Raw genomic sequence first — 115,343 nt, 5'->3', positions numbered from 1 at the left:
AAATCAGCGACGTCATTATCGCAGACGCGTACAGAAAGCTTGACGCACTGCCGCAGCAGCCAACAAACGCAACAGCCGAAAATGTCCCGGAAGCCGTCAGGGAAGCGGTCATCAGAAAAACAGAGCGCTATCAAACGTACTGGGCGGAACTGATAAATGACGGCCAAATTGCGGCAAACCTCCATTTTATCGAGGCCGGCTTAAAGGAAGAGCACAATGCTGAGTCTGAGCCGAAGAAATGGGAAGGCGCCACAACGGGACTCTACCAGGAATATCAGGGCGAGGGAGCCCATAAAGATATGTTTGAGCCCGAGTTTGCACACAAAAATGCCGAGGTCATACTGGACATCATCGCAAACAGCGGAAGACGCTTGGCGCGGAATCTGTAACATCCGGCAGAATGACTGAAGAAGACAAAGGGCAAGATAGGGGAATCACACTCAGTTTTTTTGGAGGCTTTGAGATGACGAACCTATCTTGGCTTACGTATGTAATGATTATTCTTGCCAGCTACCGGCTGACCCATTTGATCGTATTTGATAAGATTACGGAATTCATAAGAAAACCCTTTATAAAGCAAGAAAAAACCGTCGATCAAAACGGGCGCGCCATCCAAAAAAAAGTCCCTTCCTCCGCATTCGGTTATATGCTGCAATGTTATTGGTGTGCGGGCGTCTGGTGCGCCATATTGATCGGCATCTGCTATTTGGTCTGGCCCCGCTATGCACATCCGGTTATTTTCATTTTGTCCATTGCCGGAGCGCAGGCCATTCTTGAAACATGCGTCGGCGTCGGAACGAAGGTCATTGACGTGCTCGCCGCCATAAAACATAAAAAGTCCTGAAGCGTTTTGATTCGCTTTAGGACTTTTTTCTTTCCCTTTTAGGCTGAGAGGAGCAAAGCAGGCTTTCTGATTCACCGCCCGGAATGCTTCGGAATACCGTAAAGCAGAGAGGGGGAAAAACATGAAAAGCTGCCGTTTTAGCATGATATGGTTTTTGGCCGTTGTACTGACAGCCGGCATCTTTACGTTCTCAGCATCCGCACAAGCAAGCGGCACTCAGCCGGAGAGAGAAATGCGAGCCGTATGGATCGCGTCTGTCACCAATATCGACTGGCCCTCTAAAAAAGGGCTGTCACCGGAAGAGCAAAAAAGAGAATACAGCAAGCTGCTGGATGACGTTCAGAAGATGGGAATGAACGCCGTTATCGTCCAAATTAAGCCTGCGGCTGATGCTTTTTATCCATCAGATTACGGGCCTTGGTCAGAGTATCTGACAGGAACCCAAGGCAAAAATCCCGGCTACGATCCGCTTGCTTTTTTAGTTGAAGAGACACATAAACGGAATCTTGAATTTCACGCTTGGTTCAATCCTTACCGGATCACGATGAATCACACAAATTTGAATGCGCTTTCAGATGATCATCCCGCGCGTTCCCATCCGGACTGGGTCGCTGCATACGGAAAACAGCTGTATTATAATCCGGGCATTCCGGAAGTAAGACAATTTATAACGGATGGAATCAAAGAAGTGGTCAGCCGTTATGACATTGATGCGGTTCATATGGATGATTATTTTTATCCTTATAAAATTGCCGGACAGGAATTCCCCGATCAGGCGGAATACGAACGGTACGGAAAAGCTCACTTTGCATCAATTGATGACTGGCGCAGGGATAACGTCAACCGGCTTGTAAAAGAAATCAACGAAACCATCAAACGAGAAAAACCTTATGTCAAATTCGGAATCAGCCCGTTCGGCGTATGGAGAAATGCCGCAGATGATCCGACAGGCTCCGAAACGGCCGCCGGGGTGCGGAACTACGATGACTTATATGCTGATACAAGAGAATGGATCCAAAAAGGATACATTGATTACATCGCACCGCAAATTTACTGGAGTATCGGATTTAAAGCGGCGGCATATGACGTCTTAGCGGATTGGTGGGGAAAAGAAGTGAACAATCGGCCGGTGCATTTATATATCGGGCAGGCAGCTTATAAAATCAACAACAATACTGATCCGGCCTGGGCCGACCCGGGGGAATACGGAAGACAGATTACGCTAAACAGAGGATCAGCATGGATAAAAGGCAGCATGCATTTCAGTTTAAAGGATTTAAACCGTAATCCGCTCGATGTGAAAAACCGTTTGATCAATGACATGTACAGCCGGCCCGCATTAATTCCCGAGATGCCTTGGCTCGGACATTCCGCTTTAAAAAAACCGGCTGTCAAACGGGCGGAGAAGAATGCTTCAGGCAATACACTCTATATCGAAGATGCGAAATCCAACGGTAAAAAAACGGCTTATTACGCCATTTACCGCGCAGAAAAGGGAAAGCAGCCTTATTTAGTGGATACAGTCAGAAAAACATCGTCACGGACGCAGACATTTTCAGATACTGATATTCGGGCGGAAGAAGCATGCACCTATATCGTTACTTCTGTTGACAGGCTTCACCATGAGAGCCGTCCCTCCGCAAAACGGACGATTAAATAGCCATTATTAATAAAACTGACAGTTGCGGAGCTGTCAGTTTTTTTTGCGGCGGATGAGTCCGAATGTTCAGACTTTATTTGGATGGAATGAATAAAGACCCCCATTAATAAAATGTAGAAAGCAGCAGAAGGAGGAAGGTTAATGAATTTTCAACTGACAAAAGAACAGCAGATGGTGCGCGAAATGGTCAGAGATTTCGCCAAAAATGAAATTGCCCCGAAAGCCCATGAGGTTGATCAATCAGCCGTCTTCCCGATAGACACATTTAAAAAAATAGGCGAACTCGGGCTGCTCGGAATTCCGTTTCCGGAAGAATACGGCGGGGCGGGCGGTGACACCATTTCATATGCAGCAGCGGTTGAAGAAATCGGAAAAGCCTGCGGCAGCACGGGGCTGAGCTACGCGGCAGCCGTGTCACTCGGCGCAAGCCCATTATACTATTTCGGTACTGAACAGCAAAAGCAAGAACATCTTATTCCGCTTGCTTCGGGAAAAGCGCTCGGATCATTCGGGCTGACAGAGCCGAATGCCGGTTCAGATGCCGGCGGCACCCAGACAAAAGCCGAGAAAAAGGACGATGACTATGTGATAAACGGAGAAAAATGCTGGATCACAAACGCAAATTACGCCCGCACGGTCATTGTCACCGCCGTTACGGGAAAGAACTCCGCCGGAAAACCGATCATTTCAGCTCTCATCGTCCCGACAGACACACCGGGATTTACGATCACAAATCCGTACGACAAGATGGGTGTGAGAGGATCGGATACGGCCGAGCTTGTGCTGGAGGATGTCAGGGTGCCTGCCGATAACCTGCTCGGTGATCCTGAAAAAGGTTTTAAACAATTTTTATATACATTAGACGGCGGGCGGATCTCGATTGCGGCACTGGCTGTCGGTATCGCTCAAGGCGCACTGGAGGCGTCGCTGGCATATGCGAAGGAACGCAAGCAGTTCGGCAGTCCGATATCGTCATTTCAAGCCATTCAATTTAAGCTGGCCGATATGGCGATGGAAATTGACCTTGCCAGACAAATGGTGCTTAAAGCGGCATGGCTGAAGGATCAAAACCTGCCATTTACGAAAGAAGCGGCATTCGCCAAGCTTTATGCTTCAGAAATGGCCGTCAGAACCTGCCTTCAGGCCATCCAAATTCATGGCGGTTCCGGTTATATGAAGGAATGCGGTGTCGAACGTATGCTTCGTGACGCAAAGCTGATGGAGATTGGCGAAGGAACGTCAGAAATTCAAAGAATGGTCATCGCAAGACAGCTTTTGAAGTGAAATGAAAACGTTTACTAAGACAGGGATGGAAGGGGGCAGGTCATATGGCTGAACTTATCCATTTAACAGCCGGAAAGCTGCTTGAGCGGACCGCGGAGCTTTTTCCGGATCATGAAGCGGTTGTTTACCCTGAGCGCGGCCTTCGTTATACGTATGCCGAGTTTGACCGGTTATGCCGGCAAACCGCAAAAGGGCTGATGAAACTGGGAATTGAAAAAGGAGATCATGTGGCCATATGGGCATCCAACATACCGGAATGGCTCGCGGCGCAATTTGCAACGGCGAAAATCGGCGCTGTTCTGGTCACCATTAATACAAATTTTCAAATCGCAGAACTCGATTACCTGCTGGCGCATTCAGACGTCTCGGCCCTGATAATCATGGATTCCTACCGGCAGACATCTTATGTTGAGATGGTGAATAAGCTGATTCCGGAGCTGAAAACTTGTGAGCACGGCAGGCTGCGTTCGAAACGTTACCCCTTTTTACGGACGGTGTTATATATCGGTGATAAAAGTCCGCCCGGGATGCACCGCTGGGATTCTTTGCTGAAGGAAGGCGAAGCTGTAACGGATGCAGCGCTTGACGGAAGGATGGACAGCCTGAAAAAGGATGATTGCATTCATATGCAATATACATCAGGTACGACCGGATTTCCGAAAGGCGTCATGCTCTCACATTTTAATATCGTAAATAACGCGGCCAATATCGCAGAATGCATGAAGCTTACTTCAAGTGACCGTTTATGTATTCCCGTGCCGTTTTTCCACTGCTTCGGGTGTGTGCTCGGCGTGCTGGCGTGTGTTTCCGCGGGTGCGGCGATGATTCCGATCGAACAGTTTTCTCCGCCGGCCGTTCTGAAAACGGTGGAGCAAGAAGCCTGCACGGCTCTGCACGGTGTACCGACGATGTTTATCGCCCTCCTAAATGACAGCCGTTTTTCTGAATATGATCTTTCCCACGTCCGAACCGGGATTATGGCAGGCTCGCCATGCCCGGCGGAAGTCATGAGAGAAGTGATCGGCAAAATGGGGATGACCGGCATTACCATTGCCTACGGACAGACCGAAGCATCACCTGTCATTACGCAGACAAGAACGGATGATTCATTTGAAAGAAGAGTGGAAACAGCGGGGCGCGCGCTTCCCCATATCGAAGTCAGAATCGTTCGGCCCGGAACATCCCAAGAAGCCGACCGGGGCGAACAAGGAGAGCTCTGCACCCGCGGATATCATGTCATGAAAGGTTACTATAAAAATCAAGAAGCGACCGAAGAAGCGATAGACAAGGACGGCTGGCTGCATACCGGTGATTTGGCTGTCATGGACGAGGACGGGTACTGCAAAATCACGGGCCGTCTGAAAGACATGCTGATCAGGGGCGGCGAAAATATCTATCCGCGCGAGATTGAGGAAATGTTATATCGGCATCCCGCAGTGGCAGACGTTCAGGTCGTCGGCGTGCCTGATCCGAAATACGGAGAAGAGGCCGCGGCGTGGGTCAGGCTCAAAGAAGGACAAACCGCTTCCGCAGAAGACATCAGAACCTTTTGCAAAGAACATATCGCCCGCTATAAAGTCCCCAGGTATGTTTTGTTTACAGATGAATATCCAATGACAGCCTCAGGGAAAATTCAGAAATTCAAGCTGCGGGAAAAAACGATTGAAGAGCTCAAGTTAACTTAATGAAAAAGGAGTGCTTCACATTTGTTTAAAAAAGTCCTGATTGCCAACAGAGGAGAAATCGCCTTAAGAATTATCCGCACCTGCAAACGTCTCGGCATCCCCTCGGCAGCTGTGTATTCAGAAGCCGACAGGGACGCGCTGCATGTAAAAGCGGCTGATGAGGCCTATCCGATCGGTAAATCGAGAGTAAATGAAAGCTATTTACATATCGACAGAATCATAGAAGCCGCCAAATCCGCCGGAGCGGACGCCATTCATCCGGGCTACGGGTTGCTGTCAGAAAACAGCCTGTTCGCCGAACGCTGCCGGAAGGAACAAATCACATTTATCGGCCCGCCCGGTGATATCATCGCCAAGATGGGCAGCAAGATAGAAGCCCGAAAAACGATGCAAAAAGCAAAGGTCCCGATCGTTCCCGGTGTTTCAGAGCCATTGCCCGATGTCCACTCCGCCTTAGCCGAAGCCCGTGCCATCGGCTTTCCGGTCATGCTGAAAGCGTCTGCAGGGGGAGGCGGAATCGGCATGCAGATCGTACATTCAGAAGAAGAGCTGGCCAAAGCGTTCGAAGGCAATCAAAAGCGGGCCGCGTCCTTTTTTGGAGACGGCGCAATGTATATGGAAAAAGTCATTGAAAATGCCCGTCATATTGAAATTCAGATTCTCGCAGATTCTTTCGGCAACACCGTTCATCTGTTTGAACGTGACTGTTCAGTACAAAGGCGCCACCAAAAAGTGATAGAAGAAGCGCCGTCGCCGTTTGTTGACGCTGAATTAAGACAAAGACTCGGTGAAACCGCCGTTAAAGCCGCTAAATCGATCGGCTACCAAAATGCAGGCACAATAGAATTTCTCGTCGACCAAAAGAAACAAATCTATTTTTTAGAGATGAACACAAGACTGCAGGTGGAGCATCCGGTGACAGAAGAAATTACAGGACTGGATCTTGTGGAAGAACAGCTGAAAATCGCCGCCGGGCAGGCGCTGACTTTCTCGCAGAAAGATATCAACCACCGCGGTCATGCGATAGAAGTGCGGATCTATGCGGAAGATCCGGTCACCTTTTACCCGTCACCCGGTACCATCTCGTCTTTTTCCGTTTTAAGACACCCGTCAGTGCGACACGAATGCGCCGTCGAAAAGGGAAGCGTCATTTCTCCGTTTTACGATCCGATGATTGCCAAAATGATCGTCACGGCGAATACGAGAAAACAAGCCATTGAACAACTGAAAACCGCCCTTGGCGAATATCATGTAGAAGGGATTAAAACCAACATTCCGCTGCTTACAAAAATTGCACATTCAGAAGTGTTTGAAAAGGGTGAGGCAACAACCGGTTTTTTACAAACAATGAACGAGGGGGCGTCAAAATGAGCGTCATAAAAATTCAGATGGCGGGAAACCTGTGGAAAATTCATGTGAAGCTCGGTGATGTCATTGAAGAAGGACAGGAAGTGGCCATCTTGGAATCTATGAAAATGGAAATTCCGATTATCGCTGATGCAGCGGGTACGGTGAAAGAAGTGAAAAAATCAGAAGGTGATTTCACTGATGAAGGAGAGGTCCTGATTGAACTTCAATAAAACGGGAGGTGCAGCATGAACTGTCCGGAATATGTCCGCATCAATGAAGTAGGACCGCGTGACGGCTTGCAGAATGAATCGGCGTGGGTGGATACAGAAGATAAGATTGAGTGGATCAATATGCTGTCAAAAACAGGCCTTCCCTATATCGAAGTGACATCATTCGTGCATCCGAGATGGATTCCGGCTCTTCGTGACAGCCTGGACGTCGCAAAAGGCATTGCCAGGTCTGAACATACGGTCTACGCGGCGCTCGTTCCGAACCTCATCGGACTGGAGCATGCGGCAGAAGGCGGAATCGATCAGGCCTGTGTATTTTTATCTGCAAGCGAAACCCATAACCAAAAAAACGTAAACAAACCGATTGACCGGACCGTTCAAGAGCTCAGGCGGGTTATTACTGAAGCAAAAGCTGAAAAAATGGCGACGAGAGCTTATCTGTCCACTGTGTTCGGCTGTCCGTACGAACAGAACGTGCCGGTCGAACAAGTCATCCGCCTGTCAGACACCCTGCTCGAAATGGGTGTTGATGAAATATCGCTCGGCGACACGATCGGCGCGGCAAACCCCTTGCAGGTCATAGCCGTGCTTGAAGCCCTTTTGCCGAGAATTCCCGCCTCAAAAATCGCACTCCATTTCCATGATACAAGAGGAACGGCTCTAGCGAATATCATTCCCGCTCTTGATATGGGCATCACATCCTTCGATACTTCCTCAGGCGGGCTTGGCGGCTGTCCGTATGCTCCGGGATCAGCAGGCAACGCTGCCACAGAAGACGTCATTTATATGCTCGAACAAATGGGGATTGATACCGGGACGGACATGAATAAACTTCTTGATGCCGCCGGCTGGATCGCGGATAAAATAGGCAAAGATCTGCCAAGCAGAAATCTGCAGGCATTCAGAACGAAATGAGAAAGGAGAAGCCATGGGAGATTGCGTCTTGTATTCCGTCTGTCAAGAAACGATCGGTCTGGTCACGCTGAACCGCCCGCATGCGGCCAACTCGCTGTCTTCAGGAATGATTGATCATTTACAGCGTGTGATTGAAGACATCAAAAACTCGCCATCCATTCGCTGTGTCATTCTCACCGGCTCCGGAAACACATTTTGCGCCGGCGCTGATTTAAAAGAAAGAGCTGGGATGAATCATGAACAAGTTAAGCAAAGCGTCAGGCGTATCGGTGAAACGGCTGCATCCATTGAAGCTCTCCCGCAGCCGGTCATTGCAGCGCTGAACGGAACCGCTGTCGGAGGAGGCCTTGAACTCGCTCTCGCCTGCGATATCAGAACAGCCGTCAGCCGGGCGGGCCTCGGCCTTCCTGAAACAGGGCTTGCAATCATTCCCGGGGCGGGCGGAACGCAGAGACTGCCCCGGCTTATCGGCCCCGGCGCGGCAAAAGAATTGATCTATACCGGCCGAAGGCTTTCTGCCGAAGAGGGAAAAGACATGAAGCTGATCGAGCATGTTTGTGAAGCCGATGAACTTATGGAAAAAGCAAAAGCACTGGCCGGCCGCATCGCCGCTAATGGGCCGATCGCCGTCAGACAAGCAAAATCCGCGATAAACAAGGGTCTGGAGACAGATCTCAATACAGGGCTCGAAATCGAACGAAAAGCATATGAACAAGTCATCCCTACACTTGACAGAGAAGAGGGCCTGCGCGCTTTTAAAGAAAAAAGACCCCCTGAATACAAAGGAAAATAAAACATGGAGGGACTCGGATGGATTACGAAAAAGAACGGCAGACACGCAGCAAAACGATTAAAAAGGGAGGAGCCGCGAAATATCATGCAAGCAACGAAAAGAAGGGAAAACTTTTTGTAAGAGACAGGCTGAAGCTTTTATTCGATGACGGCATATCCGTTGAAGACGCTTTTTTCGCCGAGTGCATGTCAGACGGACTGCCGGCTGACGGGGTCGTTACCGGGATCGGAACCATCGGCGGCAGAACCGTTTGTGTGATGGCAAACGACTCAACCGTAAAGGCGGGCTCGTGGGGCGCGAAAACGGTGGAAAAAATCATCCGCATTCAGGAGACGGCGGAGAAGCTTCAGTGTCCGCTCTTGTACTTAGTCGATTCCGCAGGTGCGAGAATTACGGATCAGGTCGACATGTTCCCGGGCAGAAGGGGAGCCGGCCGCATCTTTTATAATCAAGTAAAGCTGTCGGGCCGCATTCCGCAAATCTGTTTATTGTTCGGTCCTTCCGCTGCGGGCGGCGCTTACATTCCGGCCTTTTGCGACATTGTCATTATGGTCGAAGGCAATGCATCCATGTACTTAGGTTCCCCGCGCATGGCAGAAATGGTAATCGGCGAGAAAGTATCGCTTGAAGAAATGGGCGGCGCCCGTATGCATTGTTCTGTATCAGGCTGCGGTGATCTCCTCGCCCCGACGGAACAGGAAGCAATCATGATGGCGCAGACATATCTCAGCTACTTTCCGGCAAATTATACTGAAAAAGCGCCCGTCAACAAATCTAAGAACCCGAAAGCTTTTGAAAAACCGCTCTCAGATGTCATCCCGGCACATCAAAACGCACCGTTCAACATGATGGATTTAATTGAACGTGTCATTGATGAAGACTCATTTTTTGAGATTAAACCGTTATTTGCGCAGGAATTAATAACGGGGCTTGCGAGAATTCACGGACAGCCGGTCGGCATTATCGCCAATCAGCCGCGTGTCAAAGGCGGAGTTTTATTTCTCGATTCGGCGGATAAAGCCGCAAAATTTATCGCTTTGTGCGACGCATTCCATATTCCGCTTCTGTTTTTAGCAGACATTCCCGGATTCATGATCGGAACGAAGGTGGAGCAGGCGGGCATCATCAGGCATGGCGCAAAAATGATCTCCGCAATGGCGGAAGCGACTGTTCCGAAGCTTTCCGTTATCGTCAGAAAAGCCTACGGTGCCGGATTATACGCGATGGCGGGGCCTGCTTTTGAACCGGACTGCTGTTTAGCGCTTCCGACTGCGCAAATTGCCGTAATGGGTCCTGAAGCAGCGGTGAATGCGGTCTACGCAAACAAAATCAGCGAGCTGGCCCCTGAAGAAAGGCCTGCTTTTATTCAAGAAAAGCGTGATGAATATAAGGAAGACATTAACCTTTACCGGCTTGCCTCTGAAATGGTGATTGACGGCATTGTTCCTGCTGATTCCTTGCGGGAAGAACTCAATAAACGCCTCACTGCTTACATGTCCAAACAACTGACATTCACACACCGGAAACACCCCGTATACCCGGTATAAATAAAAAAAGACTGCATAGATCCGGCTCGCAGCCGTTCTTATGCAGTCTTTTTTCACAGTCTTGATCTCATTTTCTTCACAACAAAATAAACAACAATAAATACGAGAGCCAATATAATGATCGGAGTTGTATACATTCCGGCATAGCTGTCTACGTCTTTCCACTGTCCCCCGAGCTGATACCCGAGATAAACGAAAATGACAGACCACGGAATAATGGCAAGCGTCGTCAATATGACAAACTTGGAAAGAGGCATTTTCGCAAGGCCGGCCGGGATGGAAATCGCATGTCTGACGACCGGGATAAACCGCGCCGAGAACACAACGCCGGCGCCGTAACGGCGAAACCAGTTTTCCGCAACATCAACATGATGCTTTTTCAGAAGTAAGTACTTGCCGTACTTGTCCAAAAACGGCCGTCCCCCATAACGGGCGATCCAGTATATAAAGCACTGCGCGATCGTTCCCCCGATCACACCGGCGACAATGGCGCCGATAAAGCTGATCGTGCCTTCTGACACCATATAGCCTCCGTAAGCCAGAACGATTTCACTCGGAATGATTTCGATCATTAATCCGAGCGCAATCCCTAAATAGCCCATACTTGTCAGCCAGGATAATATTTCACTAATAAAATTGCCCACACTGTTCACAACCTCTTTATCTTTTTACCCAATTATATGACTGATTGACAAGCAAAATGGTTACAAATTATTTTTTAACGCGCGATTTCTTCAGATTCTCTTTTTAACACCTCTTCTAAATAAGCTAAAAGTTTCGGTCTCATTTCTTCCCGCAGAAGCCCGATCTCCGTGCCGGCCTTAAAACAGCCGAACTTATCTCCTATATCAAACCGGCTTCCTTCAAGCTCCCGCGCGTAAATGCTTCGGGTGCGGCATACTTCGCGCAGCGCGTCTGTCAATTGGATTTCGCTGCCCGCGCCTCTTCCGATCGTCTTCAGCGCTTTAAAAATGGCAGGGGTTAATATGTAACGGCCCAACACGGCAATATGAGAGGGCGCCTTTTCAACGGCCGGTTTCTCAATCAGATCCTCAACCCGGTACACATGACCGCTCTGCCGCCCCGTCTGTATAATACCATATTTGCTGACATCAGCAGGATCGACGGGCTGTACGCCGATCGTTTCTGTGCCGTGTTGGTTATAGACGTCTATGAGCTGTGAAAGAGCGGGAGTGTCAGATACCATAATATCATCACCTAATAGAACGGCAAAAGGCTCATCTCCGATAAAATGCTCCGCACACAGCACCGCATGGCCTAGTCCGAGCGGTTCTTTCTGACGGATGTAATGAATATTGGCCAAATCGGCAATCCGCTGCATTTCCTTCAGCGTCTCTGACTTGCCTTTTTCCTTAAGATTGATTTCCAACTCCGCCGACCGGTCAAAATGATCTTCAATCGAGCGTTTGTTTCTCCCTGTAATAATCAGTATATCTTCAATTCCTGACTCTCTTGCTTCTTCGACAATGTACTGGATGGCCGGTTTGTCGACGATCGGCAGCATTTCTTTCGGCTGCGCCTTTGTCGCCGGCAGAAATCTCGTTCCTAAACCCGCTGCGGGGATGACCGCTTTTCTCACTTTTTTTCTCATTCATCTTCACTCCTGATCCTGTATGTTTTTCAGCGAATCTCCAAATACCCAGATTCGGTTTCCGATAAAATTCATCATCATTCCGCCGATAGTGGCGGCGAGCTTACTCACCAAAAGCGAACAGCCGCCTTTTTGAAACGCGTACAGCAGCAAAAAGGTGATTCCCGACGCTGCAAGATTAACGATGAGAAAGCGCACGATCTCTTTCCCGTCAGCCTTGTGTTTTACACGAAACGTCCACTTCCGGTTCCACACATAGCTGTTGATGATCCCTGCCGAATAGGAGCAGATCTGCGCCGGCAGATAGGGGACAAGGCAAGCGGTGAGAAGAAAGAAGACACCAAAATCGATCAGCGTATTGCCGGCGCCCACGGTGCAAAAACGGCCTGCTGTCTTTACTTTTTCTTTCAGCATAACGGCATCCGGTTTTGGCCTCCCTTCATAAGTAAGATGCGGATCGCTGTCCTGTTTGTTGATATGGATTACTTTAGCGGACAGTGTTGAATAAACAATTACTAAAATATGAACAAAACATGAAAACGTAATGAGGCTTTGTAAAACCCATTAAGTTAACAGTTTTATAGTTTAGGTTGACATATTACGTGCAAGACACTAATATTCTGTATTAGTGTTAACCTTTTATTATTTTGGTTAACATTAAATTTCGAAATAAAAGAAAGGAGGGAAATTTCATGCGGGAAGAGACCTATTACAGCGTCAGAATGAGAGCTTCCCGAAACGCCCCCCATGAGCAGGGCGGAAAACACATTTCCGGCGGAGAACGGCTCATCACTTACAGCGGTTTACAGGAAGCGGTAGATGGCTTATTACATAAAGGCTTCTCACACTCAAGAGGGATACCTGATTTTATGCAGATTCAGCTTGAAAGCGTTCATGAACCGATCGAAACGATCCGCCCTTTGCCGGTTGCCCTCCATCAAACAGACACCCCGGAAAAAGGACAAGCAATCGCCCGCAAGCTTCTGCAAAAGGCGGGGATTCCTCCGCACATGATCGAGAAAGCGTACGAAAACATTGCGGAATATGCAGAAGCAAGAGGAGCGGTCCTGTTTGATATCCGGGCAGGAAAACGCATTGACTGCAGAGGGAATAGAGGTGTGCGGGTATCCCGAGTGGATTGGCCGTCACCTGATTTTCAAAAATGGGCTTTTACTCACAACATGCCGGAAAATTCACGAATAAAGGAAGCACATGCCATCGCGGCAAAAGTTTGCGCACATCCGGGAATTATTGCCGAATTGTGCTGGTCAGATGACCCTGATTACATAACAGGCTACGTTGCCGCAAAGAAGCTGGGATATCAGCGGATTGCCAAGATGAAGAATGCCGGAGATGAAAGCGGATGCCGGGTTTTCTTTACTGATGGCTCCATAGATGCGGAGAGCTGTATCCATTTTTTAGAGAAGCAGCCTGTATTCATACAGCGGGAGGAGAACATATGAAACAATCAATGATTGAAAAAAGCAAACAGCATCTTTGGCTGCCTTTCACACAAATGAAAGATTACGATGAAGATCCGTTCATCATTGAAAGCGGAAACGGGATCATGCTGAAAGACATCAGCGGCAAAGAATATTATGACGGCTTTTCTTCAGTATGGCTCAATGTACACGGCCACCGCAAAAAAGAAATGGATGAAGCGATTCAAAAACAGCTTGAAAAAATCGCTCATTCGACTTTGCTGGGTATGACGAACGTTCCCGCAACAGAACTTGCCGAGATGCTGACGGGCATCACACCGGAAAAGCTGACGCGCGTTTTTTACTCCGACAGCGGAGCGGAAGCAATGGAAATCGCTCTGAAAATGGCCTTTCAATACTGGAAAAACGTAGGGAGACCTAAGAAGCAGACGTTTATTTCGATGCAGAACGGCTATCACGGCGATACAATCGGAGCCGTCAGCGTCGGCTCCATTGAACTCTTCCACCATGTGTACGGCCCGCTGATGTTTGAAAGCTACAAAGCCCCGATTCCATATGTATACAGATCTGAAAGCGGTGACCCCGTACAGTGCCGGGATGAATGCCTTCACGCGCTCGAACAGCTGCTTGCAAAGCACCACGAAGAGATTGCCGCACTTACGATTGAATCGATGGTGCAAGGCGCATCCGGGATGATCGTCATGCCTGAAGGCTTTCTGGCAGGCGTACGAAAGCTGTGTACGGCATATGATGTGTTAATGATCGTTGACGAAGTGGCGACGGGGTTCGGCCGCACCGGAAAAATGTTTGCCTGTGAGCATGAAAACGTCCAGCCGGACTTGATGGCGGCAGGGAAAGGCATTACGGGAGGCTATTTGCCGATCGCTGTGACGTTTGCCACAGAAGCCATTTATGAAGCCTTCTACGATGACTACGACAAAATGAAAACATTTTTCCACGGCCATTCCTATACAGGAAATCAGCTTGGCTGTGCCGCGGCAATTGAAAATCTGCGTTTATTCGAATCAGAGCGCATCGTTGAACGAGTCGCCGAAAAATCAAAAACGGCTGCGAAATTTCTTCATGATCTGAAGCTGCTTCCTCATGTCGGCGATGTCCGCCAGCTCGGTTTGATGTGCGGCATAGAGCTTGTGCAGGATAAGGGGACAAAACAGCCTTACCCGCCTGAAAAGCGGATGGGATACAAGGTGTCCTTGAAAATGAGAGAGCTGGGTATGCTGACACGGCCGCTCGGTGACGTCATCGCCTTTCTTCCGCCGCTCGCCAGCACAACCGACCAGTTACAAGCCATGATCTCCATTATGAAAGAAGCGATAGCCGAGGTGACCGGCCGTGGATTTTGACGGATGGCTCCTCGGAAGGCTCGATGCGGTGAAAAGAGACGGGCTGTATCGGACGCTGCGAACACAGGAAACCGCTCTTAAAACCAAGGGGCAAAAGCCGCAGACCTGGGCGTCCAATGACTATTTAGGCCTGTCAAAAGATGAACGGCTGATCACAGCCGCGCAAACAGCGCTGAGCCGGTTCGGAGCGGGAAGCGGCGGCTCACGGTTAACGACAGGAAATACTGTGTGGCACGAAAAACTTGAGCAAAAAATCGCGGACTTTAAACAGACGGAAGCGGCTTTATTATTTTCAAGCGGTTACTTGGCGAATATCGGCGTGCTTGCCTCACTGCCTCAAAAAGGCGATGTCATTTTAAGCGATCAACTGAACCATGCGAGCATTGTTGACGGCTGCCGTTTATCAAAAGCGGAAACCATCGTGTACCGCCATATTGATATGGCTGATCTTGAGAAAAAACTTGCCTCCGTCCAGACTCGGAACCGCCGCTTTATCGTCACAGACGGCGTTTTCAGCATGGACGGCACCATCGCGCCTCTTGACCGAATAATGGCGCTTGCAAAGCAGTACCAGGCATTTGTGATAGCAGATGACGCGCATGCAACCGGTGTACTCGGGGAAAACGGCGGAGGAACCAGTGACTATTTCGGTGTTTGTCCTGATGTTGTCATCGGCACATTAAGCAAAGCTGTAGGAACGGAAGGCGGTTTTGCCGCGGGATCCAACATTTTTATTGATTTTTTGCTGAATCAGGCGCGGACGTTTATTTTTCAGACGGCCCTCCCGCCGTCAATTTGTGCGGCTTCGCATACGGCATTTGACCTCATATCAGATATGCACGATACGCGCCGTGAGCTGCAGTCGTCTGTCAAAAAGATAAAAACGCGTCTGGCCGATATGGGCTTTACTGTAAGAGGCGGAGATACACCGATTATTCCCGTTATCATCGGTGATGCAAAAACAGCGGTTTCAGCCGCTGCGCTGCTTGAGAAAAAGGGAATCTGCGCCCCGGCCATCCGCCCGCCCGCCGTTCCGGAAGGCGAAAGCAGAATCAGGCTGACCGTTACGGCGGATCGCAGCTTACAGGACATAGACGAGCTGACAGAAGCATTTGATTCCATTAGAAAAGAGCTGAATATAAACAAATGAGAAGTTTTTTTGTCACAGGAACAGATACCGGCGTCGGAAAAACCATCGTTTCTTGCGGACTTGCCGCGGCATTCAGGCAGAAACAGGCGGATATCGGAGTGTTTAAGCCGTTTTTAAGCGGCGTGCCGCGGACTCATCCGGAAAGTGACACCTCGCTGTTGAAAAACATGTCACAAACCGCACTGTCTCATGAAGAAATCACGCCATTTGAATGGAAAGAGCCGCTTGCGCCGTACACGGCCGCCATGCTTGAGGGGAAATCCGTGAGCATGGATGAAGTCATGGCCCACTGGAGTAAGATCAAAAATCGTCATGAGTGTTTCATCGTCGAGGGGGCAGGCGGCATTTCCGTTCCGCTTGGTGAAAATTACTTAGTCAGTGATTTGATAAAAGCCTTGGAATTACCGGCAGTGATTGTCGCCAGGCCTGATCTCGGAACCATCAACCACACATATTTAACCGTTGAATATGCGAAAAACATGGGAATAGAGGTTCTCGGTATTATGATCAACGGCGTAAAGAGCCGGCCGGGGCTGGACGAGAAGACAAACCCGAGCATGATTGAAACATTATGCAAAGTTCCGATTTTGGGAATCACACCGAAGCTGGATCACGTTTCACCGGAAAACATTCAACACATGATTGAGAAACATATAGATGTTTCCTCTTTCATGAATCTGACACAAATGGGGAGATAAACATGAATCAATGGATGGATCTTGCAGAGAGAGTTCTGGACGGGGCGGAAGTAACGAATCAAGAAGCGCTGGCCATTTTAAATTGTCCTGATGAGGATCTTTTATTGCTGATGCATGCCGCTTTTCATATCAGAAAACGATTTTACGGAAAAAAAGTAAAGCTGAATATGATTATGAATGCAAAATCAGGCCTGTGTCCGGAAAATTGCGGGTACTGTTCACAATCTTCAATATCAAAAGCGCCGATCGAGTCTTATCGGATGGTGGATAAGCATATATTGCTTAAGGGGGCAAAACGCGCCCATGACTTGAATATAGGGACATACTGCATCGTCGCCAGCGGGCGGGGACCGTCAAACAGAGAAGTAGATCAAGTTGTTGATGCTGTCAAAGAAATTAAAGAAACGTACGGTTTAAAAATCTGCGCATGCCTCGGTCTGCTGAAGCCGGAACAGGCAGAGCGCCTGAAACAGGCAGGAGTAGACCGGTACAATCATAACATCAATACATCACAAAGGAATCACTCAAACATTACGACTTCCCACACGTATGACGACAGGGTCAATACGGTGGAAACGGCGAAACAATCGGGGATGTCGCCTTGTTCGGGTGTCATCGTCGGCATGAAAGAAACGAAACAGGACGTCATTGATATGGCGAACAGCTTAAAAGCGCTTGATGCCGACAGCATCCCGGTTAATTTTCTGCATGCGATTGACGGAACTCCGTTAGAAGGGGTAAGCGAATTACATCCGGTGTATTGCCTGAAAGTGCTCGCCTTGTTCCGTTTTATCAATCCGTCAAAAGAAATCCGTATCTCAGGAGGCCGGGAAGTCAACCTTCGTTCGCTGCAGCCGCTGGGACTTTACGCCGCAAATTCGATTTTCGTCGGAGATTACTTAACGACAGCAGGGCAGCATGAAACAGAGGATCATCAAATGCTCCATGATTTAGGGTTTGAAGTCGAATCCGTTGAAGAAATGAAAGCCGGCCTGCAATCCGCCTGCAATACGGAGGTATAAGATGACGGCGGGCCTATCGACTGCACATCCGTCCCTCCATGCGGATTCGGATTTTTGGAATGACCCTTACCCGTTTTATGAAAAACTGCGTGCCATTGATCCTGTTTATAAAGGAACCGTATTAAAACATCCGGGCTGGTATGTCACCGGGTATAAAGAAGCGGCAGCGATTTTGAAAGACACCCGGTTTAAAAACCGCGTCCCTTTTCCGGAAGCTTCAACGAAATATCAAAATCTATCTCATATCCAGCACGATATGCTGTTATTTAAAAATCAATCAGACCATAAGCGGATGCGGATGCTTATAGGTAAAGAATTTACCGCAAAGACGGCGGAATCACTTCGCCCCTGTATAAAAGAAACGGTTCATGACTTGTTGGATCAAATCCAAAACAAAAAAAACGCAGACCTTGTTTCAGAGTTTGCCTTTCCATTGGCAAGCCTCATCATTGCGGAGATACTCGGAGTGCCGAAAGAGGAGAGATATCAATTCAGACAATGGACGGCAGACGTCATTCAGGCCATTGATCTTACCCGGTCAAGAAAGATGTTAGTCAGAGCAAGCGACACCGCAGGCAGGCTGACTGCATATTTCAGAGATTTGATTCACGAGCGGAAAGCACATCCTCAGGAAGACTTAATCAGCAGGTTTATTATGGGGGAACAGCTTTCAAAAGACGAAGTGCTCGCGACATGTATCTTACTTGTCATAGCCGGACACGAGACGACGGTAAACCTCATGAGCAACGGTGTGTTTACTTTATTGAAACACCCTGAACAGCTTAGCGCACTGAGAGAAAACCCCTCGCTTATTGAAACTGCTGTCGAGGAATGTCTGCGCTACGACAGCCCCGCGCAGCTGACGGCACGCACCGCTTCAGAAGACTGTGAAATAAATGGGAAGACCATAAAAAAAGGAGAGCAGGTATATATCCTTTTAGGGGCAGCCAATCGCGATCCAAGCATATTCGATCAGCCTCATAAAATGGACATCCAAAGAAAACCGAATCCGCATCTTGCATTCGGAAAGAACGCCCATTTTTGCATAGGCTCCTCATTAGCGCGCATCGAAGCACAAATTGCAATTCTCACACTGTTTGAGCGGATGCCTAAGCTTCGGCTGGCCGCACACCGCCTTGAATACCGCAAGCTCATTGGTTTTAGGTCGCTCAAAGAGCTTCCGGTTGTCCTTGGCTGAATGACCATGCAGGAGGGCCGGATTTTATCGGTTCCTCTTGCAGGAAATAAATGAAAGAAAAAAGAATACATATTTATAAAGCAAAAATCCTCTCTGATCCATCTCACTATCCCTAAAAAAACTCGCTGCTCAGCCATTCAATATCATACAGCAAGAATCTCCTTTTCTTTCGCCAAAACGGAAAATTCACCATGATGCACATTTTTTCAGCCTCAGAAACGGTGCAAAATCGGCATGTTTTTTGCTTTATTTTCTTGATTTTTGTAAGCGCTTACTAATATTGAGCAGAAAAGAGGGGGATTTGTGGACATTGTTATTATTTTATTGGCATTAGGCATGCTGATGTTTGCGGCTTACCGGGGCTTTTCAGTCATTTTATTCGCCCCGATTTGTGCGCTGTTTGCCGTGCTCCTGACAGATCCAAGCTTCGTACTTCCTTTCTTCTCGAATATATTTATGGAGAAGATGGTAGGATTTATTAAGCTGTATTTTCCCGTATTTCTTTTAGGGGCCGTTTTTGGCAAGGTTGTTGAAATATCCGGGCTCGCCGAGTCGATTGCAAAAACAATCGTCAGGCTTGTGGGAGCAAAAAGAGCCATTCTCGCCATCGTCTTAATGGGTGCGATTTTAACGTACAGCGGCGTCAGTCTCTTCGTAGCGGTGTTTGCCATTTATCCGTTTGCTAAAAACCTATTTATTAAAGCTGATATTCCCAAGCGTCTGATACCCGGTACGATTGCATTGGGCGCGTTTACTTTTACAATGGATGCGCTTCCCGGCACACCGCAAATTCAAAATGTCATTCCGACAGCTTTTTTTAAAACAAACATTTATGCCGCTCCCTGGCTCGGACTGATTGGCGCAGCATTTGTGCTTACGGCCGGAATGATTTATTTAGAATCCCGGCGCAAAAAAGCGGCCAATGCCGGAGAAGGCTATGCTGGATTTCAATCTGAAGTTTCCGCTGCAGAGGATTCCTCAAGTCTGGCTAATGAAAAACATACGCCTGTTTTACCGCAGGAGGCAGAACCCAGCCCCGCGCGGCAAGTGCTCGCCTTTGTTCCGCTTATCCTTGTGGGGATCATGAACAAATGCTTCACGATGTGGCTCCCGCATTGGTACCCTGACGGATTTGATTTTGCGCAGCTCGGTTTAAAAGCGTTCGGGAAGATTGACCTTTCCTCCGTCACTGCGATCTGGTCAGTAGAACTCGCACTGCTCATCGGAATCATGACAACGATTTTGTTCGATTGGAAAAAAGTGCTCTTCAATTTGAAAGAAGGACTGAATGAGGGCATCGGGGGTGCCTTGCTGGCGTCGATGAATACAGGAGCCGAATACGGATTTGGCGGCATCATTGCGGCGCTTCCCGGCTTTAAAATGGTCAGCAGCGGCATATCGCAGACGTTTACTGATCCGCTCGTCAACGGAGCGGTGACGACCACTGCGCTTGCCGGGATTACAGGATCGGCATCAGGAGGAATGGGCATCGCTTTAAGCACGATGTCAGCAGCGTATACAGAAGCAATCAATACATTCCACATCCCGCCGGAGGTCATGCACCGGGTGATTTCGATGGCCTCCGGCGGGATGGACACTCTTCCGCATAATGGCGCCGTCATTACACTGCTCGCGGTCACCGGGTTGACCCACCGCCAATCCTACAAGGATATCTTTGCCATTACCGTCATTAAAACAGCCGCTGTGTTTGTCATTATCGCCATTTACAGTCTGACGGGCCTTGTGTAGCCAAAACAGAAAGGGGAAACGAATATGGGAAAAGGAAAAGTGATGGACTCTTATAAAGATGCTGCTGCACTGATCAAGGACGGAGACACCCTCATCGCAGGAGGCTTCGGCCTGTGCGGCATTCCGGAACAATTAATACTCGCGATCAGGGACAGCGGCGTGAAAAACTTGACCGTTGTCAGTAATAACTGCGGTGTTGATGATTGGGGGTTAGGCCTCTTGCTTGCAAACCGGCAGATCAAAAAAATGGTCGCATCCTATGTCGGAGAAAACAAAACCTTTGAACGGCAGTTTTTAAGCGGGGAGCTGGAAGTCGAATTGGTGCCCCAAGGAACGCTCGCAGAAAGAATTCGCGCGGGAGGGGCGGGCATTCCGGCGTTTTATACACCTGCGGGCGTCGGAACATCAGTAGCCGAGGGAAAAGAACATAAGACATTTGACGGGCGCACCTATCTTCTGGAGAAAGGGATTACAGGGAACGCCGCCATCGTAAAGGCCTGGAAAGCCGATCCTCTGGGCAACCTGATGTTCAGAAAGACGGCGAGAAATTTCAATCCGCTCGCTGCAATGGCAGGCAAAGTGACGATTGCAGAAGCTGAAGAAATCGTCGATGCCGGAGAGCTTGATCCCGATCAAATTCATACGCCGGGTATTTTTGTGCAGCACGTTCTGCTTGGCGGGATTCATGAAAAACGGATTGAACGCCGCACCGTCCGGCAAGCATGATAAAGGAGGCTGACAGAATGAGAGATAGCAGAAAACGAATGATCAAACGGGCTGTAAAGGAAATTAAGGACGGAATGAATGTGAACTTGGGGATAGGGATGCCGACGCTTGTAGCCAATGAGATACCGAATGATTATAACGTCCTGCTTCAGTCTGAAAACGGCTTGCTCGGAATCGGGCCTTATCCGGCGGAAGGAACGGAGGATCCCGATCTGATCAATGCGGGAAAAGAAACCATTACCGAGGTAAAGGGAGCCTCGTATTTTGACAGTGCCGAATCCTTCGCCATGATTCGCGGCGGCCACATTGATGTAGCGATCCTCGGCGGGATGGAAGTGTCCGAACGGGGAGATTTGGCGAACTGGATGATCCCCGGAAAAATGATCAAAGGAATGGGTGGCGCCATGGACCTGGTCCACGGAGCAAAACGGATTATTGTCATTATGGAGCATGTTAATAAATATGGGGAATCTAAAGTGAGAACGGAATGTACGCTGCCTTTAACCGGCAGGCAGGTGGTCGATCGGCTGATCACAGATTTGGCTGTATTCGATTTTCATGATGGCCGTATGACGCTCACCGAACTGCAGGAAGGTGTAACAATGGAGGAGGTCTTTGAGAAAACAGAAGGTCATTTTACTGTCAGCCAGTCGTTAAAAAACGGGGTCAGACCAAAATGAGGAGGTGCCGTCATGCATTCATTGCTTATTGAAAAAACAGCCGTTGTAACAGGAGCAGCCGGAGGAATCGGGCTTGAAATCGCAAGAGAATTCGCCCGTGAAGGAGCAGCCGTCATCATCTCTGATGTAAACGAACAAGCGGGGAAAGAAGCGGCGGCAAGACTGAAAGAAGAAGGCTGTGAAGCAGTCAGCATCACATGCGATGTAACAAATGAAAAGCAAGTGGCCGACATGCTGCAGACGGTCGAGAAACAATTCGGACGCCTCGATATCCTTGTGAATAATGCGGGCATTCAGCATGTCGCGCCCATCGAGGAATTTCCCACCGAACAGTTTGAACGGCTCATTCGTGTCATGCTGACTGCGCCATTTATCGCAATGAAGCATACATTCCCCATTATGAAAAAACAGCAATTCGGGCGAATCATTAATATGGCGTCTGTCAACGGGCTGATCGGTTTTCACGGGAAAGCGGCATATAACAGCGCCAAGCACGGCGTCATCGGTTTAACGAAAGTCGGCGCACTTGAAGGCGCGGCTGACGGCATTACCGTCAATGCGCTTTGTCCGGGATATGTGGACACTCAGCTTGTCCGCAATCAGTTAAAGGACATTTCCGCAACAAGGAATGTACCGTACGAGCGGGTGCTTGAGGACGTCATCTTTCCGCTCGTTCCCCAAAAACGGCTGCTGTCAGTGAAGGAAATCGCTGATTACGCTGTATTTTTGGCCAGCGACAAAGCAAAAGGGGTTACAGGTCAGGCCGTAGTCATGGATGGCGGGTATACCGCTCAATAGTTCTTATATTTTTTTAAAAACAGCCGCTCTGAACGGCTGTTTTTTTATGCCTGAAAAACTTGTTCACTCAATAGGCCGATTTACTGCCCAACCGGTATCCGGGCTGGGTCATTCACATGTTCTGCGGCGTATTTTGTCCTTGCAGATTTTTCTCATCCAGATCCATTTCTGCGCCGCATTTATAATCAAGCGCCATCAGTTTACAATCCTTCACAGATATACAAATGAATTTTTACAATAAACATAAAATATGTAATTTCTGACACAATAATGCCAATAGCCCTAAAACATATGAAACATGAAGAGCGCGACCTAAGTGATGAAGAGCCGGTAACAGGCTCCACTCCGGCTTTTCATCATCTCTCTTTAAGACTGATTTTCGGTGAAACCCCATGTTTTATTTTATGAATAAATATATCTAATTCGTTTGTAAAATCGAACAATAACTCCTCCGAAAGTATTCTATACACATTTGTTATAATCATGCTAGGATGTTAGATAAAGGGATAATTTGTAGGATATTGTATTTCTGTTCAATATGATCGGAGGAATCTCATGAACAATCTTGCCTTTTTATTTCCTGGACAAGGGTCTCAATTTGTAGGAATGGGCAAACAATTTTGGAATGATTTTGTGCTCGCAAAGAGATTGTTTGAAGAAGCGAGCGATGCGATCTCCTTGGATGTAAAAAAACTGTGTTTTAACGGAGATATGAATGAATTGACAAAGACAATGAACGCGCAGCCCGCTATTTTAACGGTCAGTGTTATTGCTTTTCAAGTGTATATGCAGGAAATAGGGGTGAAGCCCCGCCTCCTGGCAGGCCATAGCTTAGGCGAATATTCAGCGCTTGTCTGTGCCGGCGCCCTTTCTTTTCAGGATGCCGTTACACTTGTAAGGCAGCGGGGAATTCTTATGCAGAATGCGGATCCTCAGCAGCAGGGGACGATGGCCGCCGTGACTCACCTCTCTCTTCAAACGTTGCAGGAAATATGTTCGAAAGTGTCGACGGAAGACTTTCCGGCAGGAGTAGCCTGCATGAATTCAGAACAGCAGCATGTGATTTCCGGACACCGGCAAGCTGTGGAACGTGTCATCAAGATGGCGGAGGAAAAGGGAGCGGCATACACTTATTTGAATGTCAGTGCGCCTTTTCACAGTTCGCTGATACGATCAGCATCTGAACAATTCCAGACTGTATTACACCGGTATTCCTTCCGGGATGCCGCATGGCCGATCATTTCAAATGTCACCGCACGCCCTTACAGCAGCGGAAATTCAATCAGCGAACATCTCGAGCAGCACATGACGATGCCGGTAAGATGGACGGAATCGATGCATTACTTGCTTTTACACGGAGTCACAGAAGTCATCGAAATGGGTCCGAACAATGTCTTAGCCGGTCTGCTGAGAAAAACAACGAATCACATTGTACCTTATCCCTTAGGACAGACATCTGATGTTCACTTGCTTTCCAATTCAGCAGAAAGAAAGAAACATATTGTCCGTTTACGCAAAAAACAACTGAATAAATTGATGATTCAATCCGTCATTGCGCGAAATTACAACAAGGATTCAGCGGCTTATTCCAATATGACGACGGCATTATTTACGCAAATCCAAGAGCTGAAAGAGAGAATGGAAAGACATGAAAATGAGCTCTCAGAACAAGAGCTCGAACATTCGATCCATTTATGCAAATTAATTTGCGAGGCTAAACAGCTTCCGGATTGGGAAGAATTGCGGATTTTAAAATAAAGCGCCCAGGAGGGGACCTATGTATACCAGTCAATTCCAAACCTTAGTAGATGTCATTCGGGAAAGAAGCAATATCTCTGACCGCGGGATCCGTTTTATCGAATCCGATAAAAACGAGACGGTTGTCTCTTATCGCCAATTGTTTGAAGAGGCGCAAGGGTATCTTGGCTATTTACAGCATATCGGCATTCAGCCGAAGCAGGAAATTGTATTTCAAATCCAAGAAAACAAATCATTTGTCGTTGCTTTTTGGGCTTGTATATTAGGAGGAATGATCCCGGTGCCGGTCAGTATCGGAGAAGATGATGACCATAAGCTGAAGGTCTGGCGCATTTGGAATATATTAAATCACCCGTTTCTGATTGCCTCTGAAAAAGTATTGGACAAAATAAAGAAATACGCTGCAGAACACGATTTACAGGATTTCCATCATCAATTAAACGAAAAATCTGACATCATTCAAGATCAAACCTACGATTACCCCGCTTCGTTTTATGAACCTGATGCGGATGAACTCGCCTTTATCCAATTTTCTTCAGGATCGACAGGAGATCCAAAAGGAGTCATGTTAACGCATCACAACTTAATACATAACACGTGCGCCATTGGGAATGCCCTAGCCGTTCATTCGAAAGACTCTTTCTTATCATGGATGCCTTTAACGCATGATATGGGGCTCATCGCCTGCCACCTTGTTCCCTTCATAACCGGAATCAATCAAAATCTGATGCCTACAGAATTATTTATTCGCAGACCTATCCTTTGGATGAAAAAAGCTCATGAACATAAAGCCAGTATTCTATCCTCTCCTAATTTCGGATACAACTACTTCCTTAAATTTCTGAAAAACGAACCAGACTGGGATTTATCCCACATCAAGGTCATCGCAAACGGTGCAGAACCGATATTGCCGGAGCTATGTGACGAATTTTTGAAAAGATGCGCAGCATTCAATCTGAAAAGATCCGCCATTTTGAATGTTTACGGTTTAGCGGAAGCTTCGGTCGGCGCATCATTCTCTAAATTAGGTAAAGAATTCGTTCCCGTTTATTTGCATCGTGACTATTTAAATCTTGGTGAAAGAGCTGTAAACGTCAGCAAAGAGGATCAAAATTGCGCTTCATTCGTCGAAGTGGGACGACCTATTGACTATTGTCAGCTTCGGATCTCCGATGAAGCAAATGAAAGAGTAGAAGACGGAATCATCGGCCATATCCAGATCAAAGGAGACAATGTGACTCAAGGGTATTATAACAACCCCGAGAGTACGGAAAAAGCGCTGACTTCTGACGGCTGGGTAAAAACGGGAGACCTCGGATTCATTAGTGAAAGTGGTAACTTAGTCGTAACCGGAAGAGAAAAGGACATTATTTTCGTGAACGGAAAAAATATCTACCCGCACGATATTGAACGGGTAGCGATTGAAATGGAAGAGGTTGACTTAGGAAGGGTTGCCGCATGCGGTGTATATGATCAAAAGACACAAAGCGGAGAAATCGTGCTCTTTGTTGTTTACAAAAAATCACCTGAAAAATTCGCACCGCTTGTCAAAGATATAAAAAAGCATTTGCTCAAGCGGGGCGGCTGGAGCATAAAAGATGTCCTTCCGATCCGAAAACTCCCTAAAACAACCAGCGGAAAAGTTAAACGCTACGAACTTGCCAGACAGTATGAGGCAGGGAATTTTTCAACAGAGTCTGCCGCCATCAATGAATATTTGGAGAGCAGCCCGGAAACGTCCGGACAGACTCCCATTCATGAAATTGAAACGGAATTACTGTCTATCTTTTCCGATGTGCTCAATGGGAAAAAGGTTCACCTCGCTGACAGTTATTTTGATATGGGAGCAAATTCATTACAGTTATCGCAGATTGCCGAGCGCATAGAACAGAAATTCGGACGCGAGCTTGCCGTTTCAGATCTCTTTACGTATCCTTCTATCACTGATTTAGCGGCGTATCTGTCTGAAAGCCGGGCTGAAATCAAGCAGGACGTGGCAGCGAAACCAAGCCATGTGACACCGAAAGATATCGCCATTATCGGGATGTCGCTCAATGTCCCTGGAGCATCAACTAAAAATGATTTTTGGAATCTGCTTGAAAAAGGTGAGCACAGCATTCGAGAATACCCTGCATCCCGGCTGAAAGATGCGGCGGATTATTTAAAGTCCATCCAAAGCGAAATCAATGAGAATCAGTTTGTGAAGGGCGGCTATTTAGATGAAATCGACCGCTTTGATTACTCGTTCTTCGGTTTAGCTCCTAAAACGGCTCAGTTTATGGACCCTAACCAAAGACTGTTTTTGCAGTCTGCATGGCATGCGATTGAAGATGCGGGCTATGCCGGCGGCAGCATGAACGGGAGCCGTGTCGGGGTATATGCAGGGTACTCGAAGGTGGGCTACGATTATGAACGTCTCCTTTCTGCGAATTATCCGGAGGAGCTTCATCAATATATCGTGGGCAATCTCCCTTCCGTGTTAGCCAGCCGAATCGCTTATTTCTTAAATTTAAAAGGGCCGGCGGTCACAGTCGATACGGCGTGCTCCTCATCGCTTGCCGCCGTTCATATGGCATGTAAATCTTTAATATCCGGCGATTGTGAAATGGCTCTTGCCGGCGGTATCCGGACATCGCTCTTGCCGATCTGTATCGGACTTGATATGGAATCTTCGGACGGGTACACGAAAACGTTCAGCAAAGATTCAGACGGTACTGGCACAGGTGAAGGCGCGGCCGCAGTCCTGCTGAAACCTCTGCAGGATGCTGTTCGCAACGGAGACCATATTTACGGCGTAATCAAGGGAAGCGCGTTGAATCAAGACGGAACAACCGCCGGGATTACAGCACCGAATCCGGCAGCTCAGACTGAGGTCATTGAGACGGCCTGGAAAGACGCGGGCATTGCCCCTGAAACACTGTCTTTCATCGAAGCGCATGGCACCGGAACGAAGCTCGGCGATCCGGTTGAATTTAACGGGCTTTGTAAAGCGTTTGAAAAGTATACGGCAAAAAAACAATTTTGTGCGATTGGTTCTGTTAAATCGAACATCGGTCATTTGTTTGAAGCGGCAGGCATCGTCGGGCTGATCAAATCTGTCCTCATGCTGAATCACAAGAAAAATCCGCCGTTAGTGCACTTTAATGAACCTAATCCGCTCATTCATTTTCACTCTTCACCATTTTACGTAAACCAGGAAGCTGCAGCGTTCCCATCCGGTGATGAGCCGCTGCGAGGCGGAGTCAGCTCATTTGGCTTTAGCGGAACGAACGCTCATGTGGTATTGGAAGAATATATTTCTCAAAGTGAGTATGCGCCCGAGGATGAACATGGGCCGCACCTATTTGTTTTATCCGCTCATACTGAAAAATCACTCTATGAACTCGCACAGCAGTACCGGCAATATGTATCGGATGACAGCCAAGCTTCATTAAAGTCCATTTGCTATACAGCCAGTACGGGCAGGGCTCATTTGGATCATGGCATTGCCATGATTGTATCCGGTAAACAAGAACTATCGGATAAGCTGACCCGCCTGATTCAGGGAGACAGAAACCTTCCCGGTGTATACATCGGCTACAAGAATATGAAGGAAATGCTGCCCGCTCATAAAGAAGAGCTGAATAAACAAGCAGCCGCACTGATTAAGCAGCGTTTACGTACGCAAGATGAACGGATCACATGGCTGCATCGCGCCGCCGAATTATTTGTGCAAGGAGCCGTTATCGATTGGCGCGCGCTTTATTCAGGTGAAACTGTACAAAAGACGCCATTGCCCTTGTATCCGTTTGAACGGAGCCGATGCTGGGCTGAAGCTGACCAATTGCGCTTAAACGAGGACGAAAAGAGAGGAGAAGCGGCATTGAATATCAATCAATCGAAGTCGCATATTGAATCCTTCCTGAAAACTGTAATCAGCAATACTTCGGGGATCAGAGCGGAGGAACTCGATCTGAATGCTCATTTTATCGGACTCGGAATGGATTCTATCATGCTGTCACAGGTCAAAAAAGCCATCGCGGACGAATTTGGGGCAGACATCCCGATGGATCGTTTTTTTGATACGATGAACAACCTTCAAAGTGTCATAGATTACTTGGCTGAGACCGTTCCAACGTCCTTTGCATCCGCTCCGCCTCAAGAGAATGTTCCGGCGCAGGAAATGCAGGTCATTTCAGAAGCACAGTCTGAATCGGATCGCAGAGAAGGTCATCAAGAGCATATGCTCGAAAAAATAATCGCTTCTCAGAATCAATTAATTCAGGATACCTTGCAAGCTCAATTAAATAGCTTTAATTTGTTGAGAAACAGCGGACATCATTCCGATGAGAAAGAATACGCTAAAGCGCAAGAGAGATCAATTCCTTCTGTCCAGCAGGGGCCTCCGGCCGTCACTGCAGAAAAGAAAGCGGCTCAAGAAGCGAAACCCTATGTTCCTTTCCAGCCTCAGAACCTGCATGAACAGGGACACTATACCGCACGGCAAAAACAATACTTAGAAGATTTCATCAAGAAATACGCAGATAAAACGAAAGGTTCCAAACAATATACGGACAACACCCGATTTGCTCATGCAAACAACCGCAACTTGTCCAGCTTCCGTTCATATTGGAAGGAAATCGTATACCCGATTATCGCCGAACGTTCTGACGGTTCTAAAATGTGGGATATTGACGGAAATGAATATATCGATGTCACCATGGGATTCGGGGTTAACCTTTTCGGGCATCATCCTTCCTTTATTACACAGGTTATCGATGATTCAGCCCGTTCTTCATTGCCTCCGCTCGGACCGATGTCAGATGTCGCCGGTGAAGTTGCCGACCGGATCCGCACATGTACCGGGGTAGAAAGGGTCGCTTTCTATAATTCCGGAACAGAGGCCGTCATGGTTGCCCTGCGTTTGGCGCGGGCGGCAACAGGAAGAAAGAAAGTCGTGGCGTTCTCGGGGTCTTATCACGGCACGTTTGACGGCGTATTAGGGGTTGCCGGCACAAAAGGCGGAGCTGCGTCTGCGAACCCGCTGGCTCCGGGTATACCGCAGAGCTTTATGGATGATTTGATTATTTTACATTACAACAATCCCGATTCGCTGGACGTGATCCGCAGTCTTGGTGATGAATTGGCAGCCGTACTGGTGGAACCGGTACAAAGCCGCAGACCGGATTTGCAGCCGCGGGCATTTTTGAAAGAATTGCGGGCGATCACGCAGCAATCCGGAACAGCTCTGATTATGGATGAAATTATTACCGGATTTCGGATCGGTCTCGGCGGCGCACAGGAATGGTTCGGCATTCAGGCTGATTTAGTGACCTACGGAAAAATCATCGGCGGCGGACAGCCGTTAGGGGTAGTTGCCGGAAAAGCTGAGTTCATGAATGCGATCGACGGGGGCACCTGGCAGTATGGGGATGATTCCTACCCGCAAGACGAGGCGAAACGCACGTTTGTGGCCGGAACCTTCAATACTCATCCGCTTACCATGAGAATGTCATTAGCCGTGCTTCGTCATTTACAAACCGAGGGAGAACATCTGTATGAGCAGCTTAATCAAAAAACAGCCTACTTGGTGGATGAGCTGAATCGCTGCTTCGAACAAGCGCAAGTGCCTATCCGCATGGTTCGATTCGGTTCTTTATTCCGGTTTGTCTCATCGCTTGATAATGACTTGTTCTTTTACCATCTCAACTATAAAGGTGTCTATGTGTGGGAAGGACGCAACTGCTTCTTGTCTGCGGCGCATACCGCTGATGATATCGAAAAGATTATTCAAGCGGTGAAAGACACGGTGGAGGATCTTCGCCGAGGCGGATTTATTCCGGAAGGCCCGGACTCCCCTGATGGCGGAGGCCGTAAAAAGTCCGGGACGCGCGAGCTTTCACCTGAACAAAAGCAGTTGGTTATGGCATCCCATTACGGGAATGAAGCGTCCGCCGCTTTAAACCAGTCCATTATGCTGAAAGTGGAGGGCGAACTGCAGCATACACCATTAAAACAAGCCGTCCGGCATATCGTTGGCCGTCATGAAGCTTTACGTACGGTGATTCATCCCGATGACGAGGTACAGCAAGTGCAGAAACGGATGAATATAGAAATACCAGTCATTGATTTTACCGTTCACCCGCATGAACATCGGGAGTCGGAAATTCAAAAATGGCTGACAGAAGATGCCAAGCGGCCGTTCCATTTCCATGAACAAAAGCCTTTGTTTAGAATCCATGTGCTTACATCGGCTCACAATGAACATCTGATTGTGCTCACGTTCCATCATATCATTGCCGATGGATGGTCAATCGCCGTATTTGTTCAAGAACTGGAGAGCAACTACGCGGCAATTGTACAAGGAAAGCCGATTTCACCGAAAGAGGCAGATGTTTCGTTTCGCCAATACTTAGACTGGCAGCAGGCACAGATTGACAGCGGCCATTATGAAGAAGGGGTCCGTTATTGGCGGTGTCATTTCTCTGAACCGATACAGCAGCCAATTCTGCCGAGCACAGGTTCTGTCCGTTATCCGAACGGGTATGAGGGAGACCGGTGTACCGTCAGGCTTGGACGGCCATTGAGCGAGGCTTTAAGGTCATTAAGCATTCAGATGAAAAATAGCGTATTTGTGACAATGCTGGGTGCATTTCATCTTTTTCTGCACCGGCTTACCAAACAGTCAGGCCTTGTGATCGGGATCCCCGCAGCAGGTCAATCGCATATAAAACAGCATGATCTGATTGGAAATTGCGTCAATATGATTCCGGTGAAGAACACGTCTACTTCAGAAAGCACTTTAACCGGTTATCTTGGCAGTATGAAAGAAAGCGTGAATCTTGCAATGCGGCACCAAGCCGTCCCGATGACACTGGTGGCCAGAGAGCTTCCGCACGATCAAGTGCCGGATATGCGTATTATCTTTAATTTAGACAGGCCTTTTCGAAAGCTGCATTTCGGAAAGGCGGAAGCGGAGCCCGTTGCATACCCGGTAAAATGCACCCTGTACGATTTATTTCTTAACATAACAGACGCGCATCAAGAATATGTTCTTGATTTCGACTTTAATACGAACGTCATCAGTCCGGAAATCATGAAAAAGTGGGGAGCGGGTTTTACAAATTTGCTGCAAAAAATGGTTGAGGGGGATTCAATCCCTCTTGACGCCATGATGATGTTTTCCGATGAAGAACAGCACGATTTACAAAAACTGTATGCCGAACACCAGAAGCGGGTCTCTTCAATAGGAAGCAATACAGCAAATTTCACTGAAGCCTACGAGGCGCCGATAAATGAAACGGAACGGCAGCTGGCGCGGATTTGGGAGGAACTTTTCGGCCTTGAACGGGTCGGCAGATCAGATCGCTTTCTGGCTCTGGGAGGAAACTCGCTCCAGGCGACGCTTATGCTTTCCAAAATTCAGAAGACATTTCATCAAAAGGTTTCCATCGGACAATTTTTCAATCACCAGACTGTTAAGGAATTAGCACATTTCATTCAGAACGAAACAAAAGTCGTGCACCTCCCGATGAAGGCTGCCGAGAAAAAAGCGTATTACCCGACATCGCCGGCGCAGCAAAGAGTATATTTCCTGCACCAACTGGAACCGGATCAGCTGGCGCAAAATATGTTCGGCCAAATATCAATAACAGGGAAGTACGATGAGCAAGCCCTGATCTCGTCTCTTCAACAAGTGATGCAGCGGCACGAAGCGTTTCGCACGTATTTCGACATTATAGATGGCGATATCGTTCAGAAACTTGAAAACGAAGTTGATTTTAACGTTCATGTCCGGACAATGAGCCGGGACGAATTTGATGCCTATTCAGACCGGTTTGTAAAACCGTTCCGCCTGGACCAAGCTCCGTTAGTTCGTGCGGAGCTGATCAAGATTGAAAACGAGCAGGCCGAACTGCTCATCGATATGCATCATATCATTTCGGATGGTTATTCCGTCAACATCCTTACAAATGAATTGCTGGCTTTATATCATCAGAAACCATTACCGGACATTGAATTTGAATATAAAGATTTCGCAGAATGGCAAAACCAACGGCTGAATGAGGATGCCATGAAGCGGCAGGAGACATATTGGCTGGAACAATTTCAAGACGAAATTCCCATCCTTAACCTGCCGACAGACGGTTCAAAAGCGGCAGAACGGTCTTCTGAGGGACAGCGAGTAACATGCTCCTTACAGCCGGATGTCATCCGTTCGCTTCAAGATTTGGCGCAAAAGGCGGAAACCACTCTCTATACAGTGCTCCTGGCCGCCTATAATGTGCTGCTTCATAAATATACCGGACAAGAAGACATTGTCGTAGGCACGCCTGCTTCAGGAAGAAATCATCCGGATATCGAAAAAATCATCGGTATTTTCATACAAACCATCGGAATCCGGACGAAGCCGCACGCCAATAGAACGTTTACGGATTATCTGGAAGAAGTAAAGCGGCAGACGCTTGACGCTTTCGAAAACCAAGACTATCCATTCGACCGGCTTGTGGAGAAATTAAATGTGCAGCGGGAAACAACCGGACAGTCTCTGTTTAACACGATGTTTGTGTTTCAAAACATTGAATTTCATGAAATCCGGCACAATGAATGTACATTTAAAGTGAAAGAACGAAATCCAGGGGTCTCTTTGTATGATTTGATGCTCACGATCGAAGATGCCGGTCAACAGATAGAGATGCATTTTGATTATAAACCGGGACGATTCACAAAAGACACCATTGAACAGATCACCAGACACTATACCGGCATTTTAAACAGTCTTGTTGAGCAGCCGGAGATGACATTGTCTTCCGTTCCTATGCTGTCTGAAACCGAACGGCATCAACTGCTGACGGAGTGTAACGGCACAAAGACGCCGTATCCGCATAACGAAACAGTAACCCGATGGTTTGAAATGCAGGCGGAACAGAGTCCCGATCATGCAGCCGTTATTTTTGGCAATGAGCGGTATACGTACAGACAGCTCAATGAACGGGCGAACCGATTGGCGCGGATGTTACGGACAAAAGGCGTACAAGCGGATCAATTCGTTGCCATCATCTCTCCGCATCGCATCGAGTTGATTGTTGGTATTTTGGCTGTTCTGAAATCAGGCGGCGCATACGTGCCTATTGATCCTGAATATCCGGAAGATCGGATCCAATATATGCTGAGAGATTCAAGGGCGGAGGTTGTGTTGACACAGCGCAGCCTGCTGGATCAATTACCGTATGATGGTGACGTTGTGCTTTTGGATGAGGAAAACTCATACCATGAGGATCACTCGAATCTTGAATCGGACAGCGATGCGCATGATTTGGCCTACATGATCTATACGTCAGGTTCCACGGGAAATCCAAAAGGTGTCCTCATTGAGCATCAGGGACTGGCTGATTATATTTGGTGGGCGAAAGAGGTCTATGTAAGAGGTGAGAAAACCAACTTCCCATTATACTCTTCCATCTCTTTCGATCTGACTGTGACCTCGATATTTACGCCGCTGGTTACGGGAAATACCATCATTGTCTTTGACGGCGAAGACAAAAGCGCTGTGCTTTCTGAGATTATGCGGGACTCAAGAATAGACATGATCAAGTTGACCCCGGCACATCTGCACGTCATCAAGGAGATGAATATCGCTGGCGGCACCGCAATACGGAAAATGATTGTCGGCGGAGAAAATTTAAGCACCCGTCTGGCCAAAAGTGTCAGCGAGCAGTTTAAAGGCCGGCTGGACATTTTCAATGAATACGGACCGACGGAAGCTGTCGTCGGATGTATGATTTATCACTTCGACGCAGAACGGGACAAGCGGGAATTTGTACCGATCGGCACTCCGGCTGCCAACACGGATATTTATGTGGCCGATGCAAGCAGAAATCTGGTTCCGATCGGGGTAATCGGCGAAATATATATCAGCGGACCGGGTGTTGCCAGAGGGTATTGGAACCGTCCGGATTTAACGGCAGAGAAATTTGTTGAAAACCCGTATGTCCCGGGAGCGAAGATGTACAAATCAGGGGATTTGGCTAAGCGGTTGAAGGACGGAAATCTTGTATATATCGGGCGCATTGATGAACAAGTCAAAATCAGGGGACACCGAATCGAGCTTGGTGAAATTGAAGCAGCAATGCATAACGCGGAAGCGGTGCAAAAAGCCGCGGTTACAGTGAAAGAAGAAGAAGACGGCTTAAAACAATTATGCGCGTATTACGTAAGCGACAAGCCTATAGCGGCTGCGCAGCTTAGGAAACAATTGTCATCGGAGCTTCCGGACTACATGGTTCCGACCTATTTTGTCCATCTGGAGCATATGCCGTTAACGTCCAACGGGAAAATAAACCGTAAGGCACTGCCTGCACCAGAAGCGAGTCTGCAGCAGACAGCTGAATATGTTCCGCCGGGTAATGAGACGGAGTCCAAACTGACTGATTTATGGAAGGAAGTGCTCGGAATAAGCCATGCGGGGATCAAACATAATTTCTTTGATCTCGGAGGCAACTCCATCCGAGCGGCTGCCTTAGCCGCCAGAATTCACAAAGAGCTGGATGTGAATCTGTCTCTCAAAGACATATTCAAGTTTCCTACCATTGAACAATTGGCTGACAAGGCGTTACACATGGACAAAAACCGATATGTACCGATTCCGGCTGCAAAGGAAATGCCATATTATCCGGTTTCTTCAGCTCAGAGGCGTATGTATTTGTTAAGTCACACAGAAGGCGGCGAGCTGACTTACAATATGACGGGTGCCATGAATGTGGAAGGGACGATCGATCCCGAACGGTTAAACGCCGCTTTCCGAAAATTAATCGCGCGTCATGAAGCGTTGCGGACCAGCTTTGATTTATATGAAGGCGAGCCGGCACAGCGTATTCATCAGAACGTCGACTTTACGATAGAACGGATTCAAGCAAGCGAAGAAGAAGCGGAAGACCGTGTGCTTGATTTCATCAAAGCGTTTGACTTAGCCAAACCGCCGCTGATGCGGGCCGGACTGATTGAAATTGAACCTGCGCGGCACGTGCTTGTGGTTGATATGCATCATATCATTTCTGACGGCGTGTCCGTCAATATTCTGATGAAAGATTTAAGCCGAATCTACGAGGGGAACGAACCGGACCCGCTCTCTATTCAATATAAAGACTTTGCAGTTTGGCAGCAATCGGACATTCAGAAACGGAACATCAAGAGCCAGGAAGCGTATTGGCTGGATCAGTTTCACGGTGATATTCCTGTACTGGATATGCCTGCGGATTATGAGAGACCTGCCATACGCGATTACGAAGGCGAATCATTTGAATTTCTTATACCCGAACACTTGAAACAGTGTTTAAGCCAAATGGAAGAAGACACAGGAGCAACACTGTATATGATTTTATTGGCGGCCTATACGATTCTTTTATCCAAGTACAGCGGACAAGAAGATATTATCGTAGGAACGCCATCTGCCGGGCGGACTCATTTGGATGTAGAGCCGGTCGTGGGAATGTTCGTCAATACGTTAGTCATTCGCAATCACCCGGCGGGCCGTAAAACATTTGATGCCTACTTAAACGAAGTAAAAGAAAACATGCTGAACGCTTATAAAAATCAAGACTATCCGTTGGAAGAATTAATTCAGCATCTGCATCTTCCAAAAGATTCAAGCCGCAATCCTTTATTCGATACGATGTTTGTGCTGCAAAATCTCGATCATGCTGAATTGACTTTTGATTCTCTTCAACTCAAGCCGTATTCATTTCATCATCCGGTTGCCAAATTCGATTTGACCTTGTCGATTCAGGCGGACCAAGACAACTATCACGGACTGTTTGAATATTCGAAAAAACTGTTTAAGAAAAGCAGAATCGAGGTTTTATCAAACGACTACTTACACATTCTATCGGCGATTTTGGAACAGCCAAGCATTCTAATTGAACATATCGGATTGAGCGGCAGCAATGAGGAAGAAGAGAACGCGCTTGATTCTATTCAATTGAACTTTTAGGGAAAAGCATTATTTCTTTAAATTATATAAAATGAGGTGCTCCAATGTCGGTATTTAAAAACCAAGAAACGTACTGGGAAAACCTGTTTGATGAAGAAGACGGACTAAGCGCATTCCCTTACTTTAAAGCAGCGGATAAAGCGTCGTTGGCCCGTACCGGCTACCAGGAAAAATGCATCTGCCGTTCCTTATCTCCGGAAGTATCCCAAAGAATCATGACAATGGCGAATCATTCCGATATGGCGGCCTATCTGATTTTATTGGCGGGTATTGAATGCTTGTTATATAAATATACGGATCAAACGAGCCTGATTCTTGGCATTCCGACGGTATCGAAGCAAAAAGCCGGCCAGTCAGCCGTTAACAACATTGTCCTCTTAAAAAATACGCTTTCAAACGAGAGTACATTTAAAACCGTATTCGGGCAGCTGAAAGAAGCCGTTAATGATTCTCTGAAAAATCAAAACCTGCCGTTTAGAAAAATGGTTCAGCATCTGAGCGTGCAATACAATGACGAGCATCTGCCGTTGATTCATACCGTCGTTTCGCTTAACGAAATTCATTCCTTGCAATTTAAAGAAGATACTGCAGCCGATACGCTGTTTCACTTTGATTTGGAGAACAACGGGGTTCATTTGAAGCTTTTTTATAACGGCAATCTGTACGATGAGCGCTATATCAATCAAATTGTATCCCATTTGGATCAGCTGCTGTCTGTGATCCTGTTTCAGCCTCAAGCCGCGATCCATACGGCAGAGATTTTACCGGAAGCGGAAAAACAGAAGCTATTGTTTGATTTTAACGACACCGTCAGAGATTTCTCCGGGAGCAGAACAGTCTATCAATTATTTGAAGAGCAAGCAGAAAGAACGCCTGAGCATGCGGCCGTCAAGTTTAAAAACGACCATTTGACGTACAGGGAACTGAATGAGAAGGCGAACCGTTTGGCAAGAACATTGCGTAATTGCGGGGTTCAACCCGATACGTTAGTCGCCATTCTCGCTGATCGTTCATTAGAGATGATCGTATCCATTATAGCCGTTTGGAAGGCAGGGGGCGCTTATGTGCCCCTGGATCCTGAATATCCAAAAGAGCGGCTTCAATATTTGCTTCATGATGCGGATGCAGACGTTCTCCTTGTTCAGCGTCATTTAAAAAACAGTCTCACCTTTGACGGCCCGGTGATTGATTTGAATGATGAAACATCATACCATGCCGATAGCTCATTGTTATCACCAGCAGCGGGACACAGCCATTTAGCCTATGTCATTTATACGTCGGGTACAACAGGAAAGCCGAAAGGAGTCATGGTTGAACACGGCGGCATTGTGAATTCGCTCCAATGGAAGAAGGCGTTTTTTAAACATTCTCCGGCGGATCGCGTGCTTGTTTTGTACCCGTATGTTTTTGATGCGTTCATTTTAAATTTCTTCGGCCCGCTCATCTCGGGGGCAACTTTGCACCTATTGCCTAATGAAGAGAATAAAGAAACTTTCGCCATTCAAAATGCCATAAAACAAGAGAGAATTACTCATTTCTCAACCTCTCCCCGTCTTCTGAAAACGATGATCGAACAGATGAATGCAGAGGACTTCATCCATGTTCAGCATGTTGTTGTAGGTGGTGAGCAGCTGGAAACAGATACAGTTGAGAAGCTGCATTCTCTGCAGCCTCGCATTCGGATCAATAATGAATACGGACCGACAGAAAACAGCGTGGTATCTACATTTCACCCTGTTCAGTCCGCTGATGAACAGATCACAATCGGCAGCCCGGTGGCCAACCATCAAGCTTATATTTTAGGAGCGCACCATCAAATCCAGCCGATCGGCGTACCGGGAGAGCTGTATGTCGGAGGAGCGGGAGTGGCCCGCGGCTACCTCAATCGCCCTGAATTGACGGAGGAAAAATTTGTGGAGCATCTGCATGTCCCTGGTCAAAAGATGTATAAAACGGGGGATCTCGCCAGATGGCTGCCGGATGGAAGAATCGAATATTTAGGCCGGATTGATCATCAAGTAAAAATTCGCGGCTACCGGATTGAGATCGGCGAGGTAGAGGCAGCCATGTTCAATCTGGAAAACGTTCGTGAAGCCGCAGTCGTCGCGCGGGAAGACGCAGACGGGTCCAAACAATTGTATGCCTATTATGTCGGCGAGCCTTCTTTGACAGCAGCGCAGTTCAGAAAAGAATTATCCCGGGAACTGCCCAATTATATGATTCCCTCCCGCTTTATCCCATTGGAACGCATTCCGCTCACTTCCAATGGGAAGATTGATCTGAAAGCTTTGCCTGCTGCTGACGAAAATACGCGGGCGGAATACGAATACATAGCCCCGCGGAACACAATAGAAGAACTGCTGGCGTCCATCTGGCAAGAAGTATTAGGGGCAGAACGTATAGGAATTTTGGATAATTTCTTTGATTTTGGCGGAGATTCGATTAAATCAATTCAGGTATCATCCAGATTGTATCAAGCCGGATACAAGGTTGATATGAAGCATTTGTTTAAACACCCCTCGATTGCTGAACTTAGTCAGTTTGTAGCGCCGGTCAGCAGGGTGGCTGATCAAGGAGAAGTGAATGGCGGAACCAAGCTGACCCCGATACAGCATTGGTTTTTTGAACAAAACATGCCGCATGCACACCATTACAATCAGGCCGTCATGTTATATTCGGCGGAATGCTTTAAAGAGGCTCCGCTTCGCCGGACGATAGAACAGATCGCGTCGCATCACGATGCCTTGAGGATGATTTTTGAAAAAACGCCGGATGGATACGCTCCGCGAATTACAGGAACAGATGAAAGTGAACTATACCATCTGGAAGTGATGAATTATAAAGGGGAAACCGATCCGGCTCAAGCGATTGCCGATAAGGCGAATGAGATTCAAAGCAGCATGGTATTAGACAAAGGGCCATTGATGAAGCTCGGTTTGTTCCAATGTCCGGACGGAGATCATTTGCTGATTGCAATTCATCATTTGCTGATTGACGGAGTATCCTGGCGTATTTTGCTCGAGGATTTTGCAAGCGGTTATGAGCAGGCAGAACGCGGACAAACGATCCAGCTCCCGCAAAAAACAGATTCGTTTCCATTCTGGGCCGATCAATTGTCCAAGTATGCGGCGGAAACCGATATGGAAGAGGAGATTGCGTATTGGACTGAGCTTTCAAGCATAAAGCCTCAGCCATTGCCTAAAGACACTATCAGCGAAGGATCGTTATTAAGAGACAGCCAAGAAGTGACGATTCAATGGACAAAAGAGGAAACGGAGCAATTATTAAAACAAGCGAACCGCGCCTACAACACGGATATCAACGATCTGCTGCTGACTTCGTTAGGGCTGGCCGTTCACAAGTGGACAGGCACGGAAGACATTGTCGTGAATTTGGAAGGCCACGGGAGAGAACCGATTATTCCGGATGCTGACATTTCCCGCACGATAGGATGGTTCACAAGCCAGTACCCTGTCGTCCTGAGAATGGAAGCCGGAAAAAACCTGTCGCAGCGGATCAAGATTGTGAAAGAAGGGCTGCGCCGCATCCCTGATAAAGGAATGAATTACAGCATCATCAAATATATATCCGGGCATCCGGAAGCCGACAGCCTGCAGCTGAATCCGGAGATATCGTTTAACTATTTGGGACAATTTGACCAAAACCTGAAGCATCAGGCTTTGCACATATCGCCATATTCCACAGGGTTATCGATGAACGAAAACCAAGAGAGAACGGCCGTGCTTGATTTGAACGGCATGATTACCGAAGGGACATTATCACTGACACTGAGCTACAGCAGCAAACAATACGAAAGATCTACTATGGCGCAATTTGCCCAAGGGTTGAAAGAAAGTCTGCAAGAAGTCATTGCGCATTGCGTAAGCCGGCAGCAGACTTCTCTCACACCAAGTGACATCCTGTTAAAAGATATCTCAATCGACGAACTGGAACAGCTTGTGGAGCAGACGCGTGAATTAGGCGAAGCGGAAAATATTTATCCATTAACGCCGATGCAGAAGGGCATGCTGTTTCACAGCTTATTTGATCCGAATTCAGGTGCTTATTTTCAGCAAACGATGTTTGATCTGCATGGAGATCTGGAGATTGATTCATTTTCAAAAAGCTTGGACGGCTTATCGCAAAAATATGATATTTTCCGCACGAATTTTTACAGAGGCTGGAAGGATCAGCCGCTCCAAATCATATTCAAAACGAAAAAAATCGGTTTTCAATTCAATGACTTACGAGAGATGAAGGAATCACAAAAAGAAGCGATGATTCAGCAGTATGCCAGAGAAGATAAGATGCGGGGGTTCGACTTAGAAAAAGGTGCTTTAATGCGGCTATTCATCCTTCGTACGGATGAAAAGACATACCGTTTTATCTGGAGCTTCCACCATATTTTGATGGACGGCTGGTGCCTGCCGCTGATTACAAAAGAAATATTCGAGAATTACTTTGCCTTGCTTCAGCAAAAGCAGCCTGAACAATCATCAATTACTCCGTACAGTCAATATATTGAATGGCTCGGCCGGCAAGATGCGAAAGAGGCCACGGCTTATTGGGATCAGTACTTGGAGGGATATGAGGAGCAAACCGGCCTTCCTAAGGATCATCATGCAGCGGAAGACGGACGATACGTTCCTGAAAAAGTGACGTGTGACATAAGCTCCGATCTCACTTCGAAAATGAAGCGGACGGCAGGCGAGCATCATGTCACGCTGAATACGCTGCTGCAGACGGCATGGGCGGTTTTGCTGCAGAAATATAACCGCAGCCGGGACGTTGTGTTTGGAAGTGTTGTATCCGGAAGACCTGCTGGAATTCCAAACGTGGAAACCATGATCGGCTTATTCATTAACACCATTCCCGTCCGGTTCCGGTGCGAAGCCGGGACAACGTTTGCCGAGCTTATGAAAGAGGCGCAGGAAAGGGCTGTAGCGTCTCAACAATTTGAGACGCACCCGCTGTACGATATTCAAGCGCGTACAACGCAAAAACAAGATTTAATTACACATTTAATGATATTCGAAAATTATCCGGTTGATCAGTATATGGAAAGTATAGGCCGCCAGAACGGAACATCCATCACGATCTCCAACGTACAAATGGAAGAACAGACCAACTACGATTTTAATTTGACCGTTATACCGGGCGACGAGATGACCATCTCTTTTGAATACAATGCAAATGTGTATGATCGGGCAAGCATAGAGCGGGTTCGGGAACATTTCATGCAAATTCTGCAACAAGTCGTGACAAATGCGGATATCCGGGTGGATCAAGCGGAATTGTTAACGGAAGGCGAAAGAAGAACCCTTCTGCAGACGCTTAACGACACGGCCGCGCCGTTTCCGCAGACGCCGGTTCATCAATTATTTGAAGAGCAATCGCAGCGTACGCCCGATCAAGCAGCCATCATTGATAAGGACAGGCAGCTCACGTACGGAGAGCTCAATAAGCGGGCCAACCGACTCGCGCGAACGTTAAGAGCGAAAGGAGTCCAGACGGATCAGCCTGTAGCCATCATCACGAGAAACAGCATCGAATCGGTGGTCGGAATCCTTGCCGTTTTAAAATCAGGGGGAGCCTATGTCCCTATAGATCCGGAATATCCGCAAGACCGCATACGGTATATGCTGGATGACTCCCAAGCCGGAATCGTTTTAATACAGCGGGACGTCAGGAAACAGCTTGCCTATGAAGGCGTCACGGTTTTACTTGATGATGAAAGTTCTTATCACCAAGATGGCTCTGACCTTGCTCCGATAAATGATGTGAGCCATTTGGCATATGTCATTTATACGTCAGGTTCCACAGGCCGGCCGAAAGGCGTACTAATCGAGCACCAAGGCTTGACCAATTATATTTGGTGGGCGAAAGAGGTTTATGTAAAAGGCGAGAAAGCCAACTTCCCATTGTATTCGTCAATTTCTTTTGATCTGACGGTGACTTCTATTTTCACGCCGCTTGTCACAGGAAATGCAATCATCGTCTATGACGGAGAAGATAAAACAGCTCTGCTTGAATCGATTGTGCGGGACCCGAGGGTGGATATCATTAAATTGACTCCGGCCCATTTGCAGGTTTTGAAAGAAATGAACATTGCCGATCAAACGGCTGTCCGAAGAATGATTGTGGGCGGGGAAAACTTAAGCACCCGGTTAGCCCGCAGCATTCATGAACAGTTCGAAGGCCGGGTTGAAATATGCAATGAGTACGGACCGACGGAAACCGTTGTCGGCTGCATGATTTACCGTTATGATGCCGCAAAGGACAGACGGGAATCGGTACCGATCGGAACCGCTGCGGCAAACACGAGCATTTACGTTCTTGATGAGAATATGAAACCCGCGCCGATCGGAGTGCCGGGAGAAATCTATATCAGCGGCGCCGGTGTGGCAAGAGGATATTTGAACCGTCCTGAATTAACGGCAGAGAAATTTGTCGATGACCCGTTTGAACCCGGAGCGAAGATGTATAAGACCGGAGATTTGGCGAAGTGGCTGGCGGACGGAAACATTGAATATGCGGGCAGAATAGATGAACAAGTGAAAATCAGAGGCTATCGTATCGAATTAGGCGAGATCGAGGCGGCACTGCTTCAAGAAGAAGCGATCAAGGAAGCTGTCGTTACAGCCAGAGAGGATGTCCACGGGTTTAAACAATTGTGTGCATATTACGTAAGCGGCGGGCAAACAACGGCTGCCCGGCTCAGGAAACAATTGTCTCATACCCTTGCAAGTTATATGGTTCCGGCTTATTTTATCGAGCTTGATGAAATGCCTTTAACTTCTAACGGAAAAATAAACAAAAAAGGGCTGCCGGCTCCGGATTTCGAGCTGCAGGACAGAGCAGAGTATAAAGCTCCCCGAACAAAAGCGGAAGAAATATTAGTTTCTGCCTGGGAATCGGTATTAGGCGCTGAAAACGTCAGTATTCTTGATAATTTCTTTGACCTTGGCGGAGATTCCATTAAATCCATTCAAGTATCCTCCAGATTAAATCAGCAAGGATACAAAATGGAAATCAAAGACTTGTTTCAATATGCAACAATTGCAGAATTGAGTCCGCATATCAAGCAGAATCTGCGTATAGCCGATCAAGGTGAGGTCAAAGGAAAAGTCAGCCTGACTCCTATTCAGCATTGGTTTTTCGAACAAATAACGACAGATCAGCATTATTATAATCAAGCCGTCATGCTGTATGCGCCGGAAGGTTTTCAGGAAACGCAGCTTCGTCAAACCCTGCAAAAACTTGCTGAACATCACGATGCGCTCCGCATGACGTTCCGGACTACGGAAAATGGCTGCGAGGCACAGAATGAAGAAATCGCCCAAAGCGGACTGTACCGCTTAGAAGTCCTGAATCTGAAAGAAGATTCCGATCCGGGACGGACAATTGAAGCCAAAGCTGATGAGATACAAAGCAGTATGCGTTTAAGTGATGGGCCGTTAATGAAAGCCGGGTTGTTTCAATGCGCAAATGGAGATCATCTGCTCATCGCCATCCATCATTTGATTATAGACGGGATTTCATGGCGCATTTTACTGGAAGATATCGTTAGCGGCTACAAGCAAGCCGAGAATGGGCGAGTGATTCAACTGCCGCAAAAAACAGACTCTTTCCAATTATGGGCTAAGAGACTTTCAGAATATGCGAAAAGTGAAACCATAAAACAGGAACAGGAATATTGGACAAAGATCGAACAAACCGAAGTCAAACCGCTGCCTAAAGATTTTCATGAAACCCATACAACTGCAAAAGACAGTGAAACAGCAACTGTGGAATGGACGAAAGAGGAAACGGAGCTGCTATTAAAACAAGCGAATCGCGCTTATAACACGGAGATAAACGATTTGCTTTTAACTTCTCTCGGTCTTTCCATATCGCATTGGTCAGGACTGGAACAAATTCCGATTCATTTAGAGGGACACGGCCGAGAACAGATTATACAAGATATAGATATCTCCCGCACGGTCGGATGGTTTACAAGTCTGTATCCGGTTGTGCTGCACGCGCAGCCGGGCAAAGAGATCTCTGATTATATCAAGACGACCAAAGAAGGATTGCGCCAAATTCCGCATAAAGGGATCGGATATGGAATAGCAAGGTACTTAAGCGGCGGAATGCCATCGAAACTCAATCCTGAGATCAGCTTTAACTACCTGGGACAGTTTGACCAAGATTTACAGCAGCATGGGGTTCAATTATCTTCTTATTCTTGCGGTTCAGACTCTAGCGGAAATCAAGAAAGACCGTATGTATTGAATATAAACGGAATGATCACCAACGGCCGGCTGAAGCTTACGATCAGCTACAGCAGCAAACAGTACGCAAAAGAAACGATCATGCGGTTATCGGAAACGATTCAAAGCCGCCTGCGGACAATCATTACGCATTGCGTCCATAGAGAACAATCGGAACTGACGCCAAGCGATATTTTGTTAAAAGGCATGTCGATTGACGAATTGGATCAGCTCCTCATTCAACTGCCGCATGCAGGTGAGGTTGAAAACGTGTATCCGCTCACTCCGATGCAGAAAGGAATGCTCTTCCACAGCCTGCTGGACGAGGCCTCAAGTTCTTATTTTGAACAAGCATCGTTCGATTTGCAGGGAGAATTAAAGATTGATTGGTTTAAAGCAAGCCTTGAACGATTATTTGAAACATACGCCGTGCTCAGAACCCGTTTTTACAGCGGCTGGAACGATACTCCTTTACAAATTGTCTATAAAACGCAAACACCGCAAATTCATTTTGCAGATTTGCGTGATATAGAGGAGCACCTGAGAGAGGATGCAATCGCAGCCTATCAAAGAGAAGATAAGGCAAAAGGATTTGACTTGGCTCGGGATCCGCTGATGCGCATAGCGATTTTCCGTATGGAAGACCGCAAATATCATTTGATTTGGAGCTTCCATCATATTGTGATGGATGGCTGGTGCCTGTCTCTTATCACGAAGGAAGTGTTTGATCATTATCGCGCCTTACAAGAAGGCAGGGAACCAGAACCGTCATCGGCAGCTCCTTACAGCAACTATATCGAGTGGCTTGACCGCCAAGATCAGGGAGCGGCAAAGCGGTACTGGAGCGGGTATCTCGAAGGATATAAAGGTGAAACCACGCTTCTTCATAAAATAGAGCAGCATGAACAAAAAGAATACGCCTATGCCAATGTGACCTGCCGATTTGATCACGAACAGACAAAACAATTACAGCAGATCGCAAATCAGCATCAGGTTACATTAAATACGTTGATCCAAACGTTATGGGGAGTTTTATTACAGAAATACAGCGGGTCCGCAGACGTTGTCTTCGGCAGTGTCGTGTCGGGAAGACCGGCGGAAATTCCTGATGCAGAACAGATGATCGGCCTGTTCATCAATACCATTCCGGTTCGCATCCGCTGCGATGAGGACAGCACTTTTGCTGATACGGTGCAAATGGTTCAACAAAACGCTCTGGCTTCCCAATCATACGATACCTATCCTTTATACGAAATTCAGGCCCAAACGGAACAAAAGCAGAACCTGATTGACCATATCATGATTTTTGAAAACTATCCGATCGGTCAGCAGGTCGAAGAGACGGGACATCATAGTACGGAGCTGAACATTACGAATTTTCATATGCTGGAACACTCCCACTATGATTTGAATGTAGTTGTCATACCTGGCAAACAGCTGGCCGTTCATTTCGGTTTTAATGAAAACGAATATGAAAAATCAGAAGTGGAGCGGATCTGCGGACATTTTGAACAGCTCATGCAGCAAGTATTACAGCAGCCGTCTGTCAAAATAGAAGAATTGGAGCTTCTCTCTCGGCAAGAAAAAGAACATTTGCTCAGCCGCTTTCAGTCTAATGACATGCATTACCCGCTTGAACAAACGATACATGAGCTGTTTGAGGAACAGGCGCATCGTACTCCGGACAATACAGCGGTTGTATTCGAGGGTACACAACTCACCTACGGAGAACTGAACCGGCGTGCCAATCAGCTTGCGCGAACCTTGCAGGCAAAAGGTGTGCGGAACGATAAGCTTGTCGGTATTATGACTGAACGCTCGCTTGAGATGATTGTAGGCATCTTGGGAGTTTTAAAAGCGGGCGGCGCATATTTGCCGATAGATCCTGATTCTCCGTCTGAACGCATCAGTTATATTTTAAATGATTCAAGCATCAGCGTATTGCTTTACCGCGGGAAGCTGCAGGATGACATCGGCTTCTCAGGAACATGTATCGATCTCATGGAGGAACATTTCTATCACGAAAAAGACAGCAGTCTTGCACTCTCTTATCAGTCCAGTCAACTGGCCTATGCCATTTATACTTCCGGTACGACAGGCAAGCCTAAAGGCACGTTAATTGAACATCGCCAGGTCATTCACCTGATTGAAGGACTTCGACGCCAAATTTACTCTGCCTACGATGCGGAGCTGAATGTAGCCATGCTCGCTCCATATTATTTCGATGCTTCTGTTCAGCAAATGTATGCTTCCTTGCTGTCAGGACATACCTTGTTTATTGTTCCGAAAGAGATTGTGTCAGACGGTGCTGCCTTATGCCGTTATTATCGGCAGCATTCGATTGACATCACCGACGGAACACCTGCCCACTTAAAGCTTTTGATAGCTGCAGGTGATTTGCAGGGAGTTCCGCTTCAGCATCTTTTAATCGGAGGAGAGGCTCTTTCCAAAACGACGGTAAATAAGCTCATGCAATTATTCGGCGATCATGGCGCTTCACCTGGGATTACCAATGTATATGGGCCTACGGAGACTTGCGTAGACGCGTCTCTGTTCAACATTGAATGTTCTTCCAATGCGTGGGCACGCAGCCAAAACTATGTCCCTATAGGCAAGCCGTTAGGCAGAAACCGCATGTACATTCTTGATTCAAAAAAACGGCTGCAGCCGGCGGGCGTCCAAGGCGAGCTGTATATTGCAGGGGACGGCGTCGGGCGGGGTTACTTGAACCTGCCGGAACTGACGGACGAAAAATTTGTTGCCGATCCGTTTGTACCGGAGGACCGAATGTACAGAACCGGTGATCTGGCCCGCCTTCTGCCGGATGGAAATATTGAATATATCGGCCGGATTGATCATCAGGTGAAAATTCAAGGTTTTCGGATTGAACTCGGTGAAATCGAATCGGTGATGCTGAACGTTCCTGATATTCAAGAAGCCGCCGCAGCTGCCCTTAAAGATGCAGATGATGAATATTACTTGTGCGGATACTTTGCTGCGGATAAGACAATACAGATCAGTGAACTTCGCGAAAGAATGGCCCGGCATTTACCGGGATATATGATCCCGGCTCAATTTGTGCAGTTGGATAAGATGCCGCTGACGCCAAACGGGAAGTTGAATCGCCAGTTATTGCCGGCTCCGGTCAAAAAGCGTGACGGCGGCATAGAGTACGTCCCGCCGCAAACTTCGGCAGAAATCCAGCTGACAGCAATTTGGGAAGATGTCCTCGAATTAGAGCAGGTGGGGATCAGAGATCACTTTTTTGAGATCGGCGGACACTCCCTGCGGGCAACGGCGCTGATTGCAAAAATACAAAAGCAATTGCATGTCCAAATTCCTTTGCGGGACGTCTTCCGTCTCCCAACCATTGAACAGCTCGCACAGACGATCACGAAGACGGAGCTGACCGGATATGCTGCGATTCCTGCAATTGAAAAAAGACCTTATTATCCGGTATCCTCAGCACAAAAACGGTTGTACATCCTGAATCACTTGGAAGGCGGAGAACTCAGTTACAACATGCTGGGACTGATGGCTGTCGAAGGCAAGCTTGACCGTGACAAGCTGCAGCAAGCCTTCCGCACGCTGATTTTGCGCCATGAATCTTTGCGCACCGGTTTTAAAATGGCTGACGGAGAACCCGTTCAGTATGTCTTAGATCACGCAAAGTTCGAAGTAGAGTGGTATCAGGCAGAAGAAAATGATGCGGACCTTTATATCCGCAAATTTATTCGTCCATTTCATCTGGATGAGCCGCCGCTGCTTCGCGTGGGGCTGATTGAACTTCAACCTGACCGCGGAATTCTGATGTTTGATATGCACCATATTATTTCTGACGGAACATCCATGAGTGTATTGATTAAAGAATTTATCCGGATTTATGAAGGAGAAACATTACCGCCTTTGCGCATCCAGTACAAGGACTACGCAGTATGGCAGACCGGCGAAGCGCGGTTAAAACAGATCCAAAATCAAGAAGCCTATTGGTTAGAGCTGTACAGCGGCGACGTTCCTGTCCTTCATCTGCCGACCGATTATATCCGGCCGTCGGCACGGAATTTTGCGGGAGCCACAATGCAGTTTACGCTTGATAAGCAAAAAAGCGCCGGGTTAAAGCAGCTGGCATCCCAAACTGAATCGACTTTATATATGGTGCTCCTTGCGTCTTATACATTATTGCTTTCGAAATACAGCGGCCAGGAAGACATAATTGTCGGCAGTCCTATAGCGGGAAGACCGCACGCCGATTTGGAACCGATTATCGGAATGTTTGTGAATACATTGGCCATGAGAAATTACCCTGAAAAAGGGAAGACGTTCTCTCAGTATCTGTCCGAGGTGAAGGAGAATGCATTAAAAGCTTATGAGCATCAAGATTATCCGTTCGAAGCGCTGATCGATCAACTGAATATCGCAAGAGACTTGAGCCGTAATCCATTGTTTGACACCATGTTTGTGCTTCAAAACACGGGGCAGGAACAGTTAGAGATAAATGACGTCACTTTCAAACCATATCCAAGCGAACATACGATGGCTAAATTTGATTTAACCTTAACGGCTGTGGAAGAAGAGTCGGGTATTCAGTTCACAATGGAATACTTGACGGCTCTGTTTAAACCGGAAACGATCGAACGCATGATGGGGCATTTTGTGCAGCTGATTGATTCGATTATTAAACAGCCTGATGCCGAGCTGGCTCGTTTGAATATGATGACCAAGGAAGAGGAAGGAGACATTCAGCAACTCTTTAACGATACTGCAGTTGCGGAAAAACGAATTCCGACAACGATTCATCAGCTTTTTGAGCAGCAGGCTGAGCTTAACCCGGATCATGAAGCCGTCATGTTTGGAATTCAGACACTGACTTATCGTCAGCTGAATGAGCGTTCCAATCAGCTGGCGCGCATCCTTCAAGATAAGGGGGCCTGCACTGATCAGGTTGTTGCCGTTCTCACGGATCGCTCAGCACATATGATCATCGGCATTTTAGCCATATTAAAGGCCGGCGCAGCATTTCTCCCTATTGATCCGGAGCTTCCCGAAAAACGGCGGGCTTTTATGCTGAAAGACAGCGGCGCCGATGTGCTTTTGACTTGTGCAGGCCACGCTATTCCGCCGCGCTTTGAAGGAGAAGCGCTTCAGCTTGATGATCCGATGATATATCAAGGCAGAGCAGACAATCTTAATCTTTCCTGCTCGGAAAATGATTTAATGTATGTTATTTACACGTCAGGCACAACGGGGCAGCCGAAAGGAGTTCAGCTGGAGCACAAGACGATGACGAATCTGCTCGCTTATGAGCAGGATCATACGCAGCTTCGCTTTGACAGAGTGCTGCAATTTGCCGCGATGAGCTTTGATGTCTGCTATCAAGAAATGTTCTCCGCGCTTTCAAGCGGAGGAACACTCTTTATCATCGGCAATGAGGCAAAACGTGACATACGTCAGCTCAATGATTTTGTCAGAACGCACGGGATACAAACAGCATTCCTCCCGACAGCGTTCCTTAAGCTCCTTGCCTCAGAGAAACAATATTTTGAACCGTTTGCCGCGTGCGTGGATCACATCATCGCTGCGGGAGAACAGCTCATCGTAACAAGTATGCTGCGTGACATGCTGGCACGCCATCAAGTCACATTGCATAATCATTATGGCCCGTCGGAGACGCATGTTGTGACCATGTATACCGTCAATCCTGATACAGATCAGGAGCTTCAGCCGATCGGCAAACCGATTTCAAATACGGAGATTTTCATTTTGAATGAAGCCGGAACGCTTCAGCCTGTCGGAATCGTCGGTGAACTTTGTATTTCAGGAGCGAGCCTTGCCAGAGGCTATCATAACAGGGAGCCTTTGACACTCGAAACTTTTGTTCCGCACCCATATGACTCGAATCAGCGGATGTATAAAACAGGCGATCTGGCCCGTTACCTTCCTGACGGAAACATTGAATATGCGGGAAGGAGAGACCACCAGGTCAAAATCCGCGGTTACCGGATTGAACTCGGTGAGGTGGAGGCCGCTCTTCTCAAGCACGTACAGGAAGCAGTTGTCCTATCAAAAGAAAATACCGATGGCCAAATCGATTTATATGCCTATTTTACAGCGGAGCAATCACTCTCGATCAGTCAGCTGAAAGAAAAACTTGCTGGCCAAATACCGGGATACATGATCCCTTCATACTTCATCCAGCTTGAGAAACTGCCGCTAACCGGCAATGGAAAAGTAAATCGAAGAGCATTACCGATGCCTGAAGCAGGTTTACAAACGGGAACCGACTACGTTGCTCCGCGGACGAATATGGAAGAGCAGCTGATATGCATCTGGCAAGACGTTTTGAAGGTAAAAGAAATAGGTGTAAAAGATAACTTTTTCGATTTGGGCGGCCACTCGTTGCGGGGGATGACGCTCATCGCCAAAATTCATAAGCAATTCAGCAAAAACATTTCATTAAGAGAGGTCTTTCAATGTCCGACAGTTGAGGAAATGGCAAAGGCAATTGCAGGAGCTGAAACCAACGGGCCGGATTACATTCCGAAAGCCAAAGCAAAAGATGTCTATCCTGTATCTTCCGTGCAGAAGATGGTTTACCTGTCAACACAAATAGAAGGCGGAGAACTGAGCTACAATATGCCGGGAATCCTTACATTAGAAGGAAAACTCGACATAAATAACTTGCAAACCGCTTTCCAAAGACTGATCCAGCGTCATGAATCACTGCGTACCGGTTTTGAGCTGGTCCGCGGAGAACCGGTGCAGGTGATCAAACCGCAAGTGGAGTTTTCGATGGAAAGATACAAGGCAACAGCTGACGAGGTTGAGGAATGTTTCCGCACCTTCGTGCGGCCGTTCGATCTCAGCCAGGCTCCATTACTCAGGGCGGGACTCATCGAGTTAGAACAAGACCTGCATATTTTCATGTTTGACATGCACCACATCATCACGGACGGCGCCTCCATGAATATTTTTGTCGAAGAACTGATTCAATTGTATGACGGCAAAGAGTTAGCTCCGCTCCGTATTCAGTACAAAGACTTTACGGAATGGAAACATCAAAAAGAGCAAAGAGAACGAATCAAGAAGCAGGAAGGGTATTGGCTTGGTGTATTTCATGAAGAGCTGCCTTCATTTGAGCTGCCGAAAGATTTTGCGAGACCGCCGGTTAGAAGCTTTGATGGGAAAAGGCACAATTTTACGCTCGATAAGACTGTCACCCAAGGGATAAAGCAGCTGGAAGAATTGACCGGAACGACCGCTTACATGATTTTGTTCTCGGCCTATTCCATACTGCTGGCTAAATACAGCGGTCAGGGTGATATCGTCGTCGGCACACCTATTGCGGGGAGACCGCATGCGGATTTGGAACCCATTATCGGAATGTTTGTCAATACATTAGCCATCCGCACCGCTCCGATGGCGGAAAAGACATTTTTGGATTATATAACGGAAACGAAAGAAACCATGCTGAAGGCTTTTGAACATCAAGAGTATCCTTTTGAAGAATTAGTTGAAAAACTGGGTGTAAAACGGGACTTAAGCCGCAATCCATTGTTTGATACGATGTTTGTCCTGCAAAATACGGAACAAACGGATATTGAAGTGGACTCTCTCGCAGTCAGGCCTTATGAACAAACAGAGACGGCAGCCAAGTTTGATTTACAGCTGAACTTCTTAATAGATCAAGATGAGATTCAGGGCAGTTTTGATTACTGTACAAAACTGTTTAAAAAGAAAACCATTGCTGTATTGGCCAAGGATTACGTCATGATCCTTTCGGCGATTATGAGAAACCCATCCATTCCTTTAAAAGACATTCAATTAAGCGAAAAAGTAAACAAAAGTAAACATCTCGCAAGCACAATCGAATTGGATTTCTAATCACGGGGGCAGCGGCTGTCCCGGCATGAATGCCGCGGCTGCCGCCAGCTGCCTGAAAACAGGAATGAAACCAACTGGAGGGATATGAATGTCAGAATTCAAACAACAGGAGTTGTTCTGGGGCCGAATGTTTCACACGGAAGACCGTCCCGGTGCATTCCCTTCGTTTCAAGTGTCCGACTCAACAGTAAAGCGTGATATAACAAGCGGATCTGACTGTATTCACAGTTCATTGAGTGCGGAGGTATCACGGCGCATCCTGACCATGACGAACCAAACGCCAATGGCCGTCTATCTGGTTCTCCTGGTCGGAATTGAATCCCTTTTATACAAATACACGGGGGATGAGGGAGTGATTACAGGGGTTCCAGCCTTTGAAGACGAAACTGATGAAGATCTTCGTTCAGACCAGCTCATGTTAATCAAACAGCATATCAATTCCGGCAGTACGTTTAAATCAATTTTCCATGAATTGAAACATACGCTGGACGAAGCGATCTTATATCAGGACGTTCCCTTTGATAAAATGGCCGGACAGCTGAGGCTGAACTACAATGCAAATCATTTGCCGATCATCCATACAGTTGTTTCACTAGAGCAAATTCATTCTGATGGTTTCATAGAAACGGCTGCTGCAGATGCTTTATTTCAGTTTGCTATGGGTGAAGACTTGATTGACCTAAAATTATGTTTTAATGAACAAGTCTATGACCGTCAGTATATGATGCAGGTGCTCGGACATTTAAACCGGCTATTTTCTGTCATATTATTTCAGCCTGACCTCCCCCTCGGCCAAGTGGATATTTTGCCAGAATCGGAGACACATACACTTCTCGTTGACATTCAAACTGCGAAAACTGAATATCCGCGGGATAAGACGGTTTATCAGTTATTCGAAGAACAGATGAAACGAACACCGGATCAAGCAGCCGTTATTTACGGAGAAAAGCAATTCACATATCGTCAGCTCAATGAACGTGCCAATCAATTAGCCCGAACGTTAAGGAAAAAGGGGGTAAAGACGGACCGGCTCACTGCAATTATTTGCGAGCATGAGATCGAACTGGTCGTGGGAATACTGGCCGTTTTAAAAGCGGGAGGGGCCTATGTGCCAATTGATCCGGATTATCCGAAGCATCGCATACAGTATATAGTAGAAGACTCCCAAGCTGATATCATCCTGACGCAGAGCCATCTTCAAAAACAGTTGGAACTTGCGGGCACAATGGTTTTCCTCGATCAGGAAAGCTCTTACCACGAAGACGGCTCTTACCTGGAACCGATCAGCAGTACGAAGGATTTGGCTTATGTCATTTATACGTCAGGCTCCACAGGCAAGCCTAAAGGAGTGGCAATTGAGCATCAGGGCTTAACCAATTATATTTGGTGGGCCCGCCGGGTCTATGTCAAAGGGGAAAAAACCAACTTTCCCCTATATTCGTCCATCGCTTTTGATCTGACGATAACGTCTGTTTTCACTCCGCTCATTACAGGAAATTCCATTATTGTCTACGGAGGAGAAAACAGTGCTGCCTTGCTTGATTGCATTATTCAGGATTCAAGGACGGATATTATCAAGCTGACCCCGGCGCACTTGCAGTTATTGAAAGAGATGAATATCCCTGCTGAGTGCACCATTCGGAAATTCATTGTCGGCGGTGACAATTTAAGCACGCGGCTCGCCCGTAGCATCAGCGGGAAATTCGGCAGAAAAATCGAAATTTTTAACGAATACGGGCCTACAGAGACAGTCGTCGGCTGTATGATTTATTCCTTTGATCCGCAAAACGACAGACGGGAATCAGTGCCGATCGGAACCGCCGCGGACAACATGAACATTTTCGTGCTGGATAAGAGCATGAAGCCGGTGCCGGCCGGCGTTCCGGGAGAAATCTATATCAGCGGGGACGGCATCGCCAGAGGATACTTGAACAGAGCGGAATTAACAGCAGAAAGATTTTTGCAGCACCCCTTTGTGCCAGAGGTGAAAATGTACCGGACGGGAGATTTAGCAAGGCGGCTCCCGGATGGAAATATTGAATATTTAGGCCGGATCGACCACCAGGTGAAAATCCGCGGTTACCGCATTGAAATCGGGGAAGTCGAATCCGCATTTTTCCAAATACCGCCGATTCAAGAAGCTCTCGTTACGGCACAAGAAACCAACGGGGAAACATCCTTGTGCGCCTATTATACCGCACAGCATTCTTTAACCGCAGGCGAAATTCGGGAGCGCCTGTCCCGGCAACTTCCGTCCTATATGATCCCTGCTTATTTTGTACAGCTGGCAGCGATGCCGCTTACTTCCAACGGAAAAATAGATCGTCAGGCTCTGCCTGCTCCAACGGGAAATCTCACTGGAAATCCTTATACAGCTCCGCGGACAAAACTGGAAAAAATACTGGCCGGGGTGTGGGAATCGGTATTAGGCGCAGAACAGGTCGGAATCGATGATCATTTCTTTGAGCTGGGAGGAGATTCGATTAAGTCGATTCAGGTGACCTCAAGCTTATATCAAGCCGGGTATAAGCTTGACATCAAACACTTGTTCAAACACCCGACGATCTCCGGGCTTGCTCCTTTTATTGAGCCCATTACCCGAATCGCAGAACAAGGGGAGATCAAAGGCCGTACCTTATTGACGCCGATTCAGCATTGGTTTTTCGCCCGGCAATACCCTGATCCGCATCATTATAATCAATCTGTCATGCTTTATTTTAAAGGGGGTTTGGACGAATCGAAGCTTCAGAAAGTCATGAAGAAGATTGCCGAGCATCACGATGCTTTGCGCATGGTCTATGTTCAGGGAGATCATGAATACGAAGCCAGAACCCGCGGGATCAGTGAAGGAGAATTATTCAGCCTCGACGTGTTCTCTTTACTCGAAGAAAACAACCCTGCCGAAACGATAGAAACGATAGCAAATGACATTCAGCAATCCATCCATTTAGCCGATGGACCGCTCATGAAACTGGGATTGTTTCAATGTCAGGATGGCGATCATTTGCTGATTGCGATTCATCATCTGGTTGTAGATGGCGTATCGTGGAGGATTTTACTTGAGGATATAACGTCAGCTTATGAGCAGCTCCAAAACGGAGAAGCGCTCACGCTCCCTAAGAAGACGGATTCCTATCTGTTATGGGCTGAACGATTGAAACATTATGCAGAAACTCCGGAATTTGAAGCAGAAAATCAATATTGGCTTGAGCAGAAACATATCTCGCAACACAAATTGCCAAAGGATAATGAGCAGGAGACCGGTCTGGCCGAAGACCGGGAAACGATCATCGTCCAATGGACAGAGGAAGAAACCGAGCATTTATTAAAAAAATCGAACCGGGCCTATACGACTGACATTAATGATTTATTGCTGACCGGACTCGGAATGGCTGTTCATCGCTGGACGGGGCATGAAGAAATTCATGTTCATCTGGAAGGACACGGCAGGGAATCTATTTTTCAAGACGTTGATATTTCACGTACAGTGGGCTGGTTCACAACCCAATACCCGGTTTCTTTTCAAATCCAGGCAGACCGGGACATCTCCCAGCGGATTAGGACGGTGAAAGAACAGCTGCGTCAGATTCCCCAAAAAGGAATAGGATATGGCCTGATGAAATATTCGTCCGATCATCCGAAGGCATCAGAATGGACCGGACATCCGGAAATCAGCTTCAATTACCTCGGACAATTTGATCAAGATTTCGAAAATGGAGGAATCGAAGTATCTCCTTACTCCGGAGGGAAAATTGCAAGCGACAGACATCCCATTGCCTATACGCTTGACATTAACGGCATGATCTCAGACGGCCGGCTGTCATTGGCCATCAGTTACAGCGGTAAACAATATCGAAGAGAAACGATGGAAACATGTGCAGCTCTCTTAAAGAACAGCCTAAAAGAAGTCATCGAACATTGCGCAGCTCAAGAAGACATTCACCTGACGCCAAGCGATATCTCACTGAAGGACATAAGAATCGAGGAATTAGATCAATTTGTTCAGCAAACACAGCATATCGGCGAGATTGAAAATATATATCCTTTAACTCCCATGCAGAAAGGTATGCTGTTCCATAGTTTAATCGATTCGGCTTCCAGAGCTTACTTTGAACAAGCCGTTTTTGATCTCAAAGGCGACTTGGATATCGAGGCATTTACAATGAGTTTGTCGCAGCTGGCGGAAAGACATGAGATTCTCCGGACTCATTTTTATACGGAATGGAAAGATCAGCCTTTGCAGATCGTATTCCGAAAAAAACCGATCGAAATAACTGTTGAAGATATTCGAAGCATGAAGAATAAACAACGAAACGAGTTCATTGCCGGCTTTGTACAAAAAGATAAGGCAAGAGGATTCGACCTTACCCAAGATGCATTAATGCGCGTATCAATCCTTCGTACAGAGGATGACCAAGTCCGATTGATATGGAGCTTCCATCATATTTTAATGGATGGCTGGTGTCTGCCTCTTATTACGAATGAAGTATTTGAAACCTATTATGCGATTCTTGATAGAAGAAAAGCGGAGCGGGAAGTCGTCACCCCGTACAGCCGATATATCGAATGGCTGGAAGACCAGGATCATAAGCACGCTTCAGCCTATTGGCAAAAATATTTGGACGGTTATGAAGGACAAACTGTTTTACTGAAAGAACCTGTCTCAAACCAAGCCAAGGGATATCAAAAACAAAGGCTTGCATGCCGGCTCGGAAAACAGCTGTCAGAAGAAATCAGACAGACTGCAAGCAAGCATCACGTCACCGTGAATACGTTCATTCAAAGTGCGTGGGGACTATTGCTGCAAAGGTACAACAACAGTCAGGATGTCGTTTTCGGGTCGGTTGTATCCGGCCGCCCGGCAGAAATTCCGGGTATCGAGTCCATGGTCGGCTTATTTATCAACACCATTCCCGTCCGTATTACCGCTCAGCCTGGAATGACTGTGGAACAAGTGTTGAAAATGAGCCAGGAGCAGGCATTGGCTTCTCAAGGGTATGATACATTTCCGTTATATGAAATTCAGGCTCAAACTGAACAAAAGCAGCAGCTGATCAGTCATATCATGGTATTTGAAAATTATCCGGTCGAGAAACAAATGGAGCATATGAAACCGAATCGTGACGCACTGGACATTATCAATTTCCATATGGAAGAGCATACCCATTACGATTTCAATTTCATTGTCATGCCCGCGGGAGAAATCGACATTCATTTTGTATACAATAGCAACGTCTATGATCATGCAAGTGTCAAGCGGATGGAAGAGCATTTTATGCAAATCATTAAGCAGATGGTGAACAGTCAGGCGATTCGCGTCCAAGACTTGGATATACTTACGGGGGATGAACGTTCGCTCCTTATAGAGGCATTTAATGATACGGAAGCAGATTATCCAAAGGAAAAGACGCTTCATAAATTGTTTGAGGAACAAGCACAGCGTACGCCTGATCAAACGGCTGTCGTATACGGGGAAAGCCAGCTGACATACCGGGAACTGAATGAAAGAGCCAATCAACTTGCCCGGACATTGCAATCAGAAGGCGTGCAGCCGGATCAGCCGGTCGGGATTATGGCCGAACGTTCCTTGGAAATGATCGTAGGACTCTTCGGAATCTTAAAAGCCGGCGGCGCGTATGTGCCGATCGATCCGAGCTATCCGGAAGAACGGATTCACTATATATTGGAGGATTCGGATACGAAGCTGTTGTTAGTACAGAGTCACTTGAGGAAAAGCGTGCCTTTTACGGGAAAAGTGCTTGACCTGGAAGATCCGCGATTCTCTTGGGAAGATGGTTCAAACTTGAAACAGACGGCCGGACCGAATCACTTAGCTTATGTTATCTATACTTCGGGATCAACAGGCCGACCGAAAGGGGTTATGGTGGAACACCGATCCGTAATCAACCGTCTCGTTTGGATGCAGAAACATTACCCGCTGGATAAGCAGGATGTCATTCTGCAAAAAACCCCAATCACCTTTGATGTATCGGTGTGGGAATTGTTCTGGTGGTCGATGACTGGTTCTAAAGCAGTATTGCTTCCAAACGGAGGAGAAAAGAACCCTGACGTCATCTTAGATACGATTGCGCAGAAAAATGTCACCGTTATGCATTTTGTGCCTGCGATGCTGCATGCTTTTCTTGAGTCCATGGAGCAGAAATCCGAAGAGGAATTAAAGAGAAAGCTGGCGTCATTAAAATATGTATTTGCAAGCGGCGAGGCTTTGACGCCTGTGCACGTTGCCGGGTTTCATCGCTTGATCACACCGGCGGGTGAGGCTCAAATCATCAATTTATACGGGCCGACCGAAGCGACGATCGATGTATCGTATTTTGAATGCGAAGCGGGAGAAACGCTTAACTCAGTTCCGATAGGTAAACCGATTTCCAACATTCAATTGTATATCGTACACCCCGAATCGGAATATTTTCAACCGCTCGGTGTGGCAGGAGAGCTGTGTATCGCCGGAGACGGGCTCGCACGGGGCTATTTGAACCGCCCGGAGCTGACGGCTGAGAAGTTTGCAGCTCACCCATATGAAGCAGGGAAGCTGATGTACCGTACAGGCGACTTGGCAAGATGGCTGCCTGACGGCAATATCGAGTATTTGGGAAGAATTGATCATCAAGTGAAAATCCGAGGCTACCGGATAGAACTCGGCGAGATCGAAGCATCTTTACTACAACTCGATGCTGTCAAAGAAGCGGTCGTCATCGCGATTGAAAAAGAGGGCTCAAAACAGCTGTGCGCTTACTTGTCAGGAGACGAGTCATTAAATACGGCGCAGCTGAAGCGTCATTTGCTGAACAATCTGCCCACGTATATGATTCCGGCTTATTTTGTACAAGTAGAGAAGATGCCGATAACCGCTAATGGAAAAATCGATCGAAAAGCGTTGCCGGCTCCTGAGGGAAATAGGCTTACCGGAACCGAATACGCAGCGCCAGGAACGTTAATTGAAAAGCAGCTGGCCGATATATGGAAGGATATTTTAGCTCTGCCTGACCCCGGGATTAAAGATCACTTCTTTGACGTTGGCGGCCATTCACTTAAAGTATTGCAGCTCATTCATCAAATTAACGCCAGTATGGGAATCAACATGCATTATCAAGCCGTATACGATTTTCCTACCATCGAAACAATGGCACGCGCCATTCAAGCGGCCGTTTTCGAATCCGAGACGGATAACGTATTCGTCAAGCTGAATCAGGAAGATTCAATCCCTGTGTTCTGTTTCCCGCCTTTAATCGGGTATGGACTCGTTTATAATGAAATGGCGAAAAGACTTGACGGCGTCAGCACCATCTATGCCGCTGATTTCTTAGAAGAGCCGTCTCATGGGAAAGAGATCGTTGACCGGTATGCAGAGAGCATGATAAGCATTCAAGAACAAGGGCCTTTTGTTCTGCTTGGTTACTCTTCCGGATCGAATTTGGCTTTTGAGGTTGCCAAAGCCTTAGAAAAGCGGGGGCGCACCGTATCTGATGTGATTATGCTGGATTCTAAAATCACCGATTCGGTAACTCATTTATCGGAAGAGGAAATCCAAGAGATCGTCCATCTGAATATGGACATTATTCCGGACTACTACAGAGAAATATTAACCATTCCTTCGATTAAGGATAAAATCAGAGGCTATCTTGCGTATCACAATGAACTGATCAATTCCGGCGCCGTTAACGCCAACATCCATCATTTGCTATGCGGCGATGTAACCGATGATAGGGGCTGGACACAATCAACAGCACAGCATTATCTTGAGTACAAATTAAAAGGAGATCACGTGACGATCTTTGAACCTCACAATATCGAAGAAAATACGGATGCAATTCGATCTATTATTAAACGGATTGAAGAACGGCATCATCACGGACTTGTTCTTGAAGAACAACTGTCAATAGGATCGTTTGCTGGCGACACGAAGTTTGACAAAATGTAAGTGATCAAGTGTAAAACGCCGCTGGCCTGGCACTCAGCGGCGTTTTTTATTAAAAAGGCGAGAGTCATACTCCTGTGTTCGCAAGGCTTACTCCAGAGCCGTTCTCCATGACTGGTTGTCATCAAATGGTAAAAAAATCATCATACATTTTAAGGAAAAAGAAGGATGTCAAGTTATTAGAAAAAAGTGTAGCGTATGTTTATGGGTACTAGCTCTATTATTGAGTTGCTTAACTGCGGAGTCTGCTTTTTACTGCCGGTACTGCAATTTGGTCTCAAATGGTAAAAGTTCCCCGAATTTAAAGAAAAAGGAGGAGTGTTAAGTTATGTGTAAAAAATGTTGCGTATGCCTATGGGTCCTTGCTTTATTATTGAGTTGCTTCACTGGGAAGTCTGCGTATGCTGCCAGCACTCCAATTGCAAAACATGTTGGGAATTCAAATCCGCTTATCGACCATCATCTGGGCGCGGATCCGTTTGCGCTGACCTATAACGGAAGAGTCTATATCTATATGTCAAGCGATGACTATGAATATAATAGCGACGGCACGATTAAGGATAATTCATTTGCCAATTTGAATAAAATATCCGTCATATCTTCAGCGGATATGGTGAACTGGACAGATCACGGAGCGATTCCCGCAGCGGGTGCCAATGGGGTGAATGGCGGCCGGGGGATTGCCAAATGGGCAGGAGCATCATGGGCCCCGTCAGCCGCGGTGAAAAAGATCAACGGTAAGGATAAATTTTTCCTTTATTTCGCAAACGGCGGCGGAGGTATCGGGGTTCTCACCGCAGACAGCCCGACCGGTCCGTGGACAGATCCGATCGGAAAACCGCTGGTGACGCCAAGTACACCAGGAATGTCCGGTGTTGTATGGCTTTTTGATCCGGCAGTATTCGTAGATGATGACGGTACCGGTTACCTATATGCCGGCGGAGGCGTTCCGGGCGGTTCAAATCCAACGCAGGGACAATGGGCCAATCCTAAAACAGCAAGAGTCATGAAATTAGGGCCTGATATGACCAGTGTTGCCGGAAGTGCATCTACGATTGATGCGCCTTTTATGTTTGAAGATTCGGGAATGCATAAGTATAACGGAAAATATTACTATTCCTATTGTATCAATTTCGGGGGCGCGCACCCGGCCGATAAACCTCCAGGTGAGATCGGCTATATGACCAGCTCAAGTCCTATGAATTCTTTTTCGTATAGAGGGCACTTTCTGAAAAATCCGGGAGCATTTTTCGGAGGCGGCGGAAACAATCACCATGCTGTTTTTAATTTTAAAAACGAGTGGTATGTGGTGTATCATACTCAAACTGTCAGCTCCGCTCTTTACGGGGCCGGCAAAGGATACCGTTCTCCCCATATAAATAAGCTTGTGCATAATCCAGATGGCTCCCTGCAAGAGGTAGCGGCAAATTTTGCAGGTGTCAAACAGCTATCCAACTTGAATCCATATAACCGGGTAGAAGCGGAAACGTTTGCCTGGAACGGACGGATTTTGACAGAGGCATCCTCAGCACCCGGCGGGCCGGTCAATAATCAACATGTCACAAACATTCATAACGGAGACTGGATTGCTGTAGGAAATGCAGATTTCGGGTCAGGCGGTGCCAGGACGTTTAAAGCAAATGTAGCGTCCGCTCTCGGCGGAAAAATAGAAGTGCGACTAGACAGTGCAAACGGTAAGCTTGTCGGAACCTTGAATGTCCCTTCCACAGGCGGAACGCAATCCTGGAGAGAAATAGAAACTGCGGTAAGCGGCGCATCCGGTGTTCACAACGTATTCTTTGTATTTACCGGAACTGGTACAGGAAACTTGTTTAATGTTGATTACTGGCAGTTTACACAAAGATAAGCAAAGGTACGTTTTCTAAGTCTATAAAAGATAAATGAAGGAGAGGAAAAAATGATGTCGAGCGTAAAAAAACCAATTTGTGTATTATTGGTATGTTTCACAATGCTGTCCGTCATGCTGTTAGGACCGGGAGTTACTGAAGTTTCAGCAGCAAGTGATGCAACAGTTAATATATCTGCAGAAAGACAAGTGATTCGCGGTTTTGGAGGAATGAATCACCCGGCTTGGATTGGAGACTTGACTGCGGCTCAACGGGAGACCGCTTTTGGCAATGGACAGAATCAGTTAGGTTTTTCGGTCTTAAGAATTCATGTAGATGAGAATAGAAATAATTGGTACAAGGAAGTGGAGACTGCAAAGAGTGCGATCAAACACGGAGCAATCGTTTTTGCTTCCCCTTGGAATCCGCCAAACGATATGGTTGAGACTTTCAATCATAATGGTGACACATCAGCTAAGCGGCTGAGATACGATAAGTACGCCGCATACGCACAGCATCTTAACGATTTCGTTAATTTCATGAAGAGTAATGGTGTGAATCTGTATGCGATTTCTATGCAGAACGAGCCTGATTACGCTCACGAATGGACATGGTGGACGCCTCAAGAAATCCTGCGTTTCATGAGAGAGAATGCCGGTTCCATTAATGCCCGTGTGATTGCGCCGGAATCATTTCAATACCTGAAAAATATATCGGACCCCATTTTGAACGATCCGCAGGCGCTTAGGAATATGGATATCCTCGGAACCCACCTGTACGGCACTCAGGTCAGTCAGTTTCCTTATCCTCTTTTCAAACAAAAAGGAGCGGGGAAGGACCTTTGGATGACGGAAGTATACTATCCGAACAGTGATAACAACTCGGCGGATCGATGGCCTGAGGCTTTAGGTGTTTCAGAGCATATTCATCATTCAATGGTAGAGGGAGATTTTCAAGCTTATGTGTGGTGGTACATCTGCAGATCATACGGCCCGATGAAAGAAGATGGGACGATCAGCAAACGCGGATACAATATGGCTCATTTCTCAAAATTTGTGCGCCCTGGCTATGTAAGGATTGATGCAACGAAAAATCCTGAACCGAATGTTTACGTGTCAGCCTATAAAGGAGACAATAAAGTCGTGATTGTTGCCATTAATAAAAATAACACAGGGGTCAACCAAAACTTCGTGTTGCAGAATGGATCTGCTTCGCAAGTATCCAGATGGATCACGAGCAGCAGCAGCAATCTTCAACCTGGAACGGATCTCAAAGTAACGGATAATCATTTTTGGGCCCATCTGCCGGCTCAAAGCGTGACAACATTTGTTGTAAAGCGTTAAAGGCATCAGCATTGCATTAAGCCAATTTTCTTACTCGGAAAAGAAAATTGGCTTATTTTCTGTGGGAGAGAATGTTGATTTTTTAACGATACACGGACATTGGGTATAATAATGACAATGACTTCAAGGAGTGATCAATATATGTCACGGCTTCACAGCAAAGTATTAATCATAGACGATGAAAAAGAAATTTCGGAACTGATCAAAACCGTATTAATAAGAGAAGGCATTGATCGCGTAGTGACCGCTTCAACTGCCCGTGACGGATTGACTCAATTTCATCAAGAAAATCCCGATCTTGTGATATTGGATATCATGCTGCCAGACGGTGAAGGCTATGATATCTGCAAGCAAATAAGGGACATTTCACACATTCCTATTATCTTTTTGTCTGCAAAGGGGGAGGAAACGGATAAAATTGTAGGACTTGCCATCGGCGGGGACGACTACATTACAAAACCTTTCAGCCCTAAAGAAGTCGCATACCGGGTCAAAGCGCAGCTGAGACGGGTCTCTTACTTACAGCCTTCTCAAACCGGAACCGTGATAAAAAAAGGGCCATTTGAATTAAACCAACAACAAGCCGAGCTCACCAAAAATGGAGCGGCTATTGAGTTAACACCTAAAGAACTTATGCTTATGGCCTATTTTCTGCAGCATCCCAATCGGGTGATCAGTAAAGAAACACTCTATCAAGCTGTATGGGGAGAAGACTTTTTCGGTTCTGACAACACGGTGATGGTTCATATACGCAGGCTCCGTGAGAAAATAGAAACTGTCCCATCAAAACCAGACTTTCTCGTCACTGTGAAAGGGTTAGGCTACAAATTTGTTGTAAAGGATGCGTAAGGATGAATTGGCGATTAACAGGCAGATACATGGTATCTGTCATCATAGTGACCATCATTACAGTCTTCATTAATTTAATTATTTTTATGTTTTGGCTCGTTTTCCAGGCGAACACCCAACATGACGAAGAAAGTACACCGGAAACTTTCACAAGATCATTCGGACAATATGTCACGTTATCGAACAAGGGTATCACAGTAAACAAAGAGGGCCAAAAAGCTTTAAAAGAGCAGAATGCATGGATTCAAATATTAGATGAAAACGGACAGGATGTTTATCATGATAGAGAACCTAAAGGACTGAAGAAAAAATATACGCCTATTGAAATTGTAAATTTACATAAATATAAGGATGAACAATTATTATCAACCATTTACGCCGGCGGAAAAAAAGTAAACGGCAAGGAGTACAGTTACTTTATAGGGTTTAAAAATCCCTCTCTCGGAAAATTTGTCCTCTCATATGATACCAAGGAATTTGTGACGAAGTTCAATACAGGAACCATCATATTATTATCAATAGATGCATTGATCGCGTTACTCATTGGCTATCTATTCAGCCGGCAGCTCACAAAACCGCTCGGCCGTGTCATTCAAGGAATCCAGCGGTTAGCTAATGGAGATTATACGATCAAAATGAAATCCAAAGGCATTTATAAAGATGTGTTCTATAATGTCAATCACTTATCGGAACAACTATCTTTAAGCAAAAAAGAAAAAGATAAATTAGAGCAAATGCGTGAAGAGTGGATCAGTCATATTTCTCATGACATTAAAACACCATTAGCATCTATTCAAGGCTATGCAGAAATCATCAAAGATCCGAATTATCATCTCACAGTCGAACAGATCAGAGATTACGCCCGGATCATTGAGAGTAAATCGCTCTATATGAAAGATGTGATGGAAGATTTAAACTTAACGACAAGGCTGAAAAACAACGATGTGATGTTAAATAGAGAACGGGTAAACCTTGTATCGCTGCTGCGGGAAACGTTAATTGATATTTTAAACGATTCCAGATATGCGGATAAGTCCATTGAGCTTCAAACGAACCTGGAAAAGCTGATGCTGAACCTTGATACGATATTGATTCGGAGAGCGGTCACGAATCTCATTTTAAATGCCCTCGTTCACAATGATCCCGATGTGAAGATCGTTGTACAGCTTGAACAAAAAGAACGAACTCATGTGACAATTAAGGACAACGGCAAAGGGATAGAAGAAGAGGAGCTGGAAAAAGTGTTTGATCGCTATTACAGGGGGACAAATACAGGAACGACGCATGCAGGCTCTGGTCTTGGAATGGCCATAGCAAAGGATATTATCCAAAAGCACGGAGGGGACATCACCATTCACAGCACCGCGGGAGAAGGGACAACGATAGATATACAATTATCATAATGGCTATACAAAAAAAACGGTTCTGCTGATTAATAACAGAACCGTTTTTTCCTATTGTTCCGAAAACACTTTGATTCCTTTGACAATGTTCCAAATGAAAAAATAGATCGCCACAAGGAATGTAACAGCATAAGTCGCAAGCAGGAAAGGCCCGGCATGTCTGATATCATTCATACCAAGTAAACCTGAAGCGATGATGCCAATTCCAAAAATCAAATAAGGAATCAGATGCGTCCACAAAGATTTTTTCGCATGTTCTTTCACATCGTCCCGGCTTAAGAAATAGACGATAATCGGAAACAGAAACGGCGCAAAAAATATACTGAAGTAACATAATGAAGACAAAATTTTATTTTCTCTCAAACCTTTTCACCTCTATGATTTATTGAAGGGGGAATTCTTCTGGCTGAATCCCACACTGAAGTACAATCTTATTGTACAACTCCAACCTTAACCCGTATTAATCCGAACCTTACATCAACCTTAAATTAACAAGGACGGGCAAGGGCTCGTCTTCTTACAGCAATCATAAGATTCAATGCCATATTGAGACTCATCACATTACATTTAGAGCGTCTACGTCGGAAATACATTTAATTTTTCGATTCGATTGAAAAATAACGTGTAAAGTCCCGATTCAGTCCAGTTTTCTTTGTTCTATATGTGTCAGGTGTGTCTTATTCAATAGAGTTAGAGTAAATTGACAGGCTTTTAAACCTCCCAAAAACAAGAAATTAGGTTGATAGACAATCATGAGAAAGATTTTTACAATGAGTTCGAGCTCATAAGAAGTGAAGAGCCAAAATAATGCGAAGGAGGAAAAGATCAGATATGAAACGGTCAATTTCTATTTTTATTACGTGTTTATTGATTACAGTATTGACAATGGGCGGCTTGCAGGCTTCCCAGGCATCTGCAGCAGGGACAAAAACGCCAGTAGCCAAGAATGGGCAGCTTAGCATAAAAGGAACACAGCTCGTAAACCGGGACGGCAAAGCGGTACAATTGAAAGGGATCAGTTCACATGGCTTGCAATGGTATGGCGATTTTGTCAATAAAGACAGCTTAAAATGGCTGAGAGACGATTGGGGCATAACCGTTTTCCGCGCGGCGATGTATACGGCAGATGGCGGTTATATTGATAATCCGTCCGTGAAAAATAAAGTAAAAGAAGCGGTTGAAGCGGCAAAAGAACTCGGGATATATGTCATCATTGACTGGCATGTCTTAAATGACGGCAACCCAAACCAACATAAAGAGAAGGCAAAAGAATTTTTTAAGGAAATGTCAAGTCTTTACGGAAACACGCCAAACGTCATTTATGAAATTGCAAACGAACCAAACGGTGATGTGAACTGGAAGCGTGATATTAAACCGTATGCGGAAGAAGTGATTTCCGTTATCCGCAAAAATGATCCAGACAACATCATCATTGTCGGAACCGGTACATGGAGCCAAGATGTGAATGATGCAGCCGATGATCAGCTAAAAGATGCAAACGTCATGTACGCGCTTCATTTTTATGCCGGCACACACGGCCAATCTTTACGGGATAAAGCAAACTATGCACTCAGTAAAGGAGCGCCTATTTTCGTGACGGAATGGGGAACAAGCGACGCGTCTGGAAATGGCGGTGTATTCCTTGACCAGTCGCGGGAATGGCTGAATTATCTCGACAGCAAGAACATCAGCTGGGTGAACTGGAATCTTTCTGATAAGCAGGAATCATCCTCAGCGTTAAAGCCGGGAGCATCTAAAACAGGCGGCTGGCCGCTTACAGATTTAACTGCTTCAGGAACATTCGTAAGAGAAAACATTCTCGGCAACAAAGATTCAACGAAAGAACGCCCTGAAACGCCAGCACAAGATAACCCCGCACAGGAAAACGGCATTTCTGTACAATACAAAGCAGGGGATGGGGGTGTGAACAGCAACCAAATCCGCCCGCAGCTTCACATAAAAAATAACGGCAATGCGACGGTTGATTTAAAAGATGTCACTGCCCGTTACTGGTATAACGCGAAAAACAAGGGCCAAAACTTTGACTGTGACTACGCGCAGATTGGATGCGGCAATCTGCCCCACAAATTTGTGACGCTGCATAAACCTAAGCAAGGTGCAGATACCTATCTGGAACTGGGTTTTAAAACAGGAACGCTGTCACCGGGAGCAAGCACAGGGAATATTCAGCTTCGTCTTCACAATGATGACTGGAGTAATTATGCACAAAGCGGCGATTATTCCTTTTTTCAATCAAATACGTTTAAAACAACGAAAAAAATTACATTATATCATCAAGGAAAACTGATTTGGGGAACAGAACCCAATTAGTTAAGCTTTAGGCGGACATCAGCAACGATGTCCGCTTTTATTATCTTAAACAGCAATACATGGAGGTTTACGTGAAGGAGTAGATATTATCAAAGGATTTTTCGGATGTTATTATGGCGTTTTCTGAAGATCCGGAGATGATGGCGTTGGCTGGTAAGATGGTGATGCGTCCTGACGATGAAACTGCCATTGAGATGTGCCAAAACGTGCTTACACTTCCGATACTTGACAAGTTAACAGAGTATAGTGAATTACAGCAGAAGATGTAAGGTATGCAGCCGATTATCTTGTCAAAATTCCATCTTTAAGGACAGATTGTTGCTTAACATCGGCACGGGCATAGTCGGACATTCTTATGGCGGGGCTACGACGGCGATTGTTTGCCGAGACGACGACCGGTTCGCCTGCGGGATTGGCTTGGATAGCGGAGCGTTCGGCCTTCAGGGCAGCGACCTTTTATTTCTCTGTTGATCGTGCTGCGCATTTAGATTACTGCGATATCGTGTTTACCAGTGTGAATGAGGAACTTAGAGGCGAACGGAATGCCACGGAGATGCGAAATCTTGTTACAGACTATACGAAGAACTTTTTTGATCATTACATCCTGCAGAAAGCTGCAGGTGTGGAAAGTCTGGCATACGATGGCGTGGACTTGATCAAGAAGACCAGCAACAAGTGACATAACCGATGAAAATACTCAAACTGAAAAACCTTTATAACCAATTAAGGACGTAGAGGTTTTTTAATATTACCTTACAAAAAGGGGATGCTGTTAAGAATATGGACCCACTTTTATATTCTCTTCACAATTTCTAGTTTACATAATATATATTCTGGGAAGTTATAAAGAGAAATGAATTATAAGTCTCATGAACCAAGTATACTTTAGTTATTGAGACAAAGAAGAGAAATTTATAACTGCAATAATCGCACATTGTGTTATTGCAGTTATTGCGTTACACGTATAAAAATGTTTACAGCGCTAGTTTTGATTCAGCTGAAAAACCTAACGAAGCAAGCTTGAACAGCCGCCAGCCAGAGCACTGCCACGAAATAAAATCCGGCTGTGAGCCCAGCCAATCATTTTTAAAAAAATCCCGCAACCAAGGTCCCCCGAAAATACCGAGTGCATAAAGCGCCTGGTATGCCCCATCGATGTTGCTCTCATGCCCGCCAGAACAGACTCAATCGACATTCCAATATGCCGTCGTGAAGCCAAACATTGTCGTAAAAATCATGCCATGGGCTAAAATGGACAAAAACAAGATTTTCAGCAGGGACATCTGCCCGGCTGCCTTCATCATGCCGCTCAATGTAGGAATCTTTGCATGAGAAAAAGCCGCCTAATGAACAGACGGCTCTGCAGCTTGTTATTCCATTCGGTTACCTGCGGAAGCATGAGTGATCCGATAATGCACAGTTAAAAATTTCAGTCCGAACAGCCACATATGATGAACGGCCTTCAGGCTTGTTTCGCTCTGGGCTGAAATAAGAAATGTCTCTGCCAGCGGAAGATGACACGTCCCCCATTTCGTCTGCAGATAAATCCCTTCATCACCCGCTCCGCTTTTTCGCCGTCTGCTTGTCAAAACAAGATTCTGCTTACGCGCATAAGGTTTTAAAATGCCCGTCATTTGGCCGTACGGCAGCGGAAGAGAGATATTCATGTATCCTTCCCCTTTTGCCCTGTACGCTGAATACAGCGCAGTAAAAACGGTTTCCTGCTTTTCATTTGTTCTGATCCACGCACGGACATTTTTTCTGCCGTCTTTATCAGAGTCAACTCCTATAATATCACTGTGCATGATATACCAATCCGGATTCATGGACAGATGAATCTGCCCCGCTCTTCTGCTGAACGGCTCGTACACGCGCGCGAACGGACGAAACCAACCGCTCCACGTCACTTTCGCCATGATGTCATAATCAATTGTCTCTTCATAAAAGGAAATAACGGCCGGCGCCAGCTTTTCAGTTGAAAAGTCTTCAGAATGCAGTTCTCTCAGCTGATCCTGAAGGCCGGTATAATGGATGTCATTTGCTGCATGAATGTCAGTCAAAAAATCTTTGCCTATCGTTCCCTTCCCGTAAATTCTGCTGAACGTTCTTTCACTGTTCTCATCGAACGGTCTAGGATTTTCTATTCTCCACCCCGCCAAAGCCGGCAGGATAACGCCGAATGCATTGACGGCCCCGTGAATCCAAATCATCTGGCTGATCGTGAGCGTTGCCTCCTCGCGGTAGACACCGTACGAATATATCAAAGAAAAAGCAATTGTGATCATTAACACAGCCGAAGAACTCCTGATCAAGATCCTGCCTGTTTTCGTAACAAACGGCGCCTTAAAGACGAGATATGCATTTACATACAGACCCGCAAGATACAGAGCGACAGCAATCACATCAAGTGTCTTTGAAAATGTAATCCCCAAGGCAATTAGGACCGGCGAAATCAAAATAATGACTGTGCTCCACCGGTAAAGTCCGCGTTTCTCCCGTATGATCCTGCCGAGCAATCCGTTAAAGATCGGAATGAGAAAAGCGGAATAGTGAAAGTGCACCGCCGTCAGCAGAACGATAAGCGGGCCGAAATTCAGGACGGGAATCTCAAGGACATATGCGAAGAACCAGAATCCGCCCCCGGCCAAATAAATGAAACCCGCCATAACTGACATCTCTTCTGTTCTGTGAATATTTGTTTTCATCAGCCGGCGGACAGCATACAGTGCCAGTCCAAGCGTATAAATGAACCACACAAAGGCAAAAAAGCTGAAGCCTGTGACAAGCGCAAGCGCCGCACATATAGCGGCAACAGGATAACTCCGTAACCACACATTCTCTAAGGTCTTTGACGGCCGAAAAGCAAAGCAGAATACAGCGGGAACGAAAAAAAGCACGGAAAATAAAACAAATGTCTCAGCCGCTGATATATGCGGAGCTTCAGCCGCCGCAAATCCCAAAAAGCAAACAACGCTTACCATGAGATGACGCTTCAGCATGTTTCTCCCTCTGTTTCCCGGAAAGTCCCCCGGTAAGAGAAAAGCGTGCCGAGTATCCGGTTTTTCACATGAACCTTTATGCTGAAGCAATTCATTTCCTCATCATAAGCCTCATAAACGGTTGAATTCCCGCACAGCCATGCCGGAAGCGGGATTTTCTTTCCGCCTATCAGGAGCCACTGCCTTCCGGATGTAATAATAAGCCCTCCGTCTGAAGACGCTTCTAAATGCAGTTCAGACAGTAGGATGTGAGGTTTGCCGAAGTAATCAAGAATTCTGTTTTCCCGCTCATCATATTCCATGACCGCATCAAAAAAACGCGTTTTGCCTTTAAAGAAAAAGGTACGATTCCATTCCACGCCATTTTGCCTGTTTTTGTTTTCGATAGTAAAAGGGATATCGTTTCCCCTCTCTGAGAAAAAACATCTGAAAAAAACACCGCTCTTTAAAAGCATTCTGACAAGAAAAGAACCTCCCTTTATTTCTGACATAACGCCTTCTCCGCAAAACGTGCGTGATCCGTCAAATCTGTACCGTTTCTGCAGCATCGGGTGCAGTGATTGATAATGAGTAATCGTTTTTTCATACATTGAATCCGTCATTTCACTTCTCTCTTTCGTTTTGTATGCCAGGCGCTCGGCAGCTTGAGCTTAAGAATCATGCCGGCTATCGTAAGGACTCCTAATGAAATCAAGAATCCGCCGCCGGAATATAACAGTGCCGTTACACAAAAGAAGACTGACTGCCCGGCGTGAATCAGCCACTTTCTCCGCATGGGAAGCAGCCATAATACCCCTAACCCTGTCTCCAGCGTTCCCCTCACGATCTCTGCATCGGCACAGCCATCATGAAAGCCTTGAAAAAACCAATACAGACTGAATACGAGGCACATACAGACATAGACAAATCCGAAACGGACCGATATCTTCGGATGTCTGTTTTGTTCTATCCAAAGCCGCAACGCATCAAAGCTCCATGCGGTAGCCCAGCTTAGCAGAGGACGAAATAAAAACCGGTCTATCCAACTTCCCGGCAGACCGCGGGCCGTTTCATATTGATATTGAGTCAAAAATGAGGTTTGTCCGTTATCCCGCTCTATATACTTCCAGTAGCCCCTGCCTTCTTTTATAAGTGACAGCGGATGATCAGAGGCAAAAGCGAGCGAAGACACTCTTTCTGACAAGCGAGGCCTTATGTCACCTATTGATTCGCCCGTGCCGGATACCTTCAGCCCAAAACCGATTCGTGTTTCATATAGAAATCTCTGCGGTTCATCTGGCAGCCTATGAAGATATGTAATGTCAGAAAAACGCAGATCCCATTCTTTATGAAGATGCGGGTTTTGCGTATATTCCCAAAGCGTTTCTATATCAGATGCAATATTGATTTCGACATATATCGGCTTCTGTTTCATGCTCCCTCCTCTTCCCTTCTTTTGTAAACAATTCCTATATTATCATAGGAACAGATCAAGCGGGAGAACGAAAAGGCCATCCCGTTATCGGCAGGACAGCCTCAGTGGCTTTGATGACTTATGAATAAGGTATCGTGTCTTTTTTATCTTCAGAAACTGTTTGAATGATAATCGGACGCACAAAACGGATTACCGCAGCCGAGGCCAAAACAGCTAATCCGCCTGCAAGCAAAAACGCCCCGCTGAAAAGAGACCAAACGATCATCGCCGTACACAATGTCAATTTAGCCCCGTACCGGTCAGATGCAACACCGCCGAGGAAGTTACACACAGCGTATCCGACAGAAAAACTGCTGAAAATCAGCCCCATTTGGGTTGCAGACAATGTGATATCCTGCTGTATGAACGGTGCTGCAATAGATAGCGCTGAGCGGTCTAAATAGTTAATCACCCCGGCTGAAAATAAAAGAAGAATAATAGGGAATCTATCCTTTGAGAACATAAAATCCCTCCCTCTTATTTCATAATTTAAATTGCCGGAGTAAACCGGTTTATGTAATGAAACCGGTTATCCGGATTGCCTTGCCAGAAGCGCCGGTTTATAGCGGTGAATCCGTTTTTCACCGCTATCTTTTTCTTGTATCTGGCAAAGAAGAAGGCTTCCCGCTTTTCGCGCCATTTCTGCCGCAGGCTGGACGATCGTCGTAATCGGAGGAGTAAAAAAACCCGCAAAAGGAACTTCATCAATTCCGATGACGGCTGCCTTATCCGGGATTGTCATATCATGCTCCTTCATATACTTCAGCACCTCAACAAGAACGATATCGTTTGCCGCCAATATCGCTTTCGGAGGCTCCTGAAGTGAGAACAGCTCTGACAAAACATTGGAAATATCAGCCGCATCGGCTGTTTTGATATATTCGTTCCGCACCATCATCCCGTGGCGGTCAAGCGCCTTTTTATACCCTTCAATCCGCTCTACCCTCGGACTGATTTCCCGAATAATGGACGTCGTAATAATCGCGATTCTCTTAATGCCGCTCTCGATAAACCGGTCAACGGCAAGACCGGCTGCATGATGGTTATCAAGCATCACTGTCGGAATCCCGAGTTCTTCAATGGTTCTGTCCATAAACACGACCGGAAACGTATCGCGTTTCATCTTTTCATATAAGGAGAGATTTTCGCCCGTCGGAAAAATAATAATTCCGTCCACCTGCTTGGCCCTGAGCATTTCAATATATTTCTTTTCTTTTTCCGGTTCATCATCCGCATTGCAGACAATAATATGAAATCCTTGTTCATGAAAATAGTCTTCCACCGCCCTGATGACCTGAGTGGAAAAGGTGTGAAGAATATTAGCCACCACCACACCTACCGTAAATGTTGATTTCTGTTTTAAGCTGCGGGCGACGAAATTCGGCTGATAGTTCAGCTCATGAATGGCCGCTTCTATTTTTTGTTTCGTTTTCTCGCTCATATAGTCATAGCGCTGATTTAAAAATTGAGATACGGTGCTTTTAGATACGTTTGCATATTTCGCCACATCAGAAATTGTAATGGTTTTCATAGACTCATCCCCGTCTGTCTTCATTTTTCACTAGTATAAGTCAGAAGTAAATAGTTTACAATCTGACAGGGAACTGGATTCTGTCACACTCCCGAATAAGCCATAAAACCTCCGTCGACGGGAACGGTGACCCCGGTGATAAAGCCTGAGCATGAATCATCCGAAAGCCACAGGAGCGTTCCCAGAAGGTCTTCCGGTTTCCCGAAACGTTTCATCGGTGTATGTGCCATAATCTTATTGGATCGGTCTGTCAGACTTCCATCTTCCTGTAATAACAACTCACGGTTTTGCGCAGTCAAAAAGAAACCCGGAGCGATGGCATTCACCCGCAGCCCTTTTTTCGCGAAATGAACAGCCATCCACATCGTAAAATTCTGAACCGCCGCCTTAGCCGCGCTGTAGGCAGGCACCTTTGTCATCGGTGTATACGCGCTCATAGAAGAAATATTAATAATCGCGGGACATTCCGCCTTCAAAAGGTCTTTTCCAAACACTTGCGATGCCAGAAATGCACCGGTAAAGTTGCTTGAAAATACGCTGGAAAACCCCGTTTCGTCCATATCAAAAAATGATGGGCCCTGCTCATCCTCTTCATACGTCTCATTGGCAGTGATCGCATCAGCGTGGTTTCCCCCGGCTCCGTTAATTAAAAGATTGACAGAACCGAACCGGCTGATAATCTCGTCTTTTGCCTTTTCGAGCGAATCACGGGCTGAAACATCAGCCGGTACAGAAACCGCGGTTCCTCCAGCGTCAGCAATCTCGCCCGCCGCACGCTCTGCTTTATCAGCATTCCGGCTGACGATCGCAATTTTCATCCCCTGCCGTGAAAGCTCCTTTGCCATTGCTGAACAGAGAACACCGCTCCCGCCTGTTATGACAGCGGTTCTTCCTGATAAACGTTCATGAATCGTTCTCATCTCTTCACCTCTTTCTCATGAGACGAGAACGCATCCCACAGTCCGCTCAAGTACATAATTCCTAAGGCACGATCATATAAACCATAGCCCGGCCGGCATTGTTCGCCCCAGATATGACGGCCGTGATCAGGCCGTACATATCCTTTGTAGCCTTGGCCGTGCAATTCTTTTACCACACCGGTAATATCAATGGACCCATCACTGGTAAAATGCGAAGTTTCCGTAAAATCACCGTTATCGCAGATTTTCACATTTCGTATATGGGCAAACGGCGCAGCTCCCGCATAGTGTTTGGCGATCTTCACCATATCATTGGCGGGATCCGCTCCCATCGAACCCGTGCACAACGTAATACCGTTGGCGGGTGAATCTGAAATCTCTCGCAGCTTTTCATAACTTTTCTCACCGGTGATAATACGGGGCAGGCCAAAAATTGACCAGGGCGGATCATCCGGATGAATGGCCATTTGAATGCCGTGTTTCTCCGCTACAGGAAGGATTTCATGTAAAAAGAATTCTAGATTGGCCCAAAGCTGTTTTTCACCGACCGTTTGATAGGCTTCAAACAGTTCCTTGATCCGGGCCATTTTCTCCGGCTCCCACCCGGGAAGCGTCAAATCAGAAGATTCTTCAACCGTGCGGATCAGTTCCTCCGGAGGGAGACTTTCCACTTTCGCTTTTTCAAAAAACAAAGCAGTTGACCCATCCTCCAGTGCGCGGAACATATCAGTACGCGTCCAGTCAAAAATCGGCATGAAATTGTAACAGATGACTTTCACGCCGAATTCGGACAGATTACGAATGGTCTGTTTATAGTGCTCAATATATTGTCCGCGTTCTTCATGGCCGAGTTTAATGGCTTCATGAACATTCACGCTTTCCACGACTTCTGCATGAAACCCATAGGATTGAATGAATCTGACTTCCGCTTCAATGTCCTCCTTTTCCCATACTTCGCCCGCGGGCTTCTGGTGAAGAGCCCAGACGATGCCTTTGACCCCGGGAATTTGTCTGACATGTTCAAGCGTCACCGTATCATTACCTTGGCCGTACCAGCGAAACGTGATATTCATGTTACACCCCCGTATATTCGTTTTTTCGGCAGACGTATTCTTTGCTGAGGGATACGGCAGCTTCATAGCCGCCCTTTTGATATGCTTTTGTCAAGTCGCTTCCCACTCCGACCGCGACCGCTCCGGCAGAAAGCCAGTCATTCATGCTGTTTAATGAGATACCCCCGGTCGGCATAATACGGACATTCGGCAGAGGGCCGTTGACCGACTTGATAAATGAGGGATTAAACGAATTAGCGGGGAACAGCTTTACCACATCACATCCGGCTTCGAGCGCCAAAGCCATATCAGACACGCTCATGCATCCCGGCAGATACGGTACGCTGTACTGGTTGCATAGAGATGCTATCTCTTTTACAAAATGAGAGCTGACGATAAATGAGGCGCCTGATAAAATGGCGTGTCTCGCTGTTTCGGTATCCATTACAGAACCGGCTCCAAGAAGAATATCTTGATGCCGGAGTTCCTTAAAGACATCTTCCACTTCAGGAGTTGTGTATGTAAGCTCAATGGCGCTGATACCTCCTGAAATGGCCGCTTTTGAAACTTCAAGCGCCTCTTGGCTGTTTTGTCCCCTTATGACAGCCACCACTTGTGCATGCAGAAGTTTTTCGTAAATGGCGTACTTAGGCAGCATTCTCGCTCCTCCTTTAATCAAACGTAATGATTGCTTTTCCCACCTTGCCCGGGTGCTGTTCGATCAACTGAAATGCTCGATGGACGTCATCTGCTGAAAATGTATGTGTAATAAGACCGCCGTGCGTTAACAGGCCTTTATTCAGTAAGTCTGTAATGTACGGAAACTGATTCGTCTGCAATCTTGAACCGGTGATCGTGACTTCCTTTTTTGTGATCGGAAGCTGAGAAATGCCGGCAGTCCTCTCATCAAAACCAAGCACAACCACATGACCGGCCGGAGACACTGCGTCAATTGACGTTTCAAACGTTGAGGGGAGACAGACGGCATCAATGACGACATTAGCGCCTTCATTTTTTATCCATTCGTTCACCCGCAAAACGGGATCTTCTTTTTGCGCGTTGACGGTAACATCCGCACCGTTTTTTTCAGCGAAGGCCAAGCGTTCATCATTCAAGTCGGTTATCATGACGGAAGCGCCTTTGAACTTTGCCATTTTTAATATGCAGATTCCGATCGGCCCCGCTCCTTGAATCAAAACGGTATCTTCCTTCTCGACACGGCCTCTCCAAACGGCCTGGGCGCCGATCGTATATGGTTCTGCCATGACCGCTTCCTCCCAGGGTAGATCGGGCGAAACAGCATACAGCTGCTTTTCCGGAAGCACGATATATTCCCGCATCCCGCCATCTTCATGAACGCCGAACACCGAAAGCGCTTTGCAGACGTTCGGACGTCCTTTCCGGCAGGCATAGCATGTTCCGCAATAAGATATCGGTTCAATCACTACCCGGTCACCCGGCTTGAAACGCCGGATATGAGAACCGGTCTTTGCGACTTCCCCTGTGACTTCATGTCCGATTACTCTCGGCAGGGAAGCTAACGGATTTGCCCCATGATAAATATGCAAATCTGATCCGCAAATTCCGACCCGCTTCACCTTGACAAGAACATCATCCGCGTGGACAACAGACGGTTTCTCACATTCCGTCACCATCAGATCAAATGCTTTCCGTACTTGAACCGCTTTCATTTTTTCACCCGCTTTTTAAGTTGTGCTTGCTACCGTTCAATCACAGTCTCTTTGTTTACAAATGACAAAACCTCTTCTAGGCAGGGAAGCCCTTCATTGTCACCGGAAACTGTGGTGACGAGCGCACCGACTGCATTTGCAAACTCCAGACGTTTTTCCGGTTCAAAATCATGCAAATAACTGTACAGGTAGCCGGCATTAAAGCCGTCACCCGCTCCTACCGTGTCGACAGGCGCAACCGGGAAAGCCTCTTTGTGAACCCACTTATGATCATGATACAGCGCAGAACCTGCTTCACCGTCTTTTATGACAAGCTGACTGATTGAATAGCTCTCTGCAAACCGGGCTAATGCTTCATTTTCTCCTATACCTGTCAGCTGTTTCATTTCGTCCCGGCCCGCCAGAAGAATATCAGTATGCGGAAAGATTTGATGAAATGCCGCACGTGCCTCCTCAATCGTCCACAGCTTCAGCCTGATATTCGGATCAAAAGATACGGGAATCTTTCTTGCTTTGGCGATAGAAAGCACCCTTTCAGCAATTTCAAGATTTTTCTTATCAAGCGCGAGGAACACACCGGTAAGATGAACGATGTGAATGCCGTCAAACATATTCTCAGTTATATCTTCCGGTGCAAGAGTCAGAATTGGTGAATTGAAACGATAATAAAACGTCTTGCCTGAACCGTCATTTCTGATCTCTTTGACATTTAAAGATGTAGGAAAGCCTTCAACAAAGGAGACGTCAGTCACATCAATTCCTTCTCCTTTGGCAAACTGATAAATCACTCTGCCGAACTCATCCTTCCCCAGTCTGCTGACCCACTTTGAGTGCAGGTTCAATCTGGCGCATGCAATCGCAAAATTCAGTTCAGCTCCTCCTGCTTTTCGTTCAAAATGGGTAACAAAACGCAAAGGTCCTGTGCTTGCGGGATTTAAGGTGATCAACGCATCACCGATCGTAAAAATGCCATAATCAGAAGCCACATCAATACTCCTTTCCTTTAAGACTAAATCGGTTTGGTAAACCGGTTTAGTTAAACTTTATATGAAAGCACTTACATACACAAGAGAAAAATACAATAAATTCAAAAAAATCTGTTCTCAGTAAAAATAACCCGGTTTTTCACATAAAAAACCCCTCACAACAAAATGTAAGGGGGTTTTTTGAAAATTGTATGCATGTTTCCTCAGTTAGCAGTCTTACGTTCAGGGCTTGTACCTTCTTCTTCCGCCCATGTTTCAATATGCTTGAGCTCCGGAGTATTCTCGGCTTTGAATACGGGATCAAGACCTTTTTTGCGCTGAGCGGCATAATCCTTATAGATCTTGTAGGCTACATTACTCAGCAGTAAGATTGCCACTAAGTTAATGAGAGCCAAGAGTCCCATAAACAAGTTTGCCATGTCCCAGACGATCTGGAAGTCAGCCAAACATCCGTATACCACCATCACTACGACGAATACGCGGTAAATATTAAGCCATGTTTTGCTTGTTTTAATAAATTCAATATTCGTTTCACCATAGTAATAGTTGCCGACGACTGAGCTGAATGCGAATAAAAACATCGCAATCGCAATAAATGTCGGCGCCCATCCGCCGAGATGGTGCTGCAGTGCGGCTTGCGTCACTTGGATGCCGTCGCCTTTAGGCGTAACGCTGTACAATAAAATGATAAAAGCAGTCGATGTACAAACGATAAACGTATCAAAGAACACGCCGAGGGTCTGAATTAATCCCTGCTTAGCCGGATGCGACACATGTGCAGCTGCTGCGGCATTCGGCGCGCTTCCCATTCCCGCTTCGTTTGAAAACAGGCCGCGCTGCGCTCCGATAATAATGATGCTTCCTAAGCTTCCGCCGACGATCTGCTCAAGACCGAACGCATTTTTCACAATCGTAACAAGCAGCTCAGGTACCGCCGAAATATTTACAATCACGACATACAGCGCGATCAGAATATACATTCCCGCCATAACCGGAACGATTAATTGCGAGACGGAAACAACACGCTTCAGACCGCCGAATATAATGAAAGCCGTTAATACAGCTAAAATGATTGCGATAACTGTTTTATTCACATGGAATGCTTCGTCAAACGCCACAGAAATCGTATTTGACTGCACCGCGTTAAAGATAAGTCCGAAAGAAACGGTAATCAATACGGCGAATAAAATACCGAGCCAGCGGGCGCCCAGTCCCTTTGCCATGTAATATGCCGGACCGCCGCGGAATTCGTCACCGGAACGCACTTTATACAGCTGCGCCAAGGTGCTTTCCACAAAGCTGGAAGCCATACCGACAATCGCTACGATCCACATCCAAAATACTGCGCCGGGACCGCCTGTTGCAATCGCCAGCGCGACGCCGGTCAAGTTTCCGGTTCCGACACGAGAAGCTGCTGAGATAAAGAATGCCTGCATTGAAGACACTCCTTTATTTCCTTGCGGCTTCTCCCCGACGATTCTGAACATTTCAAAAAAGTACTGGAATTGAATAAAGCGAAAACGGAACGTAAAGTACAATCCGATCCCGACTAAAATATAAACAAGATACTTCCAAATAAAATCATTTGGAACATTTATGATTTCACTGATGAAAGCCTCCATGTTTAACCTCCCTTTTACATATCTTTTACTGTCATTTTTGCTGTATATGTTAGATCTTTTAACACAACGGGTATTATTATATCACAACAACAGTGGTTGAGAAGTTTTTTTAAGAAAATGTTTCGGTTTCTTCATCACATCTTTTGCTGTCATGCCCCGTTTTTTATCTTACAGCCTGAAAAATGTTGTCACGTTATAAGGAATGCGTGCATATCATAACAAATAGGTCTTTAAGAAAAAAGAGATGAAAAGATGGATGGAATGGTATATACTTAACCAGGATAATAATTTTTTAAATTTAATAAATGTGTTTACTTTACATTTAAATTAGGGTATTATAATAAAAATATTCAGACTTATGAAGGGAGGAGAACATTTGAAAAAAATCTTGTTTTTAAAAGCTTCTATTTTATTTTTAGCGATTGCAAGCTTTCATTTGCTCTCCATTCCCCATGCGTTTGATACCGCTCATCATTTTAAAGCGGTAGCCGACCAGCAGGAAATGCACGAAATGAAGGCCGGCCAAAATGCTGATGATGAGAAAAAATCGCTGACGGGCTCATATATCTTGACGGCGCTTTTTGCCGCTTCTGTCTCACTGATCGTGATATCAGACAGGAGACGCCCCGCTTCCCGGAGAAGACAGCGAAAGAAAAGCTTTTTAATCGCTAAATTTTATCAGTCCTCGTATTTCGATGAACTTCATGTTCAACATCGCCTATCTATGTAACATAAAATGAGGAGGTTGTTAAACATGTTGTTTATCTTACGAATGGTGATTTTAGGGTTGTTTTCATTCACTGCATTGAATTTATTTGTATGGCAGGGAATCGAAGTCATTCACGCTATCACTGACTTATTCGGCAGCCATGAAAGCTAAATAGTAAAACCTCCGCTCAATGAGCGGAGGTTTTTTATTTTATTTTTACTCTTAAACATCGTATGCAGGGATACGCCATACATCTGTTACCGGCCCTGTCTCATCTTCATCGGTAAAGAAGGAGCCGTTGCTGTATCGGTCATTCGCCCGCAAGGACTTCACGGCGATTTCGATTCTCTCGCCTTTTTCTGTTTCCGCAGTGATCATGTCAGCCAAAGCGCACGCAAATACGCCGACTGCCCGATGCGGGTTCTTTTTAAGCTCACGCAGCATGACGACACCGCGTTTCGCCCTGGATGTTTTTTCGAATTCAGATAGGTTCATCCGTTTGATTGCTCCCCGCTGTGTGACGAGGACAAGCGAATCTGTTTCATGCAGGATTTGCCCTGATACGACGGTATCACCCTCTTTTAAATTTATGCCCTTTACGCCGGCCGCACGGGCACCGACTACATTTACTTCATCTTCACCGAACCATAAACCGTACCCGAGGCGGGTGGCGATAAACAGCTGGCTGCCGCCGTCTGTGACATGAACATCAATCAGCTCATCATCCCCTTTAAGGTTAAGGGCAACAAGCGCTTTCGAGTAACGCTGCGCTTTGTAATGCGTCATTTCAGTTCTCTTCACCATACCGTTTTTCGTCATGAACAATAAATATGAAGATGGATCAAATTCTTTTACCGGTATAGCTTTCACGATGGTTTCATCACGGTCAATCGTGATGATGTTCGTTACGTGCTGCCCCATGTCTTTCCACCTGATATCGGGAAGCTGGTGAACCGGACAATAAACATAGCTTCCCTTATTGGTAAAGAGCAGAAGAACATCCGTTGTATTCATTTCAAATTGGTGAATCAGCCTGTCAGTATCCTTCATACCGAAATCCTGGCCGTTAGAAGCGGCAAATGACCGCTGGCTTGTTCGTTTTACATAGCCGTCTTTTGTGACTGTCACATATACGTCCTCAGAGGCAACCATGACTTCAAGATTGATTTTAATTTCCTCAATCTTTTCTTCAATGACAGACCGTCTGCTGTCAGCATAGGTCTTTTTCAATTTTTTCAGGCTGCTTGTAATGACTTTTAACAGCTTTTTATCATGACTTAAAATGGCTTCGAGCTCCTGAATTTTCTTACTGAGCTCTTCCGCTTCCTCTTTTAGCGCCGTAATATCCGTGTTTGTCAGACGATACAGCTGCAAGGATACGATCGCTTCGGCCTGCGGCTCCGTAAATGCGAATTTAGAAATTAAGTTTTGTTTCGCATCTTTCTTGTCGCTGCTTGCCCGGATGACCGCTATGACTTCATCTAACACGGACAGTGCCTTCATCAGTCCTTCAACGATGTGATGCCGCTCTTTTGCTTTTTGTAATTCAAAGACGGAGCGGTTTGTCACCACTTCCTTCTGATGAGAAATATACGCATCCAGGATGGCCGTAAGACTCATCAGCATCGGCCGGCGGTTATGTATGGCGACCATATTAAAGTTATATGTTGTCTGCAGATCAGTGTTTTTATATAAGAAATTCAGGATGCCTTTTGCATCGGCTTCTTTCTTTAACTCAACGACCACCCGAAGCCCCGTGCGGTCAGTTTCATCCCTGACTTCAGAAATGCCTTCGACTTTTTTGTCTATGCGGTATTCGTCCATTTTCTTAACGAGATTGGCTTTGTTTACTTCAAACGGAATTTCTGTAATGACGATCTGCTCCCGTCCGCCTCTTACGGATTCCACTTCAGCCTTGCCGCGGATAATAATTTTGCCTTTACCGGTTTCATAAGCCTTCCGAATGCCGTCGACTCCTTGAATAATGCCTCCTGTCGGAAAGTCAGGCCCTTTAATCACCTGCATCAAGTCATCGACGGTGCAATCCGGAGATTCAATCCGTTTAATGACGGCATCAATGACCTCACCCAGATGATGAGGGGGAATATCAGTCGCATAGCCCGCTGAAATCCCGGTTGATCCGTTAACAAGCAAGTTAGGGAACATGGCGGGCAAAACAACCGGTTCTTTACTGGTGTCATCAAAGTTCGGAACGAATTCAACCGTATTTTTATCAATATCACGCAAAAGCTCTGACGCGATAGAAGATAATCTCGCTTCCGTATAACGCATGGCAGCCGGCGGATCACCGTCAATGCTTCCGTTGTTGCCGTGCATCTCAATCAGCACATTCCGCACTTTCCAATCCTGGCTCATCCGCACCATCGCTTCATAAACGGAGCTGTCACCGTGCGGATGATAATTACCGATAACGTTTCCGACCGTTTTTGCCGCTTTACGGAAATTTTTATCGAATGTATTTCCGTCTGCGTGCATGGCGTATAAAATTCTCCGCTGCACCGGCTTTAAACCGTCACGAGCGTCGGGCAGCGCCCTGTCTTGAATAATATATTTACTGTAGCGTCCGAAACGGTCGCCGATTACTTCTTCTAACGGTAAATCATGAAATAATTCTGGCTGTGCCACTATTAAACCTCCTCAGCGACCGACAAGTTTTCATTTTCCAAAATATTGCTTTCCTCATCTAATCCGAAGGCAACATTCTTTTCAATCCATTTTCTTCTCGGTTCTACTTTATCTCCCATTAATGTCGTTACACGGCGCTCTACCCGTGCCGCATCGTCGATCTTGACTCTGACGAGCGTTCGAGATTCGGGATTCATCGTCGTTTCCCAGAGCTGGTCTGCGTTCATTTCTCCCAGACCTTTATAGCGCTGGATGGTATATCCTTTGCCGACTTTCTTTAAAACGCCGTCCATTTCTTCGTCGGACCAAGCATATTCAATAATCTCTTTCTTGCCGCTTCCTTTGCTCACTTTGTAAAGAGGCGGAAGGGCGATGAAGACTTTTCCGTGCTCGATTAAAGGTTTCATATAGCGGTAGAAAAACGTTAACAGCAAGACTTGGATGTGCGCGCCGTCGGTATCCGCGTCCGTCATGATGATGATCTTGTCATAGTTGATGTCGTCTATATCAAAATCTGCGCCGACACCGCCGCCGATCGCATGAATAATCGTATTGATTTCTTCATTTTTGAAGATGTCTGCTAGCTTTGCTTTCTCTGTGTTGATGACCTTTCCGCGAAGGGGCAGCACGGCTTGGAATTTCCGGTCTCTTCCCTGTTTTGCAGAACCTCCAGCAGAGTCTCCCTCCACCAGATACAATTCATTCTTCGCCGGATTTCTGGAACCGGCCGGTGTAAGTTTTCCGCTCAGCGTCGCTTCTGATTTTTTGCGCTTTTTGCCGCTTCTCGCTTCTTCTCTCGCTTTACGGGCCGCTTCACGGGCCTGGCTTGCTTTAATCGCTTTTTTGACAAGCAGGGTTGCCGTATCGCGGTTTTCTTCCAAGAAATAAGCAAGATTCTCAGAAATGACGGCATCAGCGGCGGATCTCGCCTCACTTGTGCCGAGCTTCCCTTTTGTCTGGCCTTCAAATTGCAGCAGTTCCTCCGGGATACGGACGGAAATGATTGCGGACAAACCTTCCCTGATATCGGCGCCTTCAAGGTTCTTGTCTTTCTCTTTTAAAAGGGCGACCTTTCGCGCATACTCGTTAAACGCTCTTGTCATTGCCGTTTTGGCTCCTGATTCGTGGGTGCCGCCGTCCTTTGTTCTGACGTTATTAACGAATGACAGCATATTTTCTGAATACCCGTCATTAAACTGAAACGCGAAATCGACTTCAATGTCATGATGCTCGCCTTCAAAGGACACCACTTCGCATAAAGCGTCTTTTTCCTCGTTTAAATAAGCGACAAATGCTTCAATTCCGTTCTCATAATAAAATACTTCTTTTACGCCGTTCCGTTCATCAATTAATTCTATTTTCAAACCTTTTAACAAGAAAGCCGATTCGCGCAGACGTTCTGACAGCGTGTCAAAATTATAAACCGTTGCGCTGAACATTGACGGATCAGGTTTAAAATGGGTAAGCGTTCCCGTTTTTTTGGTCGTTCCGATTTTTTCAAGTGAAGTCACGGGCTTGCCGCCGTTTTCAAACCGCTGTTTATAAACATATCCGTCACGCTCAATAGTAACTGTCAGCCACTCCGATAACGCGTTTACGACAGATGCGCCGACACCATGCAGACCGCCGCTTGTTTTATAGCCGCCCTGTCCGAATTTCCCCCCGGCATGCAGCACGGTGAAAATAACTTCCGGCGTCGGCTTTCCGAGCTTATGCATCCCGGTCGGCATTCCGCGTCCTCTATCCTGAACGGAGATGCTGTTGTCCTTATGTATCGTTACGATAATATGATCTCCGTAGCCGGCAAGAACTTCATCGACGGAATTGTCGACGATCTCATATACCAGATGGTGCAGGCCGCGTGCGTCCGTCGAACCAATGTACATTCCCGGTCGTTTTCTGACGGCTTCCAGGCCTTCAAGCACCTGTATGGCATCTTCGTTGTAATCAAATTGCTGTTTTCTAGCCAAACGTACAAACCCCTTTCAAAAAACCTGCTCTTAATCATTCTCTTTTTTAAATGTTTTCATGTCTTTGTTTTTCAGTATGCGCAAGCTTCGGTCCAATTCTCCTCGGACTCACAATTATAACCAATATGCTTGATTTCGCAACATATTTAAGCGAATGGCTCGTTTTTTAGGCCGCAAGACATACATTCGAACGGCTTTTCATCTTTTTGGTGCCCTTTTCGGCAGATAAGAACATGAGTTCGCTTTCTATTATATAGCTTTATGCCGGCCATCGCAAACAGACTGCAAACCCCTGTATAAAGGGGTTTCTAAAAAAGCTGTTCATGCTTTATTGTATCTGTTTCATCATCATACGCAAAGAGTATTCTTTCAATAAAAAAGCAAAAACCCCTGATTTGCCAAGGATTTTTGCCTTTTTTGTTCCTATTTTATAACAGCGCGGGCGACTTTTATACATAAATCCATTACAGCCGTCCGTCCTTTGTCTGTAATCATGCGATACGCTTCTTCATTTGCAAGACCCTGCTGCGCCCAAAAAACGGGAGCGTCCGTCTGTAAAAATTCTTCAGCAACGCCGGGAAGCTGCTCAGAGCGTCTGAACACATTCACGATATCAATCGGTCCCTCCACGTCTTTTAATGAAGCAACGGCTTTAACGCCAAGCGCCTCATCAATCGTTGGGTTGACGGGAATAATTTCATACCCTTCATCCTGCATCGCTTTGGAAACCATGTAAGAAGTCCGGTCGGGACGGTCTGACAGCCCGACGACTGCGATCCGTTTGCTCCGGTCCAGAATTTCTTTAATCTCTGATTTTGAAGGATTTTGCATCTTTACCATCTCCTTTTGATATATTGTACATGACCGCTTCGCCGGAATCAAAAAAAGCGATTTGTCAGCTTAATTCTCAAAAAACTTGTCATCAGACGGTAACAACTCGTGTTAAAATAGAGTGAAGGGACATTGAAAAGGAGAAATGTAGATGTTGATTGCTTTATTGATTATTTTGGCCTATGCAATAGGCAGCATCCCGTCAGGTTTAGTCGTAGGCAAACTTGCGAAAGGGATCGATATTAGAGAACACGGAAGCGGCAATTTGGGCGCTACAAATGCTTTTCGCACGCTTGGCGTTAAAGCGGGATCTGTCGTCGTCGCAGCCGATATTTTAAAAGGCACCCTGGCCGCGGCGCTCCCATATTTACTGCACGTCCCCATTCATCCTCTTCTCGCAGGGGTGGCAGCAGTGATCGGCCATGTATTCCCCGTGTTCGCAAAGTTTAAGGGAGGCAAAGCCGTAGCCACATCAGGGGGCGTCCTGCTGTTTTATGCTCCGCTGTTATTCGTTACGATGGTTGCAGTATTTTTCGTATTTTTATTCCTTACGAAATTTGTTTCTCTGTCTTCAATGTTAACAGGGATTTATACGATTATTTACTGTCTGTTTGTAAAAGACCCTTATTTATTAATCGTAGTGACGCTCTTGACCGCGTTTGTTATCTACAGACACAGGGCAAACATCAAACGGATTATAAACAAAACAGAACCGAAGATCAAATGGTTTTGATGAAACTTCAATTTTGACATCAAAATGCCATATTCGTTTATAATAGAGATAATTTCTTTATATGAGAAACAAAAAGGGAGTGTTCCGGATGAACATGAAAGTAACGAAAGGCGCGCTGGATTGGTACAAAGAAGAGCTCGATCTGGAAACAGGCGACCATGTCCGTTTCTTTGTCCGTTACGGGGGATGCAGCAACGTTCAGAAAGGCTTTTCTCTCGGCATTTTAAAAGACCTGCCGATGAACATCGGCACCAGCACGGAAGTTGAAGGCATTACCTTTTTTATTGAAGAAAGCGACTTATGGTACTTTGATAATCACGATTTGTCAGTCACATATTCAGATCAGGCAGAAGAGCCGGTATTTGATTACGTGTAAAAAAAAGAACGCAGCGGATGCGTTCTTTTTTTTTACAGCCTGAACCTTTTTAGGTGATCAGTCAGACGTTCTTTTTCTAATATGCTTCTTTGCGTTTCTCCGAGCAGGTCAAAGTGGGGAAATTCATTTTTATGGTGAATCCACTCCGGCTTCAGCCCGTACTCCGCTCCCCATCTGATCAGTTTATTGAGATCGCTTGAACCGGCCTTCGTCACGGTCTTAGCCTCCGGAAAGCGGTCGTCCAGCCAGTAATGCGTTAAAAAAGCGATTTTCCCTTCCGATACATCCCGCTTCCATCTTTCCAGTTCCTTACGCGTAATTCCAAATGCCATAAGTGCAGCCGCTCCTTATTTTTTTGCCTTTTCGTAAGCGGCATGCCAATCAGGAAAAGCCTTGCGAAACTGAATCGGTTTGAAGCTCTCTTTATCAACGCATATATGAGAGGATGTCGCTTTGATGGCAAGTTCTTGATCCGGATTATAGATGTGGTAGCCGTAAACGGTTTTAAATCCGTTATATTCTTCAATCCAAGTATGTACGACAGCCGTTTCACCGTAGCGGAGCGGCTTTTTATAAGAAATGCTGATATCCAATACAGGGGACAGCACTCCTCTATCTTCCATATCCTTGTAAAGGAATCCGAGTTCCTTAATCAGCGCCGTTCTGCCGACCTCCATCCAGACTAAGTAATTGGCATGATAGACGATGCCCATTTGATCTGTTTCCGCATAACGCACTTCTATTTCTTTTTTTGACACATGCAACGTTCTCTGCTCCCTTTTTATCAGATTAGCCCCATTTTATCACAACGAGCCGGAAAGAGAAAAAAACCAGGTTTCCCTGGTTTTTATTATGATTGATAGCCGTTTTCTCTTGCAGCCGATTCATCCTGAATTTCACTGCGGAACGATTCAATGCTTTCATTGCGTCTGGCATTCTTTTCTTGAATGCGCTGTTTTTCCTCATCTGTCGCAAATTCCATTGATTCTTTCGCTTCTTCTATATTTTCAATTGTATTCTGCACCATATCCTGCAGCTTTTCAACGTTATCCGAACGGTCATCCGGGTTCGGTTTTTGATCATTGTTTGTCATAATGTCTGCTCTCCTTTGATGATGTTATTCGCCTTTCGTCTGCATGACAATCGGATGTCCGTTTGACTTGTCATGAAACTTTTCCCCTTTGTTGCGTTTATATTTAACGGGTTTTGTCCCTAAGTGGCTCGGAGCGTATTGCGGCTGGCCGTCTTTCTTGTTTATGCCCATGTTCATCCCTCCTTAAGAGTATATTTTGCAAAAGGAGGTGCAAACATGACTGCAAATTAAAGGTTATTTTTGTTTGAACCGCTGCTCCAGCTTTTCTTCAAGCTGATTCAAATATTCCGTATTGGTCATCAGCTCACGTTTATTTTCCATAACCAATTCATGAAAAGAACGTTTTCGCATTTTTTTCAATCTTCTCACCTCCGTGTTTTCATTCATTTTTTCCAATTTTTCAAAACCTAAGCCCTTTACAATAAAAAAACTGAACCTCTATTTGAGATCCAGTTTTTCTTTCATTTCTTTTTTTGTCATCGTGCCTACGCGAATATGCTGAATGGTTCCTTTTTCGTCTAATATGTATGTTGTCGGATAAGAAAGCACGTTGAAATCCCCGTTAATTCCGCTTTTGTCAATCAGAATAGGAAAGGTCAGCTGATAATGATCAGCAAATGATTTCACAACCTGTATATTTTTTTCAGAGGACGTAAAATTAACAGCTGCTACCGCAATATCAGGATATTCTTTCTGCAGCTCCTGCATATCGGGCATTTCCATTCGGCACGGCTTGCACCACGTCGCCCAGAAATTAAGGAGCACTTTTTTTCCTTTATAATCAGAAAGGGAGATACTTTTTCCTGACAATGTATCAAGTGTAAAGTCAGGGGCTTTCATCCCTTCTTCTGTCCCTTCTTTCGGACTTTTTTGCACAGAATAAATGTTCCAGCCCGCATATACTAACAACCCGATAAGTAACATTCCGCCCAGCCATTTCGCAAGCATCTTAAGCCTCCCGCATAAAAAGAGAGAAAGCAGACTGCTTTCTCTCCTTTGTTCATTCTGCTACTGTTTCATTTTATCGCGAAGCACCATTTGTAAAATGCCGCCGTGGCGATAGTAATCAATTTCCACTTCACTGTCAAAACGGACAACGACTTCAAACGTTTTTACCGTACCGTCTTCACTGATTGCTCTGACAGTCAGCAAGTCGCGCGGACGTACAGATTCATCAACATCCACCTCGATGACTTCCTTACCGGTTAAGCCGAGTGTATCCGCGTTTTCACCCTGTTTGAACTGGAGCGGCAGCACACCCATGAAGACGAGGTTGCTTCTGTGAATTCTTTCAAAGCTTTCGGCAATGACTGTTCTGATGCCGAGCAGGTTTGTTCCTTTTGCAGCCCAGTCACGTGAAGAGCCCATTCCGTAATCTTTTCCGGCCAGGACGACAAGACCCGTTTTATCTTCTTTATACCGCATGCAGGCATCATAAATAGATGTCACTTCCCCGGTAGGCCAATGTGTTGTGTAGCCGCCTTCTGTACCCGGTGCGATTTGGTTTTTAATGCGGATATTGGCGAATGTTCCTCTCATCATGACTTCATGGTTTCCGCGGCGTGAGCCGTAAGAGTTAAAGTCACGAGGAGAAACGCCTTTTTCCTGCAGGTATTTGCCCGCCGGTGTGTCTTTTCCGATCGCTCCGGCCGGAGAAATGTGGTCAGTCGTCACGGAATCGCCGAATTTGCCGACAACGCGAAGTCCTCTTAAAGGCTCAACTTTTCCCGGCTCTACAGACATTTCCTCAAAGAACGGCGGGTTTTGAATGTAAGTGGAATCCTGGTCCCACTTATACAGCGCTTCATCCGTCGTTTCGATTTCGTTCCAGCGCTGGTTGTCGTCAAATACCGTTTCATACTCTTTGCGGAATAATTCCGGCGTAACAGTCTGTTTGACGAGAGAATTGATTTCATCCATGGACGGCCAGATGTCATCGAAATAAACATTTTGACCGTCATTTCCGACACCGATCGGATCCGTTTTCAGGTTGATGTTTACAGTTCCTGCCAATGCGTATGCGACAACAAGCGGCGGTGACGCAAGGTAGTTTCCTTTGACAAGCGGGTGGATCCGGCCTTCAAAGTTTCTGTTACCCGACAGGACAGAAGTGATCAGGAGGTCATTTTTAGCAACCGCTTCTTCAATCTCTGGAGAAAGCGGGCCGGAGTTCCCGATACATGTCGTACAGCCATACCCCACAAGGTTAAAGCCGAGCTCCTTCATGTAAGGAAGCAGACCTGAGTTGACTAAGTATCCAGTAACAACCTTAGACCCCGGTGCAAGTGAAGTCTTCACATAATTCGGCACTTTCAAGCCTAATTCTACCGCTTTTTTGGCTACCAATCCGGCACCGATTAATACATAAGGGTTTGATGTATTCGTACAGCTTGTAATAGCGGCGATTGCAATCGCCCCTGTTTTCATAACCGCATCTTCACCGCTGTTAAGTTTAAATGAAATTTCTTTGTTCTCTTCAGCAGCATCCGCTCCGAATCCTTGGTTGCCGGCCGGGCTGACAAGATGTTTTTTAAACGTTTCCTGCATAACGGAAAGCGGGATTAAATCCTGCGGACGTTTCGGGCCTGAAAGGTTCGCTTCGATTTTTGACAGATCAATTTCCACAACGTCTGTAAAAATCGGCTCTTCCGCGTCAGGCGTATAGAATAAACCGTTGCTGCGGCAGTATGCTTCCACAATATCGATCTGCTCTTCTTCACGGCCGGTCAGACGCAGGTAAGAAAGTGCTTCCTCGTCAACCGGGAAGAATCCGCAAGTCGCTCCGTATTCCGGCGCCATATTGGCAATAGTCGCCCGATCCGCAAGCGGAAGCTCAGCAACACCAGGACCGAAGAATTCAACAAATTTATTGACTACGCCTTTTTCACGCAGCACTTGAGTGACTTTCAGCGCCAAGTCAGTCGCCGTCGTTCCGTTAGGCAATTTTCCGACAAGTTTCGCGCCGATGACCTCAGGAACAGGGAAATATGAAGGCTGGCCGAGCATTCCCGCTTCCGCTTCAATACCGCCGACACCCCAGCCGAGGACGCCGATTCCGTTAATCATTGTTGTATGGGAATCAGTTCCCACCAAAGTATCAGGATAGGTCACAAGTTCTCCGTCTTCCTCTTTCGTATGGACAACGCTTGCCAAAAACTCAAGGTTTACCTGGTGAACGATACCTGTTGCAGGCGGAACGGCCTGATAATTGTTAAACGCTTTCTTTGCCCAGCTTAAAAATTTATAACGTTCTGCATTTCTTTCGAATTCTAAGTCCATATTAATGGCTAACGCATCTTCCGTACCGGCTTTGTCAACTTGTACGGAGTGGTCAATGACCAGGTCAACCGGAATTTCAGGATTGATTTTATCAGGGTCTCCGCCGACAGAGGCCATGGCTTTTCTTAAAGATGCCAGGTCAACTACGGCCGGAACGCCGGTAAAGTCCTGCAGAATAACCCGTGACGGTTTAAACGGCACATCGATATCTTTTAATTCAGCAGTACCCCATCTTGCTAAATTTTCAACATGCTCTTTTGTAATGACGCGTCCGTCTACCTGACGCAAAACGGATTCCAAAAGAACCTTAATAGAATAAGGAAGTTTTGAAACATTGCCGACCCCTGCGTCTTCCAATGCTTTTAATGAATAGTAGTTGTATGTTTTCCCATTTGAAGAAAATGTTTTTCTTGCTTGGAAAACGTCTTGTGTTGCGACTTTTTGCTGATTTGTCATTCTCCAAAATCCCCCTTCAATGATCAAGATCGTTCTTTAGATGAATGTTCACATTCCATCATAATTTTCTCACAATTTCATCTTAGTATAAAATCATACATAAGTAAATATCAATGTTTTTATTAAATACAATAAGATCGTCTTATCAGCATATTTTCGGTAAATTTTGTCCGATTTTCCGCCTCATACAACGGGCTGTAAAGAGCCATATTAATGTTGAGGTGATGATCATGGTAAAACGGAAAGCCAATCATGTAATTAACGGCATGAATGATGCGAAAAGCCAAGGCAAAGGCGCGGGTTATATAGAAAATGACCAGCTCGTCCTGACGGAAGAAGAACGGCAGAACAATAAAAAAAGAAAAACAAACCAATAGCCGGAACACCTTAAAAAGGAGGCTTTAACATGACAAATAAAAATACGAGTAAAGATATGCATAAAAATGCTCCGAAGGGCCATAACCCCGGCCAGCCGGAACCGCTGAGCGGAAGCAAAAAAGTGAAAAACCGCAACCATACAAGACAAAAACATAATACAAGCCACGATATGTAAAACAGACCCCGGTGTCTGTTTTTTTGTGCCATTCACCCATTTAAAGCTTCTGCATACGTTATAGCAAGGCTTTTTAATATGGAGGAATGCTTCCATGAATCACTCAAAAAACGCTGAAGAATTTGATGATACGGAAGAATGGCTGCGGCAGTTTTACGAGGACCCGTATGCTTGGTATGACGAGACGCTGCCGATCGATCTATATGAAACAAGCCGTCAATATATCGTTGAAGCCGACCTGACGGCCCTGAAGCAGGTGCAGGCGATCACCGTCACTCTTTCGGGAAATGAGTTTATGCTCTCTGTTAAAACGCTTGAACGGACATTAAACAAACAAATGGTGCTTCCTTTTTATCTGAATGACAAACATATTTTCACTGATTTCACCAACCATATTCTGACCGTCTCCATGAACAAGGAGCCTAATGAGACTCCTGCCTCATTTTCCTTTCAATTTCCTCTATAACATAAAAAAGCCGCTTTCATCCCTCAATGGAAGCGGCTTTTTTGTCCGGTCATATCAGTCATATACCCTCAAAGTGAATCTCCCATGGCCAAATAGCAGAATCACTATACGATAGAATATGTTCTAGCAACCGAATTGACTGGACATCTATCATTTTTTCTATTCTTTTTTTCATGTGTTCTTCTATTCTGTCTTCGTTTACAATATGGTTAAAGTAAGGAGGAGATAGAACAATGCTAGAAGGCTGGTTTATGTGGTTTATTTTATTTTGGGTCAACGTGATGATCGGATTGCTGTCTATCGGCGGATTTTTTATGTTTCGAAAATTTTTAAAACGCTTACCGAAAGAAGACGGCCGGTCAGAACTGGATTGGCAGGACTATTATATTGAAAAAAGCAGGCACTTATGGAATGCGGGTGACAAGGCGTTTTTGGATGAATTGGTCGCTCCCGTGCCGGAGCTCTTTCGGGATGTAGCCAAAGCGAAAATCGCCGGAAAAATCGGTGAACTTTCCTTAGCGGAGGAAGCTGAACAAATAAACCGTGATTTAATCATCAGGGGTTACATACTGGCCACTCCTAAGCGTGATCATCAATTTTTAAAAAAGCATCTCCGCGAAAAACAGATTGATCTTACTCCTTATCAGGCCCTGCTCAAATAAAAAACCTTTCCGGCGGACGGAAAGGTTTTAATTCATCTGAATATCAGCGGTCTTCAGTTCATTCGAAAGTTTGCGGTAAGACATAAACATCGCGATGCGCCACGGAACAATCATTCCGAAAGCCAGAATCCAAAACATTCCGCTTAAAGCTCCGTAATCAATCGTCGTGCTCAAAATGGATTTCATAGCGATTCTGATAACCAGCAAACCAATCAGGATAAACACAAACGCTTTTGACCGTTTTAAATAGATTTCATTATTTTTAATCTCAAATTTAGATGTTTTAATCAGAAAAATAGAGAAGATCACGCCCAGCGTAATGGCCTCCAAAAATTCTTCGCCCGTCACTCTGAAAATCGGAAAAAGGAACATAAGCGCTCCCGTACTCATGAAAATCGGCGGGAGAATTATTTTTTTAGGTGAAGCGGGCTTGTCGGAGGCTTTAATCCTGACGATCATCACGGAAATTGCCATGGCCGCTGCAATAACGGATGAAATTATAATCATCATCTTTATCATTCCTTTGCTTGCACGGAGTTTGATACTATATACTATACTCCAAAAACATAAAAAAAACCAATTTGAAAAGAGAACACGTTTACGTTCCCGTTACCCGGCCTACGGCCTCCAGCACTTTAGATGCTTCAAACGGTTTAACGATAAAGTCTTTAGCGCCTAATTCAATCGCTTCCAGAACGATCCGCTGCTGCCGCATGGCGGTGCACATGATGATCCGGGCTTTCGGGTCAAAAGCTAAAATATCCTGCAGCGCCTGTATACCGTTTTTGACCGGCATGGTAATATCCATTGTCACCAGGTCGGGACGGATTTTTTGATATACTGCCAGGGCTTCCTCCCCGTCAGCCGCTTCCCCGGCCACTGTGTAATTCGCCGATTCCAGAATCTCTCTGATTTTCACCCTCATGAACTTGGCGTCATCTACAACTAAAACTCGTGTCATATTCCCCTCCACATATTTAACATTAACTAGTCTTATTGTACCAAAAACGAAAGGGTATATAATAGTTCAAAAGTTATTAATCCGTTACAGACCCGTAAATCCTCCGAAAAGATTTGACAGAACGATCAGAATGTAGCTCATCCAGTTAAAAAACAGCATAACTCCGATCAGAATCATAAGAATGCCGCCGATTTTCATGATAAGCAGCTGATGCTTGCGAATCCAATTCATTCTGGTAATAAAAAATGAAAGAACAAGAAAAGGAATCGCAAAACCGAGAACATATAAAAACATATACGGCACTGCTGAAGAAGGATTTGTATTTGCCAGCGAAAACACGGCTCCTAAAATAGGCCCGCTGCACGGCGACCAGCCGGCTGCAAACGCAAGACCGATCAGAACCGAACCGATAAACCCCTCCGGACGGCGCTTAAAGTGAATGCGCCGCTCTTTCATCATGAATTTCGGCTGAAACACACCGGCAGTAATCAGCCCGAAAAGGATCAGCATGATAGCGCCAAACTGGCGGATCGCTTCATGATATTGGGTAAAAAAACTGCCGATAAACGAAGTTCCATATCCCAATGCGATAAAAATCACGGAGAAGCCAAGCAAAAAACAAAGTGTATGCACGAGGCCACGCTTTTGCAGCATCACCTTTTCTGTTTTCACCTCGTCCATACTGACACCAGTTATGTAAGATAAAAAGGCGGGGTACAACGGCAGACAGCATGGAGAAATGAAAGACAGAAATCCGGCCCCAAACGTCAGAAAGTAATTAAAACTCACGATGACACACTCCCTTCGAGTTATGACAAAATCATTTCATTTTTTTAACACTTTCCCGAGAAGGATTACTTTTTATAGAAAAAGCTTATATAATTTAATTTGACATCGAGATATTATACTCCTTCTTATTTGAAAAACAGTATAAATGTGGATATAATAATAGCGACTCAGGTGAAAGATTTATGTATGAAAGGATATATCCCTGTGATTAGAGAGCATCTATTAAATGAAATTGAAAAAAAACGGGCAGAGCTGCTTAAAATCGTCATGACAAACGGAATGACATCAAACATTACGATAGAACTCAGCCAGGAGCTTGACCACCTTCTCATACAATACCAAAAAGAACTGCACACCGGCAGTTGGGGTGAAACATGACGCCAAAATAAAAAACCCTCTCCGGGTTTTTTATTTTTATAACCATGTATCTCTATATCATAATCTGTACGTATTATTTCGCTTGATTATTCATGGCTTTCATCATTTGATTAATTTTCTTTTGAGAAGGTTTCATTCCCATTTGCATCATCATCATGCGTAACATTTGTTCATTAATAGGCGGATTCTTTTTCAAATAGCTCATCATATATTTACGAGCAATAAAAAACCCGAGTGCAACACCTATGAGCAATGCGACAACGCCCACTAGGATGCCAACCCATAAAGTCATTTTATTTCCTCCTTCATGTTGTCTAGTTTAAAGTGTACTAAACCAAAGGCTATTATACAACATTTACATCTCTTTTTCCTCGTTTTTAGACAAAATTTCTTTCCCTGACCGGATTTAACCACCCGTAGCGCCGTGTCTTGAAATCCATTGCAAGAAAACAGGGGCTGATTTTACGCAGAATCTCAAAGAAAATCGTTTCCGCCTCATAATCTCCCGAAGCCGCAATCTCAATTAAACTGTCTTTCATCATGAAGGTGGCGCGGCCCTTTTCTCCGGGCAGTGTAAGCCGGTAAATGGAATCCAAACGGCTGTAACTCATTCGGTTTAAATGCAGCTGGAGCCGCTGATGCATATGTATCACCGGAATCGGTTCCGTTATATATTGAACTTGCTTTTCTGTCATTTGATATTCCTGGGGTGTCAGATCTGTCCAATGATAGTCTCGAAACAACTCAAACATAGCCGTTTCCCGCCCAAAGTAGTGGTTCGCAAACTCATCCTTTATCAGGTGCGTATAGTAATGACGTTCCATTTCCTCATCCCCTTTTACAGCGCTTCGTTATTGCTTTCTATTATACAAAAGGAGAAAAGAAAGAATTGTCTATTACTGTTACGCCGCCCCTTCTATTTTTGTCGCAAAAACAGGAAAAAGAGGATGATTTGACTCATCCTCTTTTGTCTCGTTATTTGTTTAGAAGTTTTTTCACGCGGTCAACTACGTTTTCTGCAGTAAACCCGTATTCTTTCATAATTGTTTCTCCCGGAGCTGAAGCACCGAAACGGTCAATTGCGAGAACGTCTCCTTCAAGACCGGTAAATTTGCCCCATCCGAAGCTTGAACCCATTTCGATCGCAAGACGTTTCGTCACATTCGGAGGAAGCACGCTGTTTTTGTACTCAGCCGATTGTTTTTCAAAGCGGTCCCAGCTCGGCATGCTGACTACAGATACGTGAATGTTTTCTTCAGCCAGTTTCGCTTGAGCTTCGATCGCAAGTCCGACTTCAGAGCCTGTCGCTAAAAGAAGGGCGTCCGGTGAATCGGTTTTTGCTTTGGAAACGGTATAAGCCCCTTTTTCCACGCCCGCATACGCTTCTTCAGCCTGCTGATCAATCGTCGGCAGGTTTTGGCGTGTCAATACAAGAGCTGTCGGATGATCTTGGCTTTGAACGGCAACCTTCCATGCAGCTGCGGTTTCATTTCCGTCAGCAGGTCTGATCACAGAAAGGTTAGGAAGTGCACGTAAAGAAGCAAGCTGCTCAACCGGTTCGTGAGTCGGCCCGTCTTCTCCTACGGCAATACTGTCATGCGTGAATACATAAGTGACAGGGAGTCCCATCAATGATGCCAGACGAATGGCAGGTCTTAAATAATCAGAGAATACAAAGAATGTGCCGCCGAATACGCGGAGGCCGCCGTGAAGCGCCATTCCGTTTAATGCAGCGCCCATCGCAAATTCACGGACACCGAACCAGAAGTTTTTCCCGGCGTAGTCTTTGGCCGTGAAGTCTCCTCCATTTTTGATTGTCGTTTTATTTGAACCCGCAAGGTCAGCAGATCCCCCGACAAAGAAAGGAATTTTCTTGGCGATCCCGTTCAGTACCTCACCTGAAGATGCGCGGGAAGCAAGGCTGCTGCCTTTTTCATAAACGGGAACTTCCTGATCCCAGTCTTTAGGAAGCTCGCCTTTTATGCCGAGTGACAGCTGTTCAGCAAGCTCAGGATATTTTTCTTTATAAGCCGCGAACAGTTCATTCCATTCCTGTTCTTTTTTCGAGCCGGCTTCTTTTACAGCTTGATTGAAATGCCCGTATACTTCTTCCGGAACATAAAAATCTTCTTCAAACGTCCAAGCATACGCTTCTTTTGTCAGCTTGCTCTCTTCTAGTCCTAACGGAGCGCCGTGAACGCCGGATGTGCCCGCACGGTTTGGAGAACCGAAACCGATCGTGGTTTTCACTTCAATCAAAGTCGGTTTTTTATCATTCTGGCGCGCTTTTTCAATTGCAGCCGTCAATTCAGCGATGTTGTTTCCGTCCTCAACATAAAGAACTTCCCAGTTCATTGCTTCAAAACGCTGCTTTACATTTTCAGAGAAAGAACGGTCTAAATCGCCGTCTAAGGAAATGTCATTAGAATCGTATAATACGATCAGGCGGCCTAATTCAAGATGGCCTGCAAGAGAAGCGGCTTCGGAAGAAATGCCTTCCATTAAATCGCCGTCTCCGCAAATACTGTATGTATAATGATCAACTACGTTGAATGAATCACGGTTATATGTCTCAGCCAGATGGCGTTCTGCAATTGCCATTCCCACTGCCATTGCAATCCCCTGTCCAAGCGGCCCGGTCGTTGCGTCTACTCCGGCTGTATGCCCGAACTCCGGATGTCCCGGTGTTTTGCTTCCCCATTGACGGAACTGTTTCAAGTCTTCAATGCTGAGGTCATATCCGCTTAAATGCAGCATGCTGTATAAAAGCATTGAACCGTGGCCTGCTGATAAAACAAAGCGGTCGCGGTTAAACCAGCCCGGATTCTGCGGATTTACATTCATAAATTTCGTCCACAGCGTGTATGCCATCGGAGCGGCGCCCATCGGCATGCCCGGATGTCCGGAATTCGCCTTTTCAATTGCGTCTATAGATAGTGTACGAATGGTGGCAACTGATTTCTTTTCAATTGTATCCATTATAATCCCCTTCCTTATTGTTGTACCTTTTCATCATAAAGCGATGCTGACTTTTTCTCAACTCTTTCAGCTTAAATTTGAGATAAACTTGTTGAAAATTGTCGTAAAGCACATCCTGATATTAGTATATACGAAAAAAGAATACGTATTGCCGTATTCTTTCTGTTTAGTGAAGATTATTTTTCTGTTGTTCTCTTTTTAATTTTTCAGGGGTGACATCGTTGCCTTCCGGATCAATCACTTTTACGCTCTTTAACGTATTTTTCATTGAGGAGCGGAATCCTTTCAAATACTCCTGGCGAAGCTTTTGCTGTTCAGCTTTTTCCTCATCCGTTATCGTGTTTGATTTAGCTTTTTGAGCCAATTCGTTAATTCTTGCGATTTTTTCTTTAGAAATCATAATAAGCTCCTTTGGTGCGTGTTGATTATATACTACTAAAACGCAGTCTTTTTTACAACTGATGCGCGTCAGCTGCCTTCTGTGTCTGCGGTATATTCCTGAAACCGCCGGTGAACCGTGGCTTTGGACACGTCATAGCCGAATCCTCTTAAGGTCGCTGCGATTTCTGCAAAGGTAAGCTTGTTGGCTCTCAGCCTGATAATTTCCGAAACCGGAACCTCTTTTTTTTCTTTTCCGCTGTTTTCATGTCTGTTTTTCAGATTCCGTTCAGGCTTGTAGCCGTTTTTCACGGCTCTTTTCATTCCCCGCCGGATTTTCATATTGTGAATTTTCCTTTGATATTCCTCAACAATACTGACGATTTCAAGTACCATCGAATCAGCTTCGGAAAGCTCCAGTTCACCTTTATGAGCCGTCGTATATATTTTAACGTTCTCCCTGTAAATACAATGCAAAAGCGCAATCTTAGCGTTTCCTCTTCCTAATCTCGTTTCGTCCTGCACCAATATCGCGTCAATATGTGATTTTTTAATTTCATCAAGCATTTCAAATACTCCGTCGCGGTCCATTTCGTAACCGCTGGCTTTCTCAGAAATGACTTTCACGACTTCCATGCCGTTTGCAGCAGCGATCTCACTGAGCTCCTCTTCCTGTCTTTTTAATGACGTTTGCTGCTGTTCTTTGTTTGTGCTTACGCGGGCATAAATGAGCGCCTTCATTTCTCTCTTTCCTCTCTAATTGACAATGGCCAGCTGATATACGGCCGGATGCTTCTTCTTAACCGGTAGAATAAGTTCGTCTCCGGGCTTTATATCAGCAGTCTGGAGATGATTATTCTCCGTCACCCACTCAATGAAATCTTCTTTATTAATGTGTTTCTTTTCTGCTACATGATCTGCAAGTGACCAGAGTGTATCGCCGTCCTGAACCTTTATTTTAACATATTGGCTGAGGGACTGATCATTTCCCGCACATGAAACAAGTAAAATAGCGGCACTTAAAATCGCAGTAAACAGCCCGACAAATATGATAGATTCTTTCGCCATGTAAACAACCTCCGATAAGAATGTTTGTTCGCTTTTTATATCTTTCAGTATATACGAACAAATGTTTCTGTCAATCGTTTTTTTCGAACCTATGTTTGTACTGTCAGGAAAATCATGCTATAATCTACTTAAAATCGACGTTTTGAGGTGCGAAATATGACGAAGCTATCAAAAAGGCAGCTTGATATCCTGCGTTTTATTAAAGAAGAGGTAAAAACGAAAGGATATCCGCCTTCTGTAAGAGAGATAGGAGAAGCAGTAGGACTGGCTTCCAGTTCAACCGTGCACGGCCATTTGGCGCGGCTGGAGACAAAAGGCCTGATCAGACGGGACCCTACGAAACCGAGGGCGATTGAGGTATTGGATGAAGAAGAAGTCCATATTCCGAAAAGCCAGGTCGTAAACGTTCCGGTCATCGGGAAAGTGACGGCGGGTATTCCGATTACGGCTGTTGAAAATATCGACGAGTATTTTCCGCTTCCTGACCGGATGGTTCCTCCGGGCGAACATGTCTTTATGTTAGAAATCATGGGAGAAAGTATGATTGACGCCGGCATTTTTGACAAAGATTACGTCATTGTCAAACAGCAGAACACGGCCAATAACGGAGAAATCGTCGTAGCTATGACCGAAGATGATGAAGCGACGGTCAAGCGCTTCTATAAAGAAGACAATTATGTGCGGCTGCAGCCGGAAAATCCGACGATGGAGCCGATTATCCTGCAAAACGTAAGCATTTTGGGGAAAGTGATCGGCGTATTCAGAGCCGTCCATTAATTCTATTAAACTTCATTTATCGTAAAAAACCCCTCTGTAAGGGGTTTTTTTGCATAAAAAAAAGCAGATTCGCCCTGGCTTAAGAAACGAACCTGCTAAGGAGGAAAAACTTACATTCTTATTATCCGACATCACACTTTTGAAGTCAACTAATAATGTTTCCCTCAAGAAACTTTTCATCCATTTTTCAACTTTTTATATATTTGTGCGTGATGAATTTGCTTTTTTATCTTTTCTTTGGGCGGGCACGTCAAAAAAATTATATATGAATATTTAGTACATAGTGCAATAAGTTAAATATAAATATAAAAAAACCCGCTGCCTTTAGCGAGTATCTATTTTCAATCAAAATGATAATATTCTACACCGTAGAACCCTTTAATATAGACGGGACCACAGACGTTTGAAGAACTTTCAACCAGAATCCTGTATTTGTGATACGGATCAATTGATTTTTTATCCTGGGCACTGAGGTTTAACCAGCTGCCGCTGTAGTTTTTAGAACTTAATGTATAAAAATTTCCGTTCAGCGCCATCCGCTGGAGTTTCATGCTTAAACCGCACGAAGAGTTGTTCATTATGGTGAACTTATAGCCTAAAAAGTAATCGTCGGCAGCTACAGCACCCGGATTTTCAATATGAAACTCTTTTGCGTTTCCCTCCAAAGTGAAGCTTGTTTTTGATCCGAATTCAGTGGTAGCCGCTTTAGCTGAGTGTATTCCGCTAAAACATAATAAAAAAACAGCAATACATATCCAGTATTTTTTCATTTGCATCCCCCTTTTTACATATTTTAACTTGTGAATCCTGTGATGTCTATTCACATTTTACTTTATAACCACTATATACCAGTTTAAAAATTTGCGGATTGCTTACAATGAAGACTAAACGAAATAACGAAGGTGGTTCAAATGAAACACGTAATTGCTTTCGCTTCTAAAACGGCGCTCACACTTGCTTTACTGTACATTGTTCTGGATCTTATGTACCAAGTAACCTTTTTAAACGTTCTGTTTATTACAGTGATCTTAAGTTTAATCACTTATTTTGCGGGTGATTGCATGATTCTGCCGAGAACAAGCAATTTCACAGCCGTTGCAGCTGATTTCGGAATTTCATTCATTATATTATGGATATTCCTGATGAACATTGGCGGGTTTAATGTCTCTCCTGCCGCGGCAGCGGTTATCTCTGCACTTTGCATTTCTGTTTTTGAGGCATTTTTTCACCGGTATTTGCAGCAATATGTACTTCCCGAAGATTATAAGGACACAACAGAGACGGATAGCACGCTATGGAGCTATCAAACCGAGGCGTCTGAAGAATTAGTGCCGGAAAAAGACCCTCAGGAAAAAACATAAAAAGGAGGCAATCGCCTCCTTCTCTTTTTACTTTTGCTTCTGATCGTCCAGCGGCAGCTGCAGCAGTGAGTCTGTGCCTGTCGCTTTCGGCGTTTTTCCGTCCCATTTTTCAATCCATTTATATTTGATCATTTCATCGGACATTGATTTCTTAATGATTTCGTTATAGTCAGCGATCCCTTCCGCTTCAATTTTTTTCTTTTTCGCTTCGGCTTCGGCTATTTTAATTTCAGTTTGTGTCCGTTCAAGTTCCTGTGAAGACTTCACCCTTGCATCGATGGCTTCCTGTGTGGCTTTATCCGGCTTCGGTACGCCAAGCGTCAGATCATCAATTAAAAATCCGAGACTCTTCATATCATCAGCAAATCTCTTTTGAACATCGGCAGCGGCTTCAGCAGATTTTTGCCCGTATGTGTCAATAACCGAGTATTTGCTGATTGATTTTCGCGCCGCATCCCACAGCCTTGTTTTTAAATATGTATTTTCAATCGTTTCGACGTCTACCGCCCCGAATTTGTTAAACAGATCGACTACTTTATCAGGCTGCACGACATAGTTGTAAGCGATATCCATTTCTATATTTTTACCGTCAGAGGTTGCCACTTTTATATTTTCATTATTCACTGTCTGCATACGCACCGGATATTCCGTTACTTTATTAAATAATCCGACTAAGTGCCAGCCTTGGTCCAATGTGTCGGATTTTACCCCGCCATTCGGTGAGTATACAACCCCGACATAACCGTTCGGTATTTTTTCAATGAATAGTGACGCTGTGACGCCCGCAATTAAAAGGGCTGCACCTATAATCACACCGCCGAGAATTTTTTTTGTGTTTCCGCGCTTATTTTCGCTCATGCTGATCTTCTTCCTCCCATGACTTTTTTAATTTTTTGGCTCCGCTTCCCACTTGTTTAAAGATTGGACTAAGCATCAGCCATAAACCGAATCCGATGATGACAAGAAGAATGATAGACCCGATCATCACTTTCATTTGCCCACCTCTTTTCTTTCATCCTGTCAATTATGTATACGATCTTAAGAACTTAAAGTTTCATAAATTTCAAAAGAAAAAGCCCCGCCGACAAAATAGGCGTGCTCATTAATAATTGTCACTGATAAAATCAGAAATTGTTTTTGTAAATTGGTAAAAGGTCCCGTTTTGTGCGGATGCTCTGCTTTTCAGCGTAAAGGTGTCAAATAGTGATTTTCTGAAGCCGGCGCTCATTTCGATTTGAATACTCAATCCGGATGAAGATTGATTGGCAAGGTTGTTCGGACTGACGCCTGCGTATTTATCATTTGTGCCAAGAAGAACGGCAGGATACCCGTGCCGTTTCAGCACATCGGTCAAGAGTTCGGCCCGTTCTCTGTCTGTACCGCCGATTTTTATCTTTTTATCATCACTGCCGTAACCGTGCAATGAAATGACATTAGAGTGCTCTTTCACCATTTGCACGGCCTTGGTTTCATCGAAATGCGAACTTGTCAAATGCAGAGCTGCATTACCGGCTGATTTTAACCCTTCAAATAAATATAAACTCCGGTTTTCGGCAATTTCTCTGGCTAACTCACTGGTTCCCGGCTCTATGCCTCCGCCGTGTATAGCTAATATGAGGACAGAAGGGTCATGCTCCCGCGTTGAAATGGAAAAATCGGAAGGATCTTCATTCAGCTTTAATTCCTCGAAACTGCCGTAAATATCTGAAGCAGCATCAGCCCGAAAGAACGGCAGAAGCAAAAACGGTAAAATTAAAACTGAAATTCCTTTTTTGGTTATTGATGGCATTTGTATGTTTGTGTTACAATACAAATGCTTCAGCCTTTGAAGCGAACGGCAGAACAGGGTGACTTTGGACGGTTTCTTCTGCTCTGCCTCTTTGCCGGCTGCTTTACGGTCTACTCTTCTAACCCTTTTTTCCATAACATCATCCTTTCTTTTGTTTACACTTTTGTCACAATATTATATACGTTGGACAAAACCTCCGTTCATCTTGAAGAATAAAAACATCAAAACAACCTCTATCCTTTAACCTAAAAAAGTCTTTCTGTTCAAAGAGACGGAAAGCTTAAATGATAAAAATGAAACCCTTCTCCTTAGTTTTGTTTGATTTCCCAATTCAAGAATCCCCGAAAAAATTTGAATGTAACTGCTGTATCCATAAAAAAAAGACTGCTGTTAAGCAGTCTTTTTTTCGTTTTATTTCGTGCCTGTTGATCCCAGTCCGCCGCGGTCATTGTTCCCGAGCTTGTCTACTTCGATCAGCTCCACTTCAGGCATTTTCTTCATGATTCTGAATTGGCAGATCCGCTCCCCCTTGGAAATGTCGGTATCCCGAAGCGCGAATGCAGGAAAAAACCAGAAGTCATTGTCGCCTTTATAAGATTCATCAATGACTCCCATTGAATTTGTCTGAATGATACCGAAATGCTTATATGTACTTGAACGCGGAACGACATGGGCCTCGTATCCTTCCGGCAGTTCCATCGCAACTCCAAGCGGGATAAGTTTGAATTCGCCTTTTTTGATTGTTATATGTTCAGCTGCCCGCAGATCAATCCAATCGCCCTGTTCAATTTTACTGATTCTCGTTTGCGTATCATCTGAATATTTAATTTTGATTTGTAAAGTCATGTTCGCTGCTCCTTTTGCTTCCCTATTTCAGTCGTATTGATGACCAATCCGTGACCCATTATACCATTTAACTGATAAGAATGCTGATTTTGGTGTATATGCAGCCGAAGAGGAAGCACGGCGAAGACAATGAGAATAAACCTAAAATGAGGACCCCTCCTATCAGTTTTTCCCTCCATTTTCACATGACAGCTTCAATTACAATAATGCAAAGCTATATGTCCGTTCCTTTCAACAGAGCTTTTTTAAAATTTCGCCTCGGTTTCAAAAGGAATTTCGTTCTGAATAAAGAATTTGAAGAATAAGCGCTTAAAGGGCGCGCGATTCTTTTCTGTCACCTGCCTCAGGCGCTTATATCAAAAGAAAGAGGTGTCTTTAGAATGGTTCAATTTAAAAACTTTCCTGATCCGTCTTTAAACGCCCCATTGCAGTCTCGCCCTGCACAGCCCTCTGAATTGGAGCATCTCAAAGCAAGGATGCAGAATTTTATTAAGCATTCCGCAACGGATGATAATCTTGAGATCGCAGATGCCCGGGTGACGGCGGAAGGAATGGTCACCTCACTTTTAAAAGAACGGCTTGATACAGAATACGAAATGCTTATGAATAAAATCACCCGGGAAGTGAATGTGGAGGATTACGGAGCGGTCCCTGACGGCCGGGACAATACAGAAGCCTTTCGGAAAGCGATCGGGAACGGCCGGGTCAAAGTAAATGTTCCCGCAGGAGAATTTTTGGTTCAAGGGATAAAACTCCCCTCATGGACTACTATTTCCGGTGAGGGACAAGGGATTACCGTGCTAAAGCTTCATGAGGACACTCCCGCATACGAATGGGTCATTACTAACGATGATTACGAAAATGGAAACCGTAATATTTTTGTCCAGAACATGACTTTAGACTGGAATCCTGACCGTCAATGCGGAGTCAGGAACCCCGGAGGACAGTGTTCCAGCTGTTTAACGTTTGCTAATGTGCAATACGGCTGGATTAAGAATGTTGAAACGGTTAACGCGGGTCTGCATGGTATAGATATTACATCTCCGACTTACGATCATTTGCCTGAAACAGAATGGACGAAAGACGGCTGCCGTTATATATGGATTGATAACTGTGTGGCATACGGCGCCGGAGACGACGGCATTACCACCCATTACAGCGAATATATTTTCATTTCCAACTGCCATTCCGGAAACCCCCGCGGCACAGAGCATGCTGAAGGCAGCGCAAACTCGAACGGCATTGAAATTGACGACGGCTCTAAACATGTGTGGCTTTTAAATAACTATACGAGCGGAAATATCCGCGGGATTGAGGTAAAGGCGCACAGCCTGTGGCCGGCTTCTCAAAATGTTCATATTATCGGTCATGTTTCGTATCGTGATGTACGTTCATTTGATATTCGTCATATCGGCCATCATCAGGCCTCAGACCCCGAAAGCACGACGGCTTATGATGTTACTTTAACCGATTGCACCGCGATTGAACCGGTATTCAATGCCCTCTATGACGGTGTGACCCCGAGGGCGCTGGTCATCTCTGCCTATAAAAACGTCAATGTAAACGGATTCACAGCTATTGGTGATCCATCATACGACTATGGCGGGAACCCAGTCGTGGCTCTTCAATACCGCAGTCAAAATATTACGATCAACGGCATTAAAATACGCGGCTTTACACAAGCCGGGGTTGACATCAATATATCCGGCGGATCTAATAAAACCGATCATGTTAAAATTTTAAATTTTGATATATACAAGTCTTCTCCTAAAGGCATCTCAATCGGCGGAGGCCAATATAACGTAAATATTATGAACGGTACGATGATCGGAGACGGCGGTTCCGTCGGAATTACGTCCCCTAACAGTCAGGCTGTCATTCTCGGGGTGCAAGCTGAAGGTTACAGCGCGGCCGCATCTATAAAAGGACAGACTTATGAGCAGATCCCCGTCAATTTAAAGGGAGGCGCACAGCTCGCGACCAGCTCCGGTTTTGCATTCAACCCGACAAGCGCCGTTATTGCGGGAACAGGCGATATTACGGCCAGAGGTGACAGAAATGCGATCATCAGCTCTTCCGGAGGTTCAAGTTCCGAAGGTTCAAGGGCATTTATCGCCGCTTCAAACAATGTCCATATTACGGGCGGCAAAGTCTCCAGAACGATTCTGTCATCAGAAAGCATTACATTGGAAGAACCATACACGGTTGCCGGAGGGCATCAGTCCATCAAATGGAAACTGGATTCAGCGGGCGGCCACGGTACGTTCGCCGGAGCTGTCACCTCTTCCCTGTCAGGGTACGGAGAATATTTTGAAAGTGTAACCGGCCAGACGATTCCCGCCGGGACGATCGTCACAGTGAAAGGCGAAAAAATTGAACCGGCTCACGTCGGAGATTACATGCTCGGCGTCATTTCAGAAACAGCCGCTTTTATCTCAGGAGCCGCAAGCTTCGGATGGCAAAGCCGCTTTTTGACAAATGAGTTCGGCGGTTTCATATACGAAAATGTGACTGACGAAGAAACAGGAGAAACGGTACGCGTACCGAAACAAAACCCGGACTGCAGTCCGGCTCTTGAAGCTGACTATGAAGCACGCGCGGCCAGAGACGAATGGCATATTGTCGGACTCAACGGCCGGCATTACGTACGGGTCGACAGTACGGTCAGCCCGGGAGATTATATCACGGCTCATAACGGAATCGGGACTAAAGCCGCGGAAGGCTGGAAGGTATTGAAACTGACGGCCTTATACAGCGCTGAAAAAGGGTACGGCATTGCAATTGCGGTTATCAAATAGGACCTCAATATCAGGATCATCTTCTCTCTTTTCTATCGGGCGGGTATGATCCTGTTTTTTATACCGAATGAGATGCCTCTTTTTCAGCATACCGTTTCATTTGTCCAAGCCATCCATGCTTTCTGTCATAGAATACTACCGTCAGATGAAAAAAGGAGGAATATGAGTATGAGTATGGATATGGGTATGGATATGAACGGACATTATGATCACCAGCCAAAGCAGCCTAAACAAAAGAAGAAAAAGAAGAAACAAGATAAAAAGCATCTTGATTATGATTACATCGTTGTTTATAAAAGAAAATGCAAAAAATGCTGCTGACTTGACATATCAACACTTTTTACACCCGGTAAATCCCGGGTGTTTTTCTTATTATGACGTTTCTCCGGGCTATTTTCACCCAAAATCCGGTCATCCTATCACAATACATAAAAATACTCTATTATTTTCTTCCCTTTTCGCCTGATTAAAAGTATTTCATTTACAGAAAACAACATAAATAGAATGACATGACTTTTGAGAAAATCTGCTCTTTGCTTGGTCAATTTTTCTGCGATACCATGAATTTGCAACAATTTTTAAAAATTTCCTCAGGAGGTCATAGACATGAAAATCGCCAGAACAATAGTCGGATCATGCTTAGCTTTATCTCTAACAATTCCTTTCGCAGCCAGTGCCTCAGCAGCCAGTCAGTCTGAACACCCGAATGCGCCTCACGTTTCACCCGTTGCAAATCCGTTAGAAGGTAAATTATCCCAAACAGCAGACCAAAACGTAAAAGCAGCAGGTGTTGATGCCGGGCTGAACGTAAACGTAGATGTTCTCGGAATTTCAGATCGCATTGCTGAAGCGGTTAAGTCAGATCAAAACCGAACCGGCTGGGTAAAAAATGTCATGGAAACAACATTTTACGCATCAGGACAGAAGTACAACGTCATGGTGTTCAATTTAAATCAAGAATATGAAGACCGCTTTAACGGCGTTCAATTTTACGGATCAGCCGTTTATGACGGCATTACTTACGGAATCTGGGTCTTCGAAGACGGTTCCTTTGATAACAAAGGAGACGGGGGCTGGATCAATTGGGCATTCAGAGGATGGTTCGATCGTGATAATCAGCATATTGAATTCCACAGACCTTAATTCAGAGAAAACTTGCGGCAGCGCCCGCAAGTTTTTATTTTGATAACGGGATACTGTACATTTTTCACCGTTATAACGACTATACTTGAAGTGCGGGCTCCGATCGCAGCCCCGGTAAAGTCTTTCAAAGTGAGGGTATGCCATGTCAAAGTCTTTAAAAATAGTGTTGTGGAGCATATTGGTTTTCATTATCTTGTTAGTGATGATCGGAATCGTTTCTTACAATCAAACTCCGTCTGCAGAAAGCGCAACGGAAAGAATGCTTTACAGCGTCTAATCAATTTTAAGCCTTCATCGGCTTTTTTTATTTACCGCAGAACACTTGAAGTTCTTCTGTTTAGATCGTTACGTTCCCATTCGGAATGGAGTATACGCGTATATCACCAGGCAGTCCGTTTTGATACATGGTTCCGATTATGCCTTTCGCATCTTTTTTCTCTATTCCTCATCACATCCACTTTTTTCATGCTGCTGCTCTTGAAACCAACCAATCATTTCTTCAGCCTGTTCCGTTGAATCAAAAGGTTCCAATCCTAATAGCGTGTTACATTTTCATTTTTAAAAAAACAAGCCAACTGCGCATCCTCTTCGCAACTTCTCAATGTATGAGCCTATCCGTTTCTATTACAGGAAGCAGTACGATTCCTCCTTTTACTCATTTTAACGGATGGCCATGTAAAGGAAATATAGACTAAAAAACCTTTTTTCAAAAAGTAAACTAGCATCCCTATCAAACTTTTCATTTCGGCATAGTATGTATTAATCCTCTTTAGGAGGTGAGATTATATGGGATTCTCAGGTGGTTATGGTAGCTCCTTTGCGTTAATCGTGGTGCTATTCATTTTATTAATCATCGTTGGGGCTTCTTTCCTCGGCGGTTATTAAGAATCCTCTTACCTCCGCATCCATGTCAGCAGCACCTCCATGATCGTACGGCGCCATAAATGAAATGTTTATGGCGCTCTGCTGTTTTTCCCCTTTTCATTCACACATTAAAACTAAAAAGATCGGCCGATGAACATGCAGCCGATCAGTAATTCATAGATTATTGTGTAAGGTTTACATCGATGACGTTATAGAAGGCATTGGAAGTATCCGCAACGTCCCATACCCCCAAAATGACATGATACCCGCTTCGATCAGTCGGCACAAAAATCTTATGAGTCAGATTCGTATCTGCCTTGGAACCGTCGTGGTTTACCGTTCCGATTAATTCAAATTCATCTCTTGACAAAGGTTTATTCGGATTCCAGTTTTTCTTGGTGATATAATAGTGCCACTTTGATGTCGCATGAGGAGCTGTGTAGTACCAAGTAAAGGTGTTAAAACCGCCGCGGATGTTTTGTTTTACCCAATAATCTGCAGTCTGCTTGTCTAAACCGAAGTCAATTTGTCCCGATCCCCCATTTGCAGACGCAATTCTTCCATCCGGCGGACCTGCAGCCGGAAATCCTTTCGGCCCTTCTACAGACTGAGGATTATCAATGACGGAGCCATATTTCTGCGCAGCGGCCGTCCAGCCCAATGTTTGTTTCTCTAAAGCTCCCATGTACGCTCTGCTGACGGGCTCTTTTATATACCCGTGCGCAAATGCATCACTTGAATAGAAAGCGCCTCCAATCCCAAGAGTAACAGTTAAAACTGCAGCTTTGACCAAACCCTTCATTACTTCATCATCCTCCCTTTTTTGTTAATAAAAACCCTTTCGGTATATACACTTCACGATAGAGGATGAAATGACCTTCCTTTTCTTGATAGGAAAAAGCAATGAGGTTCGCGCTTTCCCCTTTGTTTTTTATAATCATAAAGAAAAAGCCGGGCCGATTCTGTTGTCGAATCCGCGATTGCCAAAAACCGGCCCGCCCCTTATGCTCAGAACTTCATTCGCTGGATTTGCGGGTTTCTTTTCGGATAACCGGTGCTACTTCCGCTGCTAATCGTTCGATGTTTTCCGCGGCTTTTTTAAACGGCATACCTCCTATATCGATTTGCGCGAGAAATCGCTGATGCCCGAACAACTCATATTGATGCATGATTTTTTCAATGATCTGCTGTGAACTTCCCACAAATAAAGCTGTTTCTTTTCCGGACGCCCGCTCAAAATCTTCCTTCGTTAAAGGCTCATCGATCCCGTGATATGAATGAACGTGAGACCAGTAATTTGAATGATACGGGTAAAATTCTTGTATTGCCTGTTCATTCGTTTTTGAAATGAACATATGTCCGGTTACGGCAACCTTCACATTTTCCGGAGGATGACCGGCTTTAGAAGCCGCTTCCCGGTATTTGTCAACAAGCGGCTTAGATGACATCGGATCACCGCTCAGTACAGCTAATGCCAAACCCGCACCTGCACGCCCGGCCCGTTCTGCGCTTTCCGGAGTCCCCGAAACACCTAACCATAGCGGAATGCTTCCGCAAAAAGGCCGAGGAGAAATTTCTGCCTCGCGCAGCGGCGGCCGGTAACGTCCTTTCCAGGTAACCGATTCTTCCCCGGAATTTAATTTTAAAAAAAGGTCAATGTGTTCTTCAAACAGTTCTTTATAATGGCCTACGTCATAACCGAAAAGAGGAAACGAGTCTAAAAATGCGCCCCGTCCCGCAATGATTTCCGCCCGGCCGTCTGAAATCAGATCAAGCGTTGCAAAATCCTCAAATAAACGGACGGGATCTGCGGTGGATAATACAGTCGTGGCACTGGTCAGCTTAATATTTTCAGTGATCTGTGAAATCGCTGATAAGATGGCCGGCGGCGAAGATACCGCATAATCAAGACGATGATGCTCGCCTACCCCGAATACATCAAGCCCTGCATCGTCAGCCAGTTTCGCCAGCTTCATCAATTCATCTATCCGCTGCTTTGCGCTGACTGTTTTCCCTGTCAGAGGATCGGGGTATAATTCTGCAAATGAATAAATTCCAATTTCCATACAATCACGGTGTTCAGCCCTCACATTTCTCTCCTCCTGCACTGTGTAAAAAAGCTTTTATGTTATTCTATTCAGCCGTTTTATAAATAGGAATTTATTCAAAATAAATACAGAAGCTTAACATGCAGAAGGCCGGTATGAGAGAAAAAAAAGTTTCCGGCGCCCTTCAATTCTGCCCATTATACTCATGCAGCCGGACTAGGCAAGAACAAAGCCGGCACAAGCGGCTTCGAATTCATGTGTTCGTTTTTTCAGTCCAATTCAATCCAATCGTGATATTGATCATAAAGCTTTCCTATTCTTCCGGCATCAAGAGCGATGACTTCACACCCTCTGTCATCATATAGAAGGAAAATAATATCTTTTGTCATATTCACAAAGAAAACATCGGGATACCCAACGGAACAGCTCCCGAACCTTGGCTTCAGCGGAAAATCTTCGTGGACGGCTGCCTTAAGTAATTGGGGAATACGCAGATCTTTCCGTTTACATAATAAAGAAAACTGCTGCATTTCATATTCTTCTGCATCATCTTCTTCAAACGGACAGGGGCAGGTCTTCACCTGGATCCGATATAAATCATCCTTACACTTCAGAAACGGCTGATAAACCTTTAATTTTCTCGGGTGATTACCTTGAGTTTTGTGCTTATATACGTTGGCAACAAGGTACATGTCATCGCTATGTTCAAACAGTTCATTGAAAAGTGCGGCGGTTTGATGATGAACAAGCTGAAAATACTCAAGATTCAAAGCACCGCTTTCATTAAATTGATACATATTGCCGCCGAGAGAAAAATGAATTCCCACGTCCCATTGATGATAAATGCCGGGCACTAATTTTAAAGTCGGAAACCTTTCCTTCAGATAATCATTTATTTTCATTCAAACATCTCACTTTCCGTTTCCCGCTCCAGAGACAGAAGAAGCCGAAAACATTCCGCTTATTTCTTTTTCACCCTTGTAATATTATTCCGATTGGAATACAATGAAATAGAACACTGTGAACCCCATTGATCAGGGTGGATGCTGGTCACATTCATCCTGATCCTTTCTTTTACACAAGATCGCACCAACTTTGATCCCCTCCGTTTCCAACCTTATACATATATTTCAATGGTATTATTTTCTTATACATAAGCATCAAGAGGTGTCAGCTTTGAACAACATCAGAAGATGAAGAGCATATTTCCGGTCTCACCGCAAAATGGGCCTTGACTCTGAACTGCTTTTCACATTTTGATTATCAAGCGCTTCTTTAAATTCATCAAAATGAATTGAACATTGCTGATTCAAATTACTTCCTGCACCTTCTGTCGCTAAACTGCAAAATGTCCGTCACAATCATCCTCTCTCTAATTTTACAACATTGCTATAATGATTTTCATGTTTTTCCCAACCTTCAAGCTGAATCTTTTTGATCGTTACTAGTAACCTAAATACAAAAAAACCTGCTTTCAGCAGGTTTTTTTCGGTAAAGGGAAGATTATTTCTCCACAAATTCTATTAACTATGTTTTTGTTTTAACCATTCTTTCTTTAGCAATGCGTATTGGTAAGTGTTTTCATATTTAGGTGTTCCATCCTCGTGGGCAGTAAATGAAATAAATTCAAGAAAATAACCTTCTTTACGCATTCCTAATCTCTCACATAGTTTTTGTGACCTGCAGTTATCATCTTCAACATATGCATAAAGCCTTCTTGCTTCTTTTTGCATAAAGAGATACTCAAAGAAAGCCTTCGCACTTTCACTTGCGTATCCCGCCCCTTCAAAACGGGCATTGAAATTCCAACAAACGGAATAGGTATCCGGCTCTTCTTTTAAATAAAATAGTTCTCCGACTAGATCATTACTGTCTTTTAAACAAACTGCAATATAAGAGTCATCTCGGCTTCTTTTTTGAACATTTACGGCAGCTTCTTCTAACGTAGATATTCTGTCATCAAGAAAACAATTCACTCTCGGATGTGCCGAATATTCCAACAGACCTTGTGCATCTCTCTCGGTAAAATTTCTTAAAATTAAGCGATGGGTTTCAATTTTTTGCATTTGCAGTCTCCTGTTTCATTGTTATCGACCTTTGAAAAGAACTTCTTCGTTTGTTGAAGAACTTATCACAATCTATTTTTACTATAATGATGGGTGTTATCATCTTTGTCAAAAACAATAATCATTCATTTGCCGCCCGCAATGTAAAGTACTGAACAATTTTCGTGAAAAACCCTCAGTATCGAATATAAAAACGAGCAATAGTAATAAAACAAAGTTAAGCCATTAAAAGCTTATTGAGTATTTTTTCAAACTTATTTACGCTCATCATCTCATGAGTGAGAAAAGCCCCCCTTATAAAACATGCTAAAAGTCGTCCAAACTGCCGGGGATTTTTGCGCCATATCTTTTGACGTTATTCTCAGGGCCTGAAAATGAAGTCCTTTCTTTTCAGTCAGTTCCTTTAAATGCTTTAACACTCCGACTGCAAATGGGCATTGAGCTGTATAAAATATTGTGATTCCCTCATCATTAACGGAATTACTTTTCACCTGTTTTTTAAATACAGGAGGATGTGCATGTTCATTCCACGTCAGTGACATCAACTGAAAATAGGGTTCTGCTTCATCTTGCACAGCAAATCCCATATGCTCGAAGAAATGCTTATCACTTAAATAAGGGAGTTTTTTCTTCCCCACTATATGAACTATCCCATCCATACCGCGGGATTTTGCATCTGACACACATTTTTCTAACAAGTGTTTTGCATGTCCGTTATTCTTATATTTACCTGAGACCCAAAGGCAATTAAT

General features: G+C 45.6%; 87 protein-coding genes and 3 pseudogenes (2 of these 90 running past the window's edge). 46 read left to right on the top strand and 44 right to left on the bottom strand.

The window, feature by feature from the left end; all coding sequences use genetic code 11:
• From HAP68_RS09000 to HAP68_RS08955, 10 genes are all read left to right on the top strand, one after another.
• A protein-coding gene (locus HAP68_RS09000) for a non-ribosomal peptide synthetase (protein ID WP_015388150.1) crosses the window boundary here: on the top strand, nucleotides 1-389 show its final stretch. Its footprint begins 3,415 nt before the window's first position; the window shows 389 of its 3,804 coding nt (coding positions 3,416-3,804); the start codon falls outside the window, past its left edge; its stop codon occupies nucleotides 387-389.
• Nucleotides 390-463: 74 nt separating this feature from the next.
• Nucleotides 464-844: a DUF1360 domain-containing protein gene (locus HAP68_RS08995; protein WP_015388151.1), complete on the top strand. Its 381-nt coding sequence runs from the start codon at nucleotides 464-466 to the stop codon at nucleotides 842-844.
• Nucleotides 845-965: 121 nt separating this feature from the next.
• On the top strand, nucleotides 966-2,504 hold the full coding sequence (locus HAP68_RS08990; protein WP_015388152.1) for a glycoside hydrolase family 10-like protein: 1,539 nt from the start codon (nucleotides 966-968) through the stop codon (nucleotides 2,502-2,504).
• Between the two features lie 141 nt (nucleotides 2,505-2,645).
• Nucleotides 2,646-3,788 carry an acyl-CoA dehydrogenase family protein gene (locus HAP68_RS08985; RefSeq protein WP_024085390.1) on the top strand — a complete coding sequence of 381 codons (1,143 nt, stop codon included), beginning with the start codon at nucleotides 2,646-2,648 and terminating at the stop codon, nucleotides 3,786-3,788.
• Between the two features lie 44 nt (nucleotides 3,789-3,832).
• Entirely contained in the window at nucleotides 3,833-5,473 is a 1,641-nt protein-coding gene (locus HAP68_RS08980; RefSeq protein WP_015388153.1) for an AMP-binding protein, read from the top strand.
• 21 nt (nucleotides 5,474-5,494) lie between these two features.
• Complete coding sequence (locus HAP68_RS08975) at nucleotides 5,495-6,844, top strand: acetyl-CoA carboxylase biotin carboxylase subunit (protein ID WP_024085389.1); 1,350 nt, start codon at nucleotides 5,495-5,497, stop codon at nucleotides 6,842-6,844.
• On the top strand, nucleotides 6,841-7,053 hold the full coding sequence (locus HAP68_RS08970; RefSeq protein WP_024085388.1) for an acetyl-CoA carboxylase biotin carboxyl carrier protein subunit: 213 nt from the start codon (nucleotides 6,841-6,843) through the stop codon (nucleotides 7,051-7,053). Before HAP68_RS08975 ends, HAP68_RS08970 begins: the two co-directional genes overlap by 4 nt.
• A gap of 15 nt (nucleotides 7,054-7,068) precedes the next feature.
• A complete protein-coding gene (locus HAP68_RS08965; protein WP_024085387.1) occupies nucleotides 7,069-7,968 on the top strand; it encodes a hydroxymethylglutaryl-CoA lyase in 900 nt (299 codons plus the stop codon).
• Nucleotides 7,969-7,981: 13 nt separating this feature from the next.
• Complete coding sequence (locus tag HAP68_RS08960) at nucleotides 7,982-8,761, top strand: enoyl-CoA hydratase (RefSeq protein ID WP_024085386.1); 780 nt, start codon at nucleotides 7,982-7,984, stop codon at nucleotides 8,759-8,761.
• Between the two features lie 17 nt (nucleotides 8,762-8,778).
• Entirely contained in the window at nucleotides 8,779-10,308 is a 1,530-nt protein-coding gene (locus HAP68_RS08955) for an acyl-CoA carboxylase subunit beta (protein ID WP_024085385.1), read from the top strand.
• Nucleotides 10,309-10,361: 53 nt separating this feature from the next.
• Here HAP68_RS08955 and uptA read toward each other — a convergent pair whose 3' ends face one another.
• The 3 genes from uptA to HAP68_RS08940 all read right to left on the bottom strand — a co-directional run bounded on the left by uptA (nucleotide 10,362) and on the right by HAP68_RS08940 (nucleotide 12,334).
• Nucleotides 10,362-10,952, bottom strand: a complete 591-nt coding sequence (gene uptA, locus HAP68_RS08950) for an undecaprenyl phosphate transporter UptA (protein ID WP_007410125.1) — start codon at nucleotides 10,950-10,952, stop codon at nucleotides 10,362-10,364.
• A gap of 74 nt (nucleotides 10,953-11,026) precedes the next feature.
• Entirely contained in the window at nucleotides 11,027-11,920 is an 894-nt protein-coding gene (gene galU / locus HAP68_RS08945) for a UTP--glucose-1-phosphate uridylyltransferase GalU (protein ID WP_024085384.1), read from the bottom strand.
• Between the two features lie 6 nt (nucleotides 11,921-11,926).
• Nucleotides 11,927-12,334 (bottom strand): GtrA family protein, encoded by a 408-nt coding sequence (locus tag HAP68_RS08940; RefSeq protein ID WP_024085383.1) that lies wholly within the window; start codon nucleotides 12,332-12,334, stop codon nucleotides 11,927-11,929.
• A gap of 278 nt (nucleotides 12,335-12,612) precedes the next feature.
• On the opposite strand from HAP68_RS08940, the gene HAP68_RS08935 reads away from it, so the two are divergent.
• The 18 genes from HAP68_RS08935 (at nucleotide 12,613) to HAP68_RS08850 (ending at nucleotide 65,987) form a co-directional block, all read left to right on the top strand.
• On the top strand, nucleotides 12,613-13,383 hold the full coding sequence (locus HAP68_RS08935; protein WP_015388156.1) for a 6-carboxyhexanoate--CoA ligase: 771 nt from the start codon (nucleotides 12,613-12,615) through the stop codon (nucleotides 13,381-13,383).
• Complete coding sequence (bioA, locus tag HAP68_RS08930) at nucleotides 13,380-14,726, top strand: adenosylmethionine--8-amino-7-oxononanoate transaminase (protein WP_024085382.1); 1,347 nt, start codon at nucleotides 13,380-13,382, stop codon at nucleotides 14,724-14,726. The genes HAP68_RS08935 and bioA overlap by 4 nt, the downstream gene beginning before the upstream one ends.
• A complete protein-coding gene (bioF, locus tag HAP68_RS08925) occupies nucleotides 14,716-15,876 on the top strand; it encodes an 8-amino-7-oxononanoate synthase (RefSeq protein WP_024085381.1) in 1,161 nt (386 codons plus the stop codon). Before bioA ends, bioF begins: the two co-directional genes overlap by 11 nt.
• A complete protein-coding gene (gene bioD / locus HAP68_RS08920) occupies nucleotides 15,873-16,574 on the top strand; it encodes a dethiobiotin synthase (protein WP_024085380.1) in 702 nt (233 codons plus the stop codon). Before bioF ends, bioD begins: the two co-directional genes overlap by 4 nt.
• Before the next feature lie 2 nt (nucleotides 16,575-16,576).
• Nucleotides 16,577-17,596 carry a biotin synthase BioB gene (gene bioB, locus HAP68_RS08915; RefSeq protein ID WP_003153914.1) on the top strand — a complete coding sequence of 340 codons (1,020 nt, stop codon included), beginning with the start codon at nucleotides 16,577-16,579 and terminating at the stop codon, nucleotides 17,594-17,596.
• Between the two features lies 1 nt (nucleotide 17,597).
• Nucleotides 17,598-18,794, top strand: coding sequence for a cytochrome P450 (locus HAP68_RS08910; RefSeq protein ID WP_014305101.1), 1,197 nt, complete (start codon nucleotides 17,598-17,600; stop codon nucleotides 18,792-18,794).
• Nucleotides 18,795-19,097: 303 nt separating this feature from the next.
• Nucleotides 19,098-20,543 carry a GntP family permease gene (locus tag HAP68_RS08905; RefSeq protein ID WP_024085379.1) on the top strand — a complete coding sequence of 482 codons (1,446 nt, stop codon included), beginning with the start codon at nucleotides 19,098-19,100 and terminating at the stop codon, nucleotides 20,541-20,543.
• Nucleotides 20,544-20,567: 24 nt separating this feature from the next.
• Nucleotides 20,568-21,269: a CoA transferase subunit A gene (locus HAP68_RS08900; RefSeq protein ID WP_003153920.1), complete on the top strand. Its 702-nt coding sequence runs from the start codon at nucleotides 20,568-20,570 to the stop codon at nucleotides 21,267-21,269.
• A 17-nt stretch (nucleotides 21,270-21,286) separates the two neighbouring features.
• Nucleotides 21,287-21,949 (top strand): CoA transferase subunit B, encoded by a 663-nt coding sequence (locus HAP68_RS08895; RefSeq protein WP_007410136.1) that lies wholly within the window; start codon nucleotides 21,287-21,289, stop codon nucleotides 21,947-21,949.
• A 12-nt stretch (nucleotides 21,950-21,961) separates the two neighbouring features.
• Complete coding sequence (locus tag HAP68_RS08890; protein ID WP_014305097.1) at nucleotides 21,962-22,747, top strand: 3-hydroxybutyrate dehydrogenase; 786 nt, start codon at nucleotides 21,962-21,964, stop codon at nucleotides 22,745-22,747.
• Between the two features lie 555 nt (nucleotides 22,748-23,302).
• Complete coding sequence (gene bamD, locus HAP68_RS08885; RefSeq protein WP_024085378.1) at nucleotides 23,303-24,505, top strand: bacillomycin D biosynthesis malonyl-CoA transacylase BamD; 1,203 nt, start codon at nucleotides 23,303-23,305, stop codon at nucleotides 24,503-24,505.
• A 19-nt stretch (nucleotides 24,506-24,524) separates the two neighbouring features.
• Nucleotides 24,525-36,473 (top strand): bacillomycin D hybrid PKS/NRPS BamA, encoded by an 11,949-nt coding sequence (bamA, locus tag HAP68_RS08880; protein ID WP_024085377.1) that lies wholly within the window; start codon nucleotides 24,525-24,527, stop codon nucleotides 36,471-36,473.
• A 44-nt stretch (nucleotides 36,474-36,517) separates the two neighbouring features.
• Nucleotides 36,518-52,606, top strand: a complete 16,089-nt coding sequence (locus HAP68_RS08875; protein ID WP_024085376.1) for a non-ribosomal peptide synthase/polyketide synthase — start codon at nucleotides 36,518-36,520, stop codon at nucleotides 52,604-52,606.
• Nucleotides 52,607-52,694: 88 nt separating this feature from the next.
• A complete protein-coding gene (locus HAP68_RS08870; RefSeq protein ID WP_024085375.1) occupies nucleotides 52,695-60,548 on the top strand; it encodes a non-ribosomal peptide synthetase in 7,854 nt (2,617 codons plus the stop codon).
• Nucleotides 60,549-60,873: 325 nt separating this feature from the next.
• Nucleotides 60,874-62,412 carry a glycoside hydrolase family 43 protein gene (locus tag HAP68_RS08865; protein WP_003153930.1) on the top strand — a complete coding sequence of 513 codons (1,539 nt, stop codon included), beginning with the start codon at nucleotides 60,874-60,876 and terminating at the stop codon, nucleotides 62,410-62,412.
• Between the two features lie 51 nt (nucleotides 62,413-62,463).
• A complete protein-coding gene (xynC, locus tag HAP68_RS08860; protein ID WP_184123314.1) occupies nucleotides 62,464-63,735 on the top strand; it encodes a glucuronoarabinoxylan endo-1,4-beta-xylanase XynC in 1,272 nt (423 codons plus the stop codon).
• A 141-nt stretch (nucleotides 63,736-63,876) separates the two neighbouring features.
• The gene (locus tag HAP68_RS08855; RefSeq protein ID WP_024085373.1) at nucleotides 63,877-64,584 is read left to right on the top strand and encodes a response regulator transcription factor; all 708 of its coding nucleotides are present in this window, start codon (nucleotides 63,877-63,879) and stop codon (nucleotides 64,582-64,584) included.
• 2 nt (nucleotides 64,585-64,586) lie between these two features.
• A complete protein-coding gene (locus tag HAP68_RS08850; RefSeq protein ID WP_024085372.1) occupies nucleotides 64,587-65,987 on the top strand; it encodes a sensor histidine kinase in 1,401 nt (466 codons plus the stop codon).
• 51 nt (nucleotides 65,988-66,038) lie between these two features.
• Here the strand turns inward: HAP68_RS08850 and HAP68_RS08845 are convergent, their stop codons facing one another.
• The gene (locus HAP68_RS08845) at nucleotides 66,039-66,350 is read right to left on the bottom strand and encodes a magnetosome magnetite crystal formation protein family (protein WP_014305088.1); all 312 of its coding nucleotides are present in this window, start codon (nucleotides 66,348-66,350) and stop codon (nucleotides 66,039-66,041) included.
• 468 nt (nucleotides 66,351-66,818) lie between these two features.
• Here HAP68_RS08845 and HAP68_RS08840 point away from each other — a divergent pair, with 468 nt between their 5' ends.
• Both HAP68_RS08840 and HAP68_RS08835 read left to right on the top strand, forming a co-directional pair.
• A complete protein-coding gene (locus HAP68_RS08840) occupies nucleotides 66,819-68,318 on the top strand; it encodes a cellulase family glycosylhydrolase (RefSeq protein ID WP_024085371.1) in 1,500 nt (499 codons plus the stop codon).
• A gap of 86 nt (nucleotides 68,319-68,404) precedes the next feature.
• Nucleotides 68,405-68,997: pseudogene (locus tag HAP68_RS08835) on the top strand (alpha/beta hydrolase family protein); the annotation flags it as partial.
• A 691-nt stretch (nucleotides 68,998-69,688) separates the two neighbouring features.
• Here the strand turns inward: HAP68_RS08835 and HAP68_RS08830 are convergent.
• From HAP68_RS08830 to HAP68_RS08780, 11 genes and pseudogenes are all read right to left on the bottom strand, one after another.
• Nucleotides 69,689-71,317 (bottom strand): YndJ family protein, encoded by a 1,629-nt coding sequence (locus tag HAP68_RS08830; protein ID WP_024085366.1) that lies wholly within the window; start codon nucleotides 71,315-71,317, stop codon nucleotides 69,689-69,691.
• Nucleotides 71,311-71,919: a DUF4166 domain-containing protein gene (locus HAP68_RS08825; RefSeq protein ID WP_024085365.1), complete on the bottom strand. Its 609-nt coding sequence runs from the start codon at nucleotides 71,917-71,919 to the stop codon at nucleotides 71,311-71,313. The genes HAP68_RS08830 and HAP68_RS08825 overlap by 7 nt, the downstream gene beginning before the upstream one ends.
• Nucleotides 71,916-72,731 carry a hypothetical protein gene (locus HAP68_RS08820; RefSeq protein ID WP_003153945.1) on the bottom strand — a complete coding sequence of 272 codons (816 nt, stop codon included), beginning with the start codon at nucleotides 72,729-72,731 and terminating at the stop codon, nucleotides 71,916-71,918. The genes HAP68_RS08825 and HAP68_RS08820 overlap by 4 nt, the downstream gene beginning before the upstream one ends.
• A 205-nt stretch (nucleotides 72,732-72,936) precedes the next feature.
• A pseudogene (locus HAP68_RS08815) lies at nucleotides 72,937-73,233 on the bottom strand (MFS transporter); the annotation flags it as partial.
• Between the two features lie 66 nt (nucleotides 73,234-73,299).
• The gene (locus tag HAP68_RS08810) at nucleotides 73,300-74,301 is read right to left on the bottom strand and encodes a substrate-binding domain-containing protein (protein ID WP_024085363.1); all 1,002 of its coding nucleotides are present in this window, start codon (nucleotides 74,299-74,301) and stop codon (nucleotides 73,300-73,302) included.
• 83 nt (nucleotides 74,302-74,384) lie between these two features.
• Nucleotides 74,385-75,221, bottom strand: coding sequence for an SDR family oxidoreductase (locus tag HAP68_RS08805; protein WP_024085362.1), 837 nt, complete (start codon nucleotides 75,219-75,221; stop codon nucleotides 74,385-74,387).
• A complete protein-coding gene (gene uxuA, locus HAP68_RS08800) occupies nucleotides 75,218-76,294 on the bottom strand; it encodes a mannonate dehydratase (RefSeq protein ID WP_024085361.1) in 1,077 nt (358 codons plus the stop codon). The genes HAP68_RS08805 and uxuA overlap by 4 nt, the downstream gene beginning before the upstream one ends.
• A 1-nt stretch (nucleotide 76,295) precedes the next feature.
• Nucleotides 76,296-76,931 (bottom strand): bifunctional 2-keto-4-hydroxyglutarate aldolase/2-keto-3-deoxy-6-phosphogluconate aldolase, encoded by a 636-nt coding sequence (locus HAP68_RS08795; RefSeq protein ID WP_003153952.1) that lies wholly within the window; start codon nucleotides 76,929-76,931, stop codon nucleotides 76,296-76,298.
• Between the two features lie 13 nt (nucleotides 76,932-76,944).
• On the bottom strand, nucleotides 76,945-77,964 hold the full coding sequence (locus tag HAP68_RS08790) for a zinc-binding alcohol dehydrogenase family protein (protein WP_024085359.1): 1,020 nt from the start codon (nucleotides 77,962-77,964) through the stop codon (nucleotides 76,945-76,947).
• Between the two features lie 29 nt (nucleotides 77,965-77,993).
• Nucleotides 77,994-78,950, bottom strand: coding sequence for a sugar kinase (locus HAP68_RS08785; protein WP_024085358.1), 957 nt, complete (start codon nucleotides 78,948-78,950; stop codon nucleotides 77,994-77,996).
• A 203-nt stretch (nucleotides 78,951-79,153) separates the two neighbouring features.
• Nucleotides 79,154-80,572: an alanine/glycine:cation symporter family protein gene (locus HAP68_RS08780; RefSeq protein WP_003153955.1), complete on the bottom strand. Its 1,419-nt coding sequence runs from the start codon at nucleotides 80,570-80,572 to the stop codon at nucleotides 79,154-79,156.
• A gap of 376 nt (nucleotides 80,573-80,948) precedes the next feature.
• Between HAP68_RS08780 and HAP68_RS08775 the strand changes: the two genes are divergently transcribed.
• Together HAP68_RS08775 and HAP68_RS19635 are read left to right on the top strand one after the other, a co-directional pair.
• Nucleotides 80,949-81,302 (top strand): hypothetical protein, encoded by a 354-nt coding sequence (locus HAP68_RS08775; protein ID WP_003153956.1) that lies wholly within the window; start codon nucleotides 80,949-80,951, stop codon nucleotides 81,300-81,302.
• A gap of 24 nt (nucleotides 81,303-81,326) precedes the next feature.
• On the top strand, nucleotides 81,327-81,452 hold the full coding sequence (locus HAP68_RS19635) for a hypothetical protein (RefSeq protein ID WP_003153957.1): 126 nt from the start codon (nucleotides 81,327-81,329) through the stop codon (nucleotides 81,450-81,452).
• A 51-nt stretch (nucleotides 81,453-81,503) separates the two neighbouring features.
• On the opposite strand, the gene parC is transcribed toward HAP68_RS19635, so the two are convergent.
• The 3 genes from parC to HAP68_RS08760 all read right to left on the bottom strand — a co-directional run bounded on the left by parC (nucleotide 81,504) and on the right by HAP68_RS08760 (nucleotide 86,728).
• On the bottom strand, nucleotides 81,504-83,927 hold the full coding sequence (gene parC, locus HAP68_RS08770; protein WP_024085357.1) for a DNA topoisomerase IV subunit A: 2,424 nt from the start codon (nucleotides 83,925-83,927) through the stop codon (nucleotides 81,504-81,506).
• Between the two features lie 2 nt (nucleotides 83,928-83,929).
• Nucleotides 83,930-85,897, bottom strand: a complete 1,968-nt coding sequence (gene parE, locus HAP68_RS08765) for a DNA topoisomerase IV subunit B (protein ID WP_014305073.1) — start codon at nucleotides 85,895-85,897, stop codon at nucleotides 83,930-83,932.
• 423 nt (nucleotides 85,898-86,320) lie between these two features.
• Nucleotides 86,321-86,728, bottom strand: a complete 408-nt coding sequence (locus HAP68_RS08760) for a CoA-binding protein (protein WP_007410316.1) — start codon at nucleotides 86,726-86,728, stop codon at nucleotides 86,321-86,323.
• A 151-nt stretch (nucleotides 86,729-86,879) separates the two neighbouring features.
• On the opposite strand from HAP68_RS08760, the gene plsY reads away from it, so the two are divergent.
• Nucleotides 86,880-87,461 carry a glycerol-3-phosphate 1-O-acyltransferase PlsY gene (gene plsY / locus HAP68_RS08755; RefSeq protein WP_003153964.1) on the top strand — a complete coding sequence of 194 codons (582 nt, stop codon included), beginning with the start codon at nucleotides 86,880-86,882 and terminating at the stop codon, nucleotides 87,459-87,461.
• Nucleotides 87,462-87,549: 88 nt separating this feature from the next.
• Entirely contained in the window at nucleotides 87,550-87,837 is a 288-nt protein-coding gene (locus HAP68_RS08750; RefSeq protein WP_003153966.1) for a HesB/YadR/YfhF family protein, read from the top strand.
• A 32-nt stretch (nucleotides 87,838-87,869) separates the two neighbouring features.
• Here the strand turns inward: HAP68_RS08750 and HAP68_RS08745 are convergent, their stop codons facing one another.
• From HAP68_RS08745 to acnA, 7 genes are all read right to left on the bottom strand, one after another.
• Nucleotides 87,870-88,169: a hypothetical protein gene (locus HAP68_RS08745; RefSeq protein WP_003153968.1), complete on the bottom strand. Its 300-nt coding sequence runs from the start codon at nucleotides 88,167-88,169 to the stop codon at nucleotides 87,870-87,872.
• Between the two features lie 15 nt (nucleotides 88,170-88,184).
• On the bottom strand, nucleotides 88,185-88,601 hold the full coding sequence (locus HAP68_RS08740; protein ID WP_003153973.1) for a YbgC/FadM family acyl-CoA thioesterase: 417 nt from the start codon (nucleotides 88,599-88,601) through the stop codon (nucleotides 88,185-88,187).
• Between the two features lie 86 nt (nucleotides 88,602-88,687).
• Nucleotides 88,688-88,930, bottom strand: a complete 243-nt coding sequence (gene tlp / locus HAP68_RS08735) for a small acid-soluble spore protein Tlp (protein WP_003153975.1) — start codon at nucleotides 88,928-88,930, stop codon at nucleotides 88,688-88,690.
• 24 nt (nucleotides 88,931-88,954) lie between these two features.
• Nucleotides 88,955-89,101, bottom strand: coding sequence for an acid-soluble spore protein N (locus HAP68_RS08730; protein WP_003153977.1), 147 nt, complete (start codon nucleotides 89,099-89,101; stop codon nucleotides 88,955-88,957).
• Nucleotides 89,102-89,164: 63 nt separating this feature from the next.
• Complete coding sequence (locus HAP68_RS08725; protein ID WP_012117651.1) at nucleotides 89,165-89,290, bottom strand: FbpB family small basic protein; 126 nt, start codon at nucleotides 89,288-89,290, stop codon at nucleotides 89,165-89,167.
• A gap of 78 nt (nucleotides 89,291-89,368) precedes the next feature.
• Nucleotides 89,369-89,878, bottom strand: a complete 510-nt coding sequence (locus tag HAP68_RS08720) for a TlpA family protein disulfide reductase (RefSeq protein WP_024085356.1) — start codon at nucleotides 89,876-89,878, stop codon at nucleotides 89,369-89,371.
• A gap of 60 nt (nucleotides 89,879-89,938) precedes the next feature.
• Nucleotides 89,939-92,665: an aconitate hydratase AcnA gene (gene acnA, locus HAP68_RS08715; protein WP_003153981.1), complete on the bottom strand. Its 2,727-nt coding sequence runs from the start codon at nucleotides 92,663-92,665 to the stop codon at nucleotides 89,939-89,941.
• A gap of 230 nt (nucleotides 92,666-92,895) precedes the next feature.
• Here acnA and sspO point away from each other — a divergent pair, with 230 nt between their 5' ends.
• From sspO to HAP68_RS08695, 4 genes are all read left to right on the top strand, one after another.
• Nucleotides 92,896-93,042 (top strand): acid-soluble spore protein SspO, encoded by a 147-nt coding sequence (gene sspO / locus HAP68_RS08710; protein WP_003153982.1) that lies wholly within the window; start codon nucleotides 92,896-92,898, stop codon nucleotides 93,040-93,042.
• A 29-nt stretch (nucleotides 93,043-93,071) separates the two neighbouring features.
• Complete coding sequence (locus tag HAP68_RS08705; protein WP_003153984.1) at nucleotides 93,072-93,218, top strand: small acid-soluble spore protein P; 147 nt, start codon at nucleotides 93,072-93,074, stop codon at nucleotides 93,216-93,218.
• 94 nt (nucleotides 93,219-93,312) lie between these two features.
• Nucleotides 93,313-93,684: an Hsp20/alpha crystallin family protein gene (locus tag HAP68_RS08700; RefSeq protein WP_024085355.1), complete on the top strand. Its 372-nt coding sequence runs from the start codon at nucleotides 93,313-93,315 to the stop codon at nucleotides 93,682-93,684.
• Nucleotides 93,685-93,917: 233 nt separating this feature from the next.
• Nucleotides 93,918-94,346, top strand: coding sequence for a DUF2621 domain-containing protein (locus HAP68_RS08695; RefSeq protein ID WP_024085354.1), 429 nt, complete (start codon nucleotides 93,918-93,920; stop codon nucleotides 94,344-94,346).
• Between the two features lie 27 nt (nucleotides 94,347-94,373).
• On the opposite strand, the gene HAP68_RS08690 is transcribed toward HAP68_RS08695, so the two are convergent.
• The 3 genes from HAP68_RS08690 to HAP68_RS08680 form a co-directional block, all read right to left on the bottom strand.
• Nucleotides 94,374-94,865: a CcdC family protein gene (locus tag HAP68_RS08690; protein ID WP_088005392.1), complete on the bottom strand. Its 492-nt coding sequence runs from the start codon at nucleotides 94,863-94,865 to the stop codon at nucleotides 94,374-94,376.
• A gap of 79 nt (nucleotides 94,866-94,944) precedes the next feature.
• Complete coding sequence (locus HAP68_RS08685; protein ID WP_007410327.1) at nucleotides 94,945-95,307, bottom strand: response regulator; 363 nt, start codon at nucleotides 95,305-95,307, stop codon at nucleotides 94,945-94,947.
• An 84-nt stretch (nucleotides 95,308-95,391) separates the two neighbouring features.
• Nucleotides 95,392-96,099, bottom strand: coding sequence for a cytochrome c biogenesis protein CcdA (locus tag HAP68_RS08680; RefSeq protein ID WP_088056486.1), 708 nt, complete (start codon nucleotides 96,097-96,099; stop codon nucleotides 95,392-95,394).
• A gap of 201 nt (nucleotides 96,100-96,300) precedes the next feature.
• Between HAP68_RS08680 and HAP68_RS08675 the strand changes: the two genes are divergently transcribed.
• Entirely contained in the window at nucleotides 96,301-96,474 is a 174-nt protein-coding gene (locus HAP68_RS08675; RefSeq protein WP_012117647.1) for an aspartyl-phosphate phosphatase Spo0E family protein, read from the top strand.
• A gap of 73 nt (nucleotides 96,475-96,547) precedes the next feature.
• Here the strand turns inward: HAP68_RS08675 and HAP68_RS08670 are convergent, their stop codons facing one another.
• The 6 genes from HAP68_RS08670 to yneA all read right to left on the bottom strand — a co-directional run bounded on the left by HAP68_RS08670 (nucleotide 96,548) and on the right by yneA (nucleotide 100,899).
• Complete coding sequence (locus tag HAP68_RS08670) at nucleotides 96,548-96,766, bottom strand: YneF family protein (RefSeq protein ID WP_003153994.1); 219 nt, start codon at nucleotides 96,764-96,766, stop codon at nucleotides 96,548-96,550.
• 85 nt (nucleotides 96,767-96,851) lie between these two features.
• The gene (gene sirA, locus HAP68_RS08665; RefSeq protein WP_003153995.1) at nucleotides 96,852-97,298 is read right to left on the bottom strand and encodes a sporulation inhibitor of replication protein SirA; all 447 of its coding nucleotides are present in this window, start codon (nucleotides 97,296-97,298) and stop codon (nucleotides 96,852-96,854) included.
• A gap of 151 nt (nucleotides 97,299-97,449) precedes the next feature.
• Entirely contained in the window at nucleotides 97,450-99,453 is a 2,004-nt protein-coding gene (gene tkt / locus HAP68_RS08660) for a transketolase (RefSeq protein WP_024085353.1), read from the bottom strand.
• Nucleotides 99,454-99,619: 166 nt separating this feature from the next.
• Nucleotides 99,620-99,853, bottom strand: a complete 234-nt coding sequence (locus tag HAP68_RS08655) for a DUF896 domain-containing protein (RefSeq protein WP_003153997.1) — start codon at nucleotides 99,851-99,853, stop codon at nucleotides 99,620-99,622.
• 68 nt (nucleotides 99,854-99,921) lie between these two features.
• A complete protein-coding gene (locus HAP68_RS08650; RefSeq protein ID WP_003153998.1) occupies nucleotides 99,922-100,572 on the bottom strand; it encodes a YneB family resolvase-like protein in 651 nt (216 codons plus the stop codon).
• Nucleotides 100,573-100,587: 15 nt separating this feature from the next.
• Nucleotides 100,588-100,899, bottom strand: coding sequence for a cell division suppressor protein YneA (yneA, locus tag HAP68_RS08645; protein WP_003154001.1), 312 nt, complete (start codon nucleotides 100,897-100,899; stop codon nucleotides 100,588-100,590).
• Between the two features lie 156 nt (nucleotides 100,900-101,055).
• Here yneA and lexA point away from each other — a divergent pair, with 156 nt between their 5' ends.
• Complete coding sequence (gene lexA / locus HAP68_RS08640) at nucleotides 101,056-101,676, top strand: transcriptional repressor LexA (RefSeq protein WP_003154004.1); 621 nt, start codon at nucleotides 101,056-101,058, stop codon at nucleotides 101,674-101,676.
• A 341-nt stretch (nucleotides 101,677-102,017) separates the two neighbouring features.
• On the opposite strand, the gene HAP68_RS08635 is transcribed toward lexA, so the two are convergent.
• Nucleotides 102,018-102,446: a hypothetical protein gene (locus tag HAP68_RS08635; protein WP_003154006.1), complete on the bottom strand. Its 429-nt coding sequence runs from the start codon at nucleotides 102,444-102,446 to the stop codon at nucleotides 102,018-102,020.
• Between the two features lie 141 nt (nucleotides 102,447-102,587).
• On the opposite strand from HAP68_RS08635, the gene HAP68_RS08630 reads away from it, so the two are divergent.
• Nucleotides 102,588-103,037: a YndM family protein gene (locus HAP68_RS08630; protein ID WP_015388182.1), complete on the top strand. Its 450-nt coding sequence runs from the start codon at nucleotides 102,588-102,590 to the stop codon at nucleotides 103,035-103,037.
• A gap of 27 nt (nucleotides 103,038-103,064) precedes the next feature.
• On the opposite strand, the gene HAP68_RS08625 is transcribed toward HAP68_RS08630, so the two are convergent.
• The 4 genes from HAP68_RS08625 to HAP68_RS08610 all read right to left on the bottom strand — a co-directional run bounded on the left by HAP68_RS08625 (nucleotide 103,065) and on the right by HAP68_RS08610 (nucleotide 105,672).
• Nucleotides 103,065-103,895 (bottom strand): prohibitin family protein, encoded by an 831-nt coding sequence (locus tag HAP68_RS08625; RefSeq protein WP_003154011.1) that lies wholly within the window; start codon nucleotides 103,893-103,895, stop codon nucleotides 103,065-103,067.
• Nucleotides 103,882-104,031 carry a hypothetical protein gene (locus tag HAP68_RS08620; protein WP_003154013.1) on the bottom strand — a complete coding sequence of 50 codons (150 nt, stop codon included), beginning with the start codon at nucleotides 104,029-104,031 and terminating at the stop codon, nucleotides 103,882-103,884. The genes HAP68_RS08625 and HAP68_RS08620 overlap by 14 nt, the downstream gene beginning before the upstream one ends.
• 108 nt (nucleotides 104,032-104,139) lie before the next feature.
• The gene (locus tag HAP68_RS08615) at nucleotides 104,140-104,961 is read right to left on the bottom strand and encodes a poly-gamma-glutamate hydrolase family protein (protein WP_024085351.1); all 822 of its coding nucleotides are present in this window, start codon (nucleotides 104,959-104,961) and stop codon (nucleotides 104,140-104,142) included.
• A 276-nt stretch (nucleotides 104,962-105,237) separates the two neighbouring features.
• Entirely contained in the window at nucleotides 105,238-105,672 is a 435-nt protein-coding gene (locus tag HAP68_RS08610; protein ID WP_014305062.1) for a dUTP diphosphatase, read from the bottom strand.
• A 380-nt stretch (nucleotides 105,673-106,052) separates the two neighbouring features.
• Here HAP68_RS08610 and HAP68_RS08605 point away from each other — a divergent pair, with 380 nt between their 5' ends.
• The 5 genes from HAP68_RS08605 to HAP68_RS08590 all read left to right on the top strand — a co-directional run bounded on the left by HAP68_RS08605 (nucleotide 106,053) and on the right by HAP68_RS08590 (nucleotide 110,498).
• Nucleotides 106,053-108,470 carry a peptidase G2 autoproteolytic cleavage domain-containing protein gene (locus tag HAP68_RS08605; RefSeq protein ID WP_024085349.1) on the top strand — a complete coding sequence of 806 codons (2,418 nt, stop codon included), beginning with the start codon at nucleotides 106,053-106,055 and terminating at the stop codon, nucleotides 108,468-108,470.
• 168 nt (nucleotides 108,471-108,638) lie between these two features.
• Nucleotides 108,639-108,791 (top strand): hypothetical protein, encoded by a 153-nt coding sequence (locus tag HAP68_RS08600; protein ID WP_015388185.1) that lies wholly within the window; start codon nucleotides 108,639-108,641, stop codon nucleotides 108,789-108,791.
• A gap of 285 nt (nucleotides 108,792-109,076) precedes the next feature.
• Complete coding sequence (locus tag HAP68_RS08595; protein WP_024085347.1) at nucleotides 109,077-109,613, top strand: hypothetical protein; 537 nt, start codon at nucleotides 109,077-109,079, stop codon at nucleotides 109,611-109,613.
• Between the two features lie 142 nt (nucleotides 109,614-109,755).
• Nucleotides 109,756-109,890, top strand: a complete 135-nt coding sequence (locus HAP68_RS19630; RefSeq protein ID WP_254900091.1) for a hypothetical protein — start codon at nucleotides 109,756-109,758, stop codon at nucleotides 109,888-109,890.
• Between the two features lie 509 nt (nucleotides 109,891-110,399).
• Nucleotides 110,400-110,498: a YjcZ family sporulation protein gene (locus HAP68_RS08590; RefSeq protein WP_003154022.1), complete on the top strand. Its 99-nt coding sequence runs from the start codon at nucleotides 110,400-110,402 to the stop codon at nucleotides 110,496-110,498.
• 160 nt (nucleotides 110,499-110,658) lie between these two features.
• On the opposite strand, the gene HAP68_RS08585 is transcribed toward HAP68_RS08590, so the two are convergent.
• From HAP68_RS08585 to HAP68_RS08565, 5 genes and pseudogenes are all read right to left on the bottom strand, one after another.
• Nucleotides 110,659-111,279: a lytic polysaccharide monooxygenase auxiliary activity family 9 protein gene (locus HAP68_RS08585; RefSeq protein WP_024085345.1), complete on the bottom strand. Its 621-nt coding sequence runs from the start codon at nucleotides 111,277-111,279 to the stop codon at nucleotides 110,659-110,661.
• A 214-nt stretch (nucleotides 111,280-111,493) separates the two neighbouring features.
• A complete protein-coding gene (locus HAP68_RS08580; RefSeq protein ID WP_003154027.1) occupies nucleotides 111,494-112,567 on the bottom strand; it encodes an LLM class flavin-dependent oxidoreductase in 1,074 nt (357 codons plus the stop codon).
• Between the two features lie 227 nt (nucleotides 112,568-112,794).
• Nucleotides 112,795-113,427: a DUF3885 domain-containing protein gene (locus HAP68_RS08575; protein ID WP_024085344.1), complete on the bottom strand. Its 633-nt coding sequence runs from the start codon at nucleotides 113,425-113,427 to the stop codon at nucleotides 112,795-112,797.
• 621 nt (nucleotides 113,428-114,048) lie between these two features.
• Complete coding sequence (locus HAP68_RS08570; RefSeq protein ID WP_003154031.1) at nucleotides 114,049-114,591, bottom strand: GNAT family N-acetyltransferase; 543 nt, start codon at nucleotides 114,589-114,591, stop codon at nucleotides 114,049-114,051.
• A 217-nt stretch (nucleotides 114,592-114,808) separates the two neighbouring features.
• Nucleotides 114,809-115,343, bottom strand: a pseudogene (locus HAP68_RS08565) (GNAT family N-acetyltransferase); it runs 228 nt beyond the window's last position.

It is taken from the genome of Bacillus sp. Bvel1, from assembly GCF_014872755.1.
In the GTDB taxonomy this organism is placed as follows: Bacteria; Bacillota; Bacilli; order Bacillales; family Bacillaceae; genus Bacillus; species Bacillus velezensis.
This window is presented reverse-complemented; position numbering and strand designations above follow the sequence as displayed.

Bases quoted from the DNA above. Each gene is read 5' to 3' on its own strand.
- HAP68_RS08995 (WP_015388151.1), top strand. From the start codon at position 464: ATGACGAACCTATCTTGGCTTACGTATGTAATGATTATTCTTGCCAGC.
- HAP68_RS08990 (WP_015388152.1), top strand. From the start codon at position 966: ATGAAAAGCTGCCGTTTTAGCATGATATGGTTTTTGGCCGTTGTACTG.
- HAP68_RS08985 (WP_024085390.1), top strand. From the start codon at position 2,646: ATGAATTTTCAACTGACAAAAGAACAGCAGATGGTGCGCGAAATGGTC.
- HAP68_RS08980 (WP_015388153.1), top strand. From the start codon at position 3,833: ATGGCTGAACTTATCCATTTAACAGCCGGAAAGCTGCTTGAGCGGACC.
- HAP68_RS08970 (WP_024085388.1), top strand. From the start codon at position 6,841: ATGAGCGTCATAAAAATTCAGATGGCGGGAAACCTGTGGAAAATTCAT.
- HAP68_RS08965 (WP_024085387.1), top strand. From the start codon at position 7,069: ATGAACTGTCCGGAATATGTCCGCATCAATGAAGTAGGACCGCGTGAC.
- HAP68_RS08960 (WP_024085386.1), top strand. From the start codon at position 7,982: ATGGGAGATTGCGTCTTGTATTCCGTCTGTCAAGAAACGATCGGTCTG.
- HAP68_RS08955 (WP_024085385.1), top strand. From the start codon at position 8,779: ATGGATTACGAAAAAGAACGGCAGACACGCAGCAAAACGATTAAAAAG.
- galU (WP_024085384.1), bottom strand. From the start codon at position 11,920: ATGAGAAAAAAAGTGAGAAAAGCGGTCATCCCCGCAGCGGGTTTAGGA.
- HAP68_RS08940 (WP_024085383.1), bottom strand. From the start codon at position 12,334: ATGCTGAAAGAAAAAGTAAAGACAGCAGGCCGTTTTTGCACCGTGGGC.
- HAP68_RS08935 (WP_015388156.1), top strand. From the start codon at position 12,613: ATGCGGGAAGAGACCTATTACAGCGTCAGAATGAGAGCTTCCCGAAAC.
- bioA (WP_024085382.1), top strand. From the start codon at position 13,380: ATGAAACAATCAATGATTGAAAAAAGCAAACAGCATCTTTGGCTGCCT.
- bioD (WP_024085380.1), top strand. From the start codon at position 15,873: ATGAGAAGTTTTTTTGTCACAGGAACAGATACCGGCGTCGGAAAAACC.
- bioB (WP_003153914.1), top strand. From the start codon at position 16,577: ATGAATCAATGGATGGATCTTGCAGAGAGAGTTCTGGACGGGGCGGAA.
- HAP68_RS08910 (WP_014305101.1), top strand. From the start codon at position 17,598: ATGACGGCGGGCCTATCGACTGCACATCCGTCCCTCCATGCGGATTCG.
- HAP68_RS08900 (WP_003153920.1), top strand. From the start codon at position 20,568: ATGGGAAAAGGAAAAGTGATGGACTCTTATAAAGATGCTGCTGCACTG.
- HAP68_RS08895 (WP_007410136.1), top strand. From the start codon at position 21,287: ATGAGAGATAGCAGAAAACGAATGATCAAACGGGCTGTAAAGGAAATT.
- HAP68_RS08890 (WP_014305097.1), top strand. From the start codon at position 21,962: ATGCATTCATTGCTTATTGAAAAAACAGCCGTTGTAACAGGAGCAGCC.
- bamD (WP_024085378.1), top strand. From the start codon at position 23,303: ATGAACAATCTTGCCTTTTTATTTCCTGGACAAGGGTCTCAATTTGTA.
- bamA (WP_024085377.1), top strand. From the start codon at position 24,525: ATGTATACCAGTCAATTCCAAACCTTAGTAGATGTCATTCGGGAAAGA.
- HAP68_RS08875 (WP_024085376.1), top strand. From the start codon at position 36,518: ATGTCGGTATTTAAAAACCAAGAAACGTACTGGGAAAACCTGTTTGAT.
- HAP68_RS08870 (WP_024085375.1), top strand. From the start codon at position 52,695: ATGTCAGAATTCAAACAACAGGAGTTGTTCTGGGGCCGAATGTTTCAC.
- HAP68_RS08865 (WP_003153930.1), top strand. From the start codon at position 60,874: ATGTGTAAAAAATGTTGCGTATGCCTATGGGTCCTTGCTTTATTATTG.
- xynC (WP_184123314.1), top strand. From the start codon at position 62,464: ATGATGTCGAGCGTAAAAAAACCAATTTGTGTATTATTGGTATGTTTC.
- HAP68_RS08855 (WP_024085373.1), top strand. From the start codon at position 63,877: ATGTCACGGCTTCACAGCAAAGTATTAATCATAGACGATGAAAAAGAA.
- HAP68_RS08850 (WP_024085372.1), top strand. From the start codon at position 64,587: ATGAATTGGCGATTAACAGGCAGATACATGGTATCTGTCATCATAGTG.
- HAP68_RS08840 (WP_024085371.1), top strand. From the start codon at position 66,819: ATGAAACGGTCAATTTCTATTTTTATTACGTGTTTATTGATTACAGTA.
- HAP68_RS08830 (WP_024085366.1), bottom strand. From the start codon at position 71,317: ATGCTGAAGCGTCATCTCATGGTAAGCGTTGTTTGCTTTTTGGGATTT.
- HAP68_RS08825 (WP_024085365.1), bottom strand. From the start codon at position 71,919: ATGACGGATTCAATGTATGAAAAAACGATTACTCATTATCAATCACTG.
- HAP68_RS08820 (WP_003153945.1), bottom strand. From the start codon at position 72,731: ATGAAACAGAAGCCGATATATGTCGAAATCAATATTGCATCTGATATA.
- HAP68_RS08810 (WP_024085363.1), bottom strand. From the start codon at position 74,301: ATGAAAACCATTACAATTTCTGATGTGGCGAAATATGCAAACGTATCT.
- HAP68_RS08805 (WP_024085362.1), bottom strand. From the start codon at position 75,221: ATGAGAACGATTCATGAACGTTTATCAGGAAGAACCGCTGTCATAACA.
- uxuA (WP_024085361.1), bottom strand. From the start codon at position 76,294: ATGAATATCACGTTTCGCTGGTACGGCCAAGGTAATGATACGGTGACG.
- HAP68_RS08795 (WP_003153952.1), bottom strand. From the start codon at position 76,931: ATGCTGCCTAAGTACGCCATTTACGAAAAACTTCTGCATGCACAAGTG.
- HAP68_RS08790 (WP_024085359.1), bottom strand. From the start codon at position 77,964: ATGAAAGCGGTTCAAGTACGGAAAGCATTTGATCTGATGGTGACGGAA.
- HAP68_RS08780 (WP_003153955.1), bottom strand. From the start codon at position 80,572: ATGGAGGCTTTCATCAGTGAAATCATAAATGTTCCAAATGATTTTATT.
- HAP68_RS19635 (WP_003153957.1), top strand. From the start codon at position 81,327: ATGTTGTTTATCTTACGAATGGTGATTTTAGGGTTGTTTTCATTCACT.
- HAP68_RS08760 (WP_007410316.1), bottom strand. From the start codon at position 86,728: ATGCAAAATCCTTCAAAATCAGAGATTAAAGAAATTCTGGACCGGAGC.
- plsY (WP_003153964.1), top strand. From the start codon at position 86,880: ATGTTGATTGCTTTATTGATTATTTTGGCCTATGCAATAGGCAGCATC.
- HAP68_RS08750 (WP_003153966.1), top strand. From the start codon at position 87,550: ATGAACATGAAAGTAACGAAAGGCGCGCTGGATTGGTACAAAGAAGAG.
- HAP68_RS08745 (WP_003153968.1), bottom strand. From the start codon at position 88,169: ATGGCATTTGGAATTACGCGTAAGGAACTGGAAAGATGGAAGCGGGAT.
- tlp (WP_003153975.1), bottom strand. From the start codon at position 88,930: ATGACAAACAATGATCAAAAACCGAACCCGGATGACCGTTCGGATAAC.
- HAP68_RS08730 (WP_003153977.1), bottom strand. From the start codon at position 89,101: ATGGGCATAAACAAGAAAGACGGCCAGCCGCAATACGCTCCGAGCCAC.
- HAP68_RS08720 (WP_024085356.1), bottom strand. From the start codon at position 89,878: ATGCTTGCGAAATGGCTGGGCGGAATGTTACTTATCGGGTTGTTAGTA.
- acnA (WP_003153981.1), bottom strand. From the start codon at position 92,665: ATGACAAATCAGCAAAAAGTCGCAACACAAGACGTTTTCCAAGCAAGA.
- sspO (WP_003153982.1), top strand. From the start codon at position 92,896: ATGGTAAAACGGAAAGCCAATCATGTAATTAACGGCATGAATGATGCG.
- HAP68_RS08705 (WP_003153984.1), top strand. From the start codon at position 93,072: ATGACAAATAAAAATACGAGTAAAGATATGCATAAAAATGCTCCGAAG.
- HAP68_RS08700 (WP_024085355.1), top strand. From the start codon at position 93,313: ATGAATCACTCAAAAAACGCTGAAGAATTTGATGATACGGAAGAATGG.
- HAP68_RS08695 (WP_024085354.1), top strand. From the start codon at position 93,918: ATGCTAGAAGGCTGGTTTATGTGGTTTATTTTATTTTGGGTCAACGTG.
- HAP68_RS08690 (WP_088005392.1), bottom strand. From the start codon at position 94,865: ATGATAAAGATGATGATTATAATTTCATCCGTTATTGCAGCGGCCATG.
- HAP68_RS08685 (WP_007410327.1), bottom strand. From the start codon at position 95,307: ATGACACGAGTTTTAGTTGTAGATGACGCCAAGTTCATGAGGGTGAAA.
- HAP68_RS08670 (WP_003153994.1), bottom strand. From the start codon at position 96,766: ATGACTTTATGGGTTGGCATCCTAGTGGGCGTTGTCGCATTGCTCATA.
- sirA (WP_003153995.1), bottom strand. From the start codon at position 97,298: ATGGAACGTCATTACTATACGCACCTGATAAAGGATGAGTTTGCGAAC.
- tkt (WP_024085353.1), bottom strand. From the start codon at position 99,453: ATGGATACAATTGAAAAGAAATCAGTTGCCACCATTCGTACACTATCT.
- HAP68_RS08655 (WP_003153997.1), bottom strand. From the start codon at position 99,853: ATGATTTCTAAAGAAAAAATCGCAAGAATTAACGAATTGGCTCAAAAA.
- HAP68_RS08650 (WP_003153998.1), bottom strand. From the start codon at position 100,572: ATGAAGGCGCTCATTTATGCCCGCGTAAGCACAAACAAAGAACAGCAG.
- yneA (WP_003154001.1), bottom strand. From the start codon at position 100,899: ATGGCGAAAGAATCTATCATATTTGTCGGGCTGTTTACTGCGATTTTA.
- lexA (WP_003154004.1), top strand. From the start codon at position 101,056: ATGACGAAGCTATCAAAAAGGCAGCTTGATATCCTGCGTTTTATTAAA.
- HAP68_RS08635 (WP_003154006.1), bottom strand. From the start codon at position 102,446: ATGAAAAAATACTGGATATGTATTGCTGTTTTTTTATTATGTTTTAGC.
- HAP68_RS08630 (WP_015388182.1), top strand. From the start codon at position 102,588: ATGAAACACGTAATTGCTTTCGCTTCTAAAACGGCGCTCACACTTGCT.
- HAP68_RS08625 (WP_003154011.1), bottom strand. From the start codon at position 103,895: ATGAGCGAAAATAAGCGCGGAAACACAAAAAAAATTCTCGGCGGTGTG.
- HAP68_RS08620 (WP_003154013.1), bottom strand. From the start codon at position 104,031: ATGAAAGTGATGATCGGGTCTATCATTCTTCTTGTCATCATCGGATTC.
- HAP68_RS08615 (WP_024085351.1), bottom strand. From the start codon at position 104,961: ATGGAAAAAAGGGTTAGAAGAGTAGACCGTAAAGCAGCCGGCAAAGAG.
- HAP68_RS08610 (WP_014305062.1), bottom strand. From the start codon at position 105,672: ATGACTTTACAAATCAAAATTAAATATTCAGATGATACGCAAACGAGA.
- HAP68_RS08605 (WP_024085349.1), top strand. From the start codon at position 106,053: ATGGTTCAATTTAAAAACTTTCCTGATCCGTCTTTAAACGCCCCATTG.
- HAP68_RS08600 (WP_015388185.1), top strand. From the start codon at position 108,639: ATGAGTATGGATATGGGTATGGATATGAACGGACATTATGATCACCAG.
- HAP68_RS08595 (WP_024085347.1), top strand. From the start codon at position 109,077: ATGAAAATCGCCAGAACAATAGTCGGATCATGCTTAGCTTTATCTCTA.
- HAP68_RS19630 (WP_254900091.1), top strand. From the start codon at position 109,756: ATGTCAAAGTCTTTAAAAATAGTGTTGTGGAGCATATTGGTTTTCATT.
- HAP68_RS08590 (WP_003154022.1), top strand. From the start codon at position 110,400: ATGGGATTCTCAGGTGGTTATGGTAGCTCCTTTGCGTTAATCGTGGTG.
- HAP68_RS08585 (WP_024085345.1), bottom strand. From the start codon at position 111,279: ATGAAGGGTTTGGTCAAAGCTGCAGTTTTAACTGTTACTCTTGGGATT.
- HAP68_RS08575 (WP_024085344.1), bottom strand. From the start codon at position 113,427: ATGAAAATAAATGATTATCTGAAGGAAAGGTTTCCGACTTTAAAATTA.
- HAP68_RS08570 (WP_003154031.1), bottom strand. From the start codon at position 114,591: ATGCAAAAAATTGAAACCCATCGCTTAATTTTAAGAAATTTTACCGAG.